87 protein-coding genes, 1 tRNA gene and 2 pseudogenes are annotated in these 97,422 nt (G+C 71.4%); 51 read left to right on the top strand and 39 right to left on the bottom strand.

Going from position 1 to position 97,422, the window contains the following annotated elements; genetic code table 11:
* Both RBR11_RS17055 and RBR11_RS17050 read left to right on the top strand, forming a co-directional pair.
* Positions 1-1,800: bifunctional aldolase/short-chain dehydrogenase (locus RBR11_RS17055; RefSeq protein ID WP_308490578.1), on the top strand; the 1,800-nt coding region annotated here is incomplete at its 5' end.
* 199 nt (positions 1,801-1,999) lie between these two features.
* Positions 2,000-3,988, top strand: coding sequence for a DUF2264 domain-containing protein (locus RBR11_RS17050; RefSeq protein WP_308490577.1), 1,989 nt, complete (start codon positions 2,000-2,002; stop codon positions 3,986-3,988).
* A 693-nt stretch (positions 3,989-4,681) separates the two neighbouring features.
* On the opposite strand, the gene RBR11_RS17045 is transcribed toward RBR11_RS17050, so the two are convergent.
* Genes RBR11_RS17045 through RBR11_RS17035 form a run of 3 tightly spaced genes read right to left on the bottom strand, consistent with a single transcriptional unit; the run spans position 4,682 to position 7,694 of the window.
* Positions 4,682-5,557: a VOC family protein gene (locus RBR11_RS17045; RefSeq protein ID WP_308490576.1), complete on the bottom strand. Its 876-nt coding sequence runs from the start codon at positions 5,555-5,557 to the stop codon at positions 4,682-4,684.
* A gap of 55 nt (positions 5,558-5,612) precedes the next feature.
* Positions 5,613-6,851, bottom strand: coding sequence for an alpha/beta fold hydrolase (locus RBR11_RS17040; protein ID WP_308490575.1), 1,239 nt, complete (start codon positions 6,849-6,851; stop codon positions 5,613-5,615).
* A 48-nt stretch (positions 6,852-6,899) separates the two neighbouring features.
* Positions 6,900-7,694, bottom strand: a complete 795-nt coding sequence (locus RBR11_RS17035) for a FadR/GntR family transcriptional regulator (RefSeq protein ID WP_308490574.1) — start codon at positions 7,692-7,694, stop codon at positions 6,900-6,902.
* Positions 7,695-7,835: 141 nt separating this feature from the next.
* Between RBR11_RS17035 and RBR11_RS17030 the strand changes: the two genes are divergently transcribed.
* From RBR11_RS17030 to RBR11_RS17010, 5 genes are all read left to right on the top strand, one after another.
* Complete coding sequence (locus tag RBR11_RS17030) at positions 7,836-9,302, top strand: GntP family permease (RefSeq protein WP_308490573.1); 1,467 nt, start codon at positions 7,836-7,838, stop codon at positions 9,300-9,302.
* Between the two features lie 16 nt (positions 9,303-9,318).
* Complete coding sequence (locus RBR11_RS17025; protein WP_308490572.1) at positions 9,319-9,849, top strand: gluconokinase; 531 nt, start codon at positions 9,319-9,321, stop codon at positions 9,847-9,849.
* Positions 9,850-10,029: 180 nt separating this feature from the next.
* Entirely contained in the window at positions 10,030-10,806 is a 777-nt protein-coding gene (locus RBR11_RS17020) for a GntR family transcriptional regulator (protein ID WP_308490571.1), read from the top strand.
* 178 nt (positions 10,807-10,984) lie between these two features.
* A complete protein-coding gene (locus RBR11_RS17015) occupies positions 10,985-11,626 on the top strand; it encodes an asparagine synthase (RefSeq protein WP_308490570.1) in 642 nt (213 codons plus the stop codon).
* Between the two features lie 93 nt (positions 11,627-11,719).
* Positions 11,720-11,792: transfer RNA gene (locus tag RBR11_RS17010), tRNA-Arg, on the top strand.
* 457 nt (positions 11,793-12,249) lie between these two features.
* Here the strand turns inward: RBR11_RS17010 and RBR11_RS17005 are convergent.
* Positions 12,250-12,381: a hypothetical protein gene (locus tag RBR11_RS17005; RefSeq protein ID WP_308490569.1), complete on the bottom strand. Its 132-nt coding sequence runs from the start codon at positions 12,379-12,381 to the stop codon at positions 12,250-12,252.
* A 570-nt stretch (positions 12,382-12,951) separates the two neighbouring features.
* Positions 12,952-13,836, bottom strand: a complete 885-nt coding sequence (locus RBR11_RS17000; protein ID WP_308490568.1) for a LysR family transcriptional regulator — start codon at positions 13,834-13,836, stop codon at positions 12,952-12,954.
* A gap of 102 nt (positions 13,837-13,938) precedes the next feature.
* On the opposite strand from RBR11_RS17000, the gene RBR11_RS16995 reads away from it, so the two are divergent.
* The 3 genes from RBR11_RS16995 (at position 13,939) to RBR11_RS16985 (ending at position 17,252) form a co-directional block, all read left to right on the top strand.
* Entirely contained in the window at positions 13,939-15,231 is a 1,293-nt protein-coding gene (locus RBR11_RS16995; protein WP_308490567.1) for an MFS transporter, read from the top strand.
* A 166-nt stretch (positions 15,232-15,397) separates the two neighbouring features.
* Positions 15,398-16,666, top strand: coding sequence for an ammonium transporter (locus tag RBR11_RS16990; RefSeq protein ID WP_308490566.1), 1,269 nt, complete (start codon positions 15,398-15,400; stop codon positions 16,664-16,666).
* A 4-nt stretch (positions 16,667-16,670) separates the two neighbouring features.
* Positions 16,671-17,252 carry a hypothetical protein gene (locus RBR11_RS16985; protein WP_308490565.1) on the top strand — a complete coding sequence of 194 codons (582 nt, stop codon included), beginning with the start codon at positions 16,671-16,673 and terminating at the stop codon, positions 17,250-17,252.
* Between the two features lie 21 nt (positions 17,253-17,273).
* Here RBR11_RS16985 and RBR11_RS16980 read toward each other — a convergent pair whose 3' ends face one another.
* Genes RBR11_RS16980 through RBR11_RS16970 form a run of 3 tightly spaced genes read right to left on the bottom strand, consistent with a single transcriptional unit; the run spans position 17,274 to position 19,929 of the window.
* Positions 17,274-18,482 carry a cysteine desulfurase-like protein gene (locus tag RBR11_RS16980; protein ID WP_308490564.1) on the bottom strand — a complete coding sequence of 403 codons (1,209 nt, stop codon included), beginning with the start codon at positions 18,480-18,482 and terminating at the stop codon, positions 17,274-17,276.
* A gap of 50 nt (positions 18,483-18,532) precedes the next feature.
* Entirely contained in the window at positions 18,533-19,561 is a 1,029-nt protein-coding gene (locus RBR11_RS16975) for a M17 family metallopeptidase (RefSeq protein ID WP_308490563.1), read from the bottom strand.
* A 14-nt stretch (positions 19,562-19,575) separates the two neighbouring features.
* The gene (locus tag RBR11_RS16970) at positions 19,576-19,929 is read right to left on the bottom strand and encodes a RidA family protein (RefSeq protein WP_308490562.1); all 354 of its coding nucleotides are present in this window, start codon (positions 19,927-19,929) and stop codon (positions 19,576-19,578) included.
* A gap of 140 nt (positions 19,930-20,069) precedes the next feature.
* Here RBR11_RS16970 and RBR11_RS16965 point away from each other — a divergent pair, with 140 nt between their 5' ends.
* The 21 genes and pseudogenes from RBR11_RS16965 to RBR11_RS16870 all read left to right on the top strand — a co-directional run bounded on the left by RBR11_RS16965 (position 20,070) and on the right by RBR11_RS16870 (position 46,580).
* Positions 20,070-22,124: a hydantoinase/oxoprolinase family protein gene (locus tag RBR11_RS16965; protein WP_308490561.1), complete on the top strand. Its 2,055-nt coding sequence runs from the start codon at positions 20,070-20,072 to the stop codon at positions 22,122-22,124.
* 1 nt (position 22,125) lies between these two features.
* The gene (locus RBR11_RS16960; protein ID WP_308490560.1) at positions 22,126-23,805 is read left to right on the top strand and encodes a hydantoinase B/oxoprolinase family protein; all 1,680 of its coding nucleotides are present in this window, start codon (positions 22,126-22,128) and stop codon (positions 23,803-23,805) included.
* 50 nt (positions 23,806-23,855) lie between these two features.
* A complete protein-coding gene (locus RBR11_RS16955; RefSeq protein ID WP_308490559.1) occupies positions 23,856-24,884 on the top strand; it encodes a sugar ABC transporter substrate-binding protein in 1,029 nt (342 codons plus the stop codon).
* Positions 24,885-25,058: 174 nt separating this feature from the next.
* Positions 25,059-25,484: pseudogene (locus RBR11_RS18400) on the top strand (ATP-binding cassette domain-containing protein); the annotation flags it as partial.
* 210 nt (positions 25,485-25,694) lie between these two features.
* The gene (locus RBR11_RS18395; protein ID WP_419956801.1) at positions 25,695-26,468 is read left to right on the top strand and encodes an ATP-binding cassette domain-containing protein; all 774 of its coding nucleotides are present in this window, start codon (positions 25,695-25,697) and stop codon (positions 26,466-26,468) included.
* Positions 26,469-26,484: 16 nt separating this feature from the next.
* Positions 26,485-27,477, top strand: coding sequence for an ABC transporter permease (locus RBR11_RS16945; protein ID WP_308490557.1), 993 nt, complete (start codon positions 26,485-26,487; stop codon positions 27,475-27,477).
* A gap of 131 nt (positions 27,478-27,608) precedes the next feature.
* A complete protein-coding gene (locus RBR11_RS16940; protein ID WP_308490556.1) occupies positions 27,609-28,856 on the top strand; it encodes a hypothetical protein in 1,248 nt (415 codons plus the stop codon).
* Positions 28,813-29,925, top strand: a complete 1,113-nt coding sequence (locus tag RBR11_RS16935) for a DUF917 domain-containing protein (protein ID WP_308490555.1) — start codon at positions 28,813-28,815, stop codon at positions 29,923-29,925. The genes RBR11_RS16940 and RBR11_RS16935 overlap by 44 nt, the downstream gene beginning before the upstream one ends.
* Positions 29,922-31,415, top strand: coding sequence for a PucR family transcriptional regulator (locus RBR11_RS16930; protein WP_308490554.1), 1,494 nt, complete (start codon positions 29,922-29,924; stop codon positions 31,413-31,415). Before RBR11_RS16935 ends, RBR11_RS16930 begins: the two co-directional genes overlap by 4 nt.
* A 141-nt stretch (positions 31,416-31,556) precedes the next feature.
* Positions 31,557-31,871, top strand: a complete 315-nt coding sequence (locus RBR11_RS16925) for a putative quinol monooxygenase (protein WP_308490553.1) — start codon at positions 31,557-31,559, stop codon at positions 31,869-31,871.
* Between the two features lie 43 nt (positions 31,872-31,914).
* Complete coding sequence (locus RBR11_RS16920; RefSeq protein ID WP_308490552.1) at positions 31,915-33,960, top strand: hydantoinase/oxoprolinase family protein; 2,046 nt, start codon at positions 31,915-31,917, stop codon at positions 33,958-33,960.
* 2 nt (positions 33,961-33,962) lie between these two features.
* Complete coding sequence (locus tag RBR11_RS16915; RefSeq protein WP_308490551.1) at positions 33,963-35,669, top strand: hydantoinase B/oxoprolinase family protein; 1,707 nt, start codon at positions 33,963-33,965, stop codon at positions 35,667-35,669.
* A gap of 25 nt (positions 35,670-35,694) precedes the next feature.
* Positions 35,695-36,900: a metal-dependent hydrolase family protein gene (locus RBR11_RS16910; protein WP_308490550.1), complete on the top strand. Its 1,206-nt coding sequence runs from the start codon at positions 35,695-35,697 to the stop codon at positions 36,898-36,900.
* A gap of 118 nt (positions 36,901-37,018) precedes the next feature.
* Positions 37,019-38,275, top strand: coding sequence for a bifunctional glycosyltransferase family 2/GtrA family protein (locus RBR11_RS16905; protein ID WP_308490549.1), 1,257 nt, complete (start codon positions 37,019-37,021; stop codon positions 38,273-38,275).
* A complete protein-coding gene (locus RBR11_RS16900) occupies positions 38,272-40,392 on the top strand; it encodes a glycosyltransferase family 39 protein (RefSeq protein WP_308490548.1) in 2,121 nt (706 codons plus the stop codon). Before RBR11_RS16905 ends, RBR11_RS16900 begins: the two co-directional genes overlap by 4 nt.
* Before the next feature lie 17 nt (positions 40,393-40,409).
* Positions 40,410-41,249, top strand: a complete 840-nt coding sequence (locus tag RBR11_RS16895; protein ID WP_308490547.1) for a response regulator transcription factor — start codon at positions 40,410-40,412, stop codon at positions 41,247-41,249.
* The gene (locus RBR11_RS16890; RefSeq protein ID WP_308490546.1) at positions 41,246-42,796 is read left to right on the top strand and encodes a sensor histidine kinase; all 1,551 of its coding nucleotides are present in this window, start codon (positions 41,246-41,248) and stop codon (positions 42,794-42,796) included. The genes RBR11_RS16895 and RBR11_RS16890 overlap by 4 nt, the downstream gene beginning before the upstream one ends.
* Complete coding sequence (locus tag RBR11_RS16885; RefSeq protein ID WP_308490545.1) at positions 42,793-44,310, top strand: L-serine ammonia-lyase, iron-sulfur-dependent, subunit alpha; 1,518 nt, start codon at positions 42,793-42,795, stop codon at positions 44,308-44,310. Before RBR11_RS16890 ends, RBR11_RS16885 begins: the two co-directional genes overlap by 4 nt.
* 4 nt (positions 44,311-44,314) lie before the next feature.
* Positions 44,315-44,902, top strand: a complete 588-nt coding sequence (locus RBR11_RS16880) for a TetR/AcrR family transcriptional regulator (protein ID WP_308490544.1) — start codon at positions 44,315-44,317, stop codon at positions 44,900-44,902.
* Positions 44,903-45,087: 185 nt separating this feature from the next.
* Complete coding sequence (locus RBR11_RS16875; protein ID WP_308490543.1) at positions 45,088-45,849, top strand: ABC transporter ATP-binding protein; 762 nt, start codon at positions 45,088-45,090, stop codon at positions 45,847-45,849.
* Positions 45,846-46,580, top strand: coding sequence for an ABC transporter permease (locus RBR11_RS16870; RefSeq protein WP_308490542.1), 735 nt, complete (start codon positions 45,846-45,848; stop codon positions 46,578-46,580). The genes RBR11_RS16875 and RBR11_RS16870 overlap by 4 nt, the downstream gene beginning before the upstream one ends.
* A 4-nt stretch (positions 46,581-46,584) precedes the next feature.
* Here RBR11_RS16870 and RBR11_RS16865 read toward each other — a convergent pair whose 3' ends face one another.
* The 5 genes from RBR11_RS16865 to RBR11_RS16845 form a co-directional block, all read right to left on the bottom strand.
* Positions 46,585-47,931, bottom strand: a complete 1,347-nt coding sequence (locus RBR11_RS16865; protein ID WP_308490541.1) for a DUF222 domain-containing protein — start codon at positions 47,929-47,931, stop codon at positions 46,585-46,587.
* Between the two features lie 136 nt (positions 47,932-48,067).
* Positions 48,068-48,499 carry a MarR family winged helix-turn-helix transcriptional regulator gene (locus tag RBR11_RS16860; protein WP_308490540.1) on the bottom strand — a complete coding sequence of 144 codons (432 nt, stop codon included), beginning with the start codon at positions 48,497-48,499 and terminating at the stop codon, positions 48,068-48,070.
* Between the two features lie 229 nt (positions 48,500-48,728).
* The gene (locus tag RBR11_RS16855; protein WP_308490539.1) at positions 48,729-49,085 is read right to left on the bottom strand and encodes a DUF7882 family protein; all 357 of its coding nucleotides are present in this window, start codon (positions 49,083-49,085) and stop codon (positions 48,729-48,731) included.
* A gap of 120 nt (positions 49,086-49,205) precedes the next feature.
* Positions 49,206-50,138 (bottom strand): helix-turn-helix transcriptional regulator, encoded by a 933-nt coding sequence (locus RBR11_RS16850; protein WP_308490538.1) that lies wholly within the window; start codon positions 50,136-50,138, stop codon positions 49,206-49,208.
* Positions 50,139-50,297: 159 nt separating this feature from the next.
* On the bottom strand, positions 50,298-50,636 hold the full coding sequence (locus RBR11_RS16845) for a DUF7882 family protein (protein WP_308490537.1): 339 nt from the start codon (positions 50,634-50,636) through the stop codon (positions 50,298-50,300).
* A gap of 154 nt (positions 50,637-50,790) precedes the next feature.
* Between RBR11_RS16845 and RBR11_RS16840 the strand changes: the two genes are divergently transcribed.
* Entirely contained in the window at positions 50,791-51,129 is a 339-nt protein-coding gene (locus tag RBR11_RS16840; RefSeq protein WP_308490536.1) for a DUF7882 family protein, read from the top strand.
* Positions 51,130-51,244: 115 nt separating this feature from the next.
* Positions 51,245-51,466, top strand: a complete 222-nt coding sequence (locus tag RBR11_RS16835; RefSeq protein ID WP_308490535.1) for a hypothetical protein — start codon at positions 51,245-51,247, stop codon at positions 51,464-51,466.
* Between the two features lie 71 nt (positions 51,467-51,537).
* Here the strand turns inward: RBR11_RS16835 and RBR11_RS16830 are convergent, their stop codons facing one another.
* Entirely contained in the window at positions 51,538-52,422 is an 885-nt protein-coding gene (locus RBR11_RS16830) for an SDR family oxidoreductase (RefSeq protein ID WP_308490534.1), read from the bottom strand.
* A 167-nt stretch (positions 52,423-52,589) separates the two neighbouring features.
* On the opposite strand from RBR11_RS16830, the gene RBR11_RS16825 reads away from it, so the two are divergent.
* Positions 52,590-52,847 (top strand): hypothetical protein, encoded by a 258-nt coding sequence (locus RBR11_RS16825; RefSeq protein WP_308490533.1) that lies wholly within the window; start codon positions 52,590-52,592, stop codon positions 52,845-52,847.
* A 113-nt stretch (positions 52,848-52,960) separates the two neighbouring features.
* Positions 52,961-53,125 (top strand): hypothetical protein, encoded by a 165-nt coding sequence (locus tag RBR11_RS16820; RefSeq protein ID WP_308490532.1) that lies wholly within the window; start codon positions 52,961-52,963, stop codon positions 53,123-53,125.
* Positions 53,126-53,222: 97 nt separating this feature from the next.
* Here the strand turns inward: RBR11_RS16820 and RBR11_RS16815 are convergent, their stop codons facing one another.
* The 3 genes and pseudogenes from RBR11_RS16815 to RBR11_RS16805 all read right to left on the bottom strand — a co-directional run.
* Positions 53,223-53,396: a CsbD family protein gene (locus tag RBR11_RS16815; protein WP_308490531.1), complete on the bottom strand. Its 174-nt coding sequence runs from the start codon at positions 53,394-53,396 to the stop codon at positions 53,223-53,225.
* Between the two features lie 106 nt (positions 53,397-53,502).
* The gene (locus RBR11_RS16810) at positions 53,503-54,627 is read right to left on the bottom strand and encodes a ring-opening amidohydrolase (protein ID WP_308490530.1); all 1,125 of its coding nucleotides are present in this window, start codon (positions 54,625-54,627) and stop codon (positions 53,503-53,505) included.
* A gap of 210 nt (positions 54,628-54,837) precedes the next feature.
* Positions 54,838-55,113 (bottom strand): annotated as a pseudogene (locus RBR11_RS16805) (MMPL family transporter); the annotation flags it as partial.
* A gap of 23 nt (positions 55,114-55,136) precedes the next feature.
* Between RBR11_RS16805 and RBR11_RS16800 the strand changes: the two are divergent.
* Together RBR11_RS16800 and RBR11_RS16795 are read left to right on the top strand one after the other, a co-directional pair.
* Positions 55,137-55,451 (top strand): YciI family protein, encoded by a 315-nt coding sequence (locus tag RBR11_RS16800; RefSeq protein WP_308490529.1) that lies wholly within the window; start codon positions 55,137-55,139, stop codon positions 55,449-55,451.
* The gene (locus RBR11_RS16795; protein WP_308490528.1) at positions 55,444-55,782 is read left to right on the top strand and encodes a CHY zinc finger protein; all 339 of its coding nucleotides are present in this window, start codon (positions 55,444-55,446) and stop codon (positions 55,780-55,782) included. Before RBR11_RS16800 ends, RBR11_RS16795 begins: the two co-directional genes overlap by 8 nt.
* A gap of 21 nt (positions 55,783-55,803) precedes the next feature.
* Here RBR11_RS16795 and RBR11_RS16790 read toward each other — a convergent pair whose 3' ends face one another.
* Positions 55,804-56,847 carry a zinc-dependent alcohol dehydrogenase family protein gene (locus RBR11_RS16790; RefSeq protein ID WP_308490527.1) on the bottom strand — a complete coding sequence of 348 codons (1,044 nt, stop codon included), beginning with the start codon at positions 56,845-56,847 and terminating at the stop codon, positions 55,804-55,806.
* Positions 56,848-56,995: 148 nt separating this feature from the next.
* On the opposite strand from RBR11_RS16790, the gene RBR11_RS16785 reads away from it, so the two are divergent.
* Positions 56,996-58,483, top strand: a complete 1,488-nt coding sequence (locus tag RBR11_RS16785; RefSeq protein ID WP_308490526.1) for an HNH endonuclease signature motif containing protein — start codon at positions 56,996-56,998, stop codon at positions 58,481-58,483.
* Here the strand turns inward: RBR11_RS16785 and RBR11_RS16780 are convergent.
* The 5 genes from RBR11_RS16780 to RBR11_RS16760 form a co-directional block, all read right to left on the bottom strand.
* Positions 58,476-59,588, bottom strand: a complete 1,113-nt coding sequence (locus RBR11_RS16780; protein ID WP_308490525.1) for a tellurite resistance/C4-dicarboxylate transporter family protein — start codon at positions 59,586-59,588, stop codon at positions 58,476-58,478. The genes RBR11_RS16785 and RBR11_RS16780 overlap by 8 nt on opposite strands.
* Positions 59,589-59,628: 40 nt before the next feature.
* Positions 59,629-60,765, bottom strand: a complete 1,137-nt coding sequence (locus RBR11_RS16775; protein WP_308490524.1) for a cation diffusion facilitator family transporter — start codon at positions 60,763-60,765, stop codon at positions 59,629-59,631.
* Positions 60,762-61,127 (bottom strand): ArsR/SmtB family transcription factor, encoded by a 366-nt coding sequence (locus RBR11_RS16770; RefSeq protein WP_308490523.1) that lies wholly within the window; start codon positions 61,125-61,127, stop codon positions 60,762-60,764. Before RBR11_RS16770 ends, RBR11_RS16775 begins: the two co-directional genes overlap by 4 nt.
* Before the next feature lie 102 nt (positions 61,128-61,229).
* Complete coding sequence (locus RBR11_RS16765) at positions 61,230-62,117, bottom strand: sigma-70 family RNA polymerase sigma factor (RefSeq protein WP_308490522.1); 888 nt, start codon at positions 62,115-62,117, stop codon at positions 61,230-61,232.
* A 42-nt stretch (positions 62,118-62,159) separates the two neighbouring features.
* The gene (locus tag RBR11_RS16760; protein WP_308490521.1) at positions 62,160-62,618 is read right to left on the bottom strand and encodes a carboxymuconolactone decarboxylase family protein; all 459 of its coding nucleotides are present in this window, start codon (positions 62,616-62,618) and stop codon (positions 62,160-62,162) included.
* Between the two features lie 142 nt (positions 62,619-62,760).
* Between RBR11_RS16760 and RBR11_RS16755 the strand changes: the two genes are divergently transcribed.
* A complete protein-coding gene (locus RBR11_RS16755) occupies positions 62,761-63,255 on the top strand; it encodes a methylated-DNA--[protein]-cysteine S-methyltransferase (RefSeq protein ID WP_308490520.1) in 495 nt (164 codons plus the stop codon).
* 19 nt (positions 63,256-63,274) lie between these two features.
* Here RBR11_RS16755 and RBR11_RS16750 read toward each other — a convergent pair whose 3' ends face one another.
* The 3 genes from RBR11_RS16750 to RBR11_RS16740 are packed head-to-tail and all read right to left on the bottom strand — an operon-like array spanning position 63,275 to position 66,043.
* Positions 63,275-64,045 carry an SDR family NAD(P)-dependent oxidoreductase gene (locus RBR11_RS16750; protein ID WP_308490519.1) on the bottom strand — a complete coding sequence of 257 codons (771 nt, stop codon included), beginning with the start codon at positions 64,043-64,045 and terminating at the stop codon, positions 63,275-63,277.
* Between the two features lie 43 nt (positions 64,046-64,088).
* Positions 64,089-64,763 (bottom strand): response regulator, encoded by a 675-nt coding sequence (locus RBR11_RS16745; protein ID WP_308490518.1) that lies wholly within the window; start codon positions 64,761-64,763, stop codon positions 64,089-64,091.
* Complete coding sequence (locus tag RBR11_RS16740; protein WP_308490517.1) at positions 64,760-66,043, bottom strand: ATP-binding protein; 1,284 nt, start codon at positions 66,041-66,043, stop codon at positions 64,760-64,762. The genes RBR11_RS16745 and RBR11_RS16740 overlap by 4 nt, the downstream gene beginning before the upstream one ends.
* A 183-nt stretch (positions 66,044-66,226) precedes the next feature.
* Between RBR11_RS16740 and RBR11_RS16735 the strand changes: the two genes are divergently transcribed.
* The 3 genes from RBR11_RS16735 (at position 66,227) to RBR11_RS16725 (ending at position 70,587) form a co-directional block, all read left to right on the top strand.
* The gene (locus RBR11_RS16735) at positions 66,227-67,681 is read left to right on the top strand and encodes a cation:dicarboxylate symporter family transporter (protein ID WP_308490516.1); all 1,455 of its coding nucleotides are present in this window, start codon (positions 66,227-66,229) and stop codon (positions 67,679-67,681) included.
* Between the two features lie 70 nt (positions 67,682-67,751).
* On the top strand, positions 67,752-69,086 hold the full coding sequence (locus RBR11_RS16730; RefSeq protein WP_308490515.1) for a M20/M25/M40 family metallo-hydrolase: 1,335 nt from the start codon (positions 67,752-67,754) through the stop codon (positions 69,084-69,086).
* 34 nt (positions 69,087-69,120) lie between these two features.
* Complete coding sequence (locus RBR11_RS16725; RefSeq protein WP_308490514.1) at positions 69,121-70,587, top strand: MFS transporter; 1,467 nt, start codon at positions 69,121-69,123, stop codon at positions 70,585-70,587.
* A gap of 33 nt (positions 70,588-70,620) precedes the next feature.
* Here RBR11_RS16725 and RBR11_RS16720 read toward each other — a convergent pair whose 3' ends face one another.
* The 5 genes from RBR11_RS16720 to RBR11_RS16700 form a co-directional block, all read right to left on the bottom strand.
* Positions 70,621-71,043 (bottom strand): VOC family protein, encoded by a 423-nt coding sequence (locus RBR11_RS16720; protein WP_308490513.1) that lies wholly within the window; start codon positions 71,041-71,043, stop codon positions 70,621-70,623.
* Between the two features lie 94 nt (positions 71,044-71,137).
* Positions 71,138-71,554 (bottom strand): VOC family protein, encoded by a 417-nt coding sequence (locus RBR11_RS16715; protein ID WP_308490512.1) that lies wholly within the window; start codon positions 71,552-71,554, stop codon positions 71,138-71,140.
* A 12-nt stretch (positions 71,555-71,566) separates the two neighbouring features.
* Positions 71,567-71,974 carry a VOC family protein gene (locus RBR11_RS16710; RefSeq protein WP_308490511.1) on the bottom strand — a complete coding sequence of 136 codons (408 nt, stop codon included), beginning with the start codon at positions 71,972-71,974 and terminating at the stop codon, positions 71,567-71,569.
* A gap of 94 nt (positions 71,975-72,068) precedes the next feature.
* The gene (locus RBR11_RS16705) at positions 72,069-73,013 is read right to left on the bottom strand and encodes a DNA-3-methyladenine glycosylase family protein (RefSeq protein ID WP_308490510.1); all 945 of its coding nucleotides are present in this window, start codon (positions 73,011-73,013) and stop codon (positions 72,069-72,071) included.
* Between the two features lie 83 nt (positions 73,014-73,096).
* Positions 73,097-73,810 carry a winged helix-turn-helix domain-containing protein gene (locus RBR11_RS16700; protein ID WP_308490509.1) on the bottom strand — a complete coding sequence of 238 codons (714 nt, stop codon included), beginning with the start codon at positions 73,808-73,810 and terminating at the stop codon, positions 73,097-73,099.
* Between the two features lie 364 nt (positions 73,811-74,174).
* Here RBR11_RS16700 and RBR11_RS16695 point away from each other — a divergent pair, with 364 nt between their 5' ends.
* From RBR11_RS16695 to RBR11_RS16685, 3 genes are all read left to right on the top strand, one after another.
* Positions 74,175-74,450, top strand: a complete 276-nt coding sequence (locus RBR11_RS16695) for a GNAT family N-acetyltransferase (RefSeq protein WP_308490508.1) — start codon at positions 74,175-74,177, stop codon at positions 74,448-74,450.
* A 137-nt stretch (positions 74,451-74,587) separates the two neighbouring features.
* Positions 74,588-75,754 (top strand): exonuclease SbcCD subunit D, encoded by a 1,167-nt coding sequence (locus RBR11_RS16690; RefSeq protein ID WP_308490507.1) that lies wholly within the window; start codon positions 74,588-74,590, stop codon positions 75,752-75,754.
* Positions 75,754-78,723 (top strand): AAA family ATPase, encoded by a 2,970-nt coding sequence (locus tag RBR11_RS16685; RefSeq protein ID WP_308490506.1) that lies wholly within the window; start codon positions 75,754-75,756, stop codon positions 78,721-78,723. The genes RBR11_RS16690 and RBR11_RS16685 overlap by 1 nt, the downstream gene beginning before the upstream one ends.
* On the opposite strand, the gene RBR11_RS16680 is transcribed toward RBR11_RS16685, so the two are convergent.
* Both RBR11_RS16680 and RBR11_RS16675 read right to left on the bottom strand, forming a co-directional pair.
* Positions 78,724-79,875, bottom strand: a complete 1,152-nt coding sequence (locus RBR11_RS16680) for a thiolase family protein (RefSeq protein WP_308490505.1) — start codon at positions 79,873-79,875, stop codon at positions 78,724-78,726. It lies immediately after the preceding gene.
* Positions 79,876-80,020: 145 nt separating this feature from the next.
* The gene (locus tag RBR11_RS16675; RefSeq protein WP_308490504.1) at positions 80,021-81,178 is read right to left on the bottom strand and encodes an acyl-CoA dehydrogenase family protein; all 1,158 of its coding nucleotides are present in this window, start codon (positions 81,176-81,178) and stop codon (positions 80,021-80,023) included.
* An 86-nt stretch (positions 81,179-81,264) separates the two neighbouring features.
* On the opposite strand from RBR11_RS16675, the gene RBR11_RS16670 reads away from it, so the two are divergent.
* Complete coding sequence (locus tag RBR11_RS16670) at positions 81,265-81,843, top strand: TetR/AcrR family transcriptional regulator (protein ID WP_308490503.1); 579 nt, start codon at positions 81,265-81,267, stop codon at positions 81,841-81,843.
* A gap of 45 nt (positions 81,844-81,888) precedes the next feature.
* On the opposite strand, the gene RBR11_RS16665 is transcribed toward RBR11_RS16670, so the two are convergent.
* Positions 81,889-82,269, bottom strand: a complete 381-nt coding sequence (locus RBR11_RS16665; protein ID WP_308490502.1) for an ArsR/SmtB family transcription factor — start codon at positions 82,267-82,269, stop codon at positions 81,889-81,891.
* A gap of 214 nt (positions 82,270-82,483) precedes the next feature.
* On the opposite strand from RBR11_RS16665, the gene RBR11_RS16660 reads away from it, so the two are divergent.
* On the top strand, positions 82,484-84,229 hold the full coding sequence (locus RBR11_RS16660; protein WP_308490501.1) for an ABC transporter permease: 1,746 nt from the start codon (positions 82,484-82,486) through the stop codon (positions 84,227-84,229).
* A gap of 41 nt (positions 84,230-84,270) precedes the next feature.
* A complete protein-coding gene (locus tag RBR11_RS16655; RefSeq protein ID WP_308490500.1) occupies positions 84,271-85,644 on the top strand; it encodes an ABC transporter ATP-binding protein in 1,374 nt (457 codons plus the stop codon).
* 45 nt (positions 85,645-85,689) lie between these two features.
* Here the strand turns inward: RBR11_RS16655 and RBR11_RS16650 are convergent, their stop codons facing one another.
* The 5 genes from RBR11_RS16650 to RBR11_RS16630 form a co-directional block, all read right to left on the bottom strand.
* Entirely contained in the window at positions 85,690-86,526 is an 837-nt protein-coding gene (locus RBR11_RS16650; RefSeq protein WP_308490499.1) for an HpcH/HpaI aldolase/citrate lyase family protein, read from the bottom strand.
* Complete coding sequence (locus RBR11_RS16645) at positions 86,523-87,008, bottom strand: MaoC family dehydratase (protein ID WP_308490498.1); 486 nt, start codon at positions 87,006-87,008, stop codon at positions 86,523-86,525. The genes RBR11_RS16650 and RBR11_RS16645 overlap by 4 nt, the downstream gene beginning before the upstream one ends.
* On the bottom strand, positions 87,005-88,990 hold the full coding sequence (locus RBR11_RS16640) for an acetyl/propionyl/methylcrotonyl-CoA carboxylase subunit alpha (RefSeq protein ID WP_308490581.1): 1,986 nt from the start codon (positions 88,988-88,990) through the stop codon (positions 87,005-87,007). Before RBR11_RS16640 ends, RBR11_RS16645 begins: the two co-directional genes overlap by 4 nt.
* Positions 88,991-89,010: 20 nt before the next feature.
* Positions 89,011-90,609 (bottom strand): carboxyl transferase domain-containing protein, encoded by a 1,599-nt coding sequence (locus RBR11_RS16635; RefSeq protein ID WP_308490580.1) that lies wholly within the window; start codon positions 90,607-90,609, stop codon positions 89,011-89,013.
* A gap of 218 nt (positions 90,610-90,827) precedes the next feature.
* Positions 90,828-91,385: a phosphorylase family protein gene (locus RBR11_RS16630; protein ID WP_308490497.1), complete on the bottom strand. Its 558-nt coding sequence runs from the start codon at positions 91,383-91,385 to the stop codon at positions 90,828-90,830.
* A gap of 75 nt (positions 91,386-91,460) precedes the next feature.
* On the opposite strand from RBR11_RS16630, the gene nadE reads away from it, so the two are divergent.
* The 3 genes from nadE (at position 91,461) to RBR11_RS16615 (ending at position 97,396) form a co-directional block, all read left to right on the top strand.
* On the top strand, positions 91,461-92,279 hold the full coding sequence (nadE, locus tag RBR11_RS16625) for an ammonia-dependent NAD(+) synthetase (RefSeq protein WP_308490496.1): 819 nt from the start codon (positions 91,461-91,463) through the stop codon (positions 92,277-92,279).
* A gap of 96 nt (positions 92,280-92,375) precedes the next feature.
* Positions 92,376-95,954 carry a TM0106 family RecB-like putative nuclease gene (locus RBR11_RS16620; protein ID WP_308490579.1) on the top strand — a complete coding sequence of 1,193 codons (3,579 nt, stop codon included), beginning with the start codon at positions 92,376-92,378 and terminating at the stop codon, positions 95,952-95,954.
* Between the two features lie 212 nt (positions 95,955-96,166).
* On the top strand, positions 96,167-97,396 hold the full coding sequence (locus RBR11_RS16615; protein ID WP_419956798.1) for an integrase core domain-containing protein: 1,230 nt from the start codon (positions 96,167-96,169) through the stop codon (positions 97,394-97,396).
* Positions 97,397-97,422 lie beyond the last annotated feature (26 nt).

The raw sequence follows: 97,422 nt of genomic DNA, 5'->3' as shown, positions 1-97,422 counted from the left end.
TACCCGGGTCTCGACCGCGAGGACGAGATGGTCGCCGCGTTCGACTACTGCCTGCACGGCAAGGGCGGGGCCGCCCCGTCGATCGACACGGCGATGCACGGCCTCGTCGACGCCGCACACGTCGATCACCTGCACCCCGACAGTGGCATCGCGATCGCGACCGCCGCCGACGGCGAGGCGCTCACGGCCCGGATCTTCGGTGGCAAGGTCGTGTGGGTGCCGTGGCGGCGCCCGGGGTTCCAGCTGGGTCTCGACATCGCCGCGATCAAGGCGGAGAACCCCGACGCGGTGGGCTGCATCCTGGGCGGGCACGGGATCACCGCGTGGGGCGACACGTCCGAGGAGGCGGAGGCGAACTCGCTGTGGATCATCGAGACCGCCGCCGCCCACATCGCCGAGCACGGCAAGACGGACCCGTTCGGTGGCGTCCGCGCAGGGTTCGAGGCGCTCCCCGGGGCCGAGCGGCGGGAGCGCGCAGCCGCCCTCGCGGCCACGATCCGCGGGATCGCTTCGACCGAGAGGCCCATGGTCGGCCATTTCACCGACGCGGACGTCGTGCTCGACTTCCTCGCGTCGACGAAGGCGCCGGCGCTCGCCGCCCTGGGCACGTCCTGCCCCGACCATTTCCTGCGCACCAAAGTCAAGCCGCTGATCCTCGACCTGCCCGCGACCGCCACCGCCGAGGAGCAGATCGCGCGCCTGCACGAGCTGCACTCCTCGTATCGGACCGACTACCAGGCCTACTACGACGCGCACGCGACCGCCGACAGCCCCGCAATCCGCGGCGCCGACCCGCTCATCGTGCTCGTCCCCGGTGTCGGCATGTTCTCCTACGGTGCGAACAAGCAGACCGCGCGTGTCGCGGGCGAGTTCTACGTCAACGCGATCAACGTGATGCGCGGCGCCGAGGCCCTGTCGACCTACGCGCCGATCTCCGACGCCGAAAAGTTCCGCATCGAGTACTGGGCACTCGAGGAAGCCAAGCTGCAGCGGATGCCGCGGCCTGCGAGCCACCAGGGACGGATCGCGTTCGTCACGGGCGCCGCGAGCGGCATCGGCAAAGCCATCGCCACCCGGCTCGCCGCCGAAGGGGCGTGCGTCGTGGTCGCCGACCTGGACCTGGACAAGGCCCGCGCCGCGGCGGCGGAACTCGGCGGCACCGACGTCGCGATCGGCGTGGCCGCGAACGTCGCCGACGCCGCCCAGGTGCAGGCCGCGCTGAACGACGCCATGCTCGCGTTCGGCGGCGTCGACCTGATCGTCAACAACGCCGGCCTGTCACTGTCCAAACCGCTCCTGGAGACCACGGAGAAGGACTGGGACCTGCAGCACGACGTGATGGCGAAGGGATCCTTCCTCGTATCCAAGGCCGCAGCACGCATCCTCATCGACCAGAAGCTCGGCGGAGACATCATCTACATCTCCTCCAAGAACAGCGTCTTCGCCGGCCCCAACAACATCGCCTACTCCGCCACCAAGGCCGACCAGGCCCACCAGGTGCGCCTGCTCGCCGTCGAACTCGGCGAACACGGCGTGCGCGTGAACGGCATCAACCCCGACGGCGTCGTGCGCGGATCCGGGATCTTCGCCTCCGGTTGGGGGGCCAACCGTGCCGCGACCTACGGCGTCGCCGAGGAAGACCTCGGCCAGTACTACGCGAACCGCACCCTCCTCAAACGCGAGGTCGTCCCGGAGAACGTCGCCGATGCGGTCTACGTGCTCACCGGCCCCGAACTCAGCCGCACCACGGGCCTGCACATCCCCGTCGACTCCGGCGTCGCCGCCGCGTTCGTGCGCTGACGATCCACCGCACGACGACCAACGCCGATGCCCCGCGGTCTCCGCGGGGCATCGGCATTCGTCGCGCCCTGGCGAGCAGAGAGCGAGCGGGCCGCAGATCGGTCCGCGATCCCTTCTCCCGCATGCGGGAAAGCGTATACCCTGGCTCTGTGCGACCGCCCGGAGAGGCGAGCCGCCGACTCGCCGCAGAGGAGATCCCGTGACCGTGTTCGACCCCGCCCGCCTCCTCCTGCCGCCTGAGGACAGGGTGCGCTCACCGCACACGGGCTGGACGCGCGAGCATTGGGCCGCCGTCGCCGACCACCTGCTGCTGTCGCTGAAACCCTTCTTCACGCCCACGCGGAGCCAGGTGCGGCTGCCCGGCACCGTGAGCAGCAGCGGCGCCTCCAGCGACGGGCTGGAGGCGTTCGCGCGCTCCTTCCTGCTGTACGCGTTCCGCACCGGGGGCGAGCACGGGACGGATCCGCTCGGCTTCACCGACTGGTACCGCGACGGCCTGGTCGCGGGCACGGATCCGGCGAACCCGGAGCGCTGGCTGCGGCCCGACGAGCAGCCGCAGGTGCAGGTCGAGGCCGCTTCGATCGCGCTCGGGCTGCAGCTCACCCGGCCCTGGCTCTGGGACACGCTCGACGCCGCCGCGCAGCAGCGGATCGTGGACTGGCTCGCGCTGAGCCCGCCGAGCCGCTACCCGGACAACAACTGGCTGTGGTTCCGGATCACGGTGGAGACCTTCCTCGCCTCGGTCGGTGGTCCGCACGACCCCGCACGGGTCGCCGCCGATCTCGCCCGGATCGAGGACTACTACCAGACCGACGGCTGGTACGCCGACGGCGCGTTCCGCAACTACGACTACTACTGCGGCTGGGCGATGCACCTCTACCCGCTGCTCTGGGCCGGATCGGAGGGCGCCGAGACGTTCGGATCCGGCGCGCTCGCGCCCGTGTTCCGCGGCCGGCTCGCCGACTTCCTCGACGACTACGCCGCCCTCGTCGGTGCGGACGGCCTGCCCGTGCTGCAGGGCCGCAGCCTCATCTACCGGTTCGCGACCGCCGCGCCGTTCTGGATGGGCGCGATGACCGGCGCCTCCCGGCTCTCGCCCGGGACGCTGCGCCGGGCGGCGTCCGGATCCCTCCGCGCGTTCCTCGACCGAGGTGCGATCGACGCCCGCGGGCTGCTCTCGGTCGGCCTGTACGGCGAGTGGCCGGCGATGGCGCAGACGTACTCCGGCGCGGGATCCCCGTACTGGGCGTCGAAGGGCTTTCTCGGCTTGCTGCTTCCCGCCGATCACGAGGCGTGGACGGCCGTGGAGGAGCCGCTGCCGGTCGAGCGCGGCGACGTGCGCCGGGTGATCAGGCCCGCGGGCTGGCTGGTCAGCGGCACCGCCTCGGACGGCATCGTGCGGGTGTTCAACCACGGAGCGGACCACGCCGTCGAGGGCGACCGCACGGGCGACTCGACCCTGTACGCCCGGTTCGGCTACTCGTCGGCGACACTGCCGCCGGCGACGGGGGCCACGATCGACGACCCGGCCGACAACATGGTCGGCGCGCTCGACGCGCAGGGGAGGTCGACGCACCGCACCGGATTCGCGCGCGGCGCGATCGGCGACGACGGCACCGCGGCGTTCGCGACCTCGACCGCCGACGCGCACTGGGTCGACTCGAGTATCGGCGGCCCCGCCTACGATCACGGATCCGGTCGGGAGGGTCTCGTGACGGACGGCCCGCGCCTCGCGACGGCCTCGGTCGTCCGCGGCGCGTGGGAGGTGCGCGCCACGCTGCGGCTCCCGCGCGAAGGCGTGTCGGAGGATCCGGTCCGGCTGCGGGTGAGCGGCTGGCCGCTGACCGGGGCCGAGGCTGCGGCGGCCGATCTCGCGGGGGGCGGCGTCGTGGGGGGCGGCGTCGTGCTGGACCTCGACGGCCTCCGCTCCGAGCTGCGGGCGCTGTCGGGGGCGGCGGCGGCCTCGGCGCACACGGAGTCGGGCACGTCGCCGATCGGCGAGACGACGTCGATCCCTCGGCTCGAGTTCGACGCGGTGGCGGTGGGAGATGTCGTCATCGCCGCGGTCCGGCTCGGCCGGGGGAGCGAGCCGGCCCCGTCGGCGGTCGCGCTTCCGACGGGCGACGGCACCGTCGTGCTCGAGACGACGTGGCCCGACGGCGCCGTGAGCACGGTGCGGCTCGGCTGAGGCGGGCGGCGCGAGCGCCATGCGGCTCGGCCGAGCGCGGGATGGCTCGGCTGATCGCGGCGTGGCTCGGCCGAGAGCGGCGTGGCTCGGCCGAGCACGGGCGGTGCGCGAGCGTCATGCGGCTCGGCAGATCCCGGGCGGTCCGCCGTCAGAGATGGAAAACGTCGCTCGCGGTCCAGCCGGGGCGGCGGAATCCATCCCCATCGCCCCGGGTCATCACTCGAAGATGGAAAACGCTGCTTCCCGGGTGTCCGCGGAAGCGAATTCCATCTCTCCAGCGCCCGGGTCATCACCCAAAGATGGAAAACGTCGCTTCCCGGGTGGCCGCAGCCACGAAATCCATCTCCCCAGAGCTGGGTGATCGCTCGAAGATGGAAACGTCGCTTCGCGCCGCCTCGGGGTGCCATAGCCATCTCCCCATCGCCCAGGGCCCTCGCCCAAAGATGGAAACGGTGCTCCCGATCCAGCCGGGGCGACGAAATCCATCTCCCCACGGCCTGGGCGACTGCTCGAAGATGGAAAGCGCTGCTTCCGACGGATCCGGAAACGCGAAATCCATCTCCTCCGTTGGACGCGATCAGGATCCGGCTGCCCGGCGGCCCGTCCGCTCAGCTCGCGCCGCCGCTCAGCCCGCGCGTCCGCTCAGCCCGCGCCGCCGCTCGGCCCGCGCCGCCGCTCAGCCCGCGCCGCCGCTCAGCCCGCCGCGGTGAGCCGGATCGCGTTCGCCCAGGGATCCTCGAACGCGAGCGTGCGGCCGTCGTCGCGGACGCCGACCCCGAAGTGCGCCATCCGCTCGGCGACCGATCCGAGGTCGTCCGACGAGGGCAGCACGATGTCCACCCGCCCGAGCCCCAGTGCCGGGCTGCGGCGGCCGGCGCCCGCGCTGTTCCAGGTGTTCATCGCCATGTGGTGGTGGTAGCCGCCGGCGCTCACGAACAGGGCGGATCCGCCGAGCTCGGCCGTGGTCTCGAAGCCGAGCCGGCGCACGTAGAACTCCCGGGCCGACTCCACATCGCCGACGGAGAGGTGCACGTGGCCGACGACCGCGCCGCCGATCACCGGCTCCGCCGTCGCGGACTCGGTGAGGTGCTCGCGGAGGAACGCGTTCGGGTCGAGGAACAGCGTGTCCATCTCGATCCGGCCGTGCGTCCAGCTCCACTCGGTGCGGTTGCGGTCCCAGTACAGCTCGACGCCGTTGCCCTCGGGGTCGGTGAAGTAGAACGCCTGGCTGACCAGGTGGTCCGCGCTGCCCGTGAACGTCCCCGGCGCATGCTGGGCGACGGAGTACAGCGCGGCCGCGAGCGCCGTCTGCGTCTCGAACAGGATCGCCGTATGGAAGAGTCCTGCCGATCGGGGCGCGGCGTGCCGCAGCTCAGGGCTGTGCTGCAGGATCACGACCGGCGTCGTGCCGCGGCCGAGCGTCACGCGGTCGCCCTCGGCGGACAGCACCCGCAGCGTCACCGCGTCGCGGTAGTACGCGGTCATCGCGTCGAGGTCGGCGACGAACAGCGTCACCGCACCCATCGCGGTGTCGGCGGCGAGGACGTCAGGGCTGGCGGCGGTCACCATCTATGCAACCGAATGGATCCGGGATCCATTCCCCGACGCCCGTGCGCAGAGGCGATCACACCCGCAGCGCGGACTCCCAGCGGGCGCCCGTGGCGAGCAGGCGGGGCAGCCCGGCGATGAGCCCGCGGCGGGGCAGGCGGTTCATGATCGACGTCTCGTCGGGCAGGCGCCGCTGCTCGCCGCGCGAGAGCCGCTCGAGCGCGTGCAGCAGCGCGAGCGGGTGCGACTCGAGGGCGCTGTGCCCGTTCTCGATCTCGACGAGCACCGAGTCAGACACGGTCGCGGCGGCGTCGCGGGCGACGGCGGCCGGGGTGCGCAGGTCCCGGGATCCGGTGAGGAACACGGTCGGCCAGGCGAACCCGGCCGTGGCGGCGGGCAGGTCGAACGGCTCTCCGGCGAAGCGCGGGTAGCGGTCGGCGATGTCGACGTAGGTGAGCGTCGGGTCGAGCGGCGAGCCGTCCGGGTCCGGGCCGAAGCCGAGCTCGCGGAACGCGATCGCACCGACGAGATCGAACTCGAAGAACCCGGGCACGTTCAGGTCCGAGTCGGCACGGCTGGCGAACGCCTCGAGCGCCGACCAGGTCGGGCTGTGCACACCGTGCAGGCGGTGCTCCAGCAGCGGGCCGAGGAGCTTCTCCCCGCCGAACTCGTACGCCGTGCGGAGAACGCCGAGCAGGGTGCGCGGATCGGATCCGTCGTGCAGCAGGGCGCGCACGGAGGCCGCGATCCGGCTGTCCGCGTCGACGAACAGCCGGCGGATGAGCGCGCGCTCGGCGCTGCGGTCGGCGACCGACTGCAGGGTCGAGTCGAGCAGCATCCCGGCCACCCGCTCGGGGTGTCGGGCGCCGAACGCCGCCGCGACGTAGCTGCCGTACGAGGAGCCGGAGATGTAGGCGCGGGAGACGCCCGCGTGGTCGAGCACGGCCGCGAGATCGTCGACCACGTCGGTCAGCCGCATCGCCGAGAGCGGCAGGCTGCGGCCGGCCAGATCGGCGCGGGACAGCCCGACGCCGCGGTGCTCCATCATGATGACGTCGAGCCCGCGCGAGGCGGCGGTGCGCCGCAGTCCACGGTAGGGGAGCACGGATCCCAGGCCAGGCCCGCCCGGGATGATCACGATCGGGATCCGTGCTCGCCGCCCGCTGCGCACGTAGGCGAGATCGAAGGCGGGCGAGGTGGCGGTCGCGTGTCGTCGTACGCGTCGTACACCCCTGACGGGCACGGCGAGCAGTCGGGGCAGCGCGCTCGGTGCGCGGGTCCCCCGTCCTGCCTTCGGTGCTGCCGTCGTCGTCATGCCTCGATTATGCGGGGCGGTCGGTTGGCGGAAGCTGGCCGCTGTCTATCAGGCGGATAAGGGATCGGCGGCTTCCGGGGCCGCGGATTCCGGCGCCGTGGATCCCGGCGCTTCGAGGGGCTCGGGGGCCGGCTCGGTCATCGCGGCGACTGCGTCGTCGGCCTCCTCGACGATCGCGGCCATCGCGGCCGCGGCCGCCTCGGGGTCGCGGGCGGTGATCGCCGCCGCGACCTCCTGGTGCAACCGCAGCGCCGTCTCGTCGGCGTGCTGGGGCATCAGGGCGTGCGAGGTGCGTCCGTGCAGCAGCGCGGTGACGACGTCGGCGAGACCGGCGAGGTACGGGTTCCCCGAGCCGCGCAGCACTGCGGTGTGGAAGGCGATGTCGTGGGCGAGGTAGGCGGGTTCGTCGGCGCGCGAGCCGTGCTCCACCATGCCCAGCACCGCCTTCACCAGGTCGGTGCGGTCCTCGGGGCCGGCGTTGGCCGCGGCGAGGCGGGCGGCCAGGGGCTCGACGGCGGAACGCAGCTGCGACAGCTCGTGCAGCACGCGGAGCCGGTCGGATCCGTCCAGGCGCCAGCGGATCAGCTCGGGCGCGTACGGGCTCCATCGGTCGTCGGGAAGGATCTCCACGCCGGCGCGGCGGCGCACGTCGACCATGCCCATGGTCTCCAGCACGCGCACGACCTCGCGCATCGCGGAGCGGGACGCGCCGAGCTCGGTCGCGACGTCGGCGGTCAGCAGCCGTGCGCCCGCGGGCAGCTCGCCCTCCACGATCCGCATGCCGATCGTGTCGAGCAGGCGCCGGTGCTGCGCGGAGGATCCCTCGCGGGTGCCGTCGTCCATGCCCCCATTATGACGATTGCCGGGCAACACCCACGAGCAACGCCAGAAAACCAGGCATAAATTAGATCGGCTCTTGATTAAGTCCTACTTATCCTCTAGCCTGAGGCGAAATCATCCGCCAGACCAAGGAAGCTCATGGCCATGTCAACGCCTCTTCTCGCGTCCGCCACCGCGCTGCCCGCGACCCTCACCCACGCGGCCGCGGCTGTTCCGCCCACGACCACCGCTCCGGAATGGCTGCTGATCGTCGCAGCCCTGCTCGGCATCGCGGTCATCGTCGTCCTGATCACCGCAGTCAAGCTGCATCCGTTCCTCTCCCTCGTCATCGGCAGCCTCGTCACCGGCCTCGTCGCCGGGATGTCGGCCACGCAGACGGTCACGAGCTTCACGAACGGGTTCGGAGCGACCGCGGGAGGTGTGGGCGTGCTGATCGCCCTCGGCTCGATCTACGGCAAGCTGCTCGCCGACTCCGGCGGCGCCGACCGGATCGTCGACACGCTCGTCTCCCGGGCGAGTGCTGCGGCCCTGCCCTGGGTGATGGGCCTCGTCGGTGCGCTGATCGGCCTGCCGATGTTCTTCGAGGTCGGCCTGGTGCTGCTCGTCCCGGTCATCATCCTCGTGGCCCGCCGCTCCGGCGTATCGCTGATGAAGATCGCGATCCCGACCCTCGCCGGCCTCTCCGCGATGCACGGCCTCGTGCCGCCGCACCCGGGCCCGCTCGCGGCGATCAGCCTCATCGGCGCGAACCTCGGCGTCACCCTCGCGTTCGGCGTGCTCGTCGCGATCCCGACCGTGATCGTGTCGGGTCCGCTGTTCGGCAAGCTCGTCGCCCGCTGGGTCGACGTGCCCGTGCCGGCGCTGTTCCAGACGGCGGAGGACACCGCCGCTCCCGGCGAGACCGCCGCGATCCAGGCACGCAAGCGCCCGTCGTTCGGTGCGACCCTGTTCAGCATCCTGCTCCCGGTCGTGCTCATGCTCCTCGCCGCGATCCTCGACGTGGCCGCGCCGACCGACGCCTCGGCGGCCAAGGCGGTCATCGACTTCCTCGGCAAGCCCGTGATCGCACTGCTCATCGCCGTGATCGTCGGCATGGTCGTGCTCGGCCGCGGCGGCGCGATGAGCTCGAAGCAGATCGGCGCATCCGTCTCGTCCTCCCTCCCCGCGATCGCCGGGATCCTGCTCATCGTCGGCGCGGGCGGCGGGTTCAAGCAGGTGCTCGTCGACTCCACGATCGGCACCGTGATCGCGCACGCGATCTCGCACATCGGCGGGGCGCTCACGATCGTGCTGTTCTTCGCCTGGCTCATCGCGGTGCTGATCCGCGTGGCCACCGGATCCGCGACGGTCGCGACCATCACGGCCGCCGGGATCCTGCAGCCGCTCGTGCACGACCTCGGCCTGTCGACCGGCGCCTCCGCGCTGCTCGTGCTGGCGATCGGCGCCGGCTCGCTGTTCCTCTCGCACGTGAACGATGCAGGGTTCTGGCTGATCAAGGAGTACTTCGGCCTGAGCATCTCGCAGACGCTGAAGTCGTGGACGGTCATGGAGTGCCTCATCTCCGTCGTCGGCCTCGGCGGAGTCCTCGTGATCAGCCCGTTCGTGGGCTGACCGGACGGAGCCGACGATGACGACGCAGAAGATCCCGACGGTCCTCGTGGTGATGGGCGTGTCCGGATCCGGGAAGAGCACCCTCGCGGGCGTGCTCGCCGGCCGCCTCGACTGGGCACTGCAGGAGGGCGACGACCTTCACCCGGCCGCCAACGTGGCCAAGATGGAGGCGGGGATCCCGCTCACCGACGAGGACCGGCGGCCGTGGCTGGAGCTGATCCGGGAGTGGATCGTCGCGCGGCAGGACGCGGGCGAGTCGGGGATCGTCACCTGCTCGGCCCTGCGCCGCAGCTATCGCGACGTCCTGGTTCGGCCGGGTGTCGAGTTCGTGCACCTGGACGGCACCCGCGCCGAGTTCGCGGAGCGGCTCGGGCGCCGGCTCGGGCATTTCATGCCGGCGTCCCTGCTGGACTCGCAGCTGGAGACGCTCGAGCCCCTCGACGCCGACGAGCAGGGCTTCGTCGTGGACGCCAATCTGCCCGTGGGCGACGCCGCGGAGCGGGTGCTCGACTGGCTCCGGACGCACCAGGCGGCCGACCCCGTCTGACCCCGGTACGACTCGCCCCACCGCGGATCCGGTTCCGCGGTGGGCGTTCGCGTGTGAGCAGGGATTCTCTTAATAGATGGACTCAGTCCGACAAGATCCGGAACGCCGTCTCGGTGCCACAATGGCCAAATGGGCAACGCGGGGGACCCGAGGGGGGTCGAGCTCGAATCGGGACGGGTCGTGAGACAACTGCGCGACTCGATCCTGTCGGGGCAGCGCAGGCCGGGGGATCGGCTGATCGAACGCGAGATCGCGGACGAGCTCGAGGTGAGCCGGTTGCCCGTGCGGGAGGCCATCCGGCAGCTGACGAACGAGGGTCTGCTCGTCTCCCGTCCTCGCTCCTGGGCAGTGGTGCGCCAGTTCACCGAACAGGACGTGCAGGACATCGCCGAGGTGCGCGACGTCATGGAGGTGCTCGTGTTCGAGCTCGCCGCGCGGCGCTGCACCGACGAGGGGCTCGCCCGCGTCAAGGCGGTGCTCGACCGCGAGTTCGAGGCCGCCAGGACCGGGGCCGTCGCCGAGGCGCACGAGGCGGGGGCGGAGTTCCACCTGCTCATGGCGGAGCTCGCGGGCAACGCGACCGTGAACGAGATCCTGCGGATGCTGAAGGCGCGTCTGCTCTGGCTCTTCAAGGACCATGACGACCTGCTCGCGATGGCGGAGGAGCATGCCCGCATCTACGAGTCGCTCGCGCACCGCGATCTGCCGACGCTGCGGCTGAGGGTGCAGCGGCATCTGCGGGCGGGCGCGACGAACGCGGTGCAGAAGCTCGCCGACGACACGGCCGAGACGGCCCGGATCCGTGCGGAGGCTGCGGCGGCGGCGGAGGCTGCGGCCGCGCTCGCGACCGTCGGCGAGCTGATGGCCGAGGATGCGGGACCGTCCGAGGCGGTCGAGGTGCCCCGCGCCGTGGAACCCGCGCGGCGGATCGAGACGTCTCGCGTCGCCCGGAAGTGAAGCGGATCGCGGCTCGGGCGGCGCGATCCGGGTGATCGACCCGGTGCCCACAGGTCGACGTCCATGGGCCGGCGCACGGAACGGCCGCCGGAGGGGCGGGCGACGGTGCTTCTCACCGCCGCCACCCCATGCTCCGGAGGCGTGGAACCGGTACGCTCGTCACGGAGGGGAGGTCGGAGTGGGAAAGACCGCGGACGTCATCGCAGAAGGCGTTGCCATCGCCACTTCAGCGGCCCGCCTGGTGGTGAAGAACCACATTCTCGTGGGCACGATCGCGCAGGGCGGATCCTTCGACGTCGCGAAGTACTCGAACGACGCGCGCGAGGCGCTGCTCCTCCTCGCCGCCGAGTCCGAGGAGGAGGCCGAGCGCACCGTCTCGCTGAGGAAGAGGGCGCACGGACGCCACTCGGATCCGCACGGCACGCACGACTACCGCGAGCGCGACGTGCGCAATCTGAAGCGTCGCGCCAAGCAGGGCGTGGCCGTCGCGGACCGGCTGCGCGAGATGGCCGACGATCCCGAGACGCTGCGGTTCCTCGTCGAGGCCGCCCGGGCAGCGGCCTGGGGCGACGTCGCGAGCAACCTGCAGGGCCGGCTCCGCGTCGAGGCCATGCGGCCGGACGAGGATCCGGACTACGAGACCATGCGCGCCGCGCGCATGCAGGCGCTCCGCCTCGTCGATCTGCAGGAGCTCGCCTCCGAGCAGCGCGCCCGCCGCAAGCGCCAGGAGAAGGCCGACAAGGCACAGGAGAAGGCCGATCGGGCTGCCGCGAAAGAGGCGGTTCGCGAGGAGAAGCGCGCCGCCCGAAACGTGGGCTGACGGCCTCGGATCCGCTCGATTCGCGTTGCGCACCGAGTCTGGGGTATTGTTGACGAGGCCCGCGAGAGCGGGCGGTCTTGTGAAAGACCGGATGCGCCTGTAGCTCAATGGATAGAGCATCTGACTACGGATCAGAAGGTTGGGGGTTCGAGTCCCTCCAGGCGCGCACTGTGTTGAGACAGTAGACGAAGGCCCTGACGCGAGTCGGGGCCTTCGTCGTTCCCGGGCAGCTGGAGCACGCACTCGAGCTGGTCGGGGCTTCACTCGTGTTTGCGAAAAGTGGGCGTGCCCCAACGTGCCTTCAGAGGTCGGGATTCAACCTGATCGCGCGGGGTTGCGTGTCAGCGTAGCCCGCTTGTTCGGCTCCATCACGAACCCATTCATCAGGGCTGCGGATGGACTCCGTGGCGCAATGTGTATGTGGCGATGAACGTCACCTGTGCAGGCGGGCGTCAGCGCATTTGGCGGCAGTGGATTGTCGCAATCGGCTCGCGGTACGGCGAGTGCAGGGGAGATCGGAGCCTGTGTTGAAGCGGGTGTCGCGAGTGGTTGATCACACCCGATTGGTGCTGGATATGATCCTGGTACAGAGTTTGGCTGCGCGATCATGGTCCGAAATGGAGTCAGTCGGTAATGATGCCTGAAGTTGTAGATTCACCGATGATGCTCTTCCTGGCATCGTTGACGATCTGTTGCGGATTCCTCCTCTTGGTCAATAGGGAGGCAATTGCCGCACGAAATGCTGCGTCGATCAAGTCCCTATCTTTCCTTTACGGCAGGAGGGCTACGGGGCGGGCGGCGGATGCCGCTACGCCGCGTCGGATGATATTCCTCTCGGTCACATCCGTCTCCATGGGCACGGTGGCAATAACTGTCATCTTCTTCAGGATGAGTGTTCCGGCTAGTGCGTTCTCCGTGTGGTCAACGGCCGTGTTGGGTATCCTTCAGTTGCTCAGCGCAGGCCTTCTGTTCCTTCGCGAAATCTCTCGCCGTCGGAAGGGAGCACGAGTGGCCCGCTATGCGTCGAGCCTGGGTGTCAGTGCATTGATTGCGGCCATTTCCGGGGCGGCCACCCTGGCATCACTAGCCGTTCTCCTTGCGGCAAAAGCCGGTTGAGGCTCGGCGTGCGGGGTGTTCCGCTTCTCGGGTACAGGCGTTCCCGATCGAACAGACCGCACCGCGGTGGTGCGCAGATCGAAGCTGGAAATCAGTGCCTCGAAGAGATGCTCACCGTTGAGGAATAGCTCCTTGCCCTTTCTGGGGCACCACAGATCGGGTGTCACCTATCCGTGCAGCAGTCCCGTGGGCCGACTCAGGCCTCGTCGCTACTCGCCCTTCGGCCGCGTGCCGGGGAGCTGGCGGGCCTCGGCGGTGTGGGAGTCGATGATCGCGGTGCTCAGCGCCTCGATCGGGGCGCGCGGCGCGGCGGGGTCGTCGATGAGGGCGAAGTCGAGCGTGCCGAGCCGGGGCAGACCGAGCGCCGCATCCGCGCGGACCAGATCCGGGGGCATCATCCCGCCGGGGAAGACGGCGACGCCCAGGCCCGCGCGGACGCCGGCGAGGATCCCGGTGATGTCACGGACCGTGCAGGTCGCCTTCCAGCGGCGCCCGGCGGATTCGAGCGCGGCGACCGCGGCGGCGCGGGAGTGACTCGGCCGCGGGTAGGTGACCAGCGGGACCACATCGCCCGGATCGAGTCGCAGCGTGGGGTGCGCGGCCCAGATCAGCTGCTCGCGCCGGACCACCCGGCCCTCGGCGATCCCCGGCTCCTGCCGCACGTAGACGAGGTCGAGCGCGCCGGCCTGCAGGCGCCGGGCCACCGCCGCGGACTGGCCGACCGTGATCTCGACGTCGACGCGCGGGTTCTTCCGGCGGAAGTCGCGGAGGATCCCCGGCAGGTGGGTGAGTGCGAGATCGTCGGCCGTGCCGAAGCGGATCCGGGCGCGCTCGGCCGGGCCGGAGAAGTACGCCTGGGCCTCGTCGAGCACGGCAAGGGCGCGGCGTGCGAACGCGAGCATCGCCTCGCCGGCATCGGTGAGGCCGACGCTATGGGTGTCCCTGGCGATGAGCGAGCGGCCGGTCTGCTCCTCGAGCCGGCGGACCCGCTGGCTGACCGTCGGCTGGCTGATTCCGAGCTGGCGCCCGGCCTCCGAGAAGCTGTGGTTCTCCGTCACGGCGACGAAGCAGCGCAGCAGATCCGGCTCGTACACGCCCGCTCCTCCCTGCCCGGATCCTGCTCATTCACAGATCCAATAACTGTTATGCCGATCATTATTGTGAATGATCGCGTGATCCTCCGTACCGTTGAAGTCATGTCTTCTGTGTCGGGGGTGGTTCATCCGATCACCGAGCCGCTGCCGGTGCTCGAGGCCCGACCGACCTTCCGTGCCACGTTCGCCGCCCTGCGTGTGGCGAACTTCCGGCTCTACTTCGCCGGCCTCGCCGCGACCTCCGCGTCCGGGTGGCTGGCGCGGCTCGCCACCGACTCGCTGATGATCGAGCTCACCGGAGACGTCGGCCTCGTGTCCCTCGTGGTGGCGTTCCAGCTCGTTCCCTCCCTCGTTCTGGCTCCCTGGGGCGGCGTGCTCAGCGACCGCTTCGCGCCCCGGCAGATGGTCGTGCTGACCCAGCTGCTCGTGATCCTGTCCGCGCTCTGCCTCGGCGTGCCGGCCATCCTCGGCACGGCGGGCGTGCCGCTGATCGTCGCGTCCTCGCTCGTGCTCGGCGTCTCGGCGGCGTTCGAGGCACCGGCCCGCGCCGTCCTGCTGGTGCAGGTCGTCGGAACCCGTGCACTGCCGAACGCGATGAGCCTGAACGCGGCGGTCCAGCAGCTGGCCGGGATCCTCGGTGCTCTGCTCACGGCCGGCCTGGTCGCGATCATCGGACCGGGATGGGCTCTCGTCGCAGCTCCCCTCGGACCCCTCGCGGGCATCGTGATGCTGCTCGGGATCCGGCGCTCCGCGCTGCACCCGGCGATCAAGGTCGCAGCCCGGCGCGGGCAGATCCTCGAGGCGGTCCGGTACGTGCGCCGCAAGCCCGAGATCCGCACCGCACTGCTGCTGATCACGTTCCTGGCGTTCTTCGCGCTGACCGCGTCGATCCTGATGGCGTGGTCCGCGAAGGAGCGCTACGGCCTCGGCACGGTGGGTTACACCCTGTTCCAGACCGCGTCGGCGGTCGGCGCCCTGCTGGGCAGCCTGCTCGCCGCGCGGCGGCGCGAGCTTCGGCTGCGCGACACCGCACTGCTGCTCGCCGGCTCAGGGCTGGTCTGGGCGTGCTCCGGGCTCGCGCCGGTCGCCGCGCTCTTCGTCGTGGGGCTGGTCGCGGCGATGCTGATGCGGACCGCGTTCATGGTCGGCAACGACTCGCTCACCCAGCTCTCCACGAACGGCGCGATCCGCGGGCGCGTGGTGTCGCTGTACGTCATGTGCATGACCGGGGCGCAGGCGGCCGGCGCGCTCGCCACGGGGTGGTCCGTGCACGCGCTCGGCGGCGAGCTCACGTTCCTGCTCGCGGGCGGCGTGCCCGCGCTCGTCGCGCTCGTCGTCGTGGTCGTCCTCACGGTGCGCGGCCGTTCGCGCCGCCCCGTCGCCGTCAGGGCCTGACCGGCAGGCGATCCCGGGCATCCGGCCCGCCGTAACAACCTGTTCACGGCGGCGGCCACTCACGAAACCGATCCGAAACACAGTGCGTCGGAAGGCGCAACGTGCGGGTGACAGGCTGACGCCAACCGACGCGGAATGCGCGTCCTCACCCGAAGGAACGGTTGACATGGATCAAGGAAACACGGCCTTCGTGCTGATCTCGGCGGCGCTCGTGCTGCTGATGACGCCCGGTCTGGCCTTCTTCTACGGCGGCCTCGTGAAGGCCAAGAGCGTGATCAGCATGATGATGATGAGCTTCGGCGCGATCGGCCTGATCGGCGTGCTGTGGGTCGTCTACGGGTACGCGATCGCGTTCCCCAGCGGCAAGGGCCTGATCGCACCCTGGACCATCGACGGCTCGGCGATCGGCCTGAACAGCCTGCTCGAGGTGCCCAAGGGCGCCGCCTACCCGCCGCTCGCGTTCGTCGCGTTCCAGGCGACGTTCGCGATCATCACCGTCGCGCTCGTCTCCGGCTCGATCGCCGACCGGGCCAAGTTCGGCTCCTGGATGGTGTTCGCCGGCATCTGGGCGACCGTCGTCTACTTCCCCGTCGCGAGCTGGGTCTTCAACTTCGGTCTCAACAAGGACGGGAGCTACGCCTACGGCGGCTGGGTCACGAAGGGACTGCACGACCTGCTCGGCGTCGGCGCGATCGACTTCGCGGGCGGCACCGCGGTGCACATCAACGCCGGTGCGGCGGGGCTCGCCCTCGCTCTGGTGCTCGGCCGTCGCATCGGCTTCCAGAAGGGCGCCGACGTGCCGCACAACCCGCCGTTCGTGCTGCTGGGCGCCGGCCTGCTGTGGTTCGGCTGGTTCGGCTTCAACGCCGGCTCCGAGCTCGGCGCCGACGGCACCGCCTCGATCGCGTTCGTGAACACCCTCGCCGCCCCGGCGGCGGCCCTGCTCAGCTGGCTGGTGATGGAGAAGATCCGCAACGGCAAGCCCACCTCGGTCGGCGCCGCATCCGGCGCCGTGGCGGGCCTCGTCGCGATCACTCCCGCGTGCGCCGCGCTGACTCCGATCTGGGCGGTCGTGCTCGGCCTCCTGGCCGGCGCGGTCTGCCAGCTCGCGATCGACCTGAAGTTCAAGCTCGGCTTCGACGACTCGCTCGACGTGGTGGGCATCCACCTGATCGGCGGCATCCTCGGGACGCTGTACCTGGGCATCTTCGCCAACGGCACCGGCCTGATCTTCAGCGGCAGCCTCGCCCAGCTCGCGGCGCAGGCGATCGCGGCCGGCTCGGTGCTGGTGTACTCCTTCACCCTCGCCCTCGTCATCGGCTGGGTCGTCGACAAGGCGCTCGGGTTCCGCATCAAGGACCAGGACGAGATCGCCGGGATCGACGCGGTCGTGCACGGCGAGGAGGGCTATGTCCTCATCGGCGCCCGGGTCTGATCCGATGCGGTCACTGCCCCTCGCGCCGGCGCCGGCCGCATCGCGGCTGTCGCATCTGCGCCACCTCCCGCGACGTTCCCTCGTCGCGGGAGGCGGGCAGGTGCGCGAGATCTGCGGCTCGGAGGGGACAGACGGCCGGGGCGCGTGGGTGCTCCAGCTGGTCGAGTTCCGCGGACCGGTCGGGACCATGAGCCTCGGCCCCCACGCGGTGCACATGATCGCCGGGATCGGCGGCCCGCAGGTGGAGATCGGATCCGCTCCGCCGGTGGGACTGCGCAAGGAGCGGGTCCTGCATCGGACCGGGGCGCACCTCGAGTTCCGGCGCCCGACGCTGCGTGCGGAGCTCAGCCGGATCCTGGTGCTCTCCCGCGTCCGCGCAGCCGCGACGCCGATCCTCGCGTTCGCGGACCTGGACGGCAGGGGATCGCTTCCGGAGGATGTGCAGGCGGTGGTGGTCCGATCCGGCAGTGTGAGCGCAGACGGCCTCACCGCCCATGCGATGGACGCCCTGATCCTGCCCCGATCCGGCGCGGAGCGATTGACGGTCGACTCGGTGGACGCGCGGGTGCTCCTCGTGGTCGGGTGAGCGGGATCCGCGTCGGTCGGTTCAGGGGCGCCGGGAGGCCAGGTCGCGGACGCCGCTGAGGAGACGATCGATGTCGTCGACGGTGGTGTAGAGGGAGATCCCGGCACGGATCCCGCCGTCGCCGAGGTCGGCCCACCGGGCGGCCTCGTACGCGTAGAAGGTCCCGCCGCCGACGATGATCTCCCGATCGCCCAGCACGCGGCACGCCTCGTCGACGGGAACACCGTCGATCGCGAACAGGACGGTCGGCGTCGCCGCCGGCGGCACGCCGATCCGCGTCACGCCGGGGATCGCGTCCAGCCCCGTGAGCAGGCGATCGCGCAGTGCGTCCTCGTGGTGCTGCATCGCCCGGTAGGACGCCTCGAGACGCTCGCGACGCGACCGGTCGGCGGGCACGAGGCCGGCGAGGAACTCGACCGTCGCCGTCACCCCCGCCAGCAGCTCGTAGGGGAGGGTGCCGAGCTCGAAGCGCTCCGGCACCTGCTCCGTGGACGGCCGCAGCTTCCGGGTGTGCAGACGCTGGAGCGTCTCCGGGCGGGACCCGAGGATCCCGAGGTGCGGCCCGCAGAACTTGTAGCTCGAGCACACCACGAAATCGGCACCCATCCGGTCCAGGTCGATGAGCTCGTGCGCGGCGTAGGCCACCGCGTCGACGTAGACCAGTGCACCGACCTCGTGCGCCATCCCGGCGATCGCGGCGATGTCGGGTGTGGTGCCCAGGAGGTTGGACGCGGCAGCGATCGCGACGAGTCTCGTCCGCGGCGTGATGGCACGGGCGGCGTCGTCGAGGGAGATCTCCCCGGTCGTCCGGTCGAAGTCGATCCACCGGACCTGCAGGCCCTTCGCCTCCGCGACCGCAAGCCACGGCGCGACGTTGGCGTCGTGGTCGAGCCGGCTGAGCGCGATCTCGTCGCCGGAGTCGAGGAGCTCGCCGATCGCGGCGGAGAAGTCGAATGTCAGCTGGGTGGCGCTGCGGCCGAACACCACCGCCTCGGGAGACACGTGGAGGAAGTCGCCCATGGCCGCCCGCGCCGCGTTCACGATCCGGTCCGCGCCGCGGGCGAAATGGGAGTTCCGTCCGCGCTGCGACACCGCGGCGACGAGCGCGTCGCGGATCGCCGCCGCCACGCACTCCGGGGTCTGCGTTCCTCCGGGCCCGTCGAAGAACGCGCTCCCCTCACGGAGGGAGGGGAACTGGGCGCGGATCCGCGACACGGGGAATGCGGGCATCTTCGGGTGCTCTCTGGATTCGGGGGCCGGCAGGGCCCGGTCGATGCGGCTCAGTCGAGCCCCGGCCACTCTGTCACGAGTTCGATGAGGGTGCGGACGCCGTAGCCGGTGGCCGTGGGTGCGCCGTCGCGCATCGTGACCGCCGGGCCGGCGAAGTCGACGTGGACGAAGGGCGTCTCGGGGGGCAGGAACGCCCCGAGGAGCAGGGCCGCGGTGATCGCCCGACCGGAGTCCGCCCGCGGATGGTTGCGATACGTCGCGCCGGGGGCGATCGACCGGATCTGCGACGCGTAGCGCTCGGCCCAGGGCAACGCCCACATCGGTTCCTCCGCGCGTGCGGCGGCGGCCAGCACGCGCCCGGCGAGCGCGTCATCGCGACCGATGAGCGCGGCGATCTCGGGCCCGAGGGCGATGACGGCCTGAAGGGTGAGGGTCGCCAGGCTGATCACCGCCCGGGGGCGGGACTCCTGAAGCAGCGCCAGCGCGTCCGCCAGGACCACCCTGCCCTCGAAGTCCGTGTCCACGATTTCGAGCCCGATGCCGTTGCGCATCCGGACGACGTCACCGGGACGGACCGCACCGGGGCCCGGCATGTTCTCGGCGAGGGGCAGCGCCGCGTACACCGGGGTGTCGCAGCCGAGCTCGGCCAGTGCGACGATCGCGCCGAGCACGGCCGCCGCTCCCGCGCAGTCGGTGTGCATGCCGTACATCGCCGCCGGGTCCTTCATCGACAGGCCGCCGCTGTCGAAGGTGATCCCCTTGCCCGCCAGCGCGATCGCCCCGCGCGGAGGCGCCTGAGGGTCGGTGGCCGCGCCGGCCCACCACAGCTCCACCAGTGCAGGGCGATGCGACGAACCGGCCCCGATCGCGACGATCCCGCCGAAGCCCTCGGCGGCGAGCCGATCTCCCGCGGTGATGCGGATGCCGAGCCCGAGCTCGGTCGCGAGACTGCGGGCGAGCTGCGCGAATCCGTCGGGGTCGAGCTGATTCGCGCGGGCGTCCGTCAACGCCACGGCGAGATCGACGCCGCGCTGCACGGCGCCCGCGCGGTCGTCCGCGATGCGGGGAGGGATCTCCACGGCGATCATCCGCGTCAGCTGCGCACAGCGGCGACGGCGACGATCTCGAAGCGGAAGTCCTGCACGAGGTCTCCGCCGTGGGTGAAACGCGGCGGCACCGGGGCGGGGATCAGCTCGCGGTAGACGGCGTCGAACTCCGCGAAGCGGTCCATGTCGCTCAGGATGCAGTGCACCTGCAGCAGGGCGGTCAGGTCGGATCCGTGCTCGCGGAGGGTCTTGTCGAGGTCGGCGATCGCGGCACGGACCTCGTCCGAGAACTCCTCCGGTCGCCGGCCGTCTTCGTCCAGGCCGATCTTGCCCGAGGTGAAGACGATTCCGTTCGCGACGCGGGCGGATCCGTAGGTGCCGAGGTTCGGTTCTGCAGTCATGGGTCTCACGGTAAGTCGGTTTCGACGACCTTCTTGTGCAGAGCGCATGACTGGGGGAGATGAGATTGTTCAAAATGCCCGAATCTGCGATCGAGGCCCTCCTAGGGTGCTTCTTACCCGAGTGCCAAAGGAGGCAGCGCGTGAGCAGTTACAGGGTGTCGATGGACATCGGCGGGACCTTCACCGACATCGTGACGTACGACGAGGAGACTGCGCGATACCGGGCGACGAAGGCGTCGACCACCCCCGGTGAACTGAGCCGAGGAGTTCTCGCGGGGATGGGATCGCTCGTCGGCGATCTGTCGGAGATCGACTTCATCGTGCACGGCACGACCCAGGGCCTGAACGCCTTCCTCGAACGACGGGGGGTCGACGTCCTGCTCCTCGCCACCGATGGCGTGCAGGACAGCTATCACATCGCGCGCGGGCCCCGTTACGAGCTGTACAACGCCCAGTACCGCAAGCCGCGGCCGCTGATCGAGCGCAAGGACGTGATCGGGATCCCCGGTCGTCTGCAGTACGACGGCAGCGAGCTGACCCCGCTCGACGAGGACGCGGTCCGCGCGGCCGGCCGGCGGGCACGGGAAGGCGGATACGGCGCGGTCGCCGTCGCCTTCCTGTTCAGCTACAAGAACCCGGCGCACGAACTGCGCGCACGCGAGATCCTGCGCGAGGTGCTCGGCGAGGACTTCACGGTGTCCCTGTCGCACGAATCCGCCAAGGAATGGCGAGAGTATGAGCGCACCTCCTCGGCGGTCGTCGAGGCGTACACGGGACCCGTCGTCCGCAACTACCTCGTCGATCTCGAGGAGCAGCTCGCCGGCCGCGGCGTCGACGTCCCCCTGCACATCATGCAGTCCTCCGGGGGAGTGCTCACGGCGCGCTCCGCGCGCGAGCGGCCGCTGCAGACCCTGCTCTCCGGCCCGGTCGGCGGCGCGATCGGCTGCGAGAAGCTGACCGAGACCCTCTCGACCCGCAACCTCATCGGGGTCGACATGGGCGGCACCTCGTTCGACGTCTCGCTCATCATCGACGGCGTGCCTGACGTCTCCACGGAGGCGACGCTCGAGGGGCAGCCGATGCTGATGAGCGTCGTGAACATCCACACCATCGGAGCCGGCGGCGGGTCCGTGGCCTGGATCGAAGCGGGCGGCCTGCGGGTGGGGCCCCGCTCGGCCGGGGCTGATCCCGGGCCCGCGTGCTACGGGCGCGGCGGTGTCGAGCCCACCGTCACGGACGCCAATCTCGTGCTGGGCCGGGTCGACGCCGACAACTTCGCCGGCGGGCAGATGGTCCTCGACCGGGCCGCGGCCGAAGCCGCGCTCGCGTCGGTCGGCGACCGTCTCGGCCTCGGGCTGATCGAGATCGCTGAGGGCATCTGCGCCGTGGCCAACTCGCAGATGGCGCAGGCCATCCGCACCATCACGATCTCCCGCGGCATCGAACCGCGCGACTTCGCCCTCGTCGCCTTCGGCGGCGCGGGCGCGATGCACGCCGTCTTCCTCGCCAAGGAGCTGGGCATCGCCGAGACCGTGGTGCCGCGCTTCCCCGGTGCGTTCTCCGCCTGGGGCATGCTGCAGAGCAACGTGCGCAAGGACTTCACGGAGCCCTACTTCTTCCTGGACGAGGATCTGGACCTCGCGGACATGAGCCGGACGCTGCGCGAGATGGAGCAGGGCGCGGTCGACTCGCTCGAGCAGGAGGGCATCCCGGCGGATCGCCGCGTTGCCGAGCATTCCGTCGACGTGCGCTACCAGTCGCAGGAGTTCTTCCTCACGGTCCCGCTGGCCTCCGCCGCCGAGCCGCTCGAGCCCGGTTTCCTGGACGCGCTCGCCCGCCGCTTCGCCACCCAGTACGAGGAGCGCTACGGACACGCGAACTACGGCGCTCAGATCGAAGTGGTGACGCTGCGCACACGAGTGACGGGGGAGCTCGACAGCACCGACGCGGCCCGGATCGCCGTCGCCCGGTCGAGCGACTTCCCCTCCGAGATCCGCCCTGTCGTCTTCGACGGGGTGCCGCAGGACGCCCTCATCGTCGAGCGCGAGGAGCTGGCGGCCGGACACACGTTCCCTGGCCCCGCGATCGTGCTCGAGGCGACCGCCACCACGGTCGTCCCGCCCGGCTTCACGGTGACGGTCGATCCGCACGGCGCGCTCATCATCCGCAACCTCGAGATCGAAGGGGCCGCCTGACATGCCCATCGCAACCCGGAACCGGATCGATCCGGTCGTCGTCGAGATCATCCGCAACGCCCTCACGAGCGCCGCGGACGACATGAACGCCACCCTCATCCGCTCGGCCTTCTCCCCGATCCTCTACGAGGGCGGCGACTGCGTCGTGGCGCTGCTGGACGCCCACCACCAGGTGCTCGGGCAGTCCGCCGGCCTGCCGTTGTTCCTCGGCAACCTCGAGACCTGCTCGCTGGCAGTCGAGGAGAAGTACGGCCGCGACGTGTGGAAGGAGGGCGACGTCTGGATCCTCAACGACTCCTACCTCGGCGGCACCCATCTGAACGACGTCACGATCTTCGCGCCCATCTTCGTCGCCGACGAGCTGGTCGGCTTCTCGGCCACCCGGGCCCACTGGATGGACATGGGCTCCAAGGACGTCGGAGGGTCGATGGACTCGGTGGACATCTTCCAGGAGGGGTTCCGGATGGGCCCCGTGCGCCTGCGCGAGGCCGGGGAGGAGACCCTGGTCGTCGATCTCATCAAGACCAACGTGCGCTTCCCGTACCAGACCATCGGCGATATGAACGCGATGGTCGCGGCGATGCGCATGGGCGGCATCCGCATGCAGGAGATCGTGACCCGCTACGGGATCGACGCGGTCGAAGCTGCGCGCGACGAGATCTTCCGGCAGACCGAGGAGCTCGAGCGGGCGACGGTCGCGGGCATCCCGGACGGCGTCTACGAGGCCGAGGGGCTGCTCGACAACGACGGCATCGATCTCGACACCCCGATCCCGATCACACTGAAGATCACCGTCGCCGACGGCTCGATCGAGTTCGACGTCACGGGGTCGGCCGATCAGACCCGCGGACCCGTGAACTGCGGCGTCGCGCAGACCGTCTCGGCCCTGCGCGTCGCGTACAAGCTGCTGGTCAGCCCTGACACGAACTCGAACGGCGGATCCTTCCGACCGCTCCGCACGAAGGTGCGCGAAGGATCGGTGCTGGGCGCCGTCGCACCGGCCGCCTGCCAGTGGTACTTCTCCCACCTGGGACTGCTGATCGACATGGTCTCCAGGGCGCTCGCTCCGGCGATGCCGGATCGGGTCGTGGCCGCGTCGCACGGGGACTCCATGGTCATCAACACCTTCGGCTTCGACCCGCGCTACGGCCGCAACTGGGTGTCGCAGGAGGCGACTCTCGGCGGGTGGGGCGCATGGGAGGGATCCGACGGCGAATCGGCTCTCATCAACAGCGTCAACGGCTCGATCAAGGATCTGCCGATCGAGATGGTCGAGACGAAGTTCCCGTTCCGGATCACGCAGTACCGGATCGCGCAGGACTCGGGCGCACCGGGACGGTGGCGCGGGGGGAACGGCGCGATGCGGGAGTACGAGTTCCTCACCGACTGCTCGATCGGACTCTGGTTCGAGCGCTCGAAGACCCCGCCGTGGGGCCTCTTCGGCGGACACTCCGGCGGCGGACCGGAGGTCGTCATCAACCCCGGCCGCCCCGACGAGCGCCGGATGCTGAAGGCGAACAACCTGCCGGTGAAGAAGGGCGACATCGTGCGCCTCACGGCGAGCGGGGGCGGCGGCTACGGCGACCCGTCCGACCGCGATCCACAGGCCGTCCGCTACGACGTCGACAACGGATACATCTCTGCGGAGCACGCCCGCACGCACTACGGCTACCCCGGCTGAGCGCACCTCGCGTGCAGACCCGAACACCCCCAACCGAAATGAGTATCAGCATGAAACTTCACGTCTCGCGGCGCGTCCGCGCCGGCATCGTCGCCGGCGCCCTCGGCCTTCTCGCGCTGAGCGGCTGCTCGGCCTCGAGTGGGGCGGCCCAGCCTTCGGGCGCCGCCGGAGGCCACCCGGTCAAGGTCGGCTTCTTCGGATACGCCGCGTCGAACTCCTACACCCAGGGGATCTTCAAGGGCGTCAAGAAGGAGACCGAGGCGATGGGCGGCACGGCCACCCTGGTCGACGGTCAGTTCGACGGCCAGGCCCAGGTGCAGCAGATCAACGACGCGATCACCTCGAAGCAGTTCGATGTGATCATCATCACGGCGAACGACAACCTCGCCGTGCAGGAGCCGCTGGAGCGGGCGGTCAAGGCGGGCATCACCGTGGTCGTCGAGTCGACCCCCGTGGGCCCGGACTTCACCAAGATCGACCCGCAGGTCCAGGGCGCGATCAGCGTCGTGTACTCGCCGGTCGCGAACGGTCAGGACCTCGCGAAGCTCGCCGGCATGGCCTGCAAGGACGTCTCCGGCGAATGCCAGGTCGCCTACATGGAGGGCGCGCCGTCGCTTCCGCTCGACAAGGCCCGCACGGACGCGGTCGTCGGCGGTCTGAAGGCGCTCGGCGGGAACGTCAAGGTCCTGCCGACGGTGACCGGCGGGTACACGCAGGACCAGGGGCGCACCGCGTACCAGAACATCACGCAGTCCAACCCCAAGGTGAACGTCGTCATCGGCTCGACTCAGGCGATCGCCGGTGCCTGGCTCGCCGGCGGCGACAAGACCAAGATCAAGTTCATCGGCAACGGCAGCCCGGAGTCCGCGGTCCAGCACGTGGTCAACGGCGAGTGGTACGCGATCTGGGCCATCGACGGTTCGAAGAGCGGCGAGACCGCCGCCAAGTACGGGATCGAGCACTTCCAGGGCAAGACCGTCCCGACGGCGACCGACGAGCGCGAGCTCGCGCCGAACAAGGCGATGGGCACCCAGGACGCGCTGAAGAAGCTCGCCTTCGTGTCGGGGTACGACGAGTAAACCCTTCCTCCTCCGGGTGGGGCCGTGCAGCCCCACCCGGATGGCGTCCTCAACGGAGAAGAGCCGACCATGACATCGACAACCGACGCCCCCGCGGCCCGGGTGACCGCGCCCACGGTGGTGCTCGACAACGTGGGCAAGAGCTACGGCAGCACCTCGGTGCTGCGGGACGTCTCGCTCACCATCGTCCCCGGGGAGATCCACGGGCTCCTGGGCGAGAACGGAGCGGGCAAGTCCACGCTCCTCAAGATCCTGGGCGGCGCGGTCGTCGCCGACGCCGGATCCGTCTCGTTCGACGGGGAGCGGGTGCGCATCGGCAGCCCGCGGGACGCGATCGATCTGGGCGTCTCGCTGATCGCCCAGGAGCTCGCGCTCGTGCCGCAGCGCTCGGTCCTCGAGAACATCTTCCTCGGCCGGTGGCGGAACACGGCGGGCTTCGCGCGCACCGGAGCCGATCGCGCGCACGCCGAGAGACTGATCCGCGACGTCGGCTTCGCCCTCGATCTGGACGCGCCGGTGTCGAGCCTGTCGCTCGGGCAGGCGCAGCAGGTCGAGATCGTGAAGGCGCTGGCGCGCGGCTCCCAAGTGCTCTGCCTGGACGAGCCGACGGCGGCGCTCGGCGAGCAGGACACCGAGAACCTCCTGCGCGTGCTGCGCCAGCTTGCCGCGCGCGGGACCACGATCATCATCGTCTCCCACTTCCTCGACGAGATCCTCGGCCTCGCCGACCGGATCACGGTGCTCCGCGACGGCGATCAGATCATCACCGACGACGCCGCGGGCTACACGGCCGACAGCCTCGTCAGCCTCATGGTGGGCCGGCAGATGGAGGCGCTCGAACGCAGCCCGGAGCCGGTGGCGGCGGATGCGGAGGTCGCGATCCGGGTCAGCGGACTCGGCAACCACCGCATCTCGGACATCTCGTTCGAGGTGCGCAGGGGCGAGATCCTGGGCCTCGCGGGCCTCATGGGCAGCGGCCGGAGCGAAACGCTGAACGCGGTGTTCGGCGGCGACCGGGTCACTTCGGGCGAGGTCTGGGTCGAGGGACGCAAGGTGCGCCGCAACTCGGTCAGGGCCGGGATCCGGAGTCGCATCGCCCTCGTCCCCGAATCGCGCAAGGACCAGGGGCTCGTGCTCGGGCGGTCGGCATCCGACAACATCGCTCTGCCGTCGCTCGGCAGGAGGCAGCGCGCCGGCTTCATCGGGGCCGTGCGCGAGCGCGCCATCGTGGACAGCGCGATCCAGGCCGTCGACATCCGCGGACGGGTGCAGAACGTCTCGGTCGGAGCCCTCTCCGGCGGGAACCAGCAGAAGGTCCTCTTCGCGAAGTGGCTGGTCGATCCGCCCGCCGTGTTCCTCATCGACGAGCCGACGCGCGGCGTCGACGTCGCCGCCAAGGCCAACATCCACCGTCTGATCCTCGAGCTCGCCGCGGCGGGCACCGCGGTGATCGTCGCGAGCTCGGAGCTCGAGGAGGTGCTCTCGCTCTCGCATCGGGTCGTGGTGATGAAGAAGGGCCGGATCGTCGCCGAGTTCGACCGCACGGCCTCGGCCGACGAGGTCATGACCGCCGCATTCCTCTAAGGAGAACTGAACCACCATGAAGACCGAGACCCTCGCCGTCGCACCGGCACCCGTCCCGAAGCTCCGCCTGCGCGTCGACTTCAAGGATTTCGGCGTTCTCGCCGGCCTGATCGTCATCGTGATCTACCTCAGCCTGGCGACGAGCACATTCCTCACCCCCGGCAACATCGTCAACCTCCTCGACCAGACCGTCGTGGTGGGCCTGATCGCGGTGGGCGCCACGATCTGCATCATCAGCGGGGTCTTCGACCTCTCCGCCAGCGCGAACCTCGCCATGTCGGCGATCGCGGGTGTGTACTTCACCCAGGCGTTCGGGGTCGCGATCGGCTTCGTCCTGGCGCTGCTCACCGGGACCGTCCTCGGCGCGATCACGGGCCTCATGATCGTCGTCACGCGGGTGCACTCCTTCATCGGGTCCCTGGCGATGAGCATCATCTACCGCGGCATCGCCGTGGTGCTCACCGGGGGAGCCATCGTGTCGCCGGCCGCGACGCAGCTGACCGGGTTCCGCGTCTGGACCCAGCCGCTCTTCCTCGGTGTCACGGCGGGGACGCTGCTGTTCGTGCTCGCCATCGTGATCTTCGGCGTCGTGCTGGGGAGGACCACCTTCGGCCGTCGCATCTACGCGGTCGGCGGCAACGCGGAGGCGGCGCGTCTCAGCGGCGTGCGCACCCCGCTCATCCACATCTCGGCGTTCGCGATCAGCGGCTTCTGCGCGGCTGCCGCGGGGATGGTGCTCGCCTCCCGTGCCGGCTCCGCGCAGCCCGCGATGGCGACGGGCATCGAACTGACCGCAATCGCCGCGGTCGTCATCGGCGGCACCAGCATCATGGGCGGTGCCGGCGCCGTGTGGCGCACGGCCGTCGGGGTGATGATCCTGACCGTGATCGCGAACGGATTCAACCTGATGGGCTGGGACACGACCTACCAGCAGGTCGTGACGGGAGCCCTGATCCTTCTCGCGGTCGCGGCCGATAGTCTGCTGCTGCAGCGACTGCGGCGGAAGTGACGCCGCCGCATCCTGTCTCCGCCGCGGGGGTTCCCGCCGGGAAGGGATCGGAGGGCATCATCCGGCTCGGGCTTCGTATCACGGACGCGCTGATCTCCGGCGTCTCCGTCCGGTCGGACGGCTCATACCGGATGCGGGAGGTCCCGGTCGGCGCGGACGGGATCTCCGCCGCCTTCGACCGGCTGCTGGCCGAATTCGCCGGCGATGCGGATCGCCCACCGGGTGTGCAGGGGCCCGAGGCGGACGGCGAGGCGGTCGTCTCGCTCACCGTCGACGTCAGCGCGGTGCTGCGGTCGGGGCCGGAGCCCGTCACCGTCGTTCGCATCGCGCCGCGACCGCCGGTCGACCGCGCGCACGAGCTCAGAGAAGGCGAGAGCAGCCTCTCGAAGGCGCGCATCGTGCACGTCTCCGGCGGCCACACCAACCTCGGTGAGGAACTCGTCCCGTTCGACGCGGCGGCGCTGCGCGACATCGCCGCGAACTCCCGACCCGGCGGCCGCTACGTGGTGACGAGCGTGGGATCGCTCGTCAATTCGTCGCATGAGATCGAGGCGGGGCGGATCCTGCTGGAGAACGCGGTTCCCGCGAGCGTCGGATACTCGCACTATTTCGAGAGCGGATCCTTCGGGACCCGGGAGCGCACGGCCGTGATCAACAGCTCGCTGATCCCCGTCGCGGAGTCGCTTGCGACGTCGCTGGCGCTGGCGGCGAGCGTGCGGCTCCCGCACGCCCGGCTCTACGCCGCGTCGAACGACGGCGGCTGCGTGCCGCTCACGCGGCTCACCGTGACGCCGGTGCACTCCATGGCGGCGGCCCGTGCCGGTGAGCTCGTCGGGGCGGCGGCGCTCAGCGGCATCGACTCCGGCCGTCTCGCCGTGGTCGGCTCCGCCGGGAGCTTCCTCGGCGACATGATCGACGGCGTGCCCGCCGTGCGGGCGAAGTTCCAGGACGCGGGCGGGATGCTGGCGAGCAAGGCCGCCCATGTGATGCCCGTGCCCGCCGTCGCGCCGGGCCGGGCGCCGGCGTATCCGGTCGTCGCGGCCCCCGGGTACGGCGAGGACCTCCCGGGGGCGCACCGGGCGGAGGTCGACCTGTGCGCGCTCGGCGCGGCCGTCAGCCCGCTGGCGGAGTGGGCGGATCGCTCCGTGATCATCGCCGACGCCGACGACATCCGCCAGGCGCTGTCGGCGGCGGAGGCCCGGGTGCGGACCCGGCTGGTGTCGTTCGGGGCGTCTCCCTCTCAGGTCCGCATCATCGACTCGCGGGTCGTCGCATCGACGTACCAGGATCCGCGCGTGGTGTCGGTGCGGGTGCGCGGCGTGGCCGGCGCCGTCGATGACGGGCTACGGGGCGGTGAGCGCCGTGCGCCTCACGACTGACGACATCCTGCACCTGAAGACGGGGTCGATCTTCAACTCCTGCACCGCGGATCCCGACTGGTGCGCCGAGGAGACCCAGCGGGTGCTCGCCCACATGGAGGCCTACGACACCGGTCCGGAGCTGTGCGACGTGGGCGACCTCGACGACGACGCCCTCGTCGTGTCCGTCGGGTTCGTGAACAACGGGATCCCGATGTCGGATCTGCGGCCGGTCGGCGACGAGTTCGTCGCGGCGCTCCGGGTCCTCGAGGAGTCTCTCGGCAGGCCGGTCCAGGGGATCTTCCCGCTGGCGGCCGGCAGCGCCAACGCGCTCATCCCTCTGCTGGTGGGCATGCAGACCGATCTGCCCATCGTCGATGCCGATCCGATGGGGCGCATCTTCCCGCTCGTCAACCAGACCGTGTTCACGCTCGCGGGTCTTCCGGTCGGACCGGTGGCCGCGGCAGGAGCGACGGGCGAGTCGGCGGTGGTCAACGTGTCGGATCCGCTGCGCGCGGAGCGGATCCTGCGGGCGCTCGCCGGAGAGTACGGCGGCTGGGCGGCCACCGCGACGTATCCCATGGCGGCGAGCACGCTCGCCCGCACCGGGGTGCTCGGCAGCATCACCCGGCTGATCAGGATGGGACAGATCCTCGATTCGCCGCTGGAAACGGAGCAGAAGCACGACGCGCTGCGCCGGGCGGTCGGCGTGAAGCAGATCCTCCGGGCGCGCGTCGGAGACGGGGCCTGGCTCGCCCGGCCGGCCACGCCGGGGGAGATCGAACGACCCGCCAGCGTGGTTCTGGTCGAGGAGTCCCAGGGCAGACTCGTCCAGCTCGAGGTGAAGAACGAGATGCTGATGATGATGGTCGACGGTGCCGTGCGCGCGGTCGTACCGGACATCATCACGATGATGCGGCCTCTCGATGGGGGCGTCGCCACCCTCGACGACCTGTGGACGGGCAACGTGGTCGACATCGTGGTGATGCCGGCCGCGACGCCGTGGTACACCCCCGAGGGGCTGCGCCTGGGCGGGCCGACGGCGTTGAACCTGTTCGGGGCGGGCGGGGCAGGGCGGAGGACGACATGAACCGCGAACTCAACGGACCGGTGGAGCTGCGGGATGTGCTGGAGGCGCGCAGCCTGCGTAGTCTCGACGTCCTCCACCTCTCCGAGACCACCGTGCGGGTCCAGGATCTCGCACTCATCGCCGACATCGAGGACATCACCCAGGTCGGACCCGACACCGTGATCGTGCTCTCGGACCGTGCAGCCATGGGCGGGTGGATGATCTCCGCGGCGCTGCGGTATGCGTGGGAGCGCCGGGCCAGCGCGCTGATCGTGCCGGAGCCCTCGATCACCGACACCGCGGTCGAGCTCGCGCGCCGGCTGGACGTGTCGCTGCTGGGCATGCGCCAGGACGCGACCCGGCTCGCCCTGGACGTGGGCCTGCAGATCGGGCTCGCGCGGGCGGGATCCATCGCGCGGGTCCAGGCCTTCACCGAGCGTGTGGCGCGTGCGGAGACGCTGGAGTCCGCGCTGGAGACGATCTCGCGCGAACTCGGCGGGCGCGATGTGCGGATCGAGTCCGCAGGGACGGTCACCTTCCGCGTCACCCGGGCCGACGGCGATGCGCCGGCCTCCGGGTCGTCGCATCGGGTCTCGGCCCCCATCTCCCTCGGCGACAGGAGCCCGGACCGGCTCACCGTGGACGCGGCGGAGCACGAGAGCGACTACGCCGCACAGGTGCTCCAGGCGGCGGTGCCCTCGGTGCGAGCGCTGCTGAACGCGTCGCGCCTCGAGTCCGTCCTCGAGTCCCTGCCGCCCCTCACCGTCGCGGCGCTGACGGGATCGCCGCGGGTGGGGTCGATCGACGATCCGAGCCGGCTCGCGCTCGAGCGGCTGGTCCGGTGGCCGCTGGACGGGCCGTACACCGCCGTGTGCATCCTCGCCGACGACGCCGAGCGGCTCGGTCCGGCGGTGCACCAGATCTGGCAGAGCAGATTCCCGGGGATGCCGCTGGCCAGGGTCGCCGACGGCTGGCTCGCGTTCGCCCAGACCAAGGGCGGCGCGAAGAAGCGTTCGATCGCCGAGCTCCGGACCGAGTTCGACGCGCTGCGCGGTCTCGGAGTCAGGGCCGGTGCGTCCCGGCGGTACCGCAGCCCGGAGAAGGTCGTCGACAGCGTGCGAGAGGCCTGGCTCGCGGCACGTCTGGCCGGAGAACAGGCCGCACCGGGGCGCGCGGACGCGGCGAGCGGGCTGCTCGTCTTCGGCGAGATCCCTTCGCGTCTTCTCGGCCGGCTGCTGCCCGTCGACCTGGCGGAGCAGCTCGCCGGCGTGATGGTGCCGCAGCTGCTCGCGGATCCCGGCGCGGATGAGGTGATCGAGGCCGTGGTGGCCTTCCTCTCCTGCCGCGGGTCGGTGTCGGGCGCGGCCAAGATGCTGGGTGTGCACCGCAACACCGTGCAAGCGCGCATCCGACGGGCGGAAGAGCTGGGGCTCGCTCTGTCGACTCCGGAGGAAGTGCTGCCGCTGCACATGCTGCTGGCCGCGCTGGCGAGCCGCCGCACCACGGAATAGGCGCATCGACCGCCGAAGGGCACCCGCACGGCCGCTCCGGCTGTGCACCTTGCATAACGGCGCGCGCGAACCGAGGGATACCGTCGCAGCAGTCGAGCACGTTCGGCTGCACAGACACCCTTTCGAGGAGTTCCAGATCCCATGTATCGCTCAGTTCTCACCCTCCGCGCCACCCCCGACCAGGTCGAGCGCATCCTCGAGCTCTACCGGCGGGAGCAGATCCTGCAGGAGTCGATGAACCTCACCCGGCAGGTCAGCTCGGACATCGCCGTCGCCGCCGACGGCTCCGGGGAGGTCGTCGTCACGGCCGAGTGGCCGGACGAGAACGGTTACCAGGAGTGGCTCGACCACCCCCTCCGCTCGCGCACCGCACCGGAGCTCGCCGAGCTTCTGGCGGACGCGGAGATCGGCGTCGGGCGGGTCTACCGCGTCGACCAGAGAATCACCCGGGGCTGACGGTCCGTCTCCGTCCACCCAAGAGATCCCAGAGGAAGAACCCATGTCAGACAACGTTCGCGTCGCCATCGACGTCGGCGGCACGTTCACCGACGTCGTCAAGCTGGTCCCCGGCACCGGGGAGCTGCGCTTCGAGAAGGTGCCGACGACGCCCCAGGAACCCACCAGAGGCGTCCTCGCCGCCTTCGACAAGGCGGAGGCCGATCCCGCGCAGGTGTCGATGTTCAACCACGGCAGCACGCTGGGTCTCAACGCCCTGCTCACGCGGACCGGCGCTCGCATCGCGACGATCGCGACACGCGGTTTCCGCGATGTCTACCTGCTCGGCCGTACCGATCGGAAGGCGATGTACGACATCGCCTACCGGAAGCCGGCCGCGCTGCTCGAGCGCTACGACACGTTCGAGGTGACCGAGCGCAGCTACTTCGACGGCAGCGTCCTCACGGCTCTCGACGAGGCGGACGCCCGCTCCGTGGCGCGCGAGATCGCGAGCCGCGGCTACGCCGCGGTGGCCGTGGCCTTCCTGCACTCCTATGTCGCGCCCGCGCACGAGCAGCGCATGCGCGAGATCCTCAACGAGGAGGCTCCGGGCGTCGAGGTCACCCTCTCGCACGAGCTGTCCCGGGAGTACCGCGAGTACGAGCGCACGAGCACGGCCGTCCTCGACTCGTACATCAAGCCGATCATGCGGAGCTACCTCAAGGCGCTCGAAGGCGAGCTGGAGCGGCGCGGATTCGACGGGCGCTTCCTCATGTCGCGTTCGGGCGGCGGGGCGATGACCGCCTCCGCCGCACGCGAGCAGCCCGTCAACCTCATCCTCTCCGGGCCGGCCGGAGGCGTGGTGGGTGCGGCCGGGTTCTCCAAGCTCATCGACCGGCCCAACCTGATCACGATCGACATGGGCGGGACGAGCCTCGACGCCTCCCTCGTCCTGGACGGATCGCCCGTGCTCTACCACGGGGCCGAGTTCGAGGGCCTGCCGATCAACACCCCTTCGCTCTACATCCACACGATCGGCGCGGGTGGCGGATCCCTCGGCTACCTCGACGCGGGCGGAGCGCTCCAGGTCGGTCCGAAGAGCGCGGGCGCGCTGCCGGGCCCGGCGGCCTACGGTCGCGGCGGCACGGAACCGACGTTCACCGACGCCGCCCTGGCCATCGGCTACCTGGGCACCGACACCCCGCTCGGCGGCGAGCTGACGCTCGATCGCGACAAGTCCGTGGCGTCGCTCACCCCGATCGCCGACGAGCTCGGCCTCTCGGTCACGCAGTTGGCGCGCGGGATGGTGCAGATCTCGAACACGAAGATCATGGGGGCGGTGCGCGCGATCTCGATCGAGCTCGGCCACGACCCCAAGGACTTCTCGCTGCTCTCCTTCGGCGGCGGCGGCGGCCTCGTCGCGGTCGACGTGGCGCGCGAACTCGGCATCCCGGAGGTCATCGTGCCGCCCGGGCAGGGCGCGTTCTCCGCGCTGGGCATGCTGATGGCCGACGTGCAGCACGACTTCGCGAGGACCAACGTCCAGCTGCTGGACAGCATGGACCCGGCGACCGCGGACGCCGTCTTCTCGGAGATGGAGCGCGAGGCCGCGCAGCTGCTGGAGTCGGAAGGGTTCGCCCCGGGATCCCGGCTGTTCCACCGGGCGCTCGACGTGCGCTACCAGGGTCAGGAGCACTCGGTCGCCGTCGCCTACCGTGGCGGTGGCGATCCGCGGGCGGCGATCCGCGCGGACTTCGACGAGCTGCACGAACGGCAGTACGGGCATGTCATGGACGACGCGGTGGAGGTCACGACGCTCCGCCTGACCGCCGTCGGCGTCGTCGACAAGCCGGACCTTCCCGGCATGGCGTTCCGCGAGGACGGCAGCGCGTTCGCGCGCCGCACCCGCACGGTCGTCCTGCCGGGCGACGAGCTCGTCGAGTACGCGCTCGTCGCTCGTGAGGACATGCTCGCCGGCGACGTGCTCGAGGGCCCCGCCGTGGTCACCGAGCACACCGCCACCACCGTGCTCCATCACGGCGACCGGCTCGAGGTCGGCCGCTACGGCGAACTCGTCATCTCCGTCCGCACCGCAGCGAAAGGCGCCTGATCATGGTCGACGCGATTACCACCGAGATCATCCGGCACGGCCTGCTCGCCGCGGCCGAGGAGATCGCCCGCAACCTCTGCCGCACGGCCTACAACACGGTCGTCTACGAGGTGCACGACTACGGCATCGGGATCCACGACGCGGACGGGAACGTCGTCGCGGACACCCCCGGCGTCGCCGTCTTCACCCGCGGCAACGACTCGGGGCTGAAGCACTCGATCGACTTCCTCGGCAAGGACGCGATGGATCCCGGCGATGTCTTCATCGTCAACTACCCCTACTGGTCCAGCGCGCACGTGCTCGATCCGCTCGTCTTCGCGCCCGTGCACCACGGGGAGGAGCTCATCGGCTTCGTCACCTGCCGCGTGCATGTCGTCGACCTGAACCAGAAGGACCCGGGCTACGTGCTCGACTCGACCGACCTCTCGCAGGAGGGTCTCATCCTCCCGGTGTCGAAGCTGTATCGCAGGGGGGTGCAGAACGACGACGTCATCAACATCATCAAGTTCAACAGCCGCCGGCCTCGCGCCACGCTCGGCGACATCCAGTCGCAGGTCTCGGCGTGCTTCACCGGCGTCAAGCGCACCCGCGAGCTCGCCGAGAAGTACGGCGCGGGGACGCTCACCGCGGCGATGGCGGCGATCAACGAGCACGGCGAGCGCCTGGCCCGGCTCGCGGTCGCGAAGCTGCCGAAGGGCACGTGGACCGCGGTCGACTACGTGGACGAGGACGGCGTCGACGTCGGCGAGCTGGTGAAGCTGCAATGCACCGTCACCGTCACCGACGAGGAGATGGTGATCGACTGGACCGGCAGCGCGAAGGGCGTGAAGGGGCCGGTCAACGTGCCGCTCGGCATGACCGAGGCGGCGTGCTGCCTGATCTTCAAGTCGCTCACCACGCCCGACTCCCCGGTCGTGGCCGGCAATTTCGCGCCGATGCGCGTGGTGACGGAACCGGGCTCGGTCGTGCACGCGCTGCCGCCCATGCCCACCTTCACTCTGTGGACCGGCATCCTGGCGGGCGAAGTCGTCCTGAAGGCGCTCGCCCAGGGGATGCCGGATCTCATCCCGGCCTGCTCCGGCGGCGACGTCGGGGCGTTCATCGGACTCGGGACGCATCCCCGCACGGGGGAGCTCTGGCAGGACGGCAGCAACGAGGCCGTGGGGTTCGGCGGCACCGCGACGCATGACGGCCAGGACGGCATCATGCACCTCTCCGAGCCGGGTTGCCGGAACACCCCGGTCGAGGTGTTCGAGATGCGCACCCCGTTGTTCCTCGAGCACTACGGATACCGTCCGGACAGCGGCGGCGTCGGCAAGCATCGCGGTGGCGTCGGCATCTCCCGCGCATACCGGTTCACCGCACCGGGCACCGGCATCATGATCGCGTACAAGACGCAGACGAAGCCGTGGCCCATCGCGGGCGGCGGCGAAGGAGTTCCGAACGCCGTGATCCTGAACCCGGGAACGCCGCAGGAGGTCTGGCAGGGAGGCAGCTACAACCGCCTCGAGGCCGGTGAAGTGCTCGTGAACGCGACCGGCGGAGGCGGCGGATACGGCGACCCGCTGGAGCGCGACCACGACGCGATCGCGCGGGACGTGCGCAACGGATTCGTGACGCGCGAGGCCGCGGAGCAGGGGTACCGCGTCGTCATCGACGAGGACTTCCGGGTCGACGCCGCAGCGACCGCGGCGCTGCGGAGCCGGTAGCGGACGTCGTCGAGAGGAGAGTGCGATGGTGCGGAGCAGCTCGCTGGTGATCGTCGGCGCCCAGGTCTGGCAAGGACGCGGAAGGGGGTTCGCGCGGCGCGATCTGGTGATCGTCGACGGCAGGATCGCCGAGCGCGCCCCGGACGGCGTCCCCGTGATGGACGGCGCGGGTGCCTGGGTCGTCCCCGGCCTCATCGACGCCCACTTCCACGCCTACGGGCTGGGGGTCGATCAGTTCGAGAACGAGCGCGGGCCGCTGAGCTACGCGGCGCTGAAGGGAGCGCGGCGCCTCGGCGCCGCGCAGCAGCGCGGCTTCACGACGGTGCGCGACGTGGCCGGGGGAGACATCGGTCTGAGACGCGCCGTGGACGACGGCGTGTTCGCCTCCCCCCGCTACCTCTTCACCGGACCGGCGCTGAGTCAGACCGGCGGGCACGGCGATCCGCGCTCCGCGCACGTCGACGTCTGCTTCGGGCACGGTCACATGTGCGACGTCGTCGACGGGGTGGATGCACTGCGGGTCGCGGTGCGCGACCGTCTGCGCACGGGCGCGCATGCGATCAAGGTGATGACCTCGGGGGGCGTCTTCTCCTTGACGGATCCGGTGCGGGTGCCGCAGTACTCCGCAGAGGAACTGCGGGCCGTGTGCGACGAGGCCGCCCGTCGGGGCAGCTACGTGACCGCGCACTCGTACTCGTCGGAATCCGTGCTGCACTCGATAGAGAACGGCGTGCGGTGCATCGAGCACGGCAACCTGATCGAGTCCGCGGCGGCGGAGGAGATGGCGCGGCGGGGCGTGTTCCTCGTCCCGACCCTGGCGACGTACGACGCCATGGGCCGGCGCGGCGCCGAGCTCGGCCTCAACGAGATCTCCCTCGCAAAGAACGCGGAGGTGCTGGATCGGGGCAAGGACGCCGCGGCGCTCGCGCTCGCCGCCGGCGTGCGGCTCGGCTTCGGCACCGATCTCATGGGCGACATGGAGGACGATCAGCTGCGCGGCGTCCGGCTGCAGGTCGAGGCGATCGGCGCGGAGGAGGCCCTGCACTCGATGACCGCCGGAAACGCGGAGATCCTCGGCGATTCCGCGCTCGGGCATCTGGGCCGGGGAGCGTACGGCGACGTCGTCGTCCTCGACGGGGATCCGCTCGAGGATCCCGCCGCGCTGTGGGAGCCGGATGCCCGACGGCGGGTCGTCCAGGGCGGTGCGGTGGTCGACCCGATCCCGGTCTGAGGCGGAGCCCCGTCCCCGAGGACTCCGGTGCAGAGGCTCGATCTCTGCACCGGACGTCCTTACCCCACCCATAGGCCGGACACAGCGGCTCCGCCGGAGCGATCCCGACCATGGATCCATGACCGATCAGCCGCCGCTCGACCTCGACCTCGATGTCGTCGTCCCCGTGCACAACGAGCAGGACACGCTCGAGCAGAGCATCGCGCTGCTGCACGAGCACCTCGGCGGCGACGGGTTCGCGAGCTGGCGGATCACGATCGCCGACAACGCCAGCACCGACGACACGGCGCGGATCGCCGACGAGCTCGCGGCCCGCTTCGAGGGCGTCGTCGCCGTTCACCTGCCGGAGAAGGGGCGCGGCCGGGCGCTGCGGGCGGTCTGGTCCGCCTCCCCGGCCCGGGTGCTCGTGTACGTCGACGAGGACCTCTCCACGGATCTGCGGGCGCTGCGGCCGCTCGTCGCGCCGCTGCTGTCCGGGCACTCCGACCTCGCGATCGGATCCCGGCTCTCCCGCGCCTCGCGGATCGTGCGCGGCGGTAAGCGCGAGTTCGTCTCGCGCTCGTACAACCTGCTGCTGCGGGGCGCGTTCGGCGTCCGCTTCAGCGACGCGCAGTGCGGATTCAAGGCCATCCGCGCGGAGGCGGCGCACCGGCTGCTGCCGTACGTCGAGGACGACGCCTGGTTCTTCGACACCGAGCTGCTGCTCCTCGCCGAGCGCTCCGGACTGCGGATCCACGAGGTCCCGGTCGACTGGATCGACGACCCGCACAGCTCGGTCGACATCGTCCCGACCGCGATCGCGGACCTCAGGGGCATGGTGCGCGTCGGCGCAGATCTGGTCCGCGGCCGGATCCCCGTGGACGACATCTACCGCGAGATCGGCCGGCACCCGTATGCGCAGCCGACCGTCCCGCTGTTCGCCCAGCTCGTGCGGTTCGGCGTGATCGGCGTGCTGTCCACGGTCGCCTATGCGCTCGCGTACCTGCTGTTCCAGCTCGCGATGCCCGCGCAGGCGGCGAACTTCCTCGCGCTGCTGGTCACCGCGATCGCGAACACCGCCGCGAACCGCCGGTTCACGTTCGGCATCCGCGGCCGGAGCGGCGCCGCCGCGCACCACCTGCAGGGTCTCGTCGTCTTCGGGATGGCGTGGCTGCTGACGTCGGGATCCCTCGTGCTGCTGCACGCCACGGATCCGCATCCGGGAGCCTTCGTCGAGGTCGGCGTGCTGACGGTCGCCAACCTCGTGGCGACCCTGCTGCGCTTCGTCCTGCTGCGGGTGTGGGTGTTCCGCGACCGTGCTCCCGCCGACCACCCGGAACCGCTCTCCACCCGGCATCACCTCACCACCCTCGCTCAGGAGGCGAACCGCTCATGAACGCGTCACTGGCTGTCGGAACGGCTCTCCCGACCCACCCGCCCATCGGCGATCCGGCCTCCGGAGGCCCCACGACCGGATCCCACGACACGGTCGAGACGAGGGCCCGCGCCCGCTGGGAGGCTCCCGCCTCCGCCGGCGTGCTGCTGCTGACCGGGGTGCTCTACGTGTGGAACCTCGCCGCGAGCGGCTGGGCGAACGCGTTCTACTCCGCCGCGGTCCAGGCCGGCACGCAGAACTGGGTCGCCTTCTTCTACGGCTCCAGCGACGCCGGCAACTCGATCACGGTCGACAAGCCCCCGGCGAGCCTGTGGGCGATGGAGCTCTCCGCCCGGATCTTCGGGCTGAACTCGTGGAGCATCCTCGTGCCGGAGGCGCTGATGGGCGTCGCGACCGCGGCGATCCTGCTGTTCACCGTGCGCCGCCGCTTCGGCGCCGCCGCGGCCCTCGTCACGACGGCGGCGTTCGCGCTCACCCCGGTCGCGGCGCTGATGTTCCGGTTCAACAACCCGGACGCGCTCCTGCTGCTGCTGCTCACCGCCTCGGTCGCGCTCACCGTGCGGGCCATCGACAAGGAGCAGCTGCGCTGGCTGCTGCTCGCCGGGGTCGCCGTCGGGTTCGGGTTCCTCACCAAGCAGCTGCAGGCGTTCCTCGTGCTGCCCGCGCTCGCCGGGCTGTACTTCGCGTTCGCCCGCACCACGATCCCGAAGCGGATCGGGCACCTCTTCGCCGCGCTCGGCGCCGTCGTCGTCTCGGCGGGCTGGTGGGTCGCGATCGTCGAGCTCGTGCCGGCCTCGGCCCGCCCGTTCATCGGCGGATCCCAGTCGAACAACTTCCTCGAGCTGACCTTCGGCTACAACGGCCTCGGCCGCATCACCGGTCAGGAGACCGGCAGCGTGACCGGCGGCGGGCGGGCCGGCGGCGGTGGCGGCGCGTGGGGCGTGACCGGACTGCTCCGGATGTTCCAGAGCGACGTCGGCGGTCAGATCTCGTGGCTCATCCCGGCCGCGCTGATCCTGGCGACGGCGGCGCTGGTGCTCATCGGTCGCGCCCCGCGGCGGGATCCCCGGCGGATCCTGATCGTTGCGTTCGCGGGCTGGCTGCTCGTTTCGATGATCGCCTTCAGCTTCATGGCGGGAATCTTCCACCCGTACTACACGGTCGCCCTCGCCGCACCGGTGGCGGGTCTGGTCGGAACCGGCGGCGCGGTGCTGTTCGGCCACCGCGACCGGCTCTGGGTGCGGATCGTGCTGGCCGCGACCGCGGTCGCCACGGCCGTGTGGGCCTGGGTGCTCCTGGACCGCTCCGCGACCTGGCTGCCCTGGCTCAAGATCGTCGTGCTCGTCGCGCTGCTCGCCGGCGCCGTGCTCGTGCTGCTCCCGCCGCGCTCGCGGATCGTCACCGCCTCGGCCGTGTCGACGCTGCTGGTCGGGGCGCTGCTGGGCCCTGCCGCGTACACGCTGCAGACGATCGGCACGGCGCACTCCGGATCCATCGTGTCGGCCGGGCCGGCGGTCGCGGGGGCCGGATTCGGCGGGTTCCGCGGCGGATTCCCGGGCGGAGCCCCCGGCGCGGCGGGCGGGTTCCCGGGCGCGGCTCAGGGCGGCGCCGGCGGGTTCCCCGGACCGGGCGGCGGCTTCGGCGGGCGCGGGAACGGCGGCACCGGTGCGCAGGGCGGGACCGGAACCCAGGGCGGAACCGGAACCCAGAACGGCACCCGGCCCAACCGGTTCGGCGGGCGCGGCGGCGCGGGCGGTCTGCTCAACGCCTCCACCGTGAGCGCGCAGCTGAAGGCGTTGCTGCAGGCGAACGCATCGCACTACACCTGGGTCGCCGCGTCGATCGGATCCCAGACCGCCGCCGGCTACCAGCTCGGCACGGGCGGTGCGGTGATGCCGATCGGCGGCTTCAACGGCAGCGACCCGTCGCCGACGCTCGCGCAGTTCCAGGCCGACGTCGCGGCAGGGAGGATCCACTACTTCATCGGCGGAGGACGCATCGGCCGGGCCAACGGCGGCAGCGACGTCTCCTCGCAGATCACGCAGTGGGTCACCGCGCACTTCACGGCGCGGACCGTGGACGGCGTGACTCTGTACGACCTGACGGCGCAGAATTGACTCCGAGGGGGTCCATCATGACGGACGACGCGTCGCAGGCAGCGCAACAGGCCGCACCGGCCGTGGGGCCGCTCGGCCTGCCCCCGCTCGTCCGTGCGGACGGCACCCCCGCCCGCGCGCTCGTGGTCGACGACGAGCAGGCGCTCGCCGAGGCGGTGGGCGGATCCCTCCGCACCGACGGCTGGGAGGTCCGGGTCGAGCATCGCGGCCGCAACGCGCTCATCGCCGTCCGCGAGTTCCAGCCCGACGTCGTCGTGCTCGACATCATGATGCCCGACATCGACGGCCTCGAGACCCTCGACCGGATCCGGGCGATCCGGCCTGAGATCCGGGTCCTCTTCCTCACCGCCCTCGACGGCCACGACGATCGGATCGCCGGCCTGCACGCGGGCGGCGACGACTACCTCACCAAGCCGTTCGCGGTGGCCGAGCTGCAGGCCAGGGTCCGGGTGCTCGCCCGCACCGCGGCGGCGATCGCGCAGCCCGCGGAGGCCGTGCTCCGCGTCGGCGACGTCGTCCTGGACAAGGCGGCCGGCACGGCCGCGCTGGGCGGCGCGCAGCTCGATCTCACGCCGACCGAGTTCGAGCTGCTGCTCCTGCTCGCCAACAACGCCGGGCGAGTGCTGCGCCGCCCGCAGATCCTCGAGGCCGTCTGGGGCTACGACTACGGCACCGAGTCGAACCTCGTCGAGGTGTACGTGTCGAGCCTGCGCCGCAAGCTCGCTGCGAGCGGATCCCTCCGGCTCGAGACGATCCGTCTCGTCGGCTACGCGCTGCGCGTCGACGACCCCGATCGCGACACCGCCTCGGCGCCCGCCGACGACCTGGCCGACGCGGCCCGCGGGGGCGGTGGATGAGGCACGCCCGGAGTCTGCGCCTGCACGTCGTGCTCATCGCCTCGGCCCTGGCCGCGGCGGTGAGCATCGTCATCGGCGCCGTCGCCCTGGTCTCCCTGAACGGCTACCTCGTCGATCAGCTCGACCGCCAGCTCACGGTCGCCGCGCGGCACGCCGTCGAGCTCACCGCCTTCGGGCGTCAGCCCATCCTGACCGCGCCCAGCCCCGTGATCGGGTCCACCCCGCCGAACCGCGACGCCGTCGTCGGCGCGCCGGGCCAGCGGCCGGGCACCGTCACCGGCATCTTCCAGGGAGAGACGTTCCTCGTCGGCGGCTGGGTGGACGCGACCGGAACCCGCCACGACCTCACCGCGGAGCAGCAGGGTGCACTCGCCGCTGTCCCCGCCGATGCCGCGCCCGTCACGGTCGATCTCGGCGGATCCCTCGGGAGGTACCGGATCGCGGCGCGCTCCGGGGTGATCGGTCCCGCCGGCGCAGGTGGTCCCGCGGTCGTGGTCACCGGGCTCCCGATGGACTCCGTGCGGGGGATCATCGACCAGCTCGAGCTCGTGGTCGTCCTGGTCGGCGTCGGCAGCGTACTGCTCGCGATCGTCGCCGCGGCGCTGGCCATGGGGCGGGCGCTGCGACCCCTGCGCCGGGTCGCGAGCACCGCCGCGGCGGTGACCTCCGTGCCGCTGGATCGCGGCGAGGTCACGCTCGCCGAGCGGGTGGATCCGCGCGACATCGCGTCCACCGCCGAGGTCGGGCAGGTCGGCACGGCCCTCAACGACCTCCTCGACCACGTCGAGCGGGCGCTCGCGCTGCGCGAGGAGAGCGAGTCGACGGTGCGGCGGTTCGTCGCCGACGCCAGCCACGAGCTGCGCACCCCGCTCGCCACGATCCGGGCCTACGCGCAGCTCTCCGGCCGGCCGGACGCCGAGGCGGCGGAGATCCGCGGCAACGCCGTCCGCATCGACCACGAGGGCGTGCGCATGGCCGCCCTCATCGACCAGCTGCTCCTGCTCGCCCGGCTCGACGCGCTGCCCGAGCTGGCGCAGGAGGACGTCGATCTGCAGCTCCTCGTCGCCGAGGCGGTCGGCGCCGCGCGCCTCGCCGGGCCCGACCACGCCTGGATCCTGGAGCTCGGGGAGGATCCGGCCCTCGTGCGCGGCGACGCCGCCGACCTCCGCCGCGTCGTCGACAACCTGCTCGCGAACGCGCGGCTGCACACCCCCGCCGGCACGACCGTGCGGGCGAAGGTGGAACACGGGACGTCCGCGGACGGCACCGGATCCGCGCGCCTCGTCGTCGCGGACGACGGCCCCGGCCTGCCCGACGGACTGCGCGAGACCGTCTTCGAGCGGTTCGCACGCGGCGACGCCTCGCGCTCCCGCGGCGAGGGCGGCGGCACCGGGCTGGGCCTGGCGATCGCGCGCGCCGTGGTCGAGGCGCACGGCGGCACGATCGCCGCGGAATCCGGCGCCGGTGCGACGTTCGTGGTGACCCTGCCCCTCGCCTCCACGGAGCCGAGCCGGAGCCCCTCCGCGCGGACTACGCTGGACGAGTGACAGCGTACGTCTCGGCCTTCGACCTCTTCTCCATCGGCGTGGGGCCCTCGAGCTCCCATACCGTCGGTCCGATGCGCGCCGGGCACGACTTCGCGGCCCGGATCGCCGCCGCGGGCCTGCTCGACCGGGTCGCCCGGGTCACCTGCTCGCTGTACGGATCCCTCGGCGCCACCGGCCTCGGCCACGGCACGCCGGACGCGGTGGTCGCGGGCCTGCGCGGCCTCGCGCCCGAGTCCTGCGACCCGGACGACGTGCGCCGTGCCTGGTCGGACTGGACCGACGGATCCTCGCTCCCGCTGAACGGCGAGCACGACATCGTCTTCGTCAAGGACGACATCACCTTCGAGCCGCGCACCCGCCTGCCCGGCCACCCCAACGCGATGACCCTGCGCGCCCTCGACGCCGACGGGATCCACCTCGCACAGGAGACCTACTACTCGATCGGCGGCGGCTTCATCCGCCGCGACGGCGAGGAGAACGACCGGTCCCTGAGCTCGTCGAAGGGCGGGGCCGCCTCGTTCCCCTTCGCCTACCGGGACGCCGCCTCGATGCTCGAGCTGTGCGACGAGAACGGCCTCACGATCGCCGAGCTCGCCCGCCGCAACGAGACCGCGCTGCGCAGCGAGGAGGAGGTCGCCGCCGGGCTCGACGCGATCTGGAACGCGATGTCCGCCTGCGTCGAAGCGGGTCTGAACGCCGAGGGCACCCTGCCCGGCATCCTCAAGGTCAAGCGCCGCGCCGGCGCGATCCGCGCCCAGCTCGACGAGGTCGAGGCGGAAGGACACCCCGCCGTCCCCGGCGAGTGGCTCGGCGCCTTCGCACTCGCCGTGAACGAGGAGAACGCCGCGGGCGGCCGCGTCGTCACCGCGCCCACGAACGGCGCCGCCGGGATCCTCCCGGCCGTCGCGATGTACTGGTGGCGCTTCCTCGCCGACTCCGGTCTTGGCGCCGGCAACGCGGTCACCCCGTACGGCGAGCTCGTCGGCAGCGCGCTGCTGGGATTCGGGGCGGAGGCCTCGCTCGTCGCGGTCGGCGCGCTCGAAGACCCCGAAGAGCTTGCCGAGGCGAACCGTCGCCGCGGCATCCGCCGGTTCCTGCTCACCGCGACCGCGCTCGGATCCCTGTTCAAGGCGAACGCGTCGATCTCGGGCGCCGAGGGCGGCTGTCAGGCCGAGGTCGGATCCGCGTGCGCGATGGCAGCCGGCGGCCTCACCGCGGTCATGGGCGGCACGAACCGGCAGATCGAGAACGCCGCGGAGATCGCGATGGAGCACCACCTCGGCCTCACCTGCGACCCGATCGGCGGACTCGTGCAGATCCCGTGCATCGAGCGCAACGCGATCGCCGCGTCGACCGCGGTGACCGCCGCCCGGCTCGCGCTGCGCGGCGACGGCCAGCACTACGTCTCCCTCGACGCGGTCGTCGAGACCATGCGGCAGACGGGCCTGGACATGTCGACGAAGTACAAGGAGACGAGCGAGGGCGGTCTCGCCGTCAACGTCATCGAATGCTGAGGCCATGACCACCGCACGCCGCCGCGGGCGCCCGAAGGGGGAGTCCGGATCCCGGGACCTCATCGTCGCCGCGGCCGAGCACGAGTTCGGCGAGCACGGCTACGACGGTGCGACGATCCGGGCGATCGCGTCGCGGGCGGGGGTCGACTCCGCGCTCGTGCACCACTACTTCGGCGCGAAGGCTGATCTGTTCGCCGAGGTCATCGGGATCCCGCTGCGCCCGGACATCGACGTGCCGGCGATCCTGCAGGGTCCGCGCGATCAGGTCGGCGAACGCCTGGTGCGGTACGTGCTCGAGGCGTTCGAACGGCCCGAGGTGCGCCGCCGCGGCGTCACCGTGATCCGGGTCGCCGTCGGGTCGAAGGTCATGTCGCAGCCGCTCATCGGGTTCCTCTCCCGGGAGCTGATCGGCCGCATCGCCGGCACGCTCGGCACGCCCGATGCGGCGCTGCGCGCCACCCTCGCCGCCTCGCAGATGGCGGGCCTGCTGATGACTCGGTACGTGGTGCGGCTGCCGCCGATCGCCGACGCCCCGATCGACGAGCTGGTGGCCCGGGTCGGCCCGACGCTGCAGCGGTACCTGTTCGAGTGAGCCGGCGGTGCTGCCGGTCGCTGCGCCCCGGCGCGCCCGACACCGCTGGAAAACGGAGAGCCCCTCGGCGTGGCGTCCCTCCGCCACCCTCGACACGCCGTCCTGACGTCATCCGCTCTCCGTTTTCCGAACGGGGGACGGGGCTTCTCTTGACCGCCGCACCCCGTGGATCCATAATTCATCACATGATGAATAACGCGGTCGCGATCGAGGGGCTGCGGGTGCGGCGCGGGCGGCACGACGTGTTCGACGGCCTGGCGCTGACCATCCCGCGCGGTGAGGTGACGGGTCTGCTCGGCCCGTCCGGGTGCGGCAAGACGACGCTCATGCGCGCGATCGTCGGCGTGCAGAAGGTGCGTGCGGGGCAGGTGTCCGTGCTGGGCGAGCCGGCCGGATCCGCCGCCCTCCGGCACCGGGTCTCGTACAGCACGCAGGGGGCAGCGGTCTACGCCGACCTCACCGTGCGGCAGAACCTGCGCTACTTCGCGTCGGTGCTCGGCGTCGGCCGCGCCGAGGCGGACCGCGTCATCGAGCAGGTGGGGCTGACCCCGCACGCCGGGGAGATCGTCGCCGATCTCAGCGGCGGCGAGGTGAACCGGGTCTCTCTCGGGGTCGCGCTGCTCGGCGCCCCCGAGCTCGTCGTGCTCGATGAGCCGACGGTCGGCCTGGATCCGGTCCTGCGCGTGGAGCTCTGGGACCTGTTCCGGCGGATCGCGGAGGGCGGAACGACCATGCTCGTCTCCAGCCACGTGATGGACGAGGCGCTGCGCTGCGACCGTCTGCTGCTCATGCGGGACGGGCGGATCGTCGCCGACACGACCCCCGCCGAGCTCCTCGCGAACACGGGGAAGACGGATCCGGAGCAGGCGTTCCTGGAGATCATCGCGCGCGACGAGTCGGCTCATGCCCATACCCGTCGTGCTCTCCGGGCGGAGGCGGCGTCATGAACCCGCGGCGGCTGTTCGCGACCACGGGCCGGGTGCTCGCCCAGCTGAGGCACGATCCGCGCTCGATCGCGCTGATGGTCGTCGCGCCGAGCCTGCTGGTCGGCCTGTTCGCGTGGCTGTTCACCGACTCCACCGGCGTCTTCAACAAGTTCGGCGGCGCGATCCTGGCCCTGTTCCCGTTCATCGTGATGTTCCTGGTGACGTCGATCACGACGCTTCGCGAGCGCCGCTCGGGCACGCTGGAGCGGCTGATGACGACGCCGCTCGGCAAGGCCGACTTCGTGCTCGGCTATGCCTTGGCGTTCGGTCTGATGGCGGTGCTGCAGGCGGTGATCACGGTGGCGTTCGCCGTGTACGTGTGCGGCCTGAAGGTCGACGGACCGCTCTGGCAGCTCGGCCTCGTCGCGGTCGTGGACGCTCTGCTGGGCACCTCGCTCGGACTGCTCGCGAGCGCGTTCGCGCAGACCGAGTTCCAGGCGGTGCAGTTCATGCCGGTGCTGGTTTTCCCGCAGATCATCCTCGGCGGCCTGTTCATGCCGCGCGACACGATGCCGGACGTGCTGCGGTCGATCTCGGACTGGCTGCCGCTGAGCCACGCGATCGACGCGCTCCAGGCGGTCACCTCCGGCACGAGCGGCTGGGACCTGTGGCGCCCGGTGCTCTTCATCGCCGCGTTCGCGGTGGCGTTCCTGATCCTCGCCCCGCTGACGCTCCGGCGCCGCACGCCCTGAGGTCTCAGGCCGCGAGGTCGTAGCGGGCTCTGCCGCCGAGTCGCGGTGTGCGGTCGGGATCGACCCCGGGCGGTGGGATGAACCACACCCGGCTGTGCCTGCCACGGCCTTCGATGCGGATCTCCCAGTCGTTGTCGTGGATCCGATGGTGGCAGCTCTCGCAGAGCAGGATTCCGTTGGCCAGATCCGTCGGGCCGGCATCGCGTTTCCACCATCGGATGTGATGCGCTCGGGTCATGCTCGGGGGAAGTCCGCACATCGCGCAGCCGCCGTCGCGTTCGACCAGCGCCAGGCGTTGGGCTCTGGTGAAGAAGCGCTGCTCGCGCCCCCAGTCGAGGATCTCCCGGTCGGTGCCGAGCACACAGGGAATGGTCCCGCCGCTCGCGGCCAGTCGCCGTGCACTGCTGACGCTGATCGGGAGGTCGGATCCGTCGACGCTCGCATACCCGGTGCCCTCGGTGAGGTCCTTGAGGTCGACGCGCACGACCACGGTCGCGCCGGCCAGCGCCGGTGCCTCAGTGTCGCAACCGAGAGCGTGCGCGCAGAGAGCGCTGAGAGCATCGGCACGAAGCGTCGCGACGGTGCGATGGTCGGCATCTGCTGCATCGGGGGCGAGCGCATTCTTCCGGGCGGCGAACATCGCCGTCACGTAGCCGTTCACGGCCGCGACGATCGGGGCTCCGGTGGCTGCGTCGAAGGCGCCGTCGAGGTGGATCATCCCGTCGCGCTCGTAGATCGACAGCGAACGCCGGGCGCGCAGCTGCTCCTCCCGCGGCGCCGTCCCGTCCGGATCCAGCCAGGCCTCGGCGCGCGTCACGAGCCGGCGCACCTCGTCGAGGGAGAGCCCGGCCGACTGGGCGACCAGCAGCTCCTCGACCTCCAGGATGCGGTCGGGGTCGATCTTCAGCGCCATGCGCTCGAGAAGCGCGAGCAGGGTGGCGGCGACCGGAGCGCTCAGGTCGCCGATGGTCAGTGCGCGCTGGACGGCGGGATACTTCGGCGGACGGGGCTCGCCGAGGAGATTCGTCCGCGACGCCGTCGCGGTACCCACTGCGACGAGACGCGTGGCGTCCCCGACGGATCCTCCCGTCGTCGTCGCGATGAGCTGCGCCGGAGTGCGAAAGCCCTGCTGCTTGGCGAGCGAGTCGGCGCCCAGTTCGGGGCGGGATTCGCTCGCGATGCCGGCCGCCACCTCGGCGTGCAGCGCTTCGACGCGGCGGCGGAGCAGGCCGATCGCGTCGTTCGCGGCGATCAGCTGTGCCCGGGAGAGGGCGGTCGCACCCGTCGCACCCTCCCACACCTCGTCGAGGCGCGCGATCGCCTCGTGCAGTGGTGTGAGATGTTCGGCCATGGCAGCAGTCTACCCCGAATGGTCGATAGATTCGATGATTTGTTCTAATTTGGTGAGAACAACCGCGAGGTTCGCTGATGTGCGGATCGAATGGGGATGACCGCCTCTTCGGATATATATCCGAAGAGGCTCGGTGTCAGCTGCTCTTGCGCAGCTTCTCCGTGAGTGCGGTCAGCTGTCGCAGCTCGTCGTCGCTCAGGCGCGACATCCGCACGGCGATCGAGCGGCCGTGCACGGTCGCGATCTGCCGGAACGCCCGTGTGCCCGCCTCCGTGGCGTGGACCAGGGATCCGCGTCCGTCCTCGGGATCCTGGCACTTCTCGAGCAGCCCGCGCGCGACCATGCGGTCGACGAGCCGGGACACGCTCGGCTGGCTGATGAGCATGTTCGCGGTGACGTCGCGCAGGCGCGCGGTGCGGCTCTCGAAGCGCGTCACGGTGAGCAGCACGTCGTACTCGGCGGTGGATAGTGCGGTGCTGTCGAAGTCCTCGGACATCTCCGTGAAGATCTCGTGCTGTGCGCGGAAGAGGCTCTCCCAGGCCGCCAGGGCCAGCTTCCGATCGCTCATCGCACCAGACTATCCATCCGGGCGCCGACGGCCGCAACACACAGTAAAGGCCGGTCGGAGAGGCTCCCGACCGGCCTTTGTCCCTTGCACCAAGAGTGTCCTGCAATCACATGCGGTGAAAGCCACAGCAAAACTTTCACCGTGCGATCACTGTATAACGGCCGGGTAACGAATGCAACGTTTAGGTCACGGTCTTTAGGGGACTCATAGGGTCGACGTCGGGGGCCTGTCACAGCACGAGGGAAGGTTCCTCGTCACCCTCGGCCGCGTCCTCCGCGTCCCGCGCACTCATGTGCTCGGGCAGCAGCTGGATCCCGCCGGTGCTGTTCGCGGAGCCGGCGAGGGCGCGCAGCCATTCGCCGCTGAGCTCCGGCGGTTCCGGCTCGTCGAACACGAACCGCAGCGGGATCGACGGATGCAGCCACAGCGTCTCCCGCCCGCGCTCCTGTCCCTCCTCGTGCCGCCAGGACAGGGTGAAGCTCTCGTTCCGCCGCAGCTTGGTCGCGATCACGACCTTCAGGTGCGCCAGCGTGCGATCCTCGATGCGGATCGGATCGGATCCCGCGCCGTAGTAGATGAGTCCCATCCGTGTCCGTCCTCTGCTCCCGATGACCGTACGTCGCGCGTGAATGGCGGGGACGCGTGACGGGCGGCGCGAGGACACCAGCCGAACCGATTGTGCGGGAACTGTCACAGCCGGCGGCCGTCACCGGCTGCGCAGCGCCTGTCCGGGCGGGCAGCCGTGGACCCGACGGTACTCGGCGGTGAACCGCGACGGATGCGAGAACCCCCAGCGCCGAGCGATGCCGGCGACGGTCTCGCCCGGATCCGCGCGCAGCAGATCGCGGTGCGCCCCGTCCAGCCGAACCCTCGCCAGATGCTGCCTGGGCGTGATCCCGAGCGCGCGCCGGAACGCGTACTGCAGGCCGCGGGTCGAGATGTGCACCGCGTGGGCGACGTCGTCGATCGTGATCGGCTCGTGGGCGTGCTCCTCCATGAACGCGATCGCCCGACGCACCGTGACGGGTGCGGCCGAGGTCTGCGGCGTGCGGTCATCGCGACCGTGCACCGTGGTGGGGAACACGGCGAGCGTCGTCATCAGGGCGTGCCGAGCCAGCTCGGCCTCGATGAGCGGGTTCCCTCCCGTCGCGGCGGCCTCCGCACCCAGATGGGTGACGGCCCGAGACCAGTGCGCGGCCGCCGCCAGGTCGCTCGGCGCCGAGTCGGTGACCTGCAGCCGCAGGCGATCGTCGCCGGTGATCCGCCGCGCGGTCTCCTGCGCCCAGCCCGGGTCGAACACGAGGGCTTTCACATTCGCGGCGCCCTCTCGGTCGGCCACGACCTCGCGGCCGTCGCTGATCCACGGCCGGCCGGCGTCGAGCTCCTGGCGGCCGCTGCGGAGGGAGCCGTGGAGGAAGCCCACGGCGCACGCGAACAGCTGCCCCTCGGGCCGGATGGACGAGCGGACGGCGGCGGTCAGGCGGTACTCGACGATCGACACCCGGTCGAGGGCGGCGGAGCGCCAGTCGAAGCGGAGGTCGGGATCCACCCGGTGCAGTCGCGCGGACGGCGCGAACTGCGACCACGTGCTCTCCACCGTCGCACGGTCGCGCGAGTGGAATCGGACGATCTCGGGCATGGGCATCCTTCGGAGCGGGGCAGCCTCGGAGGGCGGCGGGCAACGGAGACTCCGGGGATCCAGAGTCTTCCATTGTCTCCGTTCCGGCCGGGCGCGGCTCCGATCCGGCCGATCCGGTTCCGCGACCGCAGGGACTGCTGCGGGCTCCCGCCGCCGGGGTTACTGTCCGACGCCGTCGCCGTCGATCTGCATCTCGACCGTGGTCGTCGGCTCGGGCACCAGCCGGAGACCGGCGGGTGTGTTCGCGAGCTGGCTGAGTGCGTCGATCCAGAGCCGGTTCAGCGGCGGACGTCGACTGCCGTGGTAGCTGAAGACCATGTTGCAGGCGGGATGCACCCAGACCGCCGTCCGGCCGTGGCCGACGCTCGGGTCGTCCTTCCACGTGAAATAGAAGGGCTCGCCACGGCGCAGCTTGTTCGAGATCACCATCTGCAGGTGAGCGAGTGCGCGATCGTCGAGGTCGGCGTGGGTTTGCCCCTCGTAGGTGAACCTTCCCATCTCTTCACAGCCTCCTTCATCGTTCCCCGAGTAACGTCCCCCTCGACATCATCATGCCCGGGATCGGCGGCCCTCGCGGACCGTCGCCCCGGGAGGATCCTCCCGCATTCCGTGCGAGAGTCTGGCCACAGGCAGGTCGGAACAGGAGACCGAGATGGGAATCGTGTACTACGGCGGCGCCGAGTCGCCGATCCACATCGACGACCGCGTGCTCGCACACCTCAAGGTCGTCATCGCCACCAAGCTCCGCAGGAACGAGAGCTTCACGCTCTCCTTCCAGCACGGGCAGGACGAGCCGACCGGCCGGACCACGATCTGGCTGAACCCGGCGATCCCGCTGCGCTTCGTCTTCGACGAGCCGGAGCCGCCGGAACTCGATCCCGAGCTGATCAACGACCTCGCCAACTCCGCCAACACGTCCGGCGGCATCGCACTCAAGCGCGAGCACGTCCTGAGTGCGAGCGGCGGGACCCACGCCCTTGCGGAGCCATGATGACACGTCTCGGGCCTCCGGGTGCGCGGTTCTCGCACGGCGTCGAGGGCACCGACGCCGTCGAGCCGCCGATCCCGCCGCCCTGAACCGGCACGACGGCCAGAAAGAAGGAATCATGTCTCTTCCCGAGATCCACCTGCTGCCCGAGGTCCACCTGTGGTGGCCGCACCTCTCGGCACCCTCCAAGAGCAAGCTCGAGGAGGACCCCGACGGTCACGTGCCGGATGACGTGCGCGCCGAGATCGAACAGATCGTCGGCACGGGCGTCGACCCGCTGGCACGGCTCAGCGACGGCGACCGCACGTTCATCCGCACCCAGCGCGAAGCCGTCGACTAGTCGCGCTCCGCCCGCCGGTCGGCCCGCCATCGCCCTCGCCTTCGCCGTCAGAGGTGCCGTCTCCTTCGTCGTCAGAGGTGCTGTCCGCCGGTGACGGGCAGGATCCCGCCCGACACGTACGAAGCGTCCTCCGAGGCGAGGAACACGTAGGCGCCGGCGAGCTCGGCCGGCTGGCCGGCGCGCCCGAGGGGCGTGTCCTCGCCGAACCTCGGAAGCTTCTCCGGCCACCCCGCGGCCGGGATCGGCGGCGTCCAGATCGGGCCCGGTGCGACTCCGTTGACGCGGATGCCGTGCGGTCCCTGCTCCTCCGCGAGCATCTGCACGAACGCGATCAGTCCCGCCCTGGTCAGGACGTGGTCGAACAGCCCGGGGGAGGGGTCGTATCCCTGGATCGACGTCGTGACGATGATCGACGAGCCCGGCGGCAGGTGCGGCAGCGCCGCCTTGGCGACCCAGAACAACGCATACAGGTTCGTGTACAGCACCCTGTCGAACTCCTCGGTCGGGATCTGCTCCGCCTCACCCCTGTCGCGCCGACAGCCCGCGTTCAGGACGACGAGGTCGAGGCCGCCGAGGCTCTCGGCCGCGTCGGCCACGACGTCCTCGCAGAGCTGCTCCTCGGTGAGGTCGCCGGGCAGCAGGACGGCCTGCACGCCCGCATCCCGCACCCAGCGCGCGGTCTCCTCCGCGTCCTGCTGATCCTCCGGCAGATAACTGAGCGCCACATCGGCGCCCTCGCGTGCGTAGGCGATGGCCACTGCGCGTCCGATCCCCGAGTCGCCGCCCGTGATCAGCGCGTGCCGACCCGGCAGCCGTCCGGACCCTTGATAGCTGTGCTCCCCATGGTCCGGTCGCAGCGCGGTCTCGCCGAGCAGCCCCAGCTGGTCGTTGCTCGGATCCGGCGGGTCGCGGAGCGGCGGGTACTTCGTCCGCGGATCGGTCATCGTGCGGCTCATGAGGGCAGGCTAGGCCCGCGGTGCGTTCCGGAGGAGGGGCTTGACGTCGCTCCCGGAACGGCTTAGGCGTGTCGGATCGCGTGCGATAGCTCGCTCGGAGCTGCCTGTCAAGGGGCGTGACTGCACCGGCCACCGGGGGCATCGTGGCGACAAGCGATGGGAGAAGCATGTCGATGCTGATGAGGGCCCGATTCGAGATGCGCCGGCTCACGGAGCACGAGTGGCTGATCCTGGACGAGGACTTCGGCCCCCACGATGCGCGGCGCACCGTCGCCTGCGTCAGTCGCGTGACCGAGGATCAGGTCGAGGTCGTCTGGCTGCGTCCCGTCTCGACGCGGTGCCGATACGCCACGGTGGCGGACGTCCTGGAGACCGTGCAGCATGCGCATCCGCGCGACGGGGAGGGGTCGGCGCCGAGGCCATGACCGCGTCGGCATGCCATCAGGAGGGCGTCGCCGTCAACCCCCTGGTCCAACGGCGTTCTGCTTCCTAATGTCTGTCCCGAGACCGCAGCTGCGGTCCGTGGAAGGAGTCCGTCATGAACATCCTCTTCATCGTCATCGCGGTGATCGCCATCCTCCTGGCCATCACGGGCGGGTTCGTGCAGTCCCTGAACTTCCTGCTCTGGGTGGGCCTGATCCTGCTGGTCCTCGCGGTCATCTCCTGGCTGATCCGGTCGATGTCCGGTCGCCGGGCGCCCTGACGCGCGGATTCCCGACGGCATCGTCGGGGCGTCGGTGACAGAGAACGCAGAAGAGGGGCGGCGGGTGTGCGACCCGCCGCCCCTCTTGACGTCCAGGTCACTCCTTGAAGGCGTCCTTGACATGCTCGGCGGCCTTCCCCAGATCGGCCTTCGCCTGATCCAGCCGCCCCTCGTTCTCGAGCTTCTCGTCGTTCGTGGCCTTGCCGAGGCCTTCCTTGATCTTGCCGCGCGCCTTGTCGGCGGCGTGCTTGGCGTGATCCTTGGCGCTCATGCGAGAGCCTCCTCCCGTGTCTGGAACGGTCACGATCGCACGCCGGGGCGGCGAGCGCGACGGGGTTGACGCGGGGAGGGGGGATTCGGTATCGGATCCCTCCGGCTCAGCTCACGTCGAGGACGATCGCCAGTGTGCCGCCGCCGGGAGGGCCCTGCTGCTTGCCGCCGGCGGAGATCCAGATCATGTTGTCCTGCAGCATGGCGGAGAAGGCGCTCGCAACGACCGTCTTCAGGTTCTTCACGTAGGACGGGTCCTCGGTGACGAGACGGCGGCCGCGGAAGAGCCCGTCGACCGGCTCGCCGTACTTGATGTACGACGCGACGATCCGCGACGAGATCTCAGGCGGGAGCGGTCCGTCGCCCACCTCGAGCCCTGCGTTGCGCACGGCGCGGGTGACGGCGCCGATGTCGAGCAGATCCTCGAACACGGCGCGTCCGATGCGCAGACGCCCGCCCGCGCCCTGGCGGTTGCCCAGGGCGAGCAGGTGCGAACTCGGGCTCTCCCCGCCGACGCCCTCCCAGGCGTTCGACGACACGGCGACCTTGTCGGACCAGAGGGCCGGGTTCGTGCCGATCTCCTCGGCCCGGGGCATGGGTGCGCCGTCGACGGCCACGCGGACCCCGTTCGCCGCGCTGCCGCTGGAGAAGTAGAAGATCTCCTGCGGCGTCATCTCGGGGATCGACGCACCGGCGGTGCGCGCGGCGTCGATCTCGTCGAGCGCCGGGTAGTACGACTTGCCGATCACGAACTCGACGTCGGACGGATCCATCGCGCCGTCCGCGGCGGCGTCGCGCACGGCCTGCGCGTTGGCCTCGACGTGCCGGGTCGAGCCGATCCACTCGGGCAGGATCGTCTCGGAGCTCGCGCTGCCGAACGCGAGCCGGGGCAGGCCGTCGGCGGCGGGCTCCGACTCGGTGCGCGTGAACACCACGAGGTGCGGCGTCATGATCGTGCCGACGCCGGCGCTGAACGCCATCGGGATCTCCTCGACGACGTCCGCGGGGCGGGTGCCGTGATCGAGCAGGAACCGGCGGACCGCCTGATCGGCGTCGACGCGGCTGGAGTTGTAGGTGTCGTCGAAGCCGCCGGTCTTGCCGGTGACCGCGATGATGTCGTCCGGGTTCAGACGTCCGTCCTTGACGAGCTCGCTCAGCCCGGAGGCGTCGCGGGTATGGTCCATGGTCACGCGGAACGCGTCAACCGCCAGGGAGGCTCCATCGCCACTCATGTGGATCCCTTCTGCTGCCCGCAGGACGGGCCGTTCGCCGACGTTGGCTTATCGAGATATGAAAAACATAATCCAAGATGCGGATACTGAACGCGTCTTCCCGCTCAGATGACGCCATATGGCATACCAAGTATGGCGGAGCACTCCCGAAGGCCTGAACGACCGGGCGCGGCGGTACCCCGGATGCGGGTCCGGGATACCGCCGAGGCGTCAGTCCCGCGTCTCCGCGTCGACGAGGGCGGGCGGTGCGCTCGCCGCTGTCCGATCCGCCCGCCGCGGCGTCCCCGGCCACCAGATCCGGTCGCCCACCAGGCCGAAGACCGCAGGGACGATCACGGTGCGCACGACGAGCGTGTCGACGATGACGCCGACGCCCACGATGAGGCCGAGCTGACCGAGCGTGACCAGGGGGAGGACGCCGAGGGCCGCGAACACGGCGGCGAGCACGATGCCCGCACTCGTGATCACGCCGCCGGTGTGCGCGATCGTGCGCGCCGTAGGCTGTCTCCATGAGCATGGAACGTCTCGAATACCTCGTCATCGCGATGGACGGATCCGATGCCGAGGCGCTCCCGCGGCGGCTCGCAGTGCGCGACGCGCACCTCGCGGGAGCGCAGGTGCTGGCGGATCGCGGGGAGCTTCTCAGCGGCGGCGCGATCCTCGACGATCAGGGGCGCATGATCGGATCCTCGATGCATGTCTCCTTCGCCGACGAGGCCGCGTTCCGCGCCTGGTACGACGCGGAGCCGTACGTCACCGGCGACGTGTGGCGCGACGTGACGGTGCGGCCGATGCGCGTCTTCCACCCGGTCCGCGGTGCCTGAGCGCCCCGTCGTCCGCGGGCCCACCGTCGACGAGCAGACCCGCTGCGTGCACTACCGCACGAGCCTCGACGTCATCGCGATCCGCTTCGCCTGCTGCGGCGAGTACTACCCGTGCCATCTCTGCCACGAGGAGGCTGCCGGACACGTCGCGCGGCAGTGGCCGTACGACGCGCGGGACACCAAGGCGGTGCTCTGCGGCGTGTGCGGGACCGAGCTGACGATCGCGGAGTACGTCGCCGTGAAGGCCTGCCCGCACTGCGCGGCCCCGTTCAACCCCGGCTGCGCGCTGCACGCGCACCTGTACTTCGAGCCGGACCCGTCGGAGGTCTGAGGCCGGGGTCCGCCGTGCCGATCAGCGCGCCGGATCGATCATCGTCATGCCGGCGACCGTGGCGGTGTCGAAGCGGGGCAGCAGTTCCGCAGCCTCGGCCAGGCCGATCGTGCGCTGGATCAGAAGCTGCGGCTGGAGCGCGCCCTGCTCGACGAAGGCCATCAGGGGCGGATAGTCGCGCGCGGACATGCCATGGCTGCCGAGCACGTCCAGCTCCCAGGCGATGACCCGGTCCATCGGCACCCGCGGTCGGCCCTCGACGGCGGGGAGCAGGCCGATCTGCACATGCCGGCCGCGGCGGCGCAGACTCAGCACGCCGTCGGCGCTGGTCTGCTCGCTGCCGACCGCGTCGACGGAGACGTGGCTGCCGCCGCCGGTCAGCGCGGAGACCGCCGTCGGGATGTCGATGCCGTCCCCGGCGAGCAGGGTGTGCTCGGCGCCGATCTCCTCGGCGACGGCCAGGGCCTCGGGGTTGCGATCGACGGCGATCGTGCGCGCCCCGATCGCACGGGCGATCATCACCGCGCTGAGTCCGACGCCGCCGGCGCCGATGACGGTGACCCACTCTCCCTCCTGCACGCGGGCGCGCGCGGCCAGGGCGCGATAGGCGGTGGCGAATCGGCAGCCGAGGCTCGCGGCGGTGGCGAATTCCACGCCGTCGGGGATCGCGACGAGGTTCGCATCGGCCGCATGCAGCGCCACGTACTCGGCGAACGAGCCGGCGTGGGTGAACCCCGGCTGCTGCTGGTCGGGGCAGACCTGCGCGTTCCCCGACCGGCACCACTCGCAGCGGCCGCAGCCGCACACGAACGGCACCGTGACGCGATCCCCGGGCTTCCAGTCCCGGACGTCGGGACCCGTCTCGACGACGATCCCGGCGAGCTCGTGGCCTGGCACGTGCGGGAACACCACGTCGCTGTCGTGACCGGCCCACGCGTGCCAGTCGCTGCGGCACAACCCGGTCGCCATCACCCGCACGACGACGCCGTCGGCGGGAGCGACCGGTTCCGGGACGGATCCGACCGCGGTGCGGCCCCGGGCTGATTCGATGACGATCGCGCGCATGCCGCCATCCTGTCAGCGACGTCCGGGCCGGCAAAGGGGTCAGCCGCCGCCGGATGCCGGGGGATCGCGAGAGGATGGGCCTCTCCGGTTCGCGAGAAGGTTCACGACACCCCTTCCTTTCTTCGAAGATATGTTCTAGACTGGGGGCATGTCAAGGCTCCCACTTCCACCCGTTGCCGATCGCGGCGCGCTGCTGGACGAGTGGGTCGAGGTGCGGCGGGAGATCGCTCGGCTGGAGGCCCGCGCGACGGAGCTGCTCGCCGCGCGGGCGGCGGTGTTCGATGCGGATGCTGCGGAGTTCCCGCAGCATCGCGACGCGGCCCGTCGATCGATGGCGGCGGAGTACGCCGCCGCGGGGCGGGTGGGCCGCGGAACGGTGGAGGCGGCGTTCGCGGATGCGGAGGCCGTCGCGGCGCACTTCCCGGCCATCCATGACGCCCTGCGGGCGGGCGCCATCACCGTGCAGCATGTGCGCGCCCTGGTCGCCGCGGCGGAGCCCGTGCGCGACGCGGTGCGCAACGAGCGGCTTCCCGCGGACGCGCTCGCGCTGTACGAGAACGCGGCCCTGGTCGTCGCGGAGCAGGACTCCCCCGCCCGCACCCGGGTGCACGCCCGGCAGATCGCGGCGACCCTCGCCGGAGAGACGCTGAGGGAACGGCACGCACGCGCGACCGCGGAGCGGAGCATCACGGTGCGCCCGATGGAGGACGGGATGGCGCTGCTGACCGCCGTGCTGCCCGAGATCTACGCCGTCGCGATCAAGGACCGCCTGACCCGGCTCGCCGGCGCGATCGCCACCGGCACGCGCTCGCAGACCGAGGCCGCTGTCGGGATCGCGTTCAGCGACCCGACCGCCGACGGCCAGCTCTTCCCCCCGGAGGTCGACGCCGCGGACCTGGCCCCGGATGACCCGCGCCTCGACGCTTTCGAACGGATCGCCTCCGGCACTACCTACGCTCTCGACCCGGAGCACGACCTGCACGACCCCGCCGCAGACACCTGCCTCGCGACGAGGGTCGGACCCGACGCCCGGCCCGAGTTCGTCGCAGGAGACGGCCGCACCCGCCGGCAGATCGAGGCCGACGCTTTCATCGACCTGCTGCTCGCCTCCGACCCGTCCGAGGCGCTCGGCACCGGGCTCGACCGCATCACCGCCACCCTCCAGGTCACCGTCCGCGGAACCACCCTCGCCGGCGACGACGACCGGCTCGCCGAACTCGACGGGCACGGCCCGCTCCACCCCGACCTCGCCCGAGACCTCGCCGGCCGGGCGTCCGGCTGGAACCGGCTGTTCCTCGACGGTGACGGCATGATCACCCGCACCGACCGGTACACGCCGACCGAGGCGATGAAGCGTCACCTCCGCGCCCGCGACCAGCGCTGCCGGTTCCCCGGCTGCCACACCCCCGCGACCCGCTGCGACATCGACCACAACCACGATCACGCCCGCGGTGGCCCCACCAGCATCGACAATCTCGCCTGCTTCTGCCGGGCGCACCACGCGCTGAAGCACCCGGACCTCGACGAGATCGTCCGGTGGCAGGCCAGGCAACGCCCCGACGGCACCGTGGAATGGACCAGCCCGCTCGGCCGCTCCTATCCCGACCCCGCACCCCGCCGCGTCATGTTCACCTGACCGCGGGCCCCGGTCGTGCGCCGCTTCGCCGGGCCGGCCCGCGCACCGTGCGCCAGATCGCGCGCAGCATCGCGAGGAAGGTCAGCGTCCACGCGGCCAGCGCGATCCAGCTCTCCCAGAATCCGATCGCGTGCACGAGCGGGAGCCGGTCGACGTCGCCGAGCAGCTGGGATCCGACGCTGTACATCCCGAGCGGGAACACGATGCTCCACAGCGACGGCTCGTAGCGCAGCGGGACGCGGTGGCGCACGTGCCGCCACACGCCGGCCACGACCAGCGGCGGGATGAGCCAGGTGCCGAACGCCCAGAAGAACACGGCTGCCCCCGCGATGAGCCCGCGGGTCGCATCGACCATGGGCGCATCCGCCATCTCCACGATGCGCGCCCCGGCGACGACCGTGATCGCCGTCGCTCCCATGGCCACCCAGAACGGCGGGGTGAGGTCCGCGGGACGGACCGGATGGGCCAGCATCCGCACACCGACGAAGACGCCCACCGCGCCGTAGAGGAACGTGCCGACCGACCAGGAGAACACGGCGAGCAGCGCCATCGTCGGCCGGACCGCGACCGGGGTCGATGGTTCAAGCCCCGCCGCGAGCACCGCGATGGACTGGCTCGCCACCGCCCAGACGAACCAGGTGCCGTTCGCCGCACTCAGCGCCGGGACCACGCGCCGGCCGAGCACCGCCGTCCAAGGCACGGTGTATCCGAGGGCGATCCACGCGAGGAATCCGATCGCGAGCAGCACGAGGGCCGCCGTCTGCATTCCGTCGGTGCTGATCCGGGTGCCCAGCACGCACGTGGCGGCGACGAAGGTGAAGAATCCGAAACCCCGCGCCGGGTCGGCGAAGTCGGCCGCCACGGTGCTGCGATGCCGCACCAGCCGCACCGTGTTCAGCGCGCAGAGCACCACGAAGGCGACCGCCGCAATCGCGAGCAGCACCGCCGACCCGATCTCCCACCCGTCCGTGCGCATGGCGATCGACAGGATCCCCGTGGCCATGACCACCGCGAAGTACCCCGGCGTGAGCTCGCGGATCGCATCGTCCAGCCGGCCGCCGAGTGTGCTCGGTGCCTCGGCGGGGGCGCGGGGCGGCGTGGACACGTGCACAGGCTACCCCCGCTCGAGACACCGCCGGGGGCGGTCAGGCGTGCGGGATCGCGCGGACGCTGACGAGGAACTCGTCGACGTTGGGCAGATGATCGCGGACGCTGGCCTCGGCCCGGGCGCCGACGGCGGTCGCATCGCCGGTGGCCGTGAGGACGGCGTCGCCCTCGAGCCGGTGCCCGACCCAGCGCAGCCGGACCCGCTCGACCTCGGCGATCCCGTCGACGTGCGCGAGTGCGTGCTCCACCCGATCGATGAGCTCGGGCTCGATGCCGTCGAGCAGGCGGCGGCCGATGCTGCGCACCGTGCCGATGAGCAGGACGAAGATCGCGATCGAGATGAGTACGCCGACGATCGGATCGGCGAGGGGGAACCCGGCGAGCACGCCGAGCCCGCCGAGAACGACCGCGAGTGACGTGAACCCGTCGGTGCGGGCGTGCACGCCATCGGCGACCAGCGCGGCGGATCCGATCCGGCGGCCGACGCGGATCCGGTAGATCGCGACCAGCTCGTTGCCCGCGAAGCCGATGACGCCGGCCGCGATCACCCAGCCGACGTTCTGCAGCGGCTGCGGGTTCAGGAGCCGCTCGACCGACTGCCACGCCGCGACGATCGCGGACAGCAGCACGACGAAGACGATGAACAGCCCGGCGAGGTCCTCCGCCCGGCCGTAGCCGTACGTGTAGCGCCGGGTGGCCGCGCGGCGGCCGAGCACGAACGCCACCCACAGCGGGATCGCCGTGAGCGCGTCGGAGAAGTTGTGCACGGTGTCGGCGAGCAGTGCGACGGATCCGCTGACGAAGAAGACCGCGGCCTGCAGGAACGTCGTGACGAGCAGGATGACCATGCTGATCTTGAGGGCCCGGACGCCGGCGCTCGATGCCTCCATGGCGTCGTCGATCGCGTCGGCGGCGTCGTGGGAGTGCGGCACGAACAGGCCGTAGAGGAAGCCCTTGAAACCCGTCGGGTGCTCGTGCCCGTGCTCGCCGTGGGAGTGGGAGTGGCCATGACCGTGGGAGTGGCCATGGCCGTGGGAATGGCCGTGGGAGCGACCGCGATCGTCGTGCGAATGACCGTCGTGGTCGTGGTCGTGGTCGTGGTCGTGGTCGTCGTGCTTGTGCTCGTCGTGCGTGTGCTCGTCGTGCGTGTGGTGCGCGTGCGCGTGCTTGCTCATCGGGGGTCCTGATCGGCGTGGTGGTGGCGGGGGATGCCGCCGAGCGAGTGCTCGGCCTGGAAGATCGCGTCGGCGACGAGGCGCGACGCATGCTCGTTCTCCAGGCGGTAGAAGACCCGCTGGCCCTCCTGCCGGGTCGACACGATGCGCGCGAGCCGCAGCTTCGCGAGGTGCTGCGAGACCGCCGCGGGCGACTTGTCGACGATGTCGGCGAGGTGGTTCACGGACAGTTCGCCGTGCTCGCCGAGGGCCATCACGACGCGCACCCGGGTGGCATCGGCGAGCATCGAGAACACCTCCACGGCCAGCTCCACGTAGGGACTGTCCGGGGTGTATCCGCATGCTCGCTTATCTGCACTCATACGCAGATACTAACAAATCGACGGCCCGGGGATGTCCAGCGGCTCGGATCGCGGTTCGACGAGCCCGGTCGCCCGATCCGGCACCTGCGCGACGGAACGGCCTCAGAGTGCGAACCGCAGCTTGTCCGGATTGCACACCTGACGGAGCCCGTGAATCAGCCCGTCGCGCCCGAGCTCGACCGTGAGCAGGTCGGTCCGCCCCGAGTGCGTGAGGGCGAACGCGGGCCCGCCGTTCACGTCGAGCACGGCGATCGCGAACGGGTGCGCCGGGTCGAACGCCGTCGCCTTCCCGAGGACGCCGAGGAGGAAGCGGCGCACCCGCTCAGCGCCGAAGATCGGGTTCAGTGCGGCGCGCACCCGTCCGCCGCCGTCACTCCACAGGATCGCGTCGTCCGCGAGCAGGGAGAGCACGGCGGAGACGTCGCCGTGCTCGAAGGCCGCGACCAGTGCCTCGAGCGCGGCGGGGTCGGCGGCGCGGGGAACCTCGGCGTCGTCCGCCAGGCGCAGTCGCCGCTCGGCCCGTGAGATCAGCTGCCGCACCGCCGCGGGCTTCTTCTCCAGGATCTCGCCGATCTCCGTCGCGGGCATCCCGTAGGCGCGGTGCAGCACGACGGCGGCCCGGGCATCGGGCGGCAGCTGCTCGGCGAGGTGCAGCAGCGCGAGCGAGAGCATCTCGCGATCGGCCAGCGCGTCCTCCGGCAGGCGGGCGGTGGCGACGGGTTCGGGCAGCCAGTGCCCCGTGTACTCCTCGCGCTGCGCGGCGAGCGCGCGGACCCGGTCGATCGACCGCCGCACGCACACGGTCGTCAGCCAGGCGGGCCAGGAGCGCACCCGTCCGGCGGCGGTGCGCTCCTCGTGCAGGGCGTCGATCGCGACCTCGGACACGACGTCCTCCGCGTGCCCGAAGTCGCCGAGCATCCGGTAGGCGATGCCGATCAGCCGGCCCCGCTCCTGCTCCCAGGCGCGCGCGGCGGGCGTGGCGAGGGTCATGCCCTCCACGCTACTGCGCACCCCGCCCGCCGCGTCCCGGCCTCACACGACGGGACGCTTGTCGTCGATCGGCGGCTCCATCTCGGTCGCGATCGCCACGCGGTTCCACACGTTGATCGTGCAGATGGCGAGCACCAGACCGCCGAGCTCGCCGTCGTCGAAATGCTGCGCCGCGGCGTCCCAGATCTCGTCCGTGACCGTGTCGGGGCCGAGCCGCGTGAGCGCGTCGGTCAGCGCGAGCGCCGCGAGCTCGCGCTGCTCGAAGAGTCCCCTCGCGTGCTGCCAGGCGCCGACCGCGTGCAGCGTGCGCTGCGGGATGCCGCGCTTCGCTCCGTCGGTCGCGTGCATGTCGACGCAGAAGCCGCACCCGTTCAGGATCGAGGCCCGCAGTTTGATCAGTTCGTACAGGCGGGGCTCGACGCTCTTGCGCGAGTACCCCTCCAGGCCGAGCACCGCGGCGTAGCCGAGCTTGTTGGTGCGGGCCATGTCGATCCTGGTCATCGTCGTTCCCTCCGGAGCCGTCGCGCCTCGGCGGATCTCGCCGGGCCGGGATCGGCTCTCACGGAAGATGTCGGATCCGGCGGCGGAACTGTGACATCGCTTCGACCGTTCGGATGTCGGACCCTCCGGGTAGGGTCGCGTCATGATCTTCACCGGCTCGGTCGCGACGCCCGTCGGCGTGCTCGCGGTGCAGAGCGACGGCGCCGCGATCCGGCGGGTGGGCTGGCCGGTCGTGCCTGCGCCGGAGCGCGGAGGACGGGCGGATCCGCTGCTCGCGGAAGCTCTGCGACAGCTGCGCGAGTATTTCTCCGGCGAGCGGACCGAGTTCGATCTGCCGCTCGATCTGGGCCCGCAGACCGAGGTGACCCGCGCCGTGCTGATGGCCCTGTACGACACGGTCGGGCACGGCGAGACGGTGACCTACGGCGAGCTCGCCGAACGCAGCGGCACGGCGGTGCCGGCCCGCGGGATCGGATCCATCATGGGTGCGAACCCGATCCCGATCATCGTGCCGTGCCACCGGGTCGTCGCGAGCGACGGCCTCGGCGGTTACTCCGGAGGCGCGCCGGGGGAGGGACTCGTCACGAAGCGCTGGCTGCTCGAGCACGAGGGCGCCCTGCCCGCCGCGCTGTTCTGACGTCGTCGTGGCGTGGGGCTCAGCCCCGGCCGAACAGCGCGCCGCCGTTGACCTGCAGGATCTGACCGGTTGTCCAGCCGGCCTCGGGGCCGGCGAGGTACGACACGGCGCCGGCGACCTCGTCCGGCGTGCCAGGGCGGTTCATCAGCACCCCGACGAGGCGGGAGGCGCGGATCTCGGGCGTGCGGCGTCCCTCCCAGAAGCCGGTGTCGGGCACGTAGCCCGGCGCGACCGCGTTGACGGTCACGCCGTCTCCGGCGATCTGCTCGGCGAGCCCCATCATCCAGCCGTGGATCGCGGCCTTCGCGGCGCCGTACCCGTTCGCGCCGCGCAGCGCCGCGATCGAGGTGATCGAGATGATCCGGCCGCCGGGCCGGGTGATCCGCGGCAGCAGGGTCTCGGTGAGCAGCACCGCGGTCAGCACGTTGAGACGGAAGTTGGCCTCGAAGTGCGCGGCGAGCCCGGCGACGCCCTCGCCCCGGTCGAGGACGTTGCCGCCCGCGTTGTTCAGGAGCACATCGACCGGGCCCTCGATCTCGCCCGCGGCGCGTTCGACGTCCGCAGGATCCTGCAGGTCGGCGACGATCGTGCGGACCGTCGCCGCGGGCGTCTCCCGCACGATCTGCGCGGCGGCCTCCTGCAGCACGCCCTCGCGGCGGCCGATGATCACGAGGTCGAAGCCGTCACGGGCGAGCCGCGATGCGGACGCCAGGCCGATGCCGGTCCCGCCGCCGCTGACGACGGCCTGCGGGCGGGCGGATTCGTGACGCTGCGGCTCCTGTGCACTCATGCGGCCAGCCTAAGACGGATCACGCAGACAGCGACGGGCGAGCTCATCCGGCGCGACGGTAGACCGTCTCCGGCCGACCCGGTTTGCCGTAGCGCGCGGCCCGGACCGCGACGCCGAGCTCGGTCAGGTGCTCCAGATAGCGACGCGCCGTGACGCGCGACACGCCGGCGGCCTCCGCCGTCTCGGAGGCGGACAGCTCGACAGCCCTGGTCAGCGCCTGCGTGATCTCGTTGAGCGTCGTGGCGGTGAGACCCTTCGGCAGGCCGATCGTCCCGGTGGACGCCCCGCCGATCAGCGCATCGATCTCGGCCTGGCTCGCCGCGCCTTCGAGGGCCCGGGAGTGCTCGCGGCGACTCCGGTACTGTTCCATCCGCTCCCGGAAGACCGCGAACGTGAAGGGCTTCACCAGATACTGGGTCACGCCGAGCGTGGCCATGCGTCGCACGGTGTCGACGTCTCTCACGCTGGTGACCGCGATCACGTCGACCGGCAGGTCGAGCGACCGGGCCCGGCGCAGCACGTCCAGCCCCGACCCGTCCGGCAGCGTCATGTCGAGCAGCACGAGGTCGATCGCACTGCCCGCAGCGGTCAGGGCGTTCAGCGCCGCTCGCGCACCGGTGCAGGATCCGACCGTCTCGAACCCGTCGATCCGCTCGACGTACGCCTCGTGGAGCTCCAGGGTGAGCGGGTCGTCCTCCACGATCAGCACGCCGATCATCCGCTCCTCCTCACGGACCGCGCGGGGAGCGTCACCTGGAAGACGCTCGGGGCGGTGGAGACGGAGACGGTCCCGCCGGCCGAGACGACGATCGAGCGCACCAGCGAGAGGCCCACCCCGCGGCCCGTCGCCTCGGCGGGCTTGGTCGAGAAGCCGTGCTCGAAGATCTGTGGGATCAGGTGCTCCGGCACCCCGGGCCCGCTGTCGGAGACGGTCAGCACGGTGGCTCCCTCCCCGCCCGGGAGCAGGTCCACGGCGACCCAGCGCTCGTCGCTCTGGCCGGCCGCGTCCAGCGCGTTGTCGATGAGGTTTCCCACCACGGCGACCGCGTCCACAGGCGCGAGCGGCAGGGGCGGTGCGTCCGGCGCGAGGTGCACGCGCCAGCGGATCCCGCGCTCCTTCGCCTGCGACGACTTGCCGAGCAGAAGCGCGCCGAGCACCGGATCACCGTCCCGCAGCGTCATCTGATCGATCACGGACTGGCTCTGCGCCGACGACTCGGCCAGCAGGGCGATCGCCTCGTCCTTGCGGTCGAGCTCGAGCAGGGAGATCGCGGTGTGCAGGCGGTTCCCGTGCTCGTGGGTCTGCGCCCGCAGCGCCTCGCCGAGCGTGCGGACCGACTCGTAGGCCGCGACGGCATCGCGCACCGAGCCCGCGGGAAGGTCTCCCGCGATCCTCCGGGTGACCCGGCGCGCGAACATCGCGCCGATGCTCCCGAGCGCGACGAGGACGATCGCGAATCCGAGCGCGAGCGGCAGCCGCCGTGCGATCGTCGTCGAGATGGACTCGATCGTGACCCCCGCCGCCACCCAGCCGCGCACGGTCCCGGCAGCATCCCGCACCGGGACGATGGTCCGGATCGACGGACCGAGCGTGCCCGCGAACTCCTCTGTGAGTTCCTTGCCGTCGCCCGGCACGGTGCCGACATAGGTCTGACCGATGCGCGCCGGATCGGGGTGGGTCAGACGGACCCGGTCGACGTCCATGACCGTGATGAAGTCGAGCTCCGCCCCGGTGCGCACCTCCTCGACGTAGCGCTGCAGCGGGCTCGTGGCCGATCCGGGACGACCGGATGCCAGCGCGTCGAGCACGACGGGAGCGTCGGCCAGGCTGCGCGCGATCGACCTCGTGATGCGCTCGGACTCCTGGCGCACGGTGAGCTGGGTCTCCCAGGCGAGGAAGGCCGCGGTCACCCCGCCGATCGCGAGCACCGCGGCGAGCAGCACGAGGAAGACGCGCGACGCCGCGCTGCGCGGCCGCTCCCTCGTCCTCGACGTCATCGGCGCTCTCCCATCCGCCTTCCAGTATGTGCGCGTGCCGCCGGGTGCATACTCTCGCGGACGCGGATCGTCCTGATCAATACGACCAGAACTCGCGGCGCGCATCGCCCGTTCCCGACCATGGATCCGCGGCCGGCTCACCGACGAGCCGCCGGAACGACGATCTGCTCAGCGGAGGCGAAGATGGCTCTCACCGAAGGTTTCACACTCCCGCGCCACGACTGGCGCCGGGGGAAGCGGTCCTGGGACCGGCACACCTGGCTCTACCTGTCGGTGCTCGTCGCCGTCGTCCTGGGAGCCCTGGTCGGCCTCGTCTGGCCGGAGGTCGGGCAGGCGCTCGAGCCTCTCGGCAAGGCGTTCGTCGCGCTGATCAAGATGATGATCGCCCCGATCATCTTCTGCACGATCGTGATCGGGGTCGGATCCATCGCGAAGGCGGCGACGGTCGGCAGGATCGGCGGTCTCGCGCTCGTCTACTTCATGGCGATGTCCACGGTCGCGCTCGCGATCGGCCTGGTCGTCGGGAACCTGATCCACCCCGGCGAGGGCCTGCACCTGAACGGGGTGACCTACAGCGCCTCCGGCACCGAGGCGAAGAGCACGACAGACTTCATCCTGGGCATCATCCCCACCACGTTCTTCGGGGCGTTCACCGGCGAGAGCGTTCTGCAGGTGCTCTTCATCGCCCTGCTCGTCGGCTTCGCGCTGCAGGGTCTCGGCGAGAAGGGCGCGCCGATCATGGGCTTCGTCCGGCATCTGCAGGCGCTCGTGTTCCGGATCCTCGGGATGATCCTCTGGCTCGCACCGGTTGGCGCGTTCGGCGCGATCGCCGCGGTGGTCGGCAAGACGGGGATCTCGGCGATCTGGGGGCTCGGCCTGCTGATGGTGGCCTTCTACATCACCTGCATCCTGTTCATCGCCGTCGTCCTCGGCACGGTGCTCCTCCTCGTCGCCCGAGTGAACATCTTCCGGCTGATGGCCTACCTCGGTCGCGAGTACCTGCTCATCCTGGGCACCTCGTCCTCGGAGTCGGCGCTGCCGCGCCTCATCGCGAAGATGGAGCACCTCGGCGTCTCCAAGCCCGTCGTCGGCATCACCGTCCCGACCGGCTACTCCTTCAATCTCGACGGCACCGCGATCTACCTGACCATGGCGTCGCTGTTCATCGCGACGAGCATGGGGCAGCCGATGTCGATCGGCGAGCAGATCGGTCTGCTCGTTTTCATGATCATCGCCAGCAAGGGAGCGGCTGGGGTGACCGGCGCCGGGCTGGCGACCCTCGCCGGAGGGCTGCAGGCCTACCGTCCGGACCTCGTGCACGGGGTCGGCGTCATCGTCGGCATCGACCGCTTCATGTCGGAGGGCCGCGCCCTCACCAACTTCACCGGCAACGCGGTCGCCACGCTGCTCATCGGAACCTGGACGAAGCAGGTCGACCATCAGCGGGTGCGGGCGGTGCTCGCGGGCGAGCTCCCGTTCGACGAGGCCATGCTGGACGGCGTGGGGCACGGCGGCGCCGGTCAGGCGACGACGGGCGGCGAGAAGGCCGCGGTAGGCACCGCCGAGCTCGGGGACGCCGCGGTGTCCGAGATGGGCGCGAAGGTGCAGCGGGCGCAGGAGCGCGCCGACCGGCCCTGAGCGCGGATCGGCCCCTCCCTCTGCCTGACGCGCCGGAGGAGGGGCCGTGATCGTGGCTAGCATGGCCACGATGAACGCCGATGTGCCGGGGATCGCCGAGCGGCTGTCCCGGATGATCCAGCTCCCCACCGTGTCCGCCGAGCTCGATGCGCGCGGATCCGCGCCGTTCGAGGACTTCGTCGCCCTCATCGCCGAGCTCTATCCGCGCGTGCACGCGGCGCTCACCCTCGAGCGGCACACGGACTTCGGGCTGCTGTTCCACTGGGTCGGCCGTCGCGCTGCGCCCGAAGGACCGCTCGTGCTGATGGCGCACTACGACGTCGTCCCGGTGGACGAGAGCGATGCCTGGCCCCACCCGCCGTTCGCGGGCGCGATCGCGGACGGATCCGTGCACGGGCGCGGCGCCCTCGACGACAAGGGCCCGCTCATCGTGATCCTCGAGGCGGTGGAGAACCTGCTCGCCGAGGGCTTCACGCCCGCGCGTGACGTGTACCTGTCGTTCGGCGGCGACGAGGAGACCTCCGGCGGCGGGGCCGCGGCGATCGCGACCGTGCTGCGCGAGCGCGGGATCGTGCCGTGGCTCGTCCTGGACGAGGGCGGCGCCGTCACCGACGAGCCGCTGCCGCTCGCACCGCACCCCGCCGCGATGATCGGCGTCGGCGAGAAGGGCACGCTGACGATCCGCCTCTCCGCGCAGGGGGAGGGCGGGCACGCCTCCGCCCCGCCGTCGATGACGGCCGTGCGCCGGATCGCCCGCGCCGTGCACCGGCTCGGCCCCGGCACGTTCCGGCCGCGCACGCCGAAGGCGATCGCCCGGATGCTCACGCTGCTCGCCGACGGCGCGCCCCGGCCGACCCGGATCCTGCTGCGCACCCTGGGCGCCCTGCCCCCGGTCACCGCGCGTGTGCTGGCCGCGCTCGGCGGCGACTCCGCCGCGGTCGTGCGGACGACCGTCGCGCCGACCATGCAGTCCGGCGGGACCGCCGCGAACGTGCTGCCGTCTCAGGCGACCGCGACGATCAATCTGCGCATCGCCCTCGGCGAGAGCGTCGCGACCACCGTTGCGCGCGTGCGCCGGCGCATCGCGGATCCGAAGGTCGACATCGAAGTCCTCGGCGGCGACGACCCGTCGCCCGAGTCGCCCACCGACAACGCCCAGTTCGCGCTCCTCGCCGACGCGCTCGCCGTCTCGCATCCCGGGATCCCCGCGATCCCGTACGTGATGCTCGCGGCCACCGACTCGCGGCACTTCCACCGCTTCTCACCCGCGGTGTACCGCTTCGCCCCGCTGGAGATGTCGGTCGCGCAGCGGGCCGCCATCCACGGGGTCGGCGAGAGCGTCGAGATCGCCTCGCTCGAGCGCGGGGAGCGCTTCCACCGCACGCTCCTCGAGCGGCTACAGTGAGCTGACCCGACCGCGAGACACTCGAGGAGGCGCGATGACGCGCACCGCCACGACCCGCACCGCCACGCTCGGTGCCCTGGTCGCCGTCGTCGGGCTCCTCGCCTTCGTGGAGTTCACGAGCGGTGTGCTGCAGGGCTACTACACCCCCATGCTCACCGACATCGCGCGGCACCTGCACATCCATGACGCCGACGTGAACTGGTTCGAGGGCGCCCAGCTGATGCTGTCGGCGCTCGTCGTGCCGGCGTTCGCGAAGCTCGGCGACATGGTCGGGCGCAAGCGCATGCTGCTCATCTCGACGGCGATCACCGCGGCGGCCGCCTTCGTGCTGCCGTTCACGACGACGTTCGGGGTGTACCTCGTCGCGTGGGCGATGATGGGCTTCTACGTCGTGTGGCTGCCGCTGGAGATCGCGCTGATCTGGTCTCGCGCCCGGCGGATGGAGGGCAGCTCCGTGATCACCGCGCGGGCCGCGGGGATCCTCGTCGCCGCGCTCGAGGGTGGCGCGATCATCGGCGCCCTCGCCGGCGGAGCGCTCATCGACGCGCTGCCGCTGCCCGTGGTGCTGAGCGTGCCCGCGTTCCTGGTGGCGACGTGCTTCTTCGTGATCCTGTTCGGGGTGAAGGAGTCGCCCGAGAAGACCGGCGGCGCGTTCGACACGGTCGGGCTCGTGCTCGTCTCGCTGTCCCTGATCGGGCTCACCGGCGGTCTGAGCCTGCTGCGGCTGCCGGGCGGCGTCGTGAACCCGCTGTCGTGGATCGTGATCGCGATCGGCGTCGCCCTCATCGTGCCGTTCTCGCTGTGGGAGCTGCGGCAGCAGGATCCGCTCATCGATGTGCGGATGTTCCGCAGCCCCGCGCTCGGCCCGGTGTTCCTCACGGCGGGCCTGTTCGGGGTGAGCGTGCTCGGCGCGCAGGCGCCGCTGTCGACGTTCGCGCGCACCGATCCGCACGTCTACGGCTACGGCCTCGGCACCACCGGCTTCCAGACGTCGCTCATCATCGGGATCTACCTCATCGCGATGATCGCGGGCGCGCTCGTCTTCCCTGTCGTCGCGCGGCTCGCGACCCCGCGGATCACGCTCATCGGGGCCTCGCTGCTCGTCGCGCTCGGGTTCCTGCTGTTCCTGCCGCTGCACGGCGCCTACGGGCAGGTCATCGCGAACATGGTCATCGTCGGGATCGGATCCGGCGCGCTCGTCGCCGCCCTTCCGGCGGCCGCCGCCTCGGCCGCGCCGTCGACGCAGACGGGAGTCGCCACCGGCCTGACCAACTCGGTGAAGACCGTCGGCGGGGCGATCGCCTCCTGCGTGTTCGGGGTCGCGCTCATGCACTCCGTCGCGGCCGGCGCCGACGCGGCCGGCACCGGCACCGCCGGATCCTTCCCCGGCTACGTGACCGTGTGGGTCGTCTGCGGCGTGACCGCGCTCGCGGCCGCCGTCCTGCTGCTGTTCGTGCCGAAGCAGGCGTTCACCGACCGACAGGGCCCCCGCGAGCCGTAGCCGCGCGAGGGCCCCGACGGTCGACGCCGGTGCTCAGGCCTGGCTGTCGCCGGCCGAGAACATCCAGGAGACGCCGAAGCGGTCCACGAGCATGCCGAACTGGTCGCCCCACGGGGCCGGGCCGAACGGCATCGTGATCGTCGCGCCGTCGGCGAGCTTGTCCCAGACGCCGCGCAGGGAGGACTCGTCGGATCCGGAGCCGCTCAGCGAGACGGAGACGCCCTGCGGCGCCTGATACTCCATGTGCGCCGGAGTGTCCGAGCCCATGAGCACGAGGCCGTCGGGGGTGGTCAGCATCGAGTGCATGACGAGGGCGTTCTCGGCCTCGTCCTCGACCATGCCCGGCATGTCGCCGAACGTCATCACCTGCAGGTCGCCGCCGAGCGCCTGCTGGTAGAATTCCATCGCCTCGCGGGCGTTGTCGCGGAACGAGAGATACGGGTTGAGGATGGTCATGGATGTCCTCCGTCGGAACTCGGATGAGGTGCGCGGGATGTGCGCAGGATCAGTCTGAGCCCGGCCTCCGACATCGGCAACGGTGTGTCGTGGATCAGCCCGCGGCGCCCTCCCGCGGCGGATTGTGCAGGACCTCGAGCCGGATGCCGTTGTCGTCCTCGACGAACGAGGCGTAGTAGCGAGCCGTGAACCGCGGGTACTCCTTCGGCTCGCGCACGGCGGACCAGCCGGCGTCGAGCGCGATCCGGTGCAGACGGTCGACCTCCTCCCGGGAGTCCACGGCGAACGCGAGATGCTGCCAGCCGACGCGACCGTGCCGGTGCGGCGCGTCGCCCTCGTCCTCGCGCGCCGGGTAGAGCAGGATCTCGGCCTGCCCGTCCTGGCGCCAGTAGGCGTGATCGGGCGCGTCGTAGGCGCGGGTGTAGCCCAGCGCTGTGAGCACCGGGTGGAACTGCGCGGAGGCGGAGGGGACGTCGGCGACGGTGATGCCGAGGTGATCGAGGGCGGCCATGATGCGAGCCTGTCAGCTTTCGCGCGGCGGGTTGTGCATGAACTCGATCCGGATGCCGTCGTCGTCCTCGACGAACGACGCGTAGTAGCGCTCGTTGAAGCGCGGGAAGGGCTTCGGATCCCGCACGGTCGTCCACCCCGCGTCGAGCGCGATGGCGTGCAGCCGCTCGACCTCGGCGCGCGAGTCCACCGCGAACGCGAGATGCTGCCAGCCGATGCGTCCGTACCGGTGCGGTGCGCCGCCGGGCTCGGGGGCGCGGTACAGGATCAGCTCCGGCTCGCCCTCGCGCCACCAGGCGATCCCGCCCTCCATCTCGCCGTCCTCGAGGGTGCAGCCGAGAGCCGTGAGGACGGGGTTCCACTGGGCGAGAGCGCGATCGAGATCGCCGACGGTCAGGCCGAGATGATCGAACAGGGGCATGGGGCCAGTCTGCCCGACGGCGGGCCGGCTCAGAGTCCGATGCCGTCGTACCGGGCGGCGGAGCATGGCGCCGGACCACGGGCCACGATGCGGGTCAGCGGTCGCGGTGGTCCTCCGGCGCGAGCCGGGGCCCGCGCCGCGGCTCGACGGCGCCGCTGGCGCGGATGAGCCGGACGACGCGCTGGCGGTGCCCCGCCCACGGTGCGAGCAGCTCGAGCATGCCGGCGTCGTCGGTGCGCGATCCGGTCAGCGCGTAGCCGACCTCGTGCGCGAGGTGGTAGTCGCCGGCGCTCACCGCATCGGGGTCGCCGAGGGCGCGGATCCTCGTCTCCGCGGACGTCCACGGTCCGATTCCGGGCAGGCTGGTGAGCGCCGCCTCGCGGGAAGCGCCGTCTCCGGCGGCGAGCACGGCGCGTACGATGCTCGGCGCGCGCTCCGCCACGCGGACGACGGTGCGCGACTGCGGCGGCTGCACGCCGGCGCGCTGCCAGGCCCAGGACGGGATGCGCCGCCATTCCTCGGCGGCGGGGGCGGCGAAAAGCGGTCGCGGAACAGGCCCGGGAGCGGGTGCGCCGTACCGGGCGACGAGCAGGCGCCAGGCGCCGTACGCCTGCATGCCGGTGACCTTCTGCTCGATGATCGCGCCTGCCAGGGCCTCGAACACGGCATCGGTGCGGGTGAGACGCAGGCCGGGGCATCGGCGCGCCGTGGCGGCGAGGAGAGGGTGGGAGGACGGGTCGAAGCCGGTGGGGTCGTCGTCGGCGCCGCAGATCCGTGGCACGCGCGCCAGGGCCTCCGCGGCCCCGGGGCCCCAGGCAGTGGCCCTGACCTCTCCCGGGGCGGTGCGCAACGCCAGCGTCGCGACGCCCGCCTCGGTGCGCAGGGCCATCCAGATCACTGATCCGTCGACCGCCATGGTCGGGTCGCGGCGACCGCGCTGCAGCACGCCGACCGTGGCCATCAGATCCAGCGGCCGTCGCGGTCGGTAGACGCTCTCGCGCGGCGACGTGCGAGGCGCCGGGTCCGCGGTGAGGGTCATGGGAACACCCTAGATCGGGTCGCCGACAACGGCCTGAGGGTGCGTGCTCTCTCCGATCCGCCCGTGCGGACCGGACGCAGGGCTCAGAGGCGGTCGGGGGAGGGGGTGCCCACGCCGTAGCGGATCACGACGTCGGCGTGGCGGTCGAAGCGGTAGCCGACGCCGCGGACGGTGCGGACGATGTCCTCGTAGCGGCCGAGCTTGGCGCGCAGACGGCGCACGTGCACGTCGATCGTGCGCTCACCGGGCGCCTCCTCGTCGGAGGTCTGCCACAGCGCCGACACGAGCTCGCTGCGCTCGATCGTCGAGCCCTCGCGCAGCACGAGGTACTGCAGCAGCTCGAACTCCTTGTAGGTGAACGCCGCCGACTCGCCGTCGATGAGCACGCGCTTGCGGGAGATGTCGACGACGACGCCGCCGCCGTCCTCGGGCTCGCGCTCCTCGGCCTCGGCCTTGGAGCGGGCGATCGCACCGGGCTCGTGCAGGGCGAGGCGGACGACGTCGAGGTCGCGGCCGCCGGCGTTCAGCGGCGCGAGGGCGACGGTGGCGTGTGTCTCGGCGTCGGGGGCCAGCTCGGCGAGCGTGCGGCGCAGGGCGTCGACGAGGAGCGGCAGGCTCACGCCGTTGGTCGCGGCCTTCAGCTCGTCGAGACCGACGTAGAGGGCGAAGCCGCGGGGCGAGCGGGCCGGCGGGGCGTCCGTGGTCGCAGGAGCGGGGGCGTCGATCTGAGTGCGGGGCACCGCGTGCAGTCGGGGGGCGACGGTGGCGGGACGCTCGAGGAGAAGGGTGTTCGACATGATGATGGGGTCCTTGGAAGGAGGGAGTCGGTCGACGACTCGAGGTGTGTTGCGAAGTGACCGGCGAGCCGGAGAGACGAGCACAGGGTGGGTACTCGGAGACTCAGCCCGTGAAGATCACGACGAGCTGGTCAGGCGGAGCAGCTGTTCGTTCAGCGACACATTCGGCAACACATGCCAACGCGACCGGGCATCATCATCCCGGTAGTCCCGTTCGCCTCCTGGGCGGACATGGGGCGTGCGTTGGTGGTCATGGGGCCGATTATGTCGGACCGTGACCAGAAATGTCAAAAGGAGTCCCCGTACTCCCAGCCGGGCGTAACGTGACGGCGTGGCGAATACGACCCCTTCCGACCGTTTCCGGATGACCCGCGAGGACGACGCCTCGCGGTACACGCTGACCCATGACGGCGTGCTCGTGAGCGTGCTCGACTACCGCGACGACGGGCGCACGATGGCGCTCACCCGGGCCTTCACGATCCCGACTTTCCGCGGATCCGGGTACGCCGGGGTGCTCGTGGAGCGCGCCGTCGACGACATCGCGGAGCGCGGCGGGCGGGTCATCGACCCCGTCTGCTGGTACGTCTCGGACTGGTTCGAGCTGCACCCGGAGCGGGCGGATCTGCTGCGCGCACGATAGCGCTTTCCCGTGTGACGGAGTGTTACGTTACGACTCCGTGATTCCTGGACCGGGTGCAGATGCTGCGTCGGCCCACTCCTGACGGCTCCCGGCACGCCTCGGCGGCAATGTCGGAGCCCCTCCGTAGCGTGGTGGGCATGAGGATCCTGCACACCTCCGACTGGCACATCGGCCGCGCGTTCCACGGGCACTCGACGCTCGACGCGCTCGCCGAGGTGCTCGACGCGCTCGTCGCGCAGGTGCGGGACAACGCCGTCGACGTGGTGATCGTCGCGGGAGACGTGTTCGACTCGGCCACGCCGGCCGCCTCTTGCTATGTGCTGCTGGACGATGCGCTCGCGGCTCTGCACGAGACCGGTGCGCAGGTCGTGATGACCAGCGGCAACCACGACTCGGCGGCCCGTCTCGGGTTCCATTCGCGTCTGCTGCGCGACGGGATCCACGTTGTGACGGATCCGCGCACGGTCGGCGAGCCGATCACCATCGAGGATGCCGACGGCCCGGTCCGCTTCTTCGGGGTCCCCTATCTCGAGCCCGCGATCGTGCGGCAGTACTGGCCCGCCGACGCGAGCGGGCAGCCGCTGCGCACCCAGGCGCAGACCCTCGCGCACGCCATGGGCCTGGTCCGCGCCGGGATGACGGAGAACCCGGGGCGGTCCGTCGTGATCGCGCACTGCTTCGCCGCGGGCGTCGACGCGACCGCCGGGCTCGAGCGCGAGATCCGTCAGGGCGGGATCGACGTGGTCCCGGTCGGCGTCTTCGACGGCGCCGACTACGTCGCGCTCGGGCACATCCACGGCCGGCAGCAGCTCACCGAGCGGGTGCGCTACGCCGGCGCTCCCCTGCACTACAGCTTCGGCGAGCAGCACAAGGAGCGCGGATCCTGGCTGGTCGACCTCGGCGCGGACGGATCCGTCGACGCCCGGTGGCTCGCCCTGCCGGTGCCGCGCCGCCTCGTGACGCTGACCGGATCCTTCGACGAGATCCTGTCGCCCGAGAACGTCGCCGCGCACGCCGACGACTGGGTGTGTGCGATCTACACCGACGACCTGCCGCAGACCGAGCCGATGCGCCGGCTGCGCGAGAGGTACCCGTTCTGCGCCCTCGTGCAGCACGAGCCGGCCGTGACCGTCGCGGCGACCGAGCGCTCTTACGCCGCGCGCCTGCGCACCGCCGTCACCGACACCGACCGGATCGACGCCTTCCTCGCCCACGTGCGCGCAGGGCAGGGGCCCACCTCGCGGGAGCAGGAGCTGATCCGCGAGGTGCTCGACGACCGCGCCCTGGCCGAGGTGCTCGTCTAGTGCGGCTGCACCGCCTCGAGATCGAGGGCTTCGGACCGTTCCGGGCGCGCCAGGTCGTCGACTTCGACGCCTTCGCGGACGACGGCATCTTCCTCATCGGCGGGCGCACCGGCGCGGGCAAGTCCAGCATCCTCGACGCGGTGTGCTTCGGCCTCTACGGCGGCGTACCCCGGTACGACGGCGGCGAGAAGCGCCTGCGCAGCGACCACAGCGACCCCGAGGACCGCACCGAGGTCGTCGTCGAGTTCAGCACCGTCGCCGGGCGGTTCCGGGTCACCCGGTCGCCGGAGTATCTGCGCCCGGCGAAGCGCGGGGGCGGACTCACCAAGCAGGCCCCGGCGGTGGCGCTCGAGGAGTGGACGGACGCCGGCTGGATCGGGCGGGCGGCGCGCGCCGTCGACGTCGCGAACGAGCTGGCCGAGATCCTGCAGCTGACCCAGGAGCAGTTCCTGCAGGTGATCCTGCTCGCGCAGAACCGGTTCTCCGAGTTCCTGCTCGCCGACAGCCGCGACCGGCAGAAGCTGCTCCGCCGCCTGTTCGGCACGGAGCGCTTCGAGGACTACCAGTCCCGGTTCGACGAGCGCCGCCGCGCCGCCGAGCAGACGCTGGGCGGGCGCCGAGCCACGGTCGAGGCCACGCTGGCGGAGGCCGATCGGCTCGTCGCCGACGCGGAGCTGGGCGGGGACGGGGCCGTTGCCGAGGCCGAGGCGCCGGGAGGGGCGGACGAGCGGATCGAGGCCCTGCGCCGGGCGTTGGCCCGTGGCGAGTACCGGGCGGAGCGGCTCGGCGCCGAACGGGACGCCGCGGAGAGGACGCTGTCCGAGGCCGACGTGAGGCTCGGGGAGCTGCGGGAGCAGCGCCAGGCGCAGGCCGACCGGGACCGGGCGCGGGCGGCGCTGGCCGCGCTGGATGCCGAGGCGGAGGAGATCGCGGCGTCGCGGGTCCGGCTCGACCGGGGTCGTGCCGCGGAGGCGCTGCGCGCGGTCATCGCCGCCGCGGCCCGGGCCGAGACCGCCCGGGACGCGGCGGCGGCCGCCCAGGCCACCGCGCGCGCCGCCTGGGCCGGGCACGGGATCGACGCCGGTCCGCTCCGGGAGTGGGTCACGGCGCGGACCCGGGAGAGCGGTGCCTGGCAGCGCGCGGCCGAGCTCGAGCGCACCGCGCCGGAGCGGGCGCAGGAGCTGGCGACGAGCCAGGACGCCGTCGATCGGGCCGTCGCCGCCCTCGCCGAGGTCGACCGCGAGCGCGCGGAGCTGCCGGCCCTCGTGGCCGAGCTGACCGGGCTCCGCGATGCCGCCCGCCGCGAAGGCGACCGCGTCGAGGACCTCGCCCGCGCCGAGGCGGACGCCGATGCGCGCCGTGCGGCGGCCGCCGACGGGGAGCGGCTCGCCGTCTCCCGCGCCGAGGCCGAGCGTCGCACCGCCGAGGCCGCCGTGGCCCATGCACAGGCGCAGGCCGCGGTGGCGACCCTGCGGCAGCGCCGCCTGGACGGCTACGCGGGCGAACTCGCCGCCGCGCTCGTCGCGGGCGAGCCCTGCGCGGTCTGCGGCGCGATCGAGCACCCGCACCCTGCCGCGCGCGCGGATCCCGTCTCCGCCGACGATGTGGCCGACGCCGAACGGATCCGCGATGAGGCTGCGGCCCGCGAGCGCGCCGCCGCCTCGGCGGAGGCGGCCGTGGGCGCCGAACTCGCGGCCGCGACCGCCCGCGCCGACGGGCGTACGGCGGAGCAGGCCGATGCCGAACTCGCCGCCGCCCGGGACGCGCACACCGCCGCCCGTGACGCGGCCGCCCGCGCCCAGGAGCACGACGCCCTGCTCGCCCAGGCGGTGCAGCGCTCCGCCGACAGCGACGCCCAGCGGGCCGCTGCCGCCGATCACGTCGCCGCCGTGCGTGAGGAGCTCGTCCGCTGCGAGCAGCGCACCAGCGAAGCGGACCGGGTCATCGCGGAAGCCCGCGGCGAGGACGCCCGCGTCGCCGACCGACTCGCCCGCGTCGCCGCGCAGATCGCCGCCGCGACCGCGGCCGCCGACGCCGCGGACGAGCTGTCCGCCCGCACCACGGCGGCCGCCGAGGCCGTCGCCGAGCGCGACGAGGCGCTGCGCGGATCCGCGTTCGACGACACCGCGGACGCCGAGTCCGCTCTGGTCCCGCCGGCCGCCCTCGCCGCGCTGGAGGACCGGCTGACCGCCCATGCCGTGCAGCGCGAGAAGGAGCGGGCGATCCTCCTCGAGCTCGAGCTGCGCACGCTCCCGGAGGAGCCGATCGATCTCGCGCCGCACGAGCAGGCGTCGGTCGAGGCGCGCGCCGGCTGGATGCGCGCGGTCGACGGCGCGAACCGCGCCGCCCAGACCGCGCAGGCCCTCGGCGGGCTGATCGCCGCGGCCGAGACCGAGCACGCCGCCTCCGCCGAGGACCAGGCCGAGTTCGAGGTGCTGCGCGGCCTCGCGGACACCCTCGCCGGGCGCGGCGCGAACACGCACAAGATGAACCTGGAGACCTTCGTTCTCGCCGCCGAGCTCGAGGAGATCGTGACCGCGGCCAACGTGCGCCTGGGCGACATGTCCGCCGGCCGCTACCAGCTCCGCCACTCCGACGCGCTCGCCGCGCGCGGCGCCGCTTCCGGGCTCGGCATCGTCGTGTTCGACGCCTTCACCGGCCAGACCAGACCCGCGCAGTCCCTCTCCGGCGGGGAGACCTTCCTCGGATCCCTCGCCCTCGCGCTGGGGCTCGCCGAGGTCGTCACCGCCCGAGCCGGCGGGATCCGCCTCGACACCCTGTTCATCGACGAGGGGTTCGGATCCCTCGACGCCGAGACGCTCGAGGTCGCGATGCGCACCCTCGACGAGCTGCGCTCGGGCGGCCGCACGGTCGGCGTGATCAGTCACGTCGAGGCCATGCAGGAGCAGATCCCCGCACAGATCACGGTCCGGACGACGCCCGACGGGCCGAGCGTCATCGAGGCGTGATCAGAGCAGCTCGTACACCGTGGCGTTGGCCATGCCGCCGCCCTCGCACATCGTCTGCAGCCCGTACCGGATGCCGTTCTGCCGCATGTGATGCAGCAGCGTCGCGGTCAGGCGCGCGCCGGATCCGCCCAGCGGGTGCCCCAGCGCGATCGCCCCGCCGCGCGGGTTGACGAGGGCCGGATCCGCCCCGGTCTCGCGCAGCCAGGCGACGACGACCGACGCGAACGCCTCGTTCACCTCGAATGCGCCGATGTCGCCGATGCCGAGGCCGGCCCGCGCGAGCACCTTCGCGGTCGCGGGGATCGGGCCGATGAGCATGAGGATCGGATCCGAGCCGACGACGGCCACGCTGTGCACGCGCGCGATCGGCGCGAGCCCGAGTTCCGCGGCCTTCTCGCTCGTCATCAAGAGCGTCGCGGCGGCGCCGTCCGAGATCTGCGAGGCGTTGCCCGCCGTCACCACGCCGCCCTCGAGGAACGGGGTCGGCAGAGTCGCGAGCTTCTCGACCGTGCCGCCCGGGCGGATCCCCTGATCCGCCCGGACCGGGCCGGCGTCCGTCTCGACCGTCACGATCTCGTCCTCGAAGAGCCCGCCGGCGGTGGCCGCGGCGGCCCGCTCGTGGGAGCGCACGGAGAACTCGTCGAGCTCCGTGCGGCTGAGCCCCCACTTCCGCGCGATCAGCTCGGCGCCCACGCCCTGATCGCCGAGGTCGGGGAAGCGCTCGTGCATGCGGGATCCGTACGGATCCTTCCCGATGACGTTGGAGAACATCGGAACGCGCGACATGACCTCGACGCCGCCCGCGACGACGATGTCGGCCTGGCCCGCGATGATCGCGGCGGCCGCGCTCTGGATCGCCTGCTGAGACGACCCGCACTGCCGGTCGATCGTCATGCCGGGGACCGATTCGGGCAGACCCGCGGCGAGAGCCGCATTGCGCGCGATGTTGAACGACTGCTCGCCGACCTGCGACACGCAGCCCCACAGCACGTCGTCCACGAGCGCCGGATCCACGCCGGTGTCGGCGAGCACAGCGCGGATCGGATGCGCGGAGAAGTCGACCGGATGGATCCCGGCGAAGACCCCCCGGTCCGGCTTGCCGATCCCGACCGCGGTGCGGCGTGCGGCGACGATGACCGCGTCTCTGCTCATGGGGCTATTGTCCCTCTCGTCCGGGGTCGTTGAGCGAGCGCCGGCGAAGCCGGAGCGAGTCGAAACGCGGTGAACCCGTGAAGACCGCGTTTCGTCTCGGTCGCTGCGCGTCCTCGCTCAACGACCCCGAGAGGAAACCGGCGACTCAGAGTCCGAGGCTGCGGGCGATCAGCATGAGCTGCACCTCGCTGGTGCCCTCGCCGACCTCGAGGATCTTCGAGTCGCGGTAGTGCCGGGCGACCCGGTACTCGTTCATGAAGCCGTTGCCGCCGAACACCTGGGTCGCGTCCCGGGCGTTGTCCATCGCGGCGTCGCTCGCCGTGAGCTTGGCGATCGCCGCCTCCTTCTTGAACGGCTTGCCCGCCAGCATGAGTGCGGCCGCATGGTAGTACGCGCGACGGGCGACCAGGGCGCGCGCCTCCATCCGGGCGATCTTGAACGCGATCGCCTGATGGCCGCCGATGTGCGTGCCGAACGCCTGCCGCTCCTTCGCGTAGCGCACGGCGTCGTCGACGCATCCCTGCGCGGCACCGACGGCGAGGGCCGCGATCGCGATCCGGCCCTCATCGAGCGTGCGCAGAAAGTTCGCGTAGCCGCGGCCGCGCTCGCCGAGGAGGTTCGACGCCGGCACCCGCACGTCGTCGAAGGACAGCGGGTGCGTGTCGGAGGCGTTCCAGCCGACCTTGTCGTACGGCGGCTGCACCGTGAACCCGGGGGTTCCGGACGGCACGATGATCGTGGAGATCTCCTTGCCGCGCTCGTTCTCGCCGGTCACGGCCGTGACGGTGACGAACGCGGTGATGTCGGTGCCGGAGTTCGTGATGAACTGCTTCGCGCCGTTGATCACCCACTCGTCGCCGTCGAGCCGGGCGGTCGTGCGGGTGCGACCGGCGTCGCTGCCGGCGTCGGGTTCGGTGAGGCCGAATGCGCCGAGCGTCTCGCCCGCGGCGAGGGAGGGCAGCCAGCGCTGCTTCTGCTCCTCGGTGCCGAAGCGGTGGATCGGCATGGCGCCGAGAGAGACGCCCGCCTCGAGGGTGATCGCGACGCTCTGGTCGACCTTCGCGAGCTCCTCGAGGGCGAGGCAGAGCGCGAAGTAGTCGCCGCCCATGCCGCCGTACTCCTCGGGGAACGGCAGGCCGAACAGGCCCATCTCGGCCATGCCGGCGACGACCTCGTAGGGGAAGCTGTGCTCCTTGTCATGCCGCGCGGAGACCGGCGCCACCACCTGCTCGGCGAAGTCGCGGACCGTGGCCGCGAGCTCGCGGTACTCCTCGGGGAGTTCGGAAGGGATCGTCTCGGGCATGGATCGGCTCCTCAGTGAACGATCGATAACTGAGATTCAGGTTAGCGCCGATTCACTCGGGTGTCCAGGACGGCTATCCTGTCCGGATGACCACCGCACGGGCCGAGGGGAAGGCGCGCACGCGCCAGCTGTTCCTCGACGCTGCCGCGCGGCTGTTCGCCGACCGCGGCTTCCACGCCGTGTCGATCGGCGAGCTCGGCGCCGCGGTCGGCGTGAGCGGCCCCGCGCTGTACCGGCACTTCGCGAGCAAGGACGCGATGCTCGAGGAGATCCTCATCGGCACGAGCGAGTACCTGCTGCAGGGCGGTCAGCGGATCGTGGCCGCGGAGCACGCCGACGATGCGGCGCTCCTGGACGCCCTGATCGACTTCCATCTCACGTTCGCGCTCACGCACCGCGATGTGATCCGTGTGCAGGATCGCGAGCTCGGCACGCTCGCGAAGGCCGCGAACCGGCAGGTGCGCAAGCTGCAGCGGCAGTACCTCGACCTGTGGGCCGAGGTCGTCGCACGGATGCGGCCGGACGTGTCCGCGGCGAATCGGCAGGTCGCCATGCACGCGGTGTTCGGTCTGCTGAACTCCACCGCGCACAACACGGACGTGGCGGCCAGCGCCGACGAACGCGGGATCCTCACGGTCGCCGCGCTGCGGGTCCTGCTGGGTTGAGCGGCGCCGCACCCGGCGACGGGCTCACCGGGAGCGCACGCGCGATCAGCCGACGCTCTGGAAGCGCGGCCGTCGGGGCGGACGGCGCAGATCCGGCTCCTGGGCGATGGTGCCGTCGGGCGCGATGTGCTCGAAGACCGTCTCGACGAGCGTGACGATGTGCGGGTCGTCGACGCGGTAGAGCTGGCGGCGGCCCTCGCGCCGGGCGGACACGACGCCCGCGGCGCGCAGCTTCGCGAGCTGCTGACTGGTGGCGGGGATCGTCGCACCGGTGCGCTCGGCGAGGGTCGTCACATCGCTCTCGCCGGAGGCGAGCAGCCACACGATGTGCAGGCGGCCGGGCACGGAGAGCAGATCGAAGGTGCCTGCGGCGGCGGAAAGCCGCTCCGGCGTGGCGGCCCTGCGGCCCTGCCCGTCCTCGTCCACCCGTGCCCCCTCACCCATTCATTTGCGCAACCGGTTGAATGAGACTAACGTACTCCGTGGCCCGGCGCACGGGCCGTCCGCCCGCGAGCCGAGGAGGTGATGACGGTGAGTCATCCTGACGATCGATCCCGTCCCCTCTTCCCCCGCGCGCTCGCCGGCTGATCCCGACATCCGCTGATCCCACGGCGCCCGCGCTCGTCTCATGGAGCCCGCCATGACGATCCTCCGCCCCTTCGCCGGCAGCACCTCCGTCGGCGTCCGCTCGCGCACGCGCCTCGCCGCCGACGCGATCGTGCTCGTCGCGTTCGCCGTGCTGCTGTTCCTGCTGATCCGCCTCGCGGAGGGGGTCGGCGCTCCGTTCAACCCGTCGACCGCGGCATCGAGCGTGTCCACCGACCCGGCCGACCTGCCGTACTACGCGCTGCGTTCCCTGCTGCGCATGTTCGTCGCGCTGCTCGCCTCGCTGCTGTTCACGTTCGTGTACGCGACCGCCGCGGCCCGCTCCCGGCGGGCGGAGAAGATCCTCATCCCCCTGCTCGACATCCTGCAGTCCGTGCCCGTGCTCGCCTTCCTCTCGGTCACGCTGACGATCTGGCTCGTGCTGTTCCCCGGATCCATGCTCGGACTGGAATGCGCCTCGGTGTTCGCGATCTTCACCAGCCAGGCGTGGAACATGACCTTCTCGTTCTACAGCTCCCTGACCACGCAGCCGCGGGATCTCGACGAGGCCGCGCGCCTGCTGCGGCTGACGAAGTGGGAGCGGTTCTGGAAGCTCGACGTGCCGAGCGGCATGATCCCGCTGGTCTGGAACGGCATGATGAGCTTCGGCGGCGGATGGTTCTTCCTCGTCGCCTCCGAGGTGATCTCGGTCAACAACCACACGTATGCCCTGCCGGGTATCGGGTCCTTCGTCGCCGCCGCGACGGATCAGCAGAACATCCCGGCGATCCTGCTCGCGATCGGCGTGATGGTGCTCATGGTGATCGGCGTGAACACCCTGTTCTGGCGGCCGCTGACCGCCTGGGCGGAGAAGTTCCGCATGGGCGACACGACCGCGCAGGTCGCCCAGCGCAGCGTGACCCTCGACGTGCTCCGGCACTCCGGAATCCCGCGCTACCTCGGCATGGCGTTCCGTCCGATCGGGCGCGGCCTCGACCTCGCGACCCGCCCGTTCGGGCTCGCGGACCGGCCGCTGCTCGTGAACCCCGGGCGGCGTCGCGCAGGCGACATCGTGTTCGCCGTCGTGGTGGGGCTGCTCGTCGCCTGGGGCGCGGTCGAGATGCTCGTCTACATCCAGGGATCCGTCGGGCTCGTCGAGTTCGGCAGGGCGGTCCTGCTGGGACTCGCGACCTTCGCCCGCGTGATCGTGCTGATCCTCGTCGCGACGCTGATCTGGGTGCCGGTCGGGGTGTGGATCGGGATGAACCCGCGCGTCACCCGGTTCGCGCAGCCGATCGTGCAGGTGCTCGCCAGCTTCCCGGCGAACTTCCTGTTCCCGTTCGTGACACTGCTGCTCATCCGGACCGGCGTCAGCCTGGACATCGGCGGCGTCTTCCTGATGGCGCTCGGCGCGCAGTGGTACATCCTGTTCAACGTCATCGCCGGGGCGTCGGCCATCCCGGCCGACCTGCGTGAGGCGTCCGTGAACCTCGGCATCACCCGGTGGCTGCGCTGGAAGGCGCTCATCCTGCCCGCCGTCTTCTCGTCGTGGGTCACCGGGGGGATCACCGCGGCCGGCGGCGCCTGGAACGCGTCGATCGTGTCGGAGGTGGTCGGCTACGGCCACACCACCCTCACCGCGACCGGCCTCGGCGCCTACATCGCGAACGCCACGGCGGCGGGCGACTTCGCCCGCACGTTCGTCGGCGTGATCGTGATGACCCTGTTCGTCGTCGGCATCAACCGGCTCTTCTGGCGCCGCCTGTACCGGCTCGCCGAGAACCGCTTCTCCCTGACCTGACCCGACCCGACCCGACCGATCCTCGCCGAAGGAGGTGCCCCATGGCACTGAAGACCGCACGCACGCCCGCCACGCTCCCGATCGGAGCGCCGCTGATCGACATCGACCGCGTGACGAAGTCGTTCCCGTCCGCCGACGGCACCACCCTGAACGTGCTGTCCGAGGTGTCGCTCACCCTGCGCAAGGGCGAGATCGTGGCGCTGCTCGGCAAGTCCGGATCCGGCAAGTCCACCCTGCTGCGCACGATGGCGGGCCTGATCGCCCCCACGACCGGCGAGGTGCGCTACCGTGGCGAGCGTCTCGACGGCGCCAACCCCGGCGTCGGGATGGTGTTCCAGTCGTTCGCGCTGATGCCGTGGCTGACCGTGCAGGCGAACGTCGAGCTGGGGCTCGAGGCCCGCGGCGTCCCCGCGGCGGAGCGGCGGGAGCGCGCCCTCGCCGCGATCGACGTGATCGGCCTGGACGGGTTCGAGTCCGCCTATCCGCGCGAGCTCTCCGGCGGGATGCGGCAGCGCGTCGGCTTCGCGCGCGCCCTCGTGCTGCGCCCGGATGCGCTGCTCATGGACGAGCCGTTCTCGGCCCTCGACGTGCTGACCGCGGAGAACCTCCGCGGCGAGATCATGTCGCTGTGGGCCCAGCCCGACTTCCCGACCTCGGCCATCTGCATCGTCACGCACAACATCGAGGAGGCGGTGCTGCTCGCCGACCGAGTGATCGTGCTCGGATCCAACCCCGGCCACATCAAGGGCGAGGTGCCGATCCTGCTGCCCCGCCCACGTGACCGCCGCAGCCCCACCTTCGAGTCCACGATCGACACGCTGTACGCGATGCTGACCGACACGGAGCGCGCGTCCGCCTCGACGGTCGCGCCCGCACCGACCCCGCTCAGCCACCCCCTCCCCGACATCACGGTCGGCGGTCTCGCCGGCCTCATCGAGATCGTGCACGCCCACAACGGGCAGACGGATCTGCCCGATCTCGCCGACGAGCTGTCGTTCGAGGTCGACGACCTGCTCCCGCTCGTCGACGCGGCGCAGCTGCTCGGGCTGCTCGAGGTCGAGGGGGCGCAGGCGTTCCTCAACGACCGTGGCCGGGAGTGGCTGACCGCCGACATCCAGTCCAGCAAGGAGCTGTTCGCGGCTCGTGCGGTGCAGAGCGTCCCGCTCATCCGCACGATCGTGAAGGCGCTGGAGAACAGCGACGACGGAGCGCTGCGCGACGACTTCTTCCTCGACCTGCTGCGCCGCGGCTACACCGCCGAGGACGCCCGCAAGCAGCTCGACATCGCGATCGACTGGGGACGCTACGGCGAGCTGTACGACTACGACGCCGACACCGGCGAGCTCGTGCTCGGCGAGCTCGCCGCGGAGGCCGAGCGGCACCTCGCGGCGGAGGGCGCCGAGCCGGGGGCGTGACCGGCCCACACCTGCCAGGACCCGGCGCACGGGGTCGGGGTGCGGCTACCGGCCGAGGATCGCGCGGGCCTGGCGGAGCACGGGCTCGTCGACCATCCGACCCTCGAACCGGAACACGCCGGGCTGAGTCGAGGCGGCGGCGAGCACGCGCTCGGCCCACTCGATCTCGGCCGGGGTCGACGCGTAGCCCTCGTGGATCACGGCGACCTGGCTCGGGTGGATGCACGCGGTGGCGTCGAAGCCGCTCGCGGCCGCGTCGAAAGCCTCCGCGCGCAGCCCGTCGAGGTCGGCGATGTCGAGGTGCACGGCGTCGATCGCGGCCTTGCCGAACGCCTTCGCCGCGAGCAGCACGCGCGAGCGGGCATGCCGGGCGGCATCGCGGTACCGGCCGTCCTCGAACCTGCTCGAGCGGCCCGCCATGCTCGCGACGAGGTCCTCGGCGCCCCACATGAGCCCGATCACGGCGGGGTGGGCGGCGATCTCCTCGGCGCGGACGACCCCGCGCGCGGTCTCGCACAGGGCGAGCACGCGGTGCTCGGCGGCGTGCAGGGCGTCGAGGTCGGCGGAGCCCTCGGCCTTGGCGAGCATGACCGTGCGGTAGGCGGTGCCTTCGAGGGCGGCGAGGTCGAGCGCGTGGTCCGCCGTGGCGGCCGGATTGACGCGCACGATCGTGCGCCCCGGATCCAGGGTCGACGCGGCGACGCGCGCGCGGGCGGCGGGCTTGTCGGCGGGCGCGACCGCGTCCTCGAGGTCGAGGATCACGGAATCGGCGGCGGCGAGGGCCTTCTCGTACCGGTCGTCGCGGTCGGCGGGGCAGAAGAGCAGGGCCGGGCCCGCGAGGCGACGGTCCCCGAGACGGTCGAACGGCCCGGCGCCGGTCATCGCGGATCCTCCGCCGGCAGGCACTGCATGAGCGTGGACCGCGTGGCGAGGGCGACCACCTCGTCGCGCTGGTTGCGCATGGTGTGCGCGAACGTCACGATGCCCTGGCCCGGGCGCGACGACGACAGCCGTTTCGACACGATCCGCGTCTCGGCGTAGAGGGTGTCGCCGACCCGGACCGGGGCGGGGAACGAGATCTCGGTGAAGCCGAGGTTCGCGACGATCGTGCCCATCGTGAGCTGCGCGACGGAGAGCCCGACGAGGGTGGAGAGCGTGAACATGCTGTTCACGAGGCGTTCGCCGAACTCGGTGCCCGCGCTCCACGCGGCGTCCAGGTGCAGGGCCTGCGTGTTCATGGTGAGGGTCGTGAAGAGCACGTTGTCGGCCTCGGTGACGGTGCGGCCGGGGCGGTGCAGGTAGACCGCGCCCTCCTCGAACTCCTCGAAGTAGAGCCCGCGCTGCTCGATGCGCTTCTCGGTCATGAGGCCTCCTCCGGAGTGATCATTGCCAGGGTCTGGCCGCGCGCGACGGTGTCGCCCTGCGCCGTGTGCAGCGCGACGGTGCCGGCGACCCCGGCGCGCAGCACATGCTCCATCTTCATCGCCTCGACGACGAGCACCGGGTCGCCCTCCTCGACGTGCGCGCCGTCCGCCACGTGAACGAGCACGACCGTGCCCGGCATGGGGGAGTCCAGGTGCGGCACGCTCGCCGCCGCGGACCCGCCGCCGTGCACGACCTCTTCCTCCGCGACCTCGAACACCGCACCCGCGTACGCGACCGCGACCCGGTCGGATCCGGAGATCAGCGCGGCGATCGTCCGCGTCACCCCGTCGATCGTGATCGTGCGACGGAGCGGATCCTCCGCGCGCACGTGTGCGGGCACGGGATCGGATCCGTCGACCGCGACGGTGAGCGACGATCCGGATCCGGAGACGAGGACCTCGGCGCGGCGCTCGCCGCAGACCAGGGCGTACCGGCGGGGTGCGGGGGTGCCGAGGCGCCAGCCGTCGTGGCGGGTCCACGGGCCGGTGAGACCGCCGACCTCAGGGGCCCGGCCGCCGTCCCGCAGCAGTGCTGCCTCCGCGAACGTCCGCTCGTCCGCCGCGGCGAACGCGATGTCGTCGATGCGCCGGGCGATGAGCCCCGTGTCCAGATCGCCGGCCACGACCTCCGGCAGCTCGAGCAGGGCCCGCACGAACTCGATGTTCGTGGGGAAGCCGAACACGGCGGTGCCGCCGAGCGCCCGCACGAGCCGGCGCCGGGCCTCGTCGCGGTCGGCGCCCGTGGCGATGATCTTCGCGAGCATCGGGTCGTAGTCGATCGAGACGTCCAGGCCGTCCGCGATCGCCGTGTCGACGCGGATCCCGTCGCCCGTCGGGTGGATCACGCGCTCGACCCGCCCGCCGGTCGGCAGGAAGTCCGTCGCCGGATCCTCCGCGTACACGCGCGCCTCGATGGAGTGTCCGCGGAGCACGACGTCGTCCTGCCCGAACGCGAGCGGAAGCCCCGCGGCGATCCGCAGCTGCTGCTCGACGAGGTCGAGGCCGGTGATCTCCTCGGTGACGGGGTGCTCGACCTGCAGACGCGTGTTCATCTCCATGAAGAAGAACTCATCCGGTCGCGTCGCCTCGACGATGAACTCGACCGTGCCGGCGCCGCGGTAGTCGACGCTGCGCGCGGTCTCGCAGGCGGCCGCGCCGATCGCGGCGCGCGTCGCCTCATCGAGCAGGGGGGACGGCGCCTCCTCGATGACCTTCTGGTGCCGGCGCTGCAGCGAGCACTCGCGCTCGCCGAGGTGGACCACGTTCCCGTGCGCGTCGGCGAGGATCTGCACCTCGATGTGCCGCGGCGTCGTCAGGTAGCGCTCGAGGAAGAGGGCGTCGTCGCCGAAGCTCGCGGCGGCCTCGCGCCGGGCCGCGGCGATCGCCCCGGCGAGGTGCGCCTCGTCCTGCACGACGTGCATGCCCTTGCCGCCGCCGCCCGCGGACGGCTTGATGAGCAGCGGATACCCGATCCCGGGCGCCGCCGCGATCAGGTCCGCATCCGTGAGATGCGGGCGGGCGACGCCGGGCACGGTCGGCACGTGCCGTTCGGCGACCGCGAGCTTGGCCGTGATCTTGTCGCCCATCGTCCGGATCGCCGTGGCGGACGGGCCGATGAACACGATGCCGGCGTCGGCGCAGGCCTGCGCGAACGCGGCGTTCTCGGCGAGGAAGCCGTAACCGGGGTGGATCGCCTGAGCGCCGGTGGCACGGGCGGCGGCGATCACGGCGTCGATCGAGAGGTAGCTCTGCGCGGCGGGGGCGGGGCCGATCCGCACGGCCTCGTCGGCGAGGGCGACGTGGCGGGATCCGGCGTCGGCGTCGCTGTAGACCGCGACGGAGCGGATCCCGAGGCGGCCCAGCGTCGCGATGACGCGGCAGGCGATCTCGCCGCGGTTGGCGATGAGGACGGTGTGGAACATGGTGGTCTCGGACACGCGCATCACATCCGGAAGACGCCGAATTGCCGGCTTGCCGCTGCGCTGGTGGCTGGCGTATCGGTCGAGGGGGCGCGGAGGACGACGTCGAGCGCGAGGCCGAGCACGTCGCGGGTCTGTCCGGGCTCGATGATCCCGTCGTCCCACAGGCGCGCGGTGGAGTAGTACGGGCTGCCCTGCTCCTCGTAGGCGGCGCGGATCGGGGCCTGGAACTCGGCCTCCTCCTCGGTCGACCAGGTCCCCCCGGCGGCCTCGATCTGGTCGCGGCGCACGGTCGACAGCACCGACGCGGCCTGCGGGCCGCCCATCACCGAGACGCGCGCGCCCGGCCAGAGCCAGAGGAACCGCGGCGAGTACGCCCGGCCGCACATCGAGTACGTGCCGGCGCCGAAGGATCCGCCGACGACGACCGTGAGCTTCGGCACCGAGGTCGTCGCGACCGCGTTCACCATCTTCGCGCCGTGCTTCGCGATGCCGGACGCCTCGTACTCGCGGCCGACCATGAAGCCGGTGATGTTCTGCAGGAACAGGAGCGGCGTGCGGCGCTGCTCGCAGAGCTGGATGAAGTGCGCGCCCTTGAGCGCGGACTCCCCGAACAGCACGCCGTTGTTCGCGATGATCCCGACCCGGTGGCCGTGGATCCGCGCGAACCCGGTCACGAGGGTCGTGCCGTACTCGGGCTTGAACTCGGTGAAGTCTCCGCCGTCGACGATCGCGCGGACGATCTCGCGGGCGTTGTAGGGGACGGTGAGCTCGACGGGGACGGCCTGCAACAGATCGACGGGATCCGGATCCGTGACGGCCGCGGGCGGATCCGCGAGCGGCGGCGACGGCGGCAGGGTCGCCACGATGTCGCGGACGATCCGCAGCGCGTGCTCGTCGTTCTCGGCGAGGTGGTCGGCGACGCCCGAGACGCGGGTGTGCACCTCGCCGCCGCCGAGCTCCTCCGCGGTGACGACCTCGCCCGTCGCGGCCTTCACGAGCGGCGGCCCGCCGAGGAAGATCGTGCCCTGGTTCCGCACGATCACGGTCTCGTCGCTCATCGCGGGGACGTAGGCGCCACCCGCCGTCGAGGAGCCGAGCACCGCGGCGATCTGCGGGATCCCGTCGCGGGACATCCGCGCCTGGTTGTAGAAGATCCGGCCGAAGTGGTCGCGGTCGGGGAAGACCTCGTCCTGCATCGGCAGGAACGCGCCGCCGGAGTCGACGAGGTACACGCAGGGCAGCCGGTTCTCCGCCGCGATCTCCTGCGCGCGGAGGTGCTTCTTGACCGTGATCGGGTAGTAGGTGCCGCCCTTGACGGTGGCGTCGTTCGCGACCACCATGACGTGCCGGCCGTGGATGAGCCCGATCCCGGCGACGACCCCGGCGGAGGGCGCGTCGCCGCCGTAGAGCCCGTAGCCGGCGAGCGGTGCGACCTCGAGGAACGGGCTTCCCGGATCGAGCAGGTGGTCGACCCGGTCGCGGGCGAGCAGCTTGCCGCGCTCGGTGTGGCGGATCCGCGCCTTCTCGGGTCCGCCCAGGGCGGCCTCGGCGCGGCGCACGCGCAACTCGTCGACGAGCTCCCGGTACGTCGGCGCGGACGCGCTCGGCGCGGATGACATCGGCACGGGACCCTCCCTTGGGCGGCTTCCCGTTTAGATTAGCGAGCGTTAACTGAAATGTCCACGCCCGGGTGGGCCGCCCCATCTGCTCGCTGGTCGCGAATCGTCGCCATTCCGCCGGAATGAGGGCGTGTCGCGACCAGCGAGCGAAGGTGGAGCGAAGGTGGGGAGGCGGGCCGGGCGAAGCGGGCCGAGCGGAGCGGGCCGGGTGGCGCGCGTCAGACCCCGTACTCGTCGCGGATCCGGTCGCGCAGCTGCACGCTGCAGGCGGCGACGGTCTCGTCCCAGACGGTGGTCGCGCCGTCCTGCGCGGTGTCGGAGATCGCCCGGAGCACGCGGATCGGCACGCCGAACTGATCGGCGACCCAGACGTACGCGAAGGTCTCCATGTCGACGAGCACGCCGCCGAGGCCGCGGATCCGCTCGACGGCCACCGCGTCGTCCACGAAGATGTCGCCGGTCGCGATGACGAGGCCGTCCCGTCCGGTCACGACACGCGGCGGCAGCGACACGTGCTGGCCGATCACGCCGTCGAGGTCCTGCACGTCGTGCTGGATCGCGGCGGTCACCTCGTACACGCCGCCGGGGAGATCCGGATCCACGCCGCCCGCGGTGCCGACGACGACGACCTCCTCGTACGCGGTCGCGTCGAGCGCGCGGGTCAGGCCGTACGCGGCCTTGAGCTTGCCGGGCCCGGTCACGAGCCGGTCGAAGCCGGGGAGCGTCTCGGGGAAGGCTTGCAGTTCGGAGGCCAGAGCGGCGACGAGGAGTCTCACCCCGCCATCCTCTCGCACGTTCACATGCCCGTAACGATCGGGGGCGGATACTGGATCCGGCACCGAAGGAGAACCATGACCCTGCAGCAGGACATCGCCACCGCGCTCGGCGTGCGGCCCGAGATCGACCCCGTCGCCGAGATCGACCGTCGGGTCGGCTTCCTCGCCGACTACCTGCGGTACACCGGCGCCCAGGGGTACGTGCTCGGGATCTCCGGCGGGCAGGACTCGACGCTGGCCGGGCGGCTCGCGCAGCTCGCCGTCGAGCGGGTGCGCGCCGAGGGCGGCGAGGCGGTGTTCATCGCCGTGCGGCTGCCGTACCGGGTGCAGCACGACGCCGAGGACGCGTCCGCGGCGATGGCCTTCCTCCGGGCGGATGAGAGCGTCGAGATCAACATCGAGCACAGCGTGGACGGGCTCGAGGCGGATCTGGAGGCCGCCGGCCTCGGCGAGGTCACCGACTTCAACCGAGGCAACATCAAGGCGCGGATGCGCATGGTGACGCAGTACGCGATCGCCGGGCACCGCGGGATGCTCGTCATCGGAACCGACCACGCCGCCGAGGCGGTCACCGGGTTCTTCACGAAGTTCGGCGACGGCGCGTGCGATGTGACCCCGCTCGCCGGGCTCAGCAAGCGTCAGGGCCGCGCGCTGCTCCTGCACCTCGAGGCCCCGTACGCGCTCGCGCACAAGATCCCCACGGCCGACCTGCTCGACGCCATCCCCGGTCGCACGGACGAGGACGAACTCGGCCTGACCTACGAGCAGATCGACGACTTCCTCGAGGGGCGCGCTGTCCCGGCCGAGGTGGCCGAACAGCTGGGGGCGCGGTACCTGGCCACGTCGCACAAGCGCCGCCAGCCGGTCACGCCCGACGACACCTGGTGGCGCTGAGCCGCGCCCGGCGCTCGGGCGGCGATGTCCGACGCCCCGTCTAGGGTCGAAGCGACGGCCTGAACGGTCGCCCGAACGACAGGAGCCCTCGTGCGCGTGATCACCCCCTCCGGATCCGACCGGACCGTCGCCTCCGGCGCGGGGGAGCGGACCGTGATCTGGAGCGCGACCGACCTGAAGCTCGCGGCGGAGTGCGAGTTCGCCTGGGCGCGGGCGCTCGACGCCAAGCTCGGCCGCGTCGAGGCGGTCGAGGATCCGGAGGACGCGACGCTCGCGCGCGCGGCCGCGATGGGCGACGTGCACGAGCAGGTCGTGCTGCAGGACTACATCTCCACCTACGGACGTGCAGACGAGGGTGGGCCAGGCGTCGTCGAGCTGCCGAAGGTCTCGTCGACCGACGCCGCGGCGCTCGCGGAGGTGGTCGCGGACACCGAGCGGGCGCTGCGGTCGGAGGCCACCGTGATCTACCAGGCGGCCTTCTCCACGCCGGAGTTCGTCGGGTTCGCCGACTTCCTGCTGCGCGACTCGGACGGCCGCTGGCGCGTGCAGGACACCAAGCTCGCCCGCAGCGCCCGGGTCACGGCTCTCATGCAGTTGGCGGCATACGTCGACCAGCTCGACCGTCTCGGCATCCCGCGCTCCGACGAGGTCGACCTGATCCTCGGCGATCGCAGCGTGAGCACGCACGCCGTCAGCGACCTGCTGCCGCTCTTCCACGTGCGCCGGGCCCGGCTGCGCGCGCTCATCGCGGACCGACGGATCGATCTGGGCGCCTCCGGCGCGCCGCTCGCCTGGGGCGACGACCGCGGGGATCTGCAGATCGTCGCGTGCGGGCGCTGCGCGACGTGCGAGATCGAGGTCGAGGCGCACCGGGACCTGCTGCTCGTCGCACGGATGCGGCCCGTGCAGCGGGCGAAGCTCCGCGCGGCCGGGATCGACACGATCGACGAGCTCGCCGCCGCTGCGGAGGGGCCGGAGGGGATGAGCACCGAGACCTTCCAGACGCTGCGCTCCCAGGCCCGGCTGCAGCTCGGAGCCGCGACCGCCGCAGCGACGACGGACGCTGCCGCGATCCCGCCGTTCGAGGTCGTCTCCGCCGCCGCGGTCGGCTTGATGCCGCGGCCGAGCCGCGGCGACCTGTTCTTCGACTTCGAGGGCGATCCGCTCTACACCGAGCCCGGCGAGGGGCGGCCCTGGGGGCTCGACTACCTGTTCGGCTGGGTCGACGACGCCGAGCAGTACTCCGCGCTCTGGGCGCACGCCTTCGCCGACGAGAAGCAGGCGCTGCTCGACTTCCTCGACTTCGTGACCGCCCGCCGGGCCGCGCATCCCGACATGCACATCTACCACTACGCGCCCTACGAGACCTCGCATCTGCAGAACATGGCGGCCCGGCACGGCGTCGGCGAGGCCGAGGTCGACCGGCTGCTGCGCGACGGCGTGTTCGTCGACCTGTACCCGCTCGTGCTGCGCACCGTGCGGGTCGGCTCGCGCTCGTACTCGATCAAGAAGCTCGAGCCGCTGTACATGGGCGCCGAGGTGCGCACGAGCGACGTGCAGAAGGGCGACGACTCGATCGTCCGCTACGTCGAGGCGCGCGGGCTCGCCGCCGACGGGCGCACGGCCGAGGCCGACGCGATCCTCGCCGACCTCGCCGATTACAACCGCTACGACTGCGTCTCCACCCGACGGCTGCGGGATTGGCTGGTGGGTCTCGCCCGCGAGGCCGGCGTCCGTCCCGCTCCGCCGGACGAGCCGGAGACCCGCGCCTATGAGCCGGCGCCGCTGTCGCTCGCGCTGCAGGCCGAGGCCCAGCGCGTGCAGGGCGACGGCGGCGACGGGCAGACCCACCGGGTCGCGGCGGCTGCCATCGACTACTTCCCGCGGGAGGCGAAGAGCTTCTGGCTCTCGCACTTCCAGCGGCTGCGTGAGCCGGTCACGCTCTGGGAGTCCACCCGCGACGTGCTCCGGGTGGATCCGGATCGCTCCGCCGTCGCCGAGGACTGGGGGACGGAGGAGGGCGCCCGCACGGTGTCCCGCCTCGTCGACCTGCACGGCGAGGTCGCGCCCGGCAGCACGCTCGGCGTCGGCGGCGGTCCGTTCGCGCTCTACGACGCGCCGCCGCCCTTCTTCGGCGAGTTCCCTTCGCGCGTGATCCACGTGCCGCACGAGGTCGCGGTCGTCGAGGTGCTCGAAGACGGCTACCGGATCCGCGAGCGCTCGATCGGCGGGCAGACCTGGGACGAGCTGCCGCTCGCGCTGACCCCGGCCGCGCCCCCGCGGGTGGTCTCGCTGCAGGGCGCGATCGAGGAGTGGGCCGGATCCGTGCTCTCCGCCGCCCCGGCATTCCCCGAGGACGCGGCCACCGACATCCTCCGGCGGGCCGTGCCGCGCACCCGGTCCGGGGATCCGATCCCCGTCGCCGACGGTGACACGGCCGACGCCATCGTGCGCGGCGTGCTCGACCTCGACCGCAGCTACCTCGCCGTGCAGGGCCCGCCCGGAACGGGCAAGACGTACACCGGGTCGCACGTGATCGCGCGGCTCGTGAACGAGCACGGCTACCGCATCGGCGTCGTCGCGCAGTCGCACGCGATCGTGGAGAACCTCCTCGACCGGGTCGTCGATGCCGGTGTGCCGGCCGCGCAGGTGGCGAAGGCGCCGAAGGATCCGGACGGCGCCGATCCGGTCTTCACCGCCATCCGCAAGGACGGCATGGCCGCGTACTTCGCCGAGCAGACGGCCGCCGGTCGCGGCTGCGTCGTCGGCGGCACGGCGTGGGACTTCAGCAACACCCGGCGCGTGCAGCGCGGCGAGCTCGACCTGCTCGTGATCGACGAGGCGGGGCAGTTCTCCCTCGCCTCCACGATCGCGGTCGCGGCCGCGGCGAAGAACCTGCTGCTGCTCGGGGATCCGCAGCAGCTGCCGCAGGTGAGCCAGGGCGCGCACCCTGAGCCCGTCGACACCTCGGCGCTCGGCTGGGTCATGCACGATCGCGCGGTCATCGACCCGGCGCACGGATCCTTCCTCGCACGGTCCTGGCGGATGCACCCCGCGGTCGCCGCACCCGTGTCACGCCTCGCCTACGCGGGGCAGCTCGCCTCGGCGGACGGGTCGGAGCTGCGCCGGATCGACGGCGTCGAGCCGGGCCTGCACGTGCGCCCGATCCGACACCGCGGCAACGCCACGCAGTCACCCGAGGAGGCCGCGGAGGTCGTCCGGATCGTGCGCGACCTCCTCGGACGGGAGTACGTGGACGGCATGCAGGACGAGGCCGCGCGGCCGCTCGAGCCGGCGGACGTCATCGTCGTCGCGCCGTACAACGCGCAGAAGCAGCTCATTCACGACGGACTTGCCGCGGTCGGTCTCGGCGATGTCGCGGTAGGCACGGTGGACAACTTCCAGGGCAAGGAGGCCGTCGTCTCGATCACCTCGCTCGCCGCGTCGAGCGGGCGGGACGCCCCGCGCGGGCCGGAGTTCCTGCTGCTGCAGAACCGGCTCAACGTGGCGATCTCGCGCGCCAAGGTCGCAGCGTTCCTCATCCACTCGCCGGCCCTGCTCGACGACCTGCCGTGGACGCCCGAGGGCGTCGCGCGGCTCAGCGCCTTCGCCCACCTCGTGGGTGCGGACCGCGACGAGGAGCCCGCGTACGTGCCGGTGCTCGCCCGGAGCTGAGGCCGGGCTCCTCCCACCCGCCGGCCGACCGCTCGGTTCGGCGGCCCAGCCGGGCCTCCCGGTTCGACCTTCGCGCTCGCGCTGTCGATTCCTGAATCGGCTGCGCAGTTGTCCGCTGTTATGTCTCAGGACATCGGTGACGGTTCTGTATCAGGACATCGGTGACAGTTCTGGGGGTCTTGGTGGTGACACTTCTCGGCTCAGATTGAGCGGTGTCGAAGAATGAACCTGTTGATGCGCGTGTCCGTCTCGCGATCTCTCGTTGGCCTGCGGATGCTCCGCGTGGGGCGGTGACGTCGTTTTGTCGAGAGCACGAGATCTCGCGGAAGACGTTCTATGTGCTGCTCGCTCGTGCGCGGGAGAAGGGCCCGGCGGCGGTGCTGGAGCCGCAGTCTCGTCGTCCGTCCGCGTCGCCGGCGAAGATCGGCGAGGAGGTGAAGCGGAGCGCGCTGGACGTGCGGGCAGCGCTGGAGCGATCCGGGCTCGACTACGGGCCGATCAGCGTGCACGACAAGATGACATCGATGGGATTCACGACCCCGTCGATCGCCTCACTCGCACGGATCTTCCGCGAAGCGGGCGTCGCCCGGGTGGAGCCAAAGAAGAAGCCGCGGTCCGCGTTCCGACGGTTCGTGTATCCCGCTCCGAACGCGTGCTGGCAACTCGATGCGACCGAGTACGTCCTCGCGGGCGGACGGACCTGCGTGATCTTCCAGCTCACCGATGATCATGCTCGTCTCGCGGTCGCGTCGCATGTCGCGAGGGCGGAGACGAGCAAGGGCGCGGTCACGGTGATGGAGAAGGGGATCGCCCGGCATGGGGTCCCGCAGCGGCTCCTCACGGATAACGGTGCCGCATTGAACCCGCACCGCCGCGGCATCGTCAGTCAGCTCGTCGCCTACGTGAGCACGCTCGGCGTCGTCGCGATCACCGGGAAGCCCGGGCACCCCATGACCCAGGGCAAGAACGAGCGATTCCACCAGACCCTGTTCCGATGGTTGGACAAGCAGCCCCTCGCCGGGACGATCGAGGAACTCCAACATCTCGTGGACCGGTTCGACGTGATCTACAACACCGAGCGCCCGCACCAGGCGCTTCCCGGTCGGAGCACCCCGCAACAGGCCTGGGACGCGACACCGAAAGCTCCCGCGCCAGAGCCAGACCCTGACGCTGCCACCCATCCCGGGGCGACTGGAGATGCCGTCCGGATCGTCCGCACGCACGGCGACATCAGCATCCGCGGCACCACATTCCAACTCGGGAACGAGTTCGCCGGCACTCAAGTCCACGCGATCTGGAACCCCGCCCTGATCATGATCTTCGACGAGCGCGGCACCCTCATCATCGAACACCCCTGGCCACAACCCGGCACCCGCTACGTCGGCAACGGCAGACCCCGAGGATCGGCCCCCAGAAGACGCCCACTGTCACCGATGTCCTGAGACACCAACTGTCACCGATGTCCTGA

The organism is Microbacterium capsulatum, assembly GCF_030865425.1.
GTDB lineage: Bacteria > Actinomycetota > Actinomycetes > Actinomycetales > Microbacteriaceae > Microbacterium > Microbacterium capsulatum.
The sequence above is the reverse complement of the archived record's forward strand: the minus strand, read 5'-3'. Positions and strand labels throughout refer to the sequence as shown.

What these genes read in the sequence shown, in the direction of transcription:
- RBR11_RS16645 (WP_308490498.1), bottom strand. Translation starts at nt 87,008, where the DNA reads ATGACCGAGAAGCGCATCGAGCAGCGCGGGCTCTACTTCGAGGAGTTC.
- RBR11_RS16640 (WP_308490581.1), bottom strand. Translation starts at nt 88,990, where the DNA reads ATGTTCCACACCGTCCTCATCGCCAACCGCGGCGAGATCGCCTGCCGC.
- RBR11_RS16765 (WP_308490522.1), bottom strand. Translation starts at nt 62,117, where the DNA reads ATGACCCTCGCCACGCCCGCCGCGCGCGCCTGGGAGCAGGAGCGGGGC.
- RBR11_RS16915 (WP_308490551.1), top strand. Translation starts at nt 33,963, where the DNA reads ATGGTCGACGCGATTACCACCGAGATCATCCGGCACGGCCTGCTCGCC.
- RBR11_RS16635 (WP_308490580.1), bottom strand. Translation starts at nt 90,609, where the DNA reads ATGTCATCCGCGCCGAGCGCGTCCGCGCCGACGTACCGGGAGCTCGTC.
- RBR11_RS16810 (WP_308490530.1), bottom strand. Translation starts at nt 54,627, where the DNA reads ATGAGTGGCGATGGAGCCTCCCTGGCGGTTGACGCGTTCCGCGTGACC.
- RBR11_RS18395 (WP_419956801.1), top strand. Translation starts at nt 25,695, where the DNA reads ATGGTGGGCCGGCAGATGGAGGCGCTCGAACGCAGCCCGGAGCCGGTG.
- RBR11_RS16740 (WP_308490517.1), bottom strand. Translation starts at nt 66,043, where the DNA reads ATGACGTCGAGGACGAGGGAGCGGCCGCGCAGCGCGGCGTCGCGCGTC.
- RBR11_RS16760 (WP_308490521.1), bottom strand. Translation starts at nt 62,618, where the DNA reads ATGACCAGGATCGACATGGCCCGCACCAACAAGCTCGGCTACGCCGCG.
- RBR11_RS16980 (WP_308490564.1), bottom strand. Translation starts at nt 18,482, where the DNA reads ATGCCCGCATTCCCCGTGTCGCGGATCCGCGCCCAGTTCCCCTCCCTC.
- RBR11_RS17040 (WP_308490575.1), bottom strand. Translation starts at nt 6,851, where the DNA reads ATGACGACGACGGCAGCACCGAAGGCAGGACGGGGGACCCGCGCACCG.
- RBR11_RS16935 (WP_308490555.1), top strand. Translation starts at nt 28,813, where the DNA reads ATGACGGGCTACGGGGCGGTGAGCGCCGTGCGCCTCACGACTGACGAC.
- RBR11_RS16910 (WP_308490550.1), top strand. Translation starts at nt 35,695, where the DNA reads ATGGTGCGGAGCAGCTCGCTGGTGATCGTCGGCGCCCAGGTCTGGCAA.
- RBR11_RS16890 (WP_308490546.1), top strand. Translation starts at nt 41,246, where the DNA reads ATGAGGCACGCCCGGAGTCTGCGCCTGCACGTCGTGCTCATCGCCTCG.
- RBR11_RS16905 (WP_308490549.1), top strand. Translation starts at nt 37,019, where the DNA reads ATGACCGATCAGCCGCCGCTCGACCTCGACCTCGATGTCGTCGTCCCC.
- RBR11_RS16850 (WP_308490538.1), bottom strand. Translation starts at nt 50,138, where the DNA reads ATGCCCGAGATCGTCCGATTCCACTCGCGCGACCGTGCGACGGTGGAG.
- RBR11_RS16945 (WP_308490557.1), top strand. Translation starts at nt 26,485, where the DNA reads ATGAAGACCGAGACCCTCGCCGTCGCACCGGCACCCGTCCCGAAGCTC.
- RBR11_RS16835 (WP_308490535.1), top strand. Translation starts at nt 51,245, where the DNA reads ATGTCTCTTCCCGAGATCCACCTGCTGCCCGAGGTCCACCTGTGGTGG.
- RBR11_RS16925 (WP_308490553.1), top strand. Translation starts at nt 31,557, where the DNA reads ATGTATCGCTCAGTTCTCACCCTCCGCGCCACCCCCGACCAGGTCGAG.
- RBR11_RS16735 (WP_308490516.1), top strand. Translation starts at nt 66,227, where the DNA reads ATGGCTCTCACCGAAGGTTTCACACTCCCGCGCCACGACTGGCGCCGG.
- RBR11_RS16855 (WP_308490539.1), bottom strand. Translation starts at nt 49,085, where the DNA reads ATGGGACTCATCTACTACGGCGCGGGATCCGATCCGATCCGCATCGAG.
- RBR11_RS16800 (WP_308490529.1), top strand. Translation starts at nt 55,137, where the DNA reads ATGAGCATGGAACGTCTCGAATACCTCGTCATCGCGATGGACGGATCC.
- RBR11_RS16930 (WP_308490554.1), top strand. Translation starts at nt 29,922, where the DNA reads ATGAACCGCGAACTCAACGGACCGGTGGAGCTGCGGGATGTGCTGGAG.
- RBR11_RS16690 (WP_308490507.1), top strand. Translation starts at nt 74,588, where the DNA reads ATGAGGATCCTGCACACCTCCGACTGGCACATCGGCCGCGCGTTCCAC.
- RBR11_RS16960 (WP_308490560.1), top strand. Translation starts at nt 22,126, where the DNA reads ATGCCCATCGCAACCCGGAACCGGATCGATCCGGTCGTCGTCGAGATC.
- RBR11_RS16655 (WP_308490500.1), top strand. Translation starts at nt 84,271, where the DNA reads ATGGCACTGAAGACCGCACGCACGCCCGCCACGCTCCCGATCGGAGCG.
- RBR11_RS16995 (WP_308490567.1), top strand. Translation starts at nt 13,939, where the DNA reads ATGTCTTCTGTGTCGGGGGTGGTTCATCCGATCACCGAGCCGCTGCCG.
- RBR11_RS16680 (WP_308490505.1), bottom strand. Translation starts at nt 79,875, where the DNA reads ATGAGCAGAGACGCGGTCATCGTCGCCGCACGCCGCACCGCGGTCGGG.
- RBR11_RS16825 (WP_308490533.1), top strand. Translation starts at nt 52,590, where the DNA reads ATGTCGATGCTGATGAGGGCCCGATTCGAGATGCGCCGGCTCACGGAG.
- RBR11_RS16870 (WP_308490542.1), top strand. Translation starts at nt 45,846, where the DNA reads ATGAACCCGCGGCGGCTGTTCGCGACCACGGGCCGGGTGCTCGCCCAG.
- RBR11_RS16695 (WP_308490508.1), top strand. Translation starts at nt 74,175, where the DNA reads ATGACCCGCGAGGACGACGCCTCGCGGTACACGCTGACCCATGACGGC.
- RBR11_RS16895 (WP_308490547.1), top strand. Translation starts at nt 40,410, where the DNA reads ATGACGGACGACGCGTCGCAGGCAGCGCAACAGGCCGCACCGGCCGTG.
- RBR11_RS16790 (WP_308490527.1), bottom strand. Translation starts at nt 56,847, where the DNA reads ATGCGCGCGATCGTCATCGAATCAGCCCGGGGCCGCACCGCGGTCGGA.
- RBR11_RS16840 (WP_308490536.1), top strand. Translation starts at nt 50,791, where the DNA reads ATGGGAATCGTGTACTACGGCGGCGCCGAGTCGCCGATCCACATCGAC.
- RBR11_RS16730 (WP_308490515.1), top strand. Translation starts at nt 67,752, where the DNA reads ATGAACGCCGATGTGCCGGGGATCGCCGAGCGGCTGTCCCGGATGATC.
- RBR11_RS16900 (WP_308490548.1), top strand. Translation starts at nt 38,272, where the DNA reads ATGAACGCGTCACTGGCTGTCGGAACGGCTCTCCCGACCCACCCGCCC.
- RBR11_RS16670 (WP_308490503.1), top strand. Translation starts at nt 81,265, where the DNA reads ATGACCACCGCACGGGCCGAGGGGAAGGCGCGCACGCGCCAGCTGTTC.
- RBR11_RS16865 (WP_308490541.1), bottom strand. Translation starts at nt 47,931, where the DNA reads ATGGCCGAACATCTCACACCACTGCACGAGGCGATCGCGCGCCTCGAC.
- RBR11_RS16775 (WP_308490524.1), bottom strand. Translation starts at nt 60,765, where the DNA reads ATGAGCAAGCACGCGCACGCGCACCACACGCACGACGAGCACACGCAC.
- RBR11_RS16705 (WP_308490510.1), bottom strand. Translation starts at nt 73,013, where the DNA reads ATGACCCTCACCGCGGACCCGGCGCCTCGCACGTCGCCGCGCGAGAGC.
- RBR11_RS16700 (WP_308490509.1), bottom strand. Translation starts at nt 73,810, where the DNA reads ATGTCGAACACCCTTCTCCTCGAGCGTCCCGCCACCGTCGCCCCCCGA.
- RBR11_RS17035 (WP_308490574.1), bottom strand. Translation starts at nt 7,694, where the DNA reads ATGGACGACGGCACCCGCGAGGGATCCTCCGCGCAGCACCGGCGCCTG.
- RBR11_RS16970 (WP_308490562.1), bottom strand. Translation starts at nt 19,929, where the DNA reads ATGACTGCAGAACCGAACCTCGGCACCTACGGATCCGCCCGCGTCGCG.
- RBR11_RS16745 (WP_308490518.1), bottom strand. Translation starts at nt 64,763, where the DNA reads ATGATCGGCGTGCTGATCGTGGAGGACGACCCGCTCACCCTGGAGCTC.
- RBR11_RS17045 (WP_308490576.1), bottom strand. Translation starts at nt 5,557, where the DNA reads ATGGTGACCGCCGCCAGCCCTGACGTCCTCGCCGCCGACACCGCGATG.
- RBR11_RS16675 (WP_308490504.1), bottom strand. Translation starts at nt 81,178, where the DNA reads ATGCCCGAGACGATCCCTTCCGAACTCCCCGAGGAGTACCGCGAGCTC.
- RBR11_RS17030 (WP_308490573.1), top strand. Translation starts at nt 7,836, where the DNA reads ATGTCAACGCCTCTTCTCGCGTCCGCCACCGCGCTGCCCGCGACCCTC.
- RBR11_RS16820 (WP_308490532.1), top strand. Translation starts at nt 52,961, where the DNA reads ATGAACATCCTCTTCATCGTCATCGCGGTGATCGCCATCCTCCTGGCC.
- RBR11_RS16955 (WP_308490559.1), top strand. Translation starts at nt 23,856, where the DNA reads ATGAAACTTCACGTCTCGCGGCGCGTCCGCGCCGGCATCGTCGCCGGC.
- RBR11_RS16710 (WP_308490511.1), bottom strand. Translation starts at nt 71,974, where the DNA reads ATGCCCCTGTTCGATCATCTCGGCCTGACCGTCGGCGATCTCGATCGC.
- RBR11_RS16725 (WP_308490514.1), top strand. Translation starts at nt 69,121, where the DNA reads ATGACGCGCACCGCCACGACCCGCACCGCCACGCTCGGTGCCCTGGTC.
- nadE (WP_308490496.1), top strand. Translation starts at nt 91,461, where the DNA reads ATGACCCTGCAGCAGGACATCGCCACCGCGCTCGGCGTGCGGCCCGAG.
- RBR11_RS16650 (WP_308490499.1), bottom strand. Translation starts at nt 86,526, where the DNA reads ATGACCGGCGCCGGGCCGTTCGACCGTCTCGGGGACCGTCGCCTCGCG.
- RBR11_RS16920 (WP_308490552.1), top strand. Translation starts at nt 31,915, where the DNA reads ATGTCAGACAACGTTCGCGTCGCCATCGACGTCGGCGGCACGTTCACC.
- RBR11_RS16715 (WP_308490512.1), bottom strand. Translation starts at nt 71,554, where the DNA reads ATGGCCGCCCTCGATCACCTCGGCATCACCGTCGCCGACGTCCCCTCC.
- RBR11_RS16720 (WP_308490513.1), bottom strand. Translation starts at nt 71,043, where the DNA reads ATGACCATCCTCAACCCGTATCTCTCGTTCCGCGACAACGCCCGCGAG.
- RBR11_RS16785 (WP_308490526.1), top strand. Translation starts at nt 56,996, where the DNA reads ATGTCAAGGCTCCCACTTCCACCCGTTGCCGATCGCGGCGCGCTGCTG.
- RBR11_RS16985 (WP_308490565.1), top strand. Translation starts at nt 16,671, where the DNA reads ATGCGGTCACTGCCCCTCGCGCCGGCGCCGGCCGCATCGCGGCTGTCG.
- RBR11_RS16990 (WP_308490566.1), top strand. Translation starts at nt 15,398, where the DNA reads ATGGATCAAGGAAACACGGCCTTCGTGCTGATCTCGGCGGCGCTCGTG.
- RBR11_RS16660 (WP_308490501.1), top strand. Translation starts at nt 82,484, where the DNA reads ATGACGATCCTCCGCCCCTTCGCCGGCAGCACCTCCGTCGGCGTCCGC.
- RBR11_RS16880 (WP_308490544.1), top strand. Translation starts at nt 44,315, where the DNA reads ATGACCACCGCACGCCGCCGCGGGCGCCCGAAGGGGGAGTCCGGATCC.
- RBR11_RS16755 (WP_308490520.1), top strand. Translation starts at nt 62,761, where the DNA reads ATGATCTTCACCGGCTCGGTCGCGACGCCCGTCGGCGTGCTCGCGGTG.
- RBR11_RS16845 (WP_308490537.1), bottom strand. Translation starts at nt 50,636, where the DNA reads ATGGGAAGGTTCACCTACGAGGGGCAAACCCACGCCGACCTCGACGAT.
- RBR11_RS16830 (WP_308490534.1), bottom strand. Translation starts at nt 52,422, where the DNA reads ATGAGCCGCACGATGACCGATCCGCGGACGAAGTACCCGCCGCTCCGC.
- RBR11_RS16860 (WP_308490540.1), bottom strand. Translation starts at nt 48,499, where the DNA reads ATGAGCGATCGGAAGCTGGCCCTGGCGGCCTGGGAGAGCCTCTTCCGC.
- RBR11_RS17025 (WP_308490572.1), top strand. Translation starts at nt 9,319, where the DNA reads ATGACGACGCAGAAGATCCCGACGGTCCTCGTGGTGATGGGCGTGTCC.
- RBR11_RS16815 (WP_308490531.1), bottom strand. Translation starts at nt 53,396, where the DNA reads ATGAGCGCCAAGGATCACGCCAAGCACGCCGCCGACAAGGCGCGCGGC.
- RBR11_RS16770 (WP_308490523.1), bottom strand. Translation starts at nt 61,127, where the DNA reads ATGAGTGCAGATAAGCGAGCATGCGGATACACCCCGGACAGTCCCTAC.
- RBR11_RS16750 (WP_308490519.1), bottom strand. Translation starts at nt 64,045, where the DNA reads ATGAGTGCACAGGAGCCGCAGCGTCACGAATCCGCCCGCCCGCAGGCC.
- RBR11_RS16875 (WP_308490543.1), top strand. Translation starts at nt 45,088, where the DNA reads ATGATGAATAACGCGGTCGCGATCGAGGGGCTGCGGGTGCGGCGCGGG.
- RBR11_RS16940 (WP_308490556.1), top strand. Translation starts at nt 27,609, where the DNA reads ATGCGGGAGGTCCCGGTCGGCGCGGACGGGATCTCCGCCGCCTTCGAC.